Source organism: uncultured Oceanisphaera sp., from assembly GCF_947495715.1.
GTDB lineage: Bacteria > Pseudomonadota > Gammaproteobacteria > Enterobacterales > Aeromonadaceae > Oceanimonas > Oceanimonas sediminis.
Window position 1 is genome coordinate 1 of the sequence record NZ_CANLZU010000002.1, and the last position, 115343, is coordinate 115343.

Consider the following 115343-nt stretch of genomic DNA (forward strand, 5'->3'; position numbering starts at 1 on the left):
GCCGATTTTCATGGATGCTCCTACCTTTTTATTTATAACCTCATGAATTTTATCAAATAATTGTGGGGATGCTTCAGCTCCCAGCCTCCCCCTGGCGAACATCCATAGTGATGCCTGTAAACCCGCAGCCAAGGGGGAGGGGCCGTTCGGCGCCGATCTGCACCGGGGAGAGTTGGGGAAGGGTCTCGCTTTGTGTCATCCTTCCCCTTGGCAAATTATCAGCATGGCCCGGGTGAGTTGGCTCAGCTCATCCGGATTTATGATGTAGGGCGGCATCACATACAGCAGCTTGCCGAAGGGGCGGATCCACACCCCTTGTTCAACCAGCTGCTGCTGTACCTCGGCCACGTTCAGTGGCTCATGAAGCTCAATCACGCCAATGCCGCCCAGTACCCGCACATCCGCCACCCGGGGCAGTTCCCGCGCCGGGGCCAGCTCTTGTTGTAACTGCGCCTCAATGGTTGTGATGCGTGCCTGCCAGGGCGAGCTCAGCAACAACTCCAGACTGGCGATGGCCACGGCACAGGCCAGCGGATTGGCCATGAAGGTGGGGCCGTGCATCAGCACACCGGCGGGGCCGTTGCAGATGGTCTCGGCCACCTTTTGGGTGGTAATGGTGGCGGCCATGGTCATGTAGCCGCCGGTCAGCGCCTTGCCGATGCACATGATATCCGGCGCTATGCCCGCCCATTCGCAGGCAAACAACCTGCCGGTACGGCCGAAGCCGGTGGCAATTTCATCCACGATCAGCAAGACATCGTACCGATCGCACAAGGCGCGTGCGCCCTTCAGATAGTCCGGATGGTAGAAGCACATGCCACCGGCGCCCTGCACTATGGGCTCCAGGATCAACGCCGCCAGTTCGTGGTGGCGCTGCGCCAGTATCTGCTCCAGCGGATGCAGGTCTTCTGGATTCCAGTCGCCATCGAACCGGCTTTGGGGGCTGGCGATAAACAGATGCTCGGGCAGAAAGCCCTTGTACAGGCTGTGCATGCCGCCGTTGGGATCGCACACGCTCATGGCACCGAAGGTATCACCGTGGTAGCCCTTGTTCAGGGTCACAAATTTCGTTTTAGGCTGGCCCCGGCCGTGCCAGTACTGAATGGCCATCTTCAGCGCCACCTCCACCGACACCGATCCCGAGTCGGCCAGAAAAAACCGATCCAGCCCGGTTGGCAGCACCTGGCTGAGTGCCCGACACAGGTTGACTGCCGGATCGTGGGTCAGGCCGCCGAACATCACGTGCGACATCTTCTCCAGCTGCGCGGTAGCGGCCCGGTTCAGCGCCGGCACATTGTAGCCGTGCAGACAGGCCCACCAGGACGACATGCCGTCGATAAGCCGGCGACCGTCGGCCAGCTGCAGATAAACGCCGTCGGCGCGCTCTACCCGGTAACAGGGCAGGGGTCGGGTAAGCGAGGTGTAGGGGTGCCAGAGGTGGTGCAGATCGAATGCCTGGTTATTCATGACTTCTTTGTTCATAAAATAGTCAGATGTAAACTTTGATTTGTATTGGTGATTGACAGGCTAGCACCGGTGCTTACACTAGCCAAGAAAAACACCTCTGGATATCAAGGATAAGGCCCCGCATGAGCCGTCAAAACTGGACCCGTGAGCAGGTGCTCGCATTATTTGAACGCCCCTTCTTCGACTTGCTGTTTGAAGCCCAGCAGGTGCACCGCGCCAACTTCGATCCCAACGAGGTGCAGGTCAGTACCCTGCTATCCATCAAGACCGGCGCCTGCCCGGAAGACTGCAAATACTGCCCGCAAAGCGCCCGCTACAGCACAGGGCTGGAAGTTGAACGGCTGATGGAAATGGAAAAAGTACTGGAGCGAGCCAAGGAAGCCAAGGCCAACGGTTCCAGCCGTTTCTGCATGGGCGCCGCCTGGCGCAACCCCAAAGAGCGGGACATGCCTTATCTGGTGCAGATGGTGCAGGAAGTGAAGTCGCTGGGGCTGGAAACCTGCATGACCCTCGGCATGTTGAGCGATGATCAGGCCGGAAAACTGGCCGATGCCGGGCTCGATTATTACAACCACAACCTGGATACCAGCCCGGAATTTTACGGCGACATCATCACCACCCGTACCTACGCCGACCGGCTCAACACCCTGGAAAACGTGCGCAACGCCGGCATGAAGGTCTGCTCCGGCGGCATCGTCGGCCTGGGCGAAAGCCCGGAAGACAGAGCCGGCCTGCTGCTGGCGCTGGCCAACCTGCCGCGCCAGCCCGAAAGCGTGCCCATCAACATGCTGGTGAAGGTGAAGGGCACACCGATGGAAAATCAGGAAGATCTGGACGACTTCGACTTTATCCGCACCATCGCCGTGGCCCGTATTTTGATGCCGCAAAGCCATGTGCGTCTGTCTGCCGGTCGCGAGAAGATGAACGACCAGATGCAGGCCATGTGCTTCATGGCCGGCGCCAACTCCATCTTCTACGGCTGCAAGCTGCTGACCACCCCCAACCCGGACGAAAACAGCGACATGCAACTGTTCAAACGCCTCGGCGTGCGCCCCAGCGGCGCCAGCCAGAAACCGGACGAGATGACCGAAATAGAGCTGCACGAACAATTGGCCGCCCAGAACGAGCCCCAGCCGCTGTATTACGAAGCCTGAACCCACAGCTGTAAGCCATAAGCTGGAAGTAGCCCGAGCCGCCGAACTGCTCCTCCCCCTTGGCAGCGGGGATACAGGCATCACGGCGGGGCTTCGCCAGGGGGAGGCTGGGAGGGGGTGTCATCACGGGCGGGCAGAGTAACCCCACCCCAACCCTCCCCTTGCGTTGCACTCCGTAGCTGTTCTGTTGAAATAGCGCTCAAGGGGAGGGAGCAAACACAGGCGCAGAATCAACCAGCGCCGCCGAACTGCTGCTCCCCCTTTTTATCGACCCCTTTTTCATTTTTGGAGTGCCGTATGCCTTTTAACCTGAGCCTGAGCGAGCGTGAAGCGGCGGGCCTGAAGCGTAGCCTGCCGGTGATCGATCGGGTAAGCGGCCGGCAACTGTGGGCCAACGGCAAAGGCTATCTCAACTTTGCCGGTAACGATTACCTGGGCTTCAGCCAGGCGCCCGAACTCAGAACTGCCGCCGAGGCCGCCGCCCGCGAGTTTGGTGTGGGCGCGGTGGCCTCGCCGCTGGTGGTGGGCCACCAGGCCATTCACCGGACGCTGGAAAGCGAACTGGCCGACTGGCTGGGACTGGAGGCGGTGCTGCTGTTCAGCTCCGGCTTTTCCGCCAATCAGGCGGTGATAAAGGCACTGCTCGGTAAGGAGCATTGGCTGTGGCAAGACAGACTCAATCATGCCTCTCTGCAGGAGGCGGGCGCACTCAGCCCGGCCCGCATGCAGCGCTTCGCCCACAACGACATGGCCGCCCTGGCGGCAAAGCTCAAACCCGAGGCGGGACTTATCGTGTCGGAAGGGGTATTCAGCATGGACGGTGATCAGGGTGACTGGCGCGGACTGTCACAAGTGGCCGGGCAAAGCAGCAACTGGCTGATGATCGACGATGCCCACGGCCTGGGTGTGCTGGGCAAACAGGGCAGGGGTACCCTGAGCGAGCAGGGTGTGGCCGCAGACAAGGTGCAGATCACCATGGGCACCTTCGGCAAGGCGCTGGGCGTAAGCGGCGCCTTTATTGGCGGCAGCCGGGAGTTGATTGAGTATCTGCATAATCACGCCCGCAGCTATGTATACAGTACCCACCTGCCGCCACCCCAGACTGCCGCCATTCTGGCGGCGGTAAGGCTGGTGCAAACCGCGGACGACCAGCGCGAGCAGCTACGCGAGCGGGTGCGGCAGTTCCGCGACGGTGTTACCTCGCTGCCGTTCGAGTTGTTGCCGTCCGCCACCGCCATTCAGCCGCTGATCGTCGGTGACGAGCACAGAACCCTGGCACTGGCCGCCCATCTGCGCGAATTGGGCTGCTGGGTGGGCGCCATTCGTCCGCCCACCGTGCCCAAAGGATCGGCCCGGCTGCGTATAACCCTGAGCGCCGCCCATAGCCCCGAAGACATCAGGGTACTGATTGCCGCGCTGGAGCGGGCCGTGCGGCAGGAGCAGAGCTGATGGAGACAAAATCGCAAATGGCGGATCTTATCGACAAACACAAGGTGGCCGCCGCCTTTGGCCGTGCCGCCCACAGCTACGAGCAACACAACGAGCTGCAGCGGCGCAGTGGTAATGCCCTGTTGCAACGTCTGCCGGAATGGGGCGACACGGGTCTGGATCTGGGTTGCGGCAGCGGCTGGTTTGCACCGCAGCTCAAACAGCGGGCGGAGCAATTGCTGGCGTTGGATTTGTCGCCGAACATGCTGCAACAGGCGACGGCAAAAGCCGACATCATCCCCATCTGCGCCGACATGGACGCCATGCCGCTGCCCGGCCAGAGCCTGGACTGGATTTTTGCCAACCTCTGCCTGCAGTGGAGCGCCGACCCGGCCGCCTGGCTCAAGGGCTGGAGCGACCGGCTCAAGCCCGGCGGCGTGCTGGTGTTTTCTACCCTTTTAGCGGGCAGCCTGCACGAGCTGGAGCAGAGCTGGCAGCAACTGGACGGCCATGCCCACATCAACCGTTTTATCGCTTTTGAGGCGCTGGAGCAGCATGTCACGGCCACCGGCCGTCGCTGGCAACTGCAGCAGGTGGATGAGCAGCTTTGTTATCCGCAACTGAAAGGGTTGCTGCTCGATCTCAAGGGCATCGGTGCCAACCGGGTCAACGGCTCTCGCCGTCCCGGCCTGATGGGCAAACAGGCCTGGCAGCGGCTGAATCTCATCTATCCTGTAAATCATCAGGGCCACTGTGTGGCCACCTATCGGCTGGCGTATGGAGTCATCTATGGCTAAGACATTTTTCATTACCGGCACCGACACCGAAGTGGGCAAAACCTTCGTGACCCGGGCGCTGATGCAGGCCGCCGCCGAGGCGGGCAAAAAAGTATTGGGCTACAAGCCGGTGGCCTCCGGCTGTGAACTGATTGACGGCGAGCTGAAAAACAGCGACGCCCTGACCCTGCAGGCGGCCTCGTCCATCTCGCTGCCCTACGCCATGCACAACCCCTACGCCTTTGCCCCGGCCATCGCCCCCCACATTGCCGCCGCCCAGGCCAATGAGACCATCAGCATTCATCATATTGGCGAGGGGCTGGCCCGGCTGAAGGAAACCGCCGTCGACTGGATTTTTACCGAAGGCGCCGGGGGCTGGCGACTGCCGCTGGACGAACAGCACCTGTTGTCCGACTGGGTCAAAAAAGAGCACCTGCCGGTGATTCTGGTAGTGGGGGCGCGGCTGGGCTGCATCAATCACGCCCTGCTGACGCTGGATGCCATTCATCACGACGGCCTGGTGGTGGCCGGCTGGGTGCTGAACCGGGTCGATCCCGGAATGAGTCATTACGAAGAAAACGCCGCCACCCTCAAGCAGCGCATCAAGGCGCCGCTGCTGGGCGAGATCCCCTGGCTGGGCGAAGAGGGCATGGCGTCGGTGAATAACTTCATGGATATTGCACCTTTGCTGAAATAATTCATCATGGCTGTCTTGAATTTCGCCCGTGCGGACATATTATGTCTGCATACTCGTTGAAGTAAGGAAATATAGATGAAGCGCATACTGTTGTTTATTGCCACCAACCTGGCCGTGGTGCTGGTGCTGGGGGTGGTGCTGAACATCGTCTTTTCAATGCTGGGAATCGATCGCAGCAGCGTCGGTGGCCTGCTGGTGTTCTGTGCCGTGTTCGGTTTTGGCGGTTCGACCATCTCGCTGCTTATCTCCAAATGGATGGCCAAGCGCGCCTACAGCGTGCAGGTGATTGAGCAGCCCCGCAACGAAATGGAGCACTGGCTGATGACCACGGTCACCCGTCAGGCCCAACAGGCCGGCATCGGCATGCCGGAAGTGGGCGTGTATGACTCGCCGGACATGAACGCCTTTGCCACCGGCCCCAGCCGTAACAACGCCCTGGTGGCGGTGAGCACCGGCCTTATGTACAGCATGAGCCGGGACGAAGCCGAAGCGGTGCTGGCCCACGAAGTCAGCCACGTAGCCAACGGCGACATGGTGACCCTGACCCTGATCCAGGGCGTGGTGAACACCTTCGTTATGTTTTTCGCCCGTATCGTGGCCAACATCATCAGCGGCTTCTTCAGCAACAACGAAGAGGAAGAAGGCGGCGGCATGGGTGGTCTGGCCTATTTTGCCATCGTCATGGTGCTGGAGCTGGTGTTCGGCATTCTGGCCTCCATCATCGTCATGTGGTTCAGCCGTCAGCGTGAATACCGCGCCGACGAAGGCGGTGCCCGCCTGGCCGGCAAAGAGAAGATGATCGGCGCCCTGGAGCGTCTGCGTCACGGCCCGGAAGTGGAGCTGGAAGGATCGCTCGCCGCCTTTGGCATCAACGGCAAGCGCCACAGCGAGCTGTTCATGAGCCACCCGCCGCTGGAAAAACGTATTCAGGCCCTGCGCGAACAACGTTAACCAATTGCAATAACCCTGTAGTTTGGTCTCTTTTAACCCCGGCTTGCCGGGGTTTTTTTATTGCTGATTGTGAGGGGGGAAGTCAGCGGTACCGAGCATGCCGGTTTATCTCGATAAGCAACAGCCTATAAATGATGTGGATTATGAAGCTGGTTTGCCTTTATCGTCACCCTCGCGAACGCGGGGGTCCAGTGCCTTTGCAGACGACCAGCAGTCTGACGGTTCTGCACCACAGGTTCCGGATTCCCGACAGAGCCATACCGGTCAGGCCGCATTATACCAATCGGATTAATCATATGCTCAGGCCGTCATCCTGACGAAAGTCAGGATCTCTCTGCAGACAGATGCCGTGCTTAAAACACGGCATTGTTATCAGAAATTGATCACATCTTTAGTGAGATTGGTATTACTTAAGAACTTGCAAATGGCGAAGCGGTTTTTTCATTTTCAACGTTTGATCCTTGTTATTTTCATGCCAAGCGCCTTTAATGGCTTAAAACAAAACAAGCACGGACAGCATGATAAAAACCGAACTCCATCGCCGTTTCTGGCTGATAGAGCTGGTTGGCTATTGGGAAGGGCGGCTGACCAGCAATCATTTACGGCATTTTTTTGGTTTGAGCCGGCAACAGGCCAGCAAAGACATCAACCAATATTTGCAGCAACACCCCGGCAATCTGGAGTACTGCGGCTCTGCCAAGGGCTATTTGCCGACCCCATCTTTCTTGCCAGCATGTATTTCCGGTGACGTAGCCGAATATCTCAACTGGATGACAGGGCAGAGCGCCCATTCCATGCCCACCGCGTCCGGCTGCCGGCTGGAACACACTATTTTGTTGCCACCGGCCAGAAATGTAACCTCCAAGGTCATTCGCCCCCTGGTACAGGCGTTACGTAAAGGTGAACGGCTGGAAGTAGATTACGGCGCGGTCAGCAATGCCAACCAGGATGGCCGCATCATAGTTCCCGTGCGTTTTGTAAACACCGGCAGTCGCTGGCACCTGCGTGCCTGGTGTGAAAAAGCGAACGGCTACCGTGACTTTGTGCTCAGCCGCTTTCACGGCACGCCGATGCCGGAAGGCAAGCCCTTGGCACCGCTGCCGCCCGACACTCACTGGAATACCCAAATTACCCTGGTGCTCACACCCGATCCTCGCCTCAACCCGGAGCAACAGCATGCCCTGATACGGGACTACGCCATGAATAACGGCGAACTGAATCTTGAAACCCGCGCCGCCCTGGCCGGTTATTTACTGCGCGAAATGCAGATAAACACCAAGATGCTCGACGGCAATCCCGCCGCCCAGCAATTGATACTGGCCAACCACGACGAAGTGAAGGAGTGGTTGTTTTGACCGGATCTGTAAAGTGACGCGACATGTGTTTTTGCACAGTGTTGGCGGGATGGCCGGAATGCACCACAGTAAGCGCAGCAAACAAAAGGAACACAGAATGAATGCCAGTTATTTTCTGTATTGGGGCAAGGCGAGTAAGGATGAAAAAGAGTCCGGAGCAGACTATCACTTGTTACCTTATCACTGCCTCGATGTGGCAGCGGTGGGCTGGTGGCTGCTGGATGAACACGATCCCCTGACCAGAAGTCTGGCTGCATTCCTCAATATTTCTCCCGCGCAATTGAGGTTGTTGTTTACCTTTTCATTGATGCTGCACGATCTTGGCAAGTTTGCATCGGCATTCCAGAATTTGGCTGACTTCCCAGATTCTCCGCTGGTTAACTATCAACCAAGGTTTGGCTATGACAGCCGTCAGGCCAGACACGACAGGCTGGGTTATTTTTTCTGGTTACAGGCCAGCCGAGGCAGACATTTATCAGGCACCGAGCTTGGACTTAAACAAACCGAACTCACTCAAGCCAGCCCCGCTCTGGACAGTCTGAATGCCATGTTCGATGTGGTGTTTGGCCACCATGGCTACCCCATTAACCGGAGCAACCAGCCGAGGGCGATGAAAGACTACTGTCATGAGTCAGATATCAGCGCCGCCTGTGATTTTATTCGCGATTGTGCAGCGTTGCTGCAAGCTGAGTGGCCGGAGCAGCAAATGGCTGATAAAGAGTGGCTGACGCGCTTTCGGCAGGTGAGCTGGCATTTATCCGGCCTGGCCATTTTAAGTGACTGGATTGGCTCCGATAGAAACCATTTCGAGTATCAAACCGGTGGTTACACGCTCGATGAGTATTGGTTGCTGGCAAAGGGCAAGGCCCGGCAGGCACTGGCGGCAACGGAGCTGAACCAGCCTGTGAGTGTACAGCCGTTTATCTCTGTCCAGTCCCATTTTGGCTTTGAACCCACTCCCTTGCAGGCATGGGCAGAGTCGGTGCCTCTGGCTGCCGGCCCTCAGTTATTCATTCTTGAAGACGTGACGGGCGCCGGTAAAACAGAGGCGGCACTGGCGCTGACCCACCGGTTGTTGCAGCAAGGTGAAGCCGATGGTTTTTATTTTGGCTTGCCTACCATGGCGACCTCCAATGCCATGTTCTCCCGCGTGGCCGATCACTATCTGCAAATGTTATCGGTGCAAGGCAGCCGCCCCAGCATAGTGCTGGCCCATGGTGCCAGAGAAATGAACGAGCGATTTCAGGAAGCCTTGCTCCCTGCAGATAAAGCCGAAATTTCTTATGCACAAGGCGATGAGACCGCCAGTCTGTATTGCAATCAGTGGCTGGCAGACTCCCGCAAGAAAGCGCTGCTGGCAGCGGTGGGAGTAGGCACCATAGATCAGGCATTAATGGCAGTACTGCCACGCAAGCATCAGCCGCTACGGCTGATTGGCCTGCACCGGAAAGTGCTGATTTTTGATGAGGTGCATGCGGCCGACACCTTCATGTTTGAATTACTGGATGACTTGTTACAGGTTCACCTGCGCCAGGGTGGCAGCGTTATTTTGCTGACGGCGACGTTGGCACAGCAACAACGGGAACGATTGTGCCGGATCTGGCAACAAGCTGGAGGTATTACTCCTTTGCAGTTACTGGAAAAAGATGATTTTCCCCTGGCCACACATATCAGCTGTGAGCAAGGCCTGAAAGAAACACCGGTTGCCAGCAGGAAGTCGGTCAGCCGGGATCTGAACGTTGCGTTTGTGCATAGTGAACAGGCTTGTGTCGAAAAAATTCTGAGCGCTCAAAGAAAAGGCCAGTGTGTGGTGTGGATCCGCAACTCGGTGGACGATGCCATTCGTGCCTATCAAATGCTCGCTGGGCAACTTGGATCTGATGAAGCACTGACGCTGTTTCACAGCCGATTTACCTTGAAAGATCGCAAGACGATAGAAAACAGGGTGCTGTCTATCTTCGGTAAACAGGGCGGTCAGGATGATCGGCAGGGGAAAATCCTGATCGCCACCCAGGTTTTCCAGGAAAGTCTCGATGCAGATACCGACCTGATGATCTCCGATCTCTGCCCTATTGACGATCTTATTCAGCGAGCCGGCCGGCTTCATCGACACATTCGGGATAAAGGGGGGAACCGCACAGATAAAACGCAGGATGAGCGTTCGTCTCCTCTTTTGCTGGTTCATGCTCCCGAGTGGCAGGAGCAACCGAATGCTGACTGGCTGCTCAATCATTTGCCTAATACCGAACATGTTTATCGCTCTCCCGGCAGGCTCTGGTTGGGCATGCAGATATTGCGCAAACAGGGGGCGATCCGCATGCCGGGTGAGGCAAGGAAATTGATAGAAGCGGTTTATGACAAAACGGCATTTGAGCGTATGCCACCGGCGCTGCAGAAAAAGGAAGATCAATATTTTGGTGAAATGCGCGGCCAGGCAGCCCGGGCCAAGAGTCAGTTAATTGAGTGGAGCAAAGGTTACAACCAGAGCAGTGCCAAGGCCTGGCACGACGACAACATTGAGATCAGTACACGTTTTTCGGACAGAGAAACCGTTCAGGTACTGGTATTCAGACTCGACTCTCAGGGCCGCCTCCAGTTATGGGCAGAAGGCGAGTCTTATGCCTTGCAGAACAGTGTGGTGAAGCTTGCCAAGCATCGCTTCGCCGACAAGCTGGCGGCCTTGCCCGGAAAGTTTGCCGCAGACTTTGAAAAGCTGACACAGCGCTATCCGCAGGCAAAATTTCTGCAGCCCTGGTTGCCTGATAGCGATCAGGGTTTTGGATACTGCGCTCAGCTGGGAGTGGTGGTGAAAGAGTAAATCCCCGCCGAAGCGGGGAACAGGATAGAACCGAGAGAACAGTCTCTCTCTAGAGGGGTTCATCTCCGGGTATCGGAGAAACAGCGTGGAGAGTACGTGAGTTTGAGGAGCATCGCCAGATCTGAAAGAAAACTCCCAATAACTATAAAATTACAGTTTCACTGTAGAGCTTTATAATTTTGATCTTGGTGTTCAAGTGTGGTTTACTTGAGTCCAGTATCGAATCCATCAGATAGAGGTGGGCGTAATTGAGGCAGCGAGCTACTTCATATTTTACGACATTAAGGAGCAATATTAATGAATCTGATAACCGCTCCCTGGCTGAGCTACCGGCTCAGGGATGGCAGCGAGCAGCAGTTGCCGCTGACTGCCATTGCCAACCCGAATGTAGTGGATTTTGCATCGTCAAGGGCCGACTTCCATGGTGCCGCTTACCAGTTTGCCATTGGCCTGTTACAGACAGCTCTGGCCCCGCAGGATAAAGATGACTGGCATGAGCAGTATCTGACGCCGCCCGATGAGGCCGAGCTGGCCGCCGCGTTCACCAAGGTGGAGCATGCCTTTGAGCTGGACGGAGACGGACCGCGCTTTATGCAGGATCTGGATTCGCTGGATGCCGCCAGTCCTGTTCCGGTTTCCGGCCTCTTGATAGAAGCACCGGGCGGCAACACCCTTAAGCTGAATACCGATCATTTCATTAAACGTGGCATTGCGGAAACGCTGTCACCAGAGATGGCGGCGCTGGCGCTGTTTACCCTGCAAATCAATGCGCCATCGGGTGGCCAGGGTCACAGAACCGGCCTGCGAGGAGGTGGCCCGCTGACCACCCTGGTGCTGCCCCATGAAGACGATGCCAGCCTGTGGCAAAAATTGTGGCTGAACGTACAGAGCCGGGAATCCTGGACGTATAAAGACCCCGATTATCACAGTGCAGAGCTGTTCCCCTGGCTGGGAGAAACCCGCATCAGCAAGACCAAGGGCAGTGATATCTACGAGCACGATGTACATCCGCTTGCCATGTTCTGGGCCATGCCGCGACGAGTCCGATTGCTGTTTGAACAACAGGAAGGCACTTGCCAGTTAAGCCTTAAAGCGTGTACCACTGTTTGCCGGCAATATCGCACCAGCAATTACGGCAATAACTATGTGGGTACCTGGCAGCATCCGCTGACCCATTACCGCTCTAACCCCAAAAAGCCGGATGAGGATTACTTATCCACCAAAGGGCAGCCCGGCGGAATTCAGTATAAGCAATGGCACAGCCTCAGCTTTGTGGATACGGCGGAAGGCAGTCATCCAGCCCAGGTGGTACAGGACTTTCTTCTGCACAAGTCTGAGTATTTCGATGTTGACTGGGGAGAAGCCCCCAGATTGTGGGCCTTTGGATTCGATATGGACAATATGAAGGCCAGAGGCTGGTACAACAGCGAATTTCCGCTGATCCGGCTGGATCCCGAACTCAGAGATGAGTTGCTTCATGAAATCAAGGCCATGCAACGCCTGGCGCAAGAGGTGCTGTGGCACTGCCGGACCCAGATAAAGGCAGCCTGGTTTGATAAACCGGCCGATGCCAAAGGCGATACCAGCCACATCGACTTACAGTTCTGGCAGCGAACACAGCATGACTTTTTTCAGATGGTGGCAGCGCTGCTGAATGCACCGGATGGCCGGTTAACACCGGAAGCCGCCGGCCGCTGGTTGTGGGCATTGTCCCGTCATGCCAAAACACTGTTTGACGATCTGGCACTGTCCAATCTGTATCCCGACCGGGAAATGTATAAAAAAATCCGCGCTCGCCGTCAGCTCAGTGGCTGGCTGGCAGGCAGCAAACGTATCCGGCAATTCAGTCAGGATTACCGACTCGACACCTTAACCAGGGAGCTGGCGTGATGACAGACACAGAGCAAGCCGTAACACCCAAAGCACTCTTTGCCGGCGAGGGCGCATTAATGCGCTGGTGGCAAGCCATGATGTTGACCGAGCAGGAGCTCAAAACATTGGATATTCGGCCCGCGCCCACCGTGTATCGTGCCGAGCTGAGACGGGCCGGCACACCGGAAGCGGCCTTGATGACCCAGGGGTTCAGAGCCTTGTGGCTGGCGTTGCCGGCTTCGGCCCGGGAGCGAAAGCCCTGGAGCATGCTGGCATGGGCAGCCCTGGCGGGCGTGCTGAGTCATGTAAAGCAGCAGGATGGCAGCAAAAGCTTTGCGGCGTCACTGGGCAAAATTAACCCCGATATCGACAAACCCAACGTCAGTGAATTGCGCTTTCAGCAACTGCAGGGAGCGAGAACGCCGGAGGACTTTTACCGTCGTCTGCACCGGTTGATAAAGCAGGTAAACGGTAAAACCCATGTGGCTTCTCTGGCCAGAGGCATACTCGACTGGTTTGATGAACATCACGGCCGGCAGGCACTGCGGCCCGATAAAAAAATCGCCGTACGCTGGGCAATGGATTACTACCAGGCCGCCGAATCGGCGCTGGCAAAAAACAAGGATTAAACAAGGAGATTATGATGAGCAAATTTATTCAACTGCACCTGCTGACCTCTTATGCCCCTTCCAACCTGAACCGCGATGATCTGGGCCGTCCTAAAACCGCCCGCATGGGCGGAACGGAGCGTTTAAGAGTCAGCTCACAGAGCCTGAAGCGTCATTGGCGTACTTCCGATGTGTTTGAGCAAACCCTGGGTCAGCACATTGGCACCCGTACCAAACGACTGGGCGTGGAAGTATTTAATCAGCTGTGTGAGCTGGGCGTGTCTGAGAAGCAGGCCAAAACCTGGGCGATAGCCATTGCCGGTGTGTTTGGAAAAGGTAAAAAGGACAGCCTGGAAATTGAACAGCTTGCTCATATCAGCCCGGAAGAGCTGGCAGCCGTAGACGCCTTGGTGAAGACCCTGGCCGCAGAAAATCGCGTACCGGAAAAAGAAGATCTTGCCTTGTTGCGCAAAAATGCCGCTGCAGCAGACATTGCCATGTTCGGCCGCATGCTGGCATCTTCCCCTGAGTTTAACTGTGAAGCAGCCTGCCAGGTTGCCCATGCCATCAGTGTGCATGGCGTTGCGGTAGAAGAAGATTATTTTACCGCCGTGGATGATCTGAACCGGGGCGATTCGGATCTTGGTGCGGCGCATATTGGTGAAGCGGCCTTTTCTGCTGCCTTGTTTTACAGCTATATCTGCATCGACAAAGAGCTGCTTGTCAGCAACCTGGGCGGGGATATCGAGCTCGCCAACAAGGCCATTACCGCATTGGTAGAAGCCGCGGTGAAAGTGTCTCCGAAAGGCAAGCAGAACAGCTTTGCCTCCCGTGCTTATGCCTCTTATGTGCTGGCCGAAAAAGGCGCTCAGCAGCCACGGTCTTTGTCGGTCGCCTTTCTGAAGCCCATTATCGGTGAAAACCAGGCCGAAGACGCGGTTCAGGCACTGCAGCGCCAGGCTGAAAATTTTGACAAGGTGTATGGAGCCTGTGCCGATGACCGCTACTCCGTCAATGCCCTGGAAGGTGAGGGCAGTTTTGAGCAGCTAAAAGCATTTGCCGCAGATTAAGGAGGCATTATGCAATATCTGGTTTTTCGGCTTTATGGTCCCATGGCCAGCTGGGGTGAAGCCGCCGTGGGCGGAGACAGGCCTTCGGGCCTGACTCCCGGTCGCTCTGCGGTACTGGGGCTGCTTGGTGCCGCGCTGGGTATTAAACGGGACGAGGTGAGCCGGCTTGACGCGCTGCGGGCTGCGGTGGGGGTTGCCGTTAAGGCTTATTCCTGCGGCAGCTTGATGCGGGACTATCATACCGCTCAGGTACCTTCACAGGACAAGAAGCGCACATTTTACAGCCGGAAAGATGAGCTGAGTATTGACAAAGAGAAGCTGAATACGGTGTTGTCCAGCCGTGATTATCGCAGTGATGGCTATTGGGTGGTGGCAGTGTGGTTATGGCAGCAAAGCGAATTTACGCTTGAAAAGCTTGAGGCTGCATTAAAACAACCGGTATTCACGCCGTATCTTGGGCGCAAGGCCTGCCCGCTGGCCGTTCCGGTAACGCCTCAATTGGTGGAAGCAGGGTTAAAAGAAACGCTCGATACATCATTCCCGCCGATTTTATTCAGCCATGAGCAGGATCGGCGCTGGCTTGGTCTGGGTAATACCGTCACTTATCTGTGGCAGGGAGCAGCCGATGACTTGGGCGAATATGAAGGTATGCAGAGCAGCCAAGTATGGGATGAGCCGATAAGTCGGGAACCCTGGCAGTTTTCGGCACGGCAGGTGCATCAGCTGACTCTGGTGGAGGAATAACATGTATCTATCCCGTGTAACCCTGGCTGATGCACCATCGGCCAGAGATGAATTGATTAAGTCCATGCACAAAGGAGTGTATGGCTATCACCAGTTGCTGTGGCGTCTTTTCACTCAGCAAAGTGAGCGCAGCTTTTTATTTCGTCACGAGCAGAGTGATGGTCGCCTGGTACCTCAGGGAGAGCCTGTTTTTTATGTGCTTTCCCGCGAGCAGCCTGATAATGCCGAGCAGCTGTTTCAGGTGGAAAGCCGGCCATTTTTACCCCAGCTCACGTCAGGAGATCAACTCGGCTTTCAGATCAGGGTAAACCCGACGGTGTGCCGTAACGGAAAACGGCATGATGTCTTGATGGATGCTCAGCAGAAATGGCTGTATCAAGAAGCACAGTTGCTGGCGTTGCCCACTGAGGGCACCAAAAAAAACCTGACGCACCGGTTGCTGGATATGGCAACAGATGAAGATATTCGGCGCTGGAATACAGTGATTGAAAGCGGTCGCTATTGCGACGAGCTGGAAGCAAGATTAGGCAGAAGCTCAGCACTCGAACTGGCGTTAAAAACCATTTCCGGGCAGGCGTTATTGGCCTGGTGGCAGCAGCGTAGCCAACAAATCGGTATTCAGTGCTCGGATGATGCCGTGCAGGCCGATGGGTATTTGCAGCACCATATCAAAGGGAAGGGGGTCGGTGCCATGTTCAGCTCGATTAACCTCAGCGGCACTCTTACCGTAGATAACCCGGATGTCTTTGTGGAAGGCCTTGCCCAAGGTATTGGTCGTTCCAAAGCTTTCGGCTGCGGGCTCATGTTAATCCGAAGGATTTGATTCGCGGCACTTTCAGGGAGCTGATGCATGGCCTTTATTCCCCTCAAGCCCATACCGCTTAAAAACAGGGCTTCAATGATCTTTCTGAAATATGGTCAGATCGATGTGATTGACGGTGCCTTTGTGCTGATTGATAAAAGTGGTGTGCGCACTCACATACCCGTGGGCTCGGTGGCCTGCATTATGCTGGAGCCCGGCACCCGGGTTTCTCATGCGGCCGCCAAGCTGGCGGCCACGGTTGGAACCTTGCTGGTCTGGGTTGGCGAGGCCGGTGTTCGCCTTTATGCCTCCGGGCAGCCAGGTGGAGCCCGCTCCGATAAGCTGTTGTATCAGGCGAAACTGGCCCTTGAAGAAGATTTACGTCTTAAAGTCGTGCGTAAAATGTTTGAGTTGCGCTTTGGCGAAGAAGCACCCAGCCGCCGCTCAGTCGATCAGCTCAGGGGCATTGAGGGCAGTCGGGTGCGGGCTACTTATGCCATGCTGGCAAAACAGTACGGCGTTAAGTGGAACGGTCGCCGTTATGACCCGAAAGACTGGTCTAAAGGCGATAAGGTCAATCAGTGCATCAGTGCTGCCACTTCCTGCCTGTATGGCATCACCGAAGCCGCTATTTTGGCGGCCGGATATGCACCGGCGATTGGCTTTATTCATACAGGAAAGCCCCTGTCTTTTGTGTATGACATTGCCGATATCATCAAGTTTGACGATGTGGTCCCCAAAGCCTTCGAAATCGCCAGTAAGTCTCCCGCCAGGCCCGACAGAGAAGTGCGAATTGCCTGCCGGGATATTTTTCGCAGCAGCAATACGCTGGGCAAGCTAATTCCGTTAATTGAAGAGGTGCTGGCCGCCGGGGAGATAGCACCACCGCCGCCACCAAAAGACGCCCAGCCCATTGCGATTCCCGAGCCAAAGCCGCTGGGTGAAGAAGGACACAGGAGTAGCTGACAATGAGCATGTTGGTGGTGGTGACTGAAAGTGTGCCCTTCCGCCTCAGGGGCCGGCTTGCCGTCTGGCTGCTTGAAGTAAGGGCGGGAGTGTATGTGGGGGATGTATCCAGGTGGGTCAGAGAAATGATTTGGGAGCAGATCACCGAACTGGCCGAACAAGGCAATGTAGTAATGGCCTGGGCCACTAATACAGAGTCGGGATTTGAGTTCCAGACCTATGGCCAGAATCGGCGTATGCCGGTGGACCTGGATGGTCTGCGTTTAGTGTCTTTTTATCCTCTTGAAAATCAATAAGTTATGGATCTTTAACAACCCGGAATAGTTGGTGACTTTTTCTTGTCTGGAAAAAGCCATCTAAATCAGTAATATACGTTTAGACCGTTCCCCGCAGGCGCGGGGATAAACCGCGTTTTTTGAAGATGAGCCGGTAAAGACCGGCCCGTTCCCCGCAGGCGCGGGGATAAACCGCGGACGAAGTGACCAAAGCCAATATCAAGGGCCCGTTCCCCGCAGGCGCGGGGATAAACCGTTTTCAATGGTGATCACATCCGGCAAACGTATCCGTTCCCCGCAGGCGCGGGGATAAACCGTAGCCTGTGCGTTCCCTCAGCGACTCTGAAGGCCGTTCCCCGCAGGCGCGGGGATAAACCGTTGGGGTTATCACGTTTGATATTTTATATCTACCGTTCCCCGCAGGCGCGGGGATAAACCGGATATGCCTTTGGCAAAAACGCCGCCCTTAAGCCGTTCCCCGCAGGCGCGGGGATAAACCGCCGGTAACGCTGGCGTCTGGCATCAGAAGCCGCCGTTCCCCGCAGGCGCGGGGATAAACCGAATCATTATAAAAACGATAATAAGCAACAGAACCGTTCCCCGCAGGCGCGGGGATAAACCGTGATCAGCGATGACTATGATTCCGGGATCTACCCGTTCCCCGCAGGCGCGGGGATAAACCGATTTTTCATATTATCTTGATAATGAAGAGCGTCCGTTCCCCGCAGGCGCGGGGATAAACCGCCTGACCAGGCTCTACCGTACACCACCACTGGCCGTTCCCCGCAGGCGCGGGGATAAACCGCGCGATCTGGATATCGGCCTGGGTGATGTGGGCCGTTCCCCGCAGGCGCGGGGATAAACCGGCATTTGCAGCTAACATCTGGGCACGAGCAACCCGTTCCCCGCAGGCGCGGGGATAAACCCCACCGATGCCAACAAGCTGATCAGCGCCCGGCCCGTTCCCCGCAGGCGCGGGGATAAACCGCCGGCAGGCGGCAAAGGCGGCCGGTCGGGAGCCCGTTCCCCGCAGGCGCGGGGATAAACCGGGCAAGGTGTTCACCGCGAGCGTGGAGGACGGCCGTTCCCCGCAGGCGCGGGGATAAACCGTTTTCATCGCCCTCTATGCTGACGCAGTTGATCCGTTCCCCGCAGGCGCGGGGATAAACCGGGTACTTGGCTTTCCCACCAGCCGCGCGTCGCCCGTTCCCCGCAGGCGCGGGGATAAACCGCTGTCCCCCGTTGCCCAGGCGCGGGAGATAGGCCGTTCCCCGCAGGCGCGGGGATAAACCGTGTATCTAAAACCGCATTGGTTGAATTCAAATCCGTTCCCCGCAGGCGCGGGGATAAACCGTAAGATCAATTGCTTCCATGTGTAAATCTCCGCCGTTCCCCGCAGGCGCGGGGATAAACCGGGTTATATTCCAGCGGTTCCCATTCAATATCACCGTTCCCCGCAGGCGCGGGGATAAACCGAAACTTGAAACCGCTCAAACAGAGAATGATGGCCGTTCCCCGCAGGCGCGGGGATAAACCGCGGCTGTAAAATTGCTGTCGTGATGTAGTGAACCGTTCCCCGCAGGCGCGGGGATAAACCGTGTGGCAGCTGGACGTTATGCTGCCCGCCGGTCCGTTCCCCGCAGGCGCGGGGATAAACCGACGGCTACACCATGCCGGTGGTCTGCTACTACCCGTTCCCCGCAGGCGCGGGGATAAACCGTACGCCACCTCCTACCTGGGTGCCATTGCCCACCGTTCCCCGCAGGCGCGGGGATAAACCGTTAGACAATGGCGAAGCCATGCCAAACCGGTGCCGTTCCCCGCAGGCGCGGGGATAAACCGGTTGAGTCAGGCGAGTGTATTGATTATGAGTGCCGTTCCCCGCAGGCGCGGGGATAAACCGGCACCCACGGCGAACACGCCCGACAGGGCCGCCCGTTCCCCGCAGGCGCGGGGATAAACCGCATTTTCCCAACGATCGCCACATTCGAAGTAAACCGTTCCCCGCAGGCGCGGGGATAAACCGGCAGTGACCCGGCCGAGTGATTCACGTCACGACCGTTCCCCGCAGGCGCGGGGATAAACCGACATAAACGAGATCATCAATAGTCATGCTAACCCGTTCCCCGCAGGCGCGGGGATAAACCGGTGGGCAACAGCGGAGAAATGCCCCATTTGTGCCGTTCCCCGCAGGCGCGGGGATAAACCGGTGCCACTCATTTCGGCAATCCACCTGGCCGCCCGTTCCCCGCAGGCGCGGGGATAAACCGGAACCGGAGTAGTCGATTTGCAGGGGGATCGACCGTTCCCCGCAGGCGCGGGGATAAACCGCCCGGTATTCGGTGGGATTTGTTGGCGGGGCCCCGTTCCCCGCAGGCGCGGGGATAAACCGGGCGGTATCGCCTCGATGGTGCTTGAGGCCAACCGTTCCCCGCAGGCGCGGGGATAAACCGATGGTGTTACATGCTCAGTAGGTTCGATACCTCCGTTCCCCGCAGGCGCGGGGATAAACCGCGAGTCGATCCCCGCCTTGGCCTGCTCCAAAGCCGTTCCCCGCAGGCGCGGGGATAAACCGGATCCACGCAAGAAGGCAGGCAATCACATGTGCCGTTCCCCGCAGGCGCGGGGATAAACCGGATGCGGCGGCGACCGTGACAAGGGCAAGCGACCGTTCCCCGCAGGCGCGGGGATAAACCGTCTACCGTGACTGCCCTCAGTGCAACAAAAGCCCGTTCTCCGCAGGCGCGGGGATAAACCGGATCAGCTACACGCTGGTGAGCGGCTGTATTACCGTTCCCCGCAGGCGCGGGGATAAACCGCGGAACTCCATTTCTTTACCGACTAGATGACACCGTTCCCCGCAGGCGCGGGGATAAACCGTCTGAATGTCTGGACTTGCCCGAGAAAACCCTTCCGTTCCCCGCAGGCGCGGGGATAAACCGCATGGGCTTACCACCCGGCTGTCCGCACTCATCCGTTCCCCGCAGGCGCGGGGATAAACCGCTGATTCTTGAAGCTGATGCCGAAAATCCGAGCCGTTCCCCGCAGGCGCGGGGATAAACCGCAGCTCACAGGGAGCGTCACCGCACACCGTGAACCGTTCCCCGCAGGCGCGGGGATAAACCGCGGTCGAGGTATGCAAACGAGCGATCGAAGGACCGTTCCCCGCAGGCGCGGGGATAAACCGCCGGTGATCATGGACGGTTTTGGTGGCCTGTGCCGTTCCCCGCAGGCGCGGGGATAAACCGCCCTTGCGGTCCTGATTCTGGGCCGCGCTGCGCCGTTCCCCGCAGGCGCGGGGATAAACCGCTCGACCAGGGTGCCCTCTACCGGGTACTGGACCGTTCCCCGCAGGCGCGGGGATAAACCGCGTTCTTTTCTCGCGTGTTCCGCTGGGCATACCCGTTCCCCGCAGGCGCGGGGATAAACCGCATGGTTTAAATGATTCACAAAAACAACAACGCCGTTCCCCGCAGGCGCGGGGATAAACCGTGTGGAAGATGAAAAACGAGTCCGGCGAAGAACCGTTCCCCGCAGGCGCGGGGATAAACCGAGCGGTTGATTAACCTGATGTTGCAGGCTGGGCCGTTCCCCGCAGGCGCGGGGATAAACCGCGCTTGTGAGTGCGTTTAGGCGGCTCTGATACCCGTTCCCCGCAGGCGCGGGGATAAACCGGTAACGTCATGAATAATAATCAAAAATCCAAACCGTTCCCCGCAGGCGCGGGGATAAACCGTGGGCGCGGTATGCCTGGGTAGGCCCCATACTCCGTTCCCCGCAGGCGCGGGGATAAACCGCATACCCCTCTAGCTTTAGAGTTGCCTCCTCACCGTTCCCCGCAGGCGCGGGGATAAACCGCCGCTAGTGGAAAACGAGCCGGTGGCCGGGGTCCGTTCCCCGCAGGCGCGGGGATAAACCGACGGTTTAGCAGGGCGAGGGGGGATCAGAGCCCCGTTCCCCGCAGGCGCGGGGATAAACCGCTTCGCGCTTCATTGCTCCATGATATTGATGACCCGTTCCCCGCAGGCGCGGGGATAAACCGGCTGGCAAAAGCAAGGCGCAAGCGGCGTTCGACCGTTCCCCGCAGGCGCGGGGATAAACCGCCTTTTTTTATGCCTGACAACAGGGTGCCACACCGTTCCCCGCAGGCGCGGGGATAAACCGCACGTGGTCAAGCTTCGAACAAGCGGTGAAGGCCGTTCCCCGCAGGCGCGGGGATAAACCGATATGTATTCGAATTAAAATCATCATACCAATCCGTTCCCCGCAGGCGCGGGGATAAACCGTAGAATCTGGCGAGTGGATTGACTACGAGTGACCGTTCCCCGCAGGCGCGGGGATAAACCGCCCCTTGCCCTGACCGGTGCGCCCAGTGACTGCCGTTCCCCGCAGGCGCGGGGATAAACCGGTGGGGTTGGGGCTGGATCAGGTGCGCAACGTCCGTTCCCCGCAGGCGCGGGGATAAACCGGGTAGTAGCGGGATCTTCGGCAGCAATCGTACCCGTTCCCCGCAGGCGCGGGGATAAACCGGGGGCAGCATGGCCTGGAATCAGCTGGTCGGCCCCGTTCCCCGCAGGCGCGGGGATAAACCGCATCATCATGCTCATCCCAAAAATCAGAAGCACCGTTCCCCGCAGGCGCGGGGATAAACCGGGGGCTAGGGTGTGCAGGTGATTTGACGTTATCCCGTTCCCCGCAGGCGCGGGGATAAACCGTCTGGATGTTGATCGCAACTTTCCAGATATAACCGTTCCCCGCAGGCGCGGGGATAAACCGCATTACCACCGCCCGATATACCCTTATCCCGACCGTTCCCCGCAGGCGCGGGGATAAACCGACGATTCCAGCATGTTATACATGCCGACCGGCCCGTTCCCCGCAGGCGCGGGGATAAACCGACAGATAATCATGGATGCAATTAGACATTGAACCGTTCCCCGCAGGCGCGGGGATAAACCGTGATTCAGATACCTCCATTTATAAATATAAAACCGTTCCCCGCAGGCGCGGGGATAAACCGTAACATTGCGGTTTGGGGAAGCAGTAGCAAAGACCGTTCCCCGCAGGCGCGGGGATAAACCGGCAATTCGGCAACAGTAGCATTTGTATGGTCGCCGTTCCCCGCAGGCGCGGGGATAAACCGACACCATTCGTAAATACAAAAAAGGCCTGCGCCCGTTCCCCGCAGGCGCGGGGATAAACCGCTCTATTTGACCAGTGCGTCTAATCCTACTAACCGTTCCCCGCAGGCGCGGGGATAAACCGCAAGAGGTCGCCGCCAGTGACAGAACAAGCGGCCGTTCCCCGCAGGCGCGGGGATAAACCGCCCCGGCCCACCAAGGGCGGCACTGCTACGCCCCGTTCCCCGCAGGCGCGGGGATAAACCGCAGGGTTTCGACTACACCGCGATCGGTAATACCCGTTCCCCGCAGGCGCGGGGATAAACCGAGCACGCCAACGCCTTTACCGTGGCCAAAATGCCGTTCCCCGCAGGCGCGGGGATAAACCGGGCCGAATCATTACCTGGTTAAACAGCCTGGACCGTTCCCCGCAGGCGCGGGGATAAACCGCTTACCTGAGCGGTCGCGAGCCATGGCGTCGACCGTTCCCCGCAGGCGCGGGGATAAACCGTTTTAAGCGGCTTTACCGTCGAGCGGGAAAGCCCGTTCCCCGCAGGCGCGGGGATAAACCGGCAACAATTACGGCATTGTTATTGTTGTACATCCGTTCCCCGCAGGCGCGGGGATAAACCGCCCGGCCCTCGTGCGTTGTGCGATAGGTACGACCGTTCCCCGCAGGCGCGGGGATAAACCGTCAGCGGCGAAATTGCCGAGTGCTTTGAATGTCCGTTCCCCGCAGGCGCGGGGATAAACCTGAGCAAGAGCAAGCAGCAACTGGAATCCCAGCCCGTTCCCCGCAGGCGCGGGGATAAACCGGGCCGGGCCGGTATGTCGCCCCACAGGTGCGGCCGTTCCCCGCAGGCGCGGGGATAAACCGCCTCTCACCACATTCACGAGAGAGTTTATCGCCCGTTCCCCGCAGGCGCGGGGATAAACCGGCAATTCGTAATACCCTTGCCGATGCCGTGGCCCGTTCCCCGCAGGCGCGGGGATAAACCGCGTCCCTGAAAACTGGTCAGGCCCTTGCCGCCCCGTTCCCCGCAGGCGCGGGGATAAACCGTGGCTGTTTGACGGCTGCACGGTAGAGCCCCGCCGTTCCCCGCAGGCGCGGGGATAAACCGCCTGCAGCGTTGCGGTGGCCGCCGCCGCCAAACCGTTCCCCGCAGGCGCGGGGATAAACCGGTCGCAGAGGCCACTGATACACTGACGGAAAGCCGTTCCCCGCAGGCGCGGGGATAAACCGCTGCTGCGGGCCATTGGTGAGCACCGGGTTTTCCGTTCCCCGCAGGCGCGGGGATAAACCGCCAAGCACGAATCACGCAAGCTGCAACCCTGGCCCGTTCCCCGCAGGCGCGGGGATAAACCGCAGGTGGCGCTCTTCATCGGCGTGGCGAATGGCCGTTCCCCGCAGGCGCGGGGATAAACCGCTCATCACCGATATCGACGACACCGGATTTACCCGTTCCCCGCAGGCGCGGGGATAAACCGGTCTCTACCTGCTTGCTACTGGATCGGGACTGCCGTTCCCCGCAGGCGCGGGGATAAACCGTCATCGGTTTCTTTCGGGCCGGCCGAACGAGGCCGTTCCCCGCAGGCGCGGGGATAAACCGCCATCAATGCGGCGGTTGCGGGCAATGCGGCCCCGTTCCCTGCAGGCGCGGGGATAAACCGGTGTGGCACAGGAAGCCTACTTGATGGGAATACCGTTCCCCGTACGCACGGGGATTAATTATCAAGTCACACCGCCGGGTTCGGCATCTGCAAATGCAGTTCTTCTATCGCCTCCAGCAGCTCTGTGCTCAGGGTAATGTTCACGCTGTCGATGTTCTCTTTCAGCTGGGTCAGGTTGGTGGCGCCAATCAGGTTGCTGGTCACGAAGGGGCGGCTGTTCACAAAAGCCTGGGCCAGTTGTGCCGGGCTGAGGTTGTGCTCTCGGGCCAGCTCAACATAGGCCGCGCTTGCCTGCTGGGCGCGGGGGTTGAGGTAGCGCTGAAAGCGGTCGTACAGGGTCAGGCGGGCGCCGGTGGGGCGGGCGTTGTTTTCATATTTGCCGGTAAGCATGCCAAAGGCCAGCGGGGAATACGCCAGCAGGCCCACCTGTTCGCGCAGGCTGAATTCGGCCAGGCCCACTTCATAGCTGCGGTTGAGCAGGTTGTAGGGGTTCTGGATGCCGACGATGCGCGGCAGTCCGGCCTGCTCGGCCAGTTTCAGATACTGGTGCAGGCCCCAGGGGGTTTCGTTGGATACGCCAATCTGGCGGATCTTGCCGCTTGTTACCAGCTCTTCCAGCGCGCGCAGGGTTTCCTCTATCGGCACGGTTTCTTCCTGCTCCAGTTTGTCCATGCCCAGCTTGCCAAAGTAGTTGGCGCTGCGGTCCGGCCAGTGCAGTTGATAAAGATCTATGTAGTCGGTTTGCAGTCGGCGCAGGCTGTCGTTGACCGCTTCAATCAGGTTGGCTCTGTCCAGGCAGGCCTTGCCGTTACGAAAGTAGGACGGGCGCACCGGATTGCGGGAAGGCCCCACCGCCTTGGTGGCCAGGATCAGCTCGTCGCGTTTGCCACGGGCCTTGAGCCAGTTACCAATCATGGTTTCGGTGTCGCCCCGGGTGTGCTCTCTGGGCGGAATGGGATACATCTCGGCGGTGTCGATCAGGTTGATGCCGTGATCCACCGCCATGTCCAGCTGGGCGTGGGCCTCGGCTTCGGTATTCTGCTCGCCCCAGGTCATGGTGCCCAGACCAATCAGGCTTACCTCGATGTCGGTATGGCCGAGTGTGCGATATTGCATGATGTTTCCTTCTCGTTAGCTGATCAATGCCTCTGCCTACAGAGTAACAGCAAAGTCCCGCTGCGGTTAAGTACCTGGCCTGGCTGCCGATAACCCGAATAGCGAATCACAACAGGAGTCTGCTGATGGCTGTTTCCCCCATGTCGAATACGCGCGTCACCGGTTCGGGCCCGCGCGATGCCGAGCCGATGAAAAGCGGTGAAAAAACCGGGCAGCAAGCGCAACCGGCCGAGTTTGCGGTGGCCCGGGATGAACTGAAAGCCCGCGCCAATCAAAGCCTGGTCAAGGCGATGTTCGAGGCTGGCGGGCAGGGTGACGACAAGGCGATGCGTATTTTCTACGGCGAGGTGCTGGACAAGCTCAATGCCGAGCTCGGCACGGAGCAGGCGGTGAGGCAAGAGAAGGTAGTGGCGCAGAAAGAGGATTTCTGGTCGCCGGAGAACACGGCAGATCGTATCGTTAACAGCGCCCTCGGCCACTTCGAGACCTTTAAAACCCAGAACCCGGACATGGCGGAACAAGAGCAGCTGGAGCAGTTTCTGACCAAGATCACCGAGGCCATCGACAAGGGCTACGGCGAGGCGGTCAAGGTACTGGACGGGCTCAAGGTGTTTGATGGCGGCATCAGGGATAACGCCGAAGCCACCCAGGCGCTGATAGGCGAGCGGCTGGCCGCATTTCGGGAAGAAAAGCAGGGAAAGCAGGAGTAATACCAATCCCACCTAAACCATGATCATGTACGTTTCGGTGTCAACGTCGAACAAAGGGGCCGCTCCGCCAACACGTCATGGGCGAAGGCCATCTTCACTTGGCAATGGCTGCGAACATTCACCGGATATTCGGTCAGGTTGAAACGGTTGGTGTCGGCGAGACAAGTCTTGAAATCCTCCTCGGCCTAAAGGCCGAGCATTCCTACTGCGGTTAAACGCTTGCGCTTAACTCACTTCGGTGGGTTCCTGCTGCTGGCGACATTAATGCATCGCTCACTTCACAGGCTAACCGGGCGTGTCCCGCCCTTAATACATTAATGGCACCGACCACATCGGCGTTTTCCTCAAATTCACAGGCCACACAGACAAACAGCGCCTGGCTCTGACGGTTATCCGCCGAGATATGCCCACAACAGGGGCAGGTTCGGCTGGTGTTCTTCGGCGGCACGGCTATCAGGTGCCCGCCTTGCCAGGCCAGCTTGTAGTCGAGCTGGCGGCGGAACTCGAACCAGCCCTGGTCGAGAATGGCCTTGTTCAGACCCGACTTGGCCCGCACGTTGCGCCCCGGCGCCGCTGCCGTCCCTGCCGCTGACCTGGACATGTTTCGTACCTGCAAGTCCTCGATACACACCATCGCGTGGTTTTTGCTGATGGCGGTCGTGATTTGGTGCAGGTAGTCGCGGCGGGCGTGGCCGACACGGGCATGGAGGCGCTGGACCCGGGCTTTCGCCTTCTTCCAGTTACGGCTGAATTTGGTTTTTCGGCTCATCGCCTGCTGCGCTTTTCGCAAGGCGGTTTCGTGCCGCTTGAAGCTGTTGAGTGCGGCGTAGAAGCCGCCATCTGACAAGGTGGCGAAGCGGGCAATACCCATATCAATCCCGATCGCGCCGCCATGGTGGATCGGCACGGCGACCTCCCGCTCGGTCTGGATAGCGGCATACCACTTGCCGTTTGACTGGCTCACGGTGACGTTCTTGATCACCCCGAGCACGTCCCGGCTGTGGCGGTAGCGCACCCAGCCCAACTTGGGCAGGAAGAGGCGACGATTGCCCTGGTCGAGTTTGTAACCTTGTGGATAGCGGAAGCTATCGCCGCGCCCCTTCTTTTTGAAGCGTGGGAAATCGGCTCGTTTGGCGAAGAAGTGGGTGTATGCCCGCTCCAGATCTTTAAGCGTTTGCTGCAATGCCTGAGAGGGGGTATCGGCCAGCCAGGCGGTTGAACCGTCCCGCTTCCATTGGGTCAGTTGCTTGCACAGTGCCGCATAGCCGAGCTTCTTCTCGCCCTGCTCGCGGCGCTCCTGCTGCAACGCCAGTGCCTTGTTGAACACGAAGCGGCATGAGCCAGCGAAACGGCGCATTTGCCGCTGTTGCTGGCCATCTGGCCGAAGTGCGTATTTGAAGGCTTGAAGTCGTTGCATGGTCACAATATAGTTTGGTCCATGAAAAAACTCAACGACATCAGAACAGGCAGCCACTGTGTTTTCTCCATGCACGTTCATTTGGTCTTTGTGGCCAAATATCGCAGGAGAGTATTCGATAAGGCCGCCATCGACCGCCTCAGAGCACTGTTCACCAAGATCTGCGCTGACTTTGAGGCTGAACTGAAAGAGATGGATGGGGAGATTGACCATGTTCACCTGCTGGTGAATTACCCGCCAAAAGTGGCGGTATCGGCGCTGGTGAACAGCTTGAAAGGGGCATCCAGTCGGGTATTGAGAAAAGAGCGGCCAGATATAGCAGCCAAGTTCTACTACAAGGGGGCCTTGTGGTCGCCATCCTACTTTGTGTCAAGCTGCGGTGGAGCTCCGATAGAGATCATCCGCCAGTACATAGAGCAACAACAAACGCCCCATTAACCACGGAACGGCTACGCCGTTCACACTTTATATCCCCGCCATGAATGACGGGGCTTTACGGTGTTTATGGGTAAGTTGTAAGGGATGCTGATTGCAGACGCTGAGTGGTGCCTGTTAGTGTGATTATGTTTGTGGAATGGACTCCGGCCTTCGCCGGAGTGACGGTGTTTTGTAGGCCGGGGAGCCCCCGGCTTACAATGTCCGAGTCCCGAGTCCCGAGTCCCGAGTCCCGAGTCCCGAGTCCCGAGTCCCTATTCCCAAATCCCTGACGTTAATCAGGCGCCGATAATGCCGCCGTCTTCGCGGGTGATCATCATGACGCTGGAGCGGGGCGTGCTGTCGCCACCCAGCGGGAAGTGGGAGCCGGCCAGATCTTCGCCCGGGTGCTGCACGCCCACAAACAGGGTTTTCTGATCCGGGCTGAAGGCGAGGCCTGTGATCTCGCAGGCAATGGGGCCGGTGAGAAAGCGGCGCACTTCACCGCTGGCCGGGTCGGCGCACAGCATCTGGTTGTTACCCATGCTGGCAAAGTCGCCTTCGTTGGAGTATTTGCCGTCGGTCTGTATCCACAATCGACCGGCCTGGTCGAAGCCGATGCCGTCCGGGCTGTTGAACATGTTGTCTTTATTGATATTGGCCGAGCCGGCATAGAGATTGTTCCGGTGCACGGTCGGGTTGCCGGCCAGCAGGAACAGATCCCAGTCGAATGCGGCGGCGGTGTGGCGGCCATTGGCCGGCTGCCAGCGCAGGATCTGGCCGTAATGGTTTTCGGCGCGCGGGTTGGGGCCGCCCACCGGCTGATTGTCTTTTACGCCGCGGTTCTTGTTGTTGGTCAGGGTACAGAACACCACCGGCTCGGTGGGGTGGGCGGCTACCCACTCGGGTCTGTCCATGGTGGTGGCGCCGACCTGAGTGGCGGCCAGACGAGCGTGGATCAACACCTCGGCCTGGCTGTTGAAGCCGTTTTCCGGCGTCAGGCCGTTTTTGCCGAAGGTCAGTTCCAGCCATTCCCCCTTACCCTTGAGCTCGCCGTCGGCGGCGTCAAAGCGGGCCACGTACAAGGTGCCCTGATCCAGCAGGTCGCGGTTGGCCGCCATGTCGTTCGGGTTGTATTTGCCTTCACTGACAAAGCGATACAGGTGCTCGCCGCGCTCGTCGTCGCCCAGATACACCACCACATGGCCGTCTTTATCGATCACCAGCTCGGCGTTTTCGTGTTTGAAGCGGCCGAGTGCGGTGCGCTTGATCGGGGTAGAGGAGGGGTCTTTCGGGTCTATTTCCACTACCCAGCCGAAACGATTGCACTCGTTGGGGTGCTTGGCCAGATCGAAGCGCTCATCAAAGGCATGCCACTGCCAGCCGGCGTCCTCTAGACCTATGCCGTAGCGGGCCTGGGCCGGGGTGATCTCGGCCTGACCCTTGCTGCCGAAGTAGCCGTTGACGTTTTCTTCACAGGTGAGATAGGTGCCCCAGGGGGTCATGCCGTTGGCGCAGTTGTTGAAGGTGCCCAGCGCCTGTTCGCCTTTGGGATCGGCGCTGGTCTGCAACAGGGCATTGCCCCTGGCCGGGCCGCCGATGGCCATGGGGGTGTTGGCGTGGATGCGGCGGTTGTATTTGCCGTCTTTGGCAAAACGCCAGCCGTCGGCGCTCTTGTTCAGGGTCAGCACCGACACCCCCTGGGCGGCCTGGGCTTTTTTCACATCCTCGGCCGTCATCTGCTTGCCCTGATGGGCAAACATCAGCTCGTAGTTACAGTATTCGTTGTTGATGGCCAGAATGGCGGTGTCGTCGTTCAGCGGGAAGAAACTCATGCCGTCGTTGTTGTCGCCAAACTGACCCAGTTGGTCGGCGGCGCTGTTGCCGCCGCCGTTGATGAACTCGGCCACGTTGGAGAATAGCGGGTCGCCCCAGGAGATCAGGCGCTCGGCCTGGTAGCCGGGTGGCACCACAAAGCTGTCGGCGGTGCTGGTGGGCACGGCCTCAAAGCCCAGCAGCGGGCTGGTGCCGGTGGCCGCGGCCATGGCGCGGGAAAGTGGCGAGGCGCTGAAAAAGGCCACGGCACTCAGGGCAGCGGCACCGCCCAAAAAGCGACGGCGGCTAAGGCTCTGTTCAACCATTCGGGTAAACTCGGGCACCTGAGTGCGGGGGTGGTTCTGTTCATCCTTCAGTTCAAACTGGCTCATTTTTAACTTATCCTTTGCTCACATGAGGTTACAACCACTGTATGCAGCTTAGGCTAGCGGCCGATAATGGCAGTTTGATAACAACAATATGACGGGAAGGTGACGATGCGAATGGAGAGCGCCGACAGGCTGGCGAAGATAATCATCGGTTTGCAGGCGATATTGATCAGCCTGATGTTGCTGGTGACCGCCTGGTTCATGCAGCAGGGGGAGGCGACGGAACAGGCACTGCAAGGGCCCCTGCTATGGCTGTTTATGGCCTTGCTGGTGGCGGCCTGGCTGTGGCTGTGTCGTCGTGCCTGGTATGGTTATTTATCGTCGCAGGGCATGCGGGTGCAATGGCCGTTCTGGGTGTTGGTGGCGGTGCAGTTACCGTCTTTTCCGCTGGGCACCATCATGGGCGCCGGACTGATTTTTCTTAAACTGAAATACCACCCGCGGGAGTTATAAACGAACAGGCCCGCTGCATGGCGGGCCTGTTCGGGTTCTGGTGTTTAGTCGTCCCAGTCATGGTGGCGATGACCATGACCACGGCGATGCTTGTGCTTATGCTTATGCTTGTGTTTTTTGTCGTGATAGTAGTGGTGCACTTCCTTTTCGCGGTGACCGTCACCGGAACGAGCACCCAGGGCCGAACCGGCACCGCCGCCGATGCCGGCACCAATCAGCTGGCCACTGTCACCGGCCAGGTTCTTGCCCAGCGCGGCGCCACCCAGGGCACCCACGGCGCCGCCGAGAGCGGCTTCGTTCTTGTTGCCTCTGTTGGCGGTGGCCGCACCACCGGCGGCGCCACCCAGGGCTGCACCTACCAGGGCGCCGGTATCACCGCCCATTTGTTTACCCAGCAAGGCACCGGCAGCGCCCCCACCGGCACCGCCGATAATGGTGCTGAGGGTTTCACCGGCCAGGGCCGGAGTGGCCGCCAGCATCAGTGGCAGCAGACCAAGGGCGATTATTTGTTTTTTCAACATACAGACTCTCTCTCAGACTGTTGATAATTTGGCCTGACTATACAAAGGTTCTGCAGCAAGGGAAGCGATATCGAATGGGTTATGTTTGAGCCTGTCGGGAGTGAAATTAATTAAGGTGTTGTTTTATATCAGTTTTATTTTTTACTGACTTGCAGGCGACCAGCCGTGACCGACAGATTTTGACCGTTGATGCGGTTATCAGTCCCGGAACAGCCACACCAGGGTACGCAACCCCTGCTGGCCGTAGCGGGCCAGCCGGTCGAAGCGGCTGCGTTCTATCGGCAGATACTGCTTGTCGACCGGGCTTTCACCGGCCGCTTCGTCGATATCCGGGTCGTGGATATAGACGAATTCCTTGTCGATGGCGCATCGGCGTGCTCAACCACAAGCCTGTCTTCGCCTGCAAGTACTTTATGGTAAAAGGCCACTGGCAGATCTATCGCCATAACGGCGGCGGCAAGGAAGCGGATTCCGGCTGTTCTATGAACCCCGGCCTGAAACGATGCGCCATCTTGCCGGTTTCGTAGGGTCCATTTCAATGGACCAGGCGCGTCATCATGTAACGATGTGGTCGAATACTCACACCTAAAAATAAGTCGACCCTACGAAAAACGGCGCCTGCAGGCGCCGCGAACTGGCACCCTTGCCTTGGCGAGGGTGTCATCTTGAGTATTTACAAAAAATCCCGTTCGCCGCGGCGCAGTGGGTCCGGCTTGGGCTCGCCGGCGGCACAGAAGTCGAGCGAGGCCGAGTTCAGGCAATAGCGCAGGCCGGTGGGGGCGGGGCCATCCGGAAACACATGGCCCATGTGGCCGTCGCAGCGACGACAACGAATCTCTACCCGTCGCATGCCGTGGCTGACGTCCGCCAACTCGAGAATATGATCCGGATGATAGGGCGCATAAAAGCTGGGCCAGCCGGAGCCGGATTCGAATTTACAGGCCGAAGAAAACAGCGGCAGGGCGCACAGCTTGCACACATAGCAGCCGTCCTGATGGTTATCGAGCAAACCGCCGCAGAAAGGGGCTTCCGTCCCCTGACTCAGTAAAATCCGTTTTTCATCCGCACTCAGTTGCGCGGCCAGTTGCTGCAACTGCTCGTCGGTGGGTGGGCTCAGATCGTAGGGGCTGGGAGTTTGTGCCATGGTTACAGATCCTTTTTCAGCCGATGCTTGAAGAAATGCTGCACCTTGGCCACCTTGGGCTGGGCAACGGCGGCGATATAAGGCTGATTGGGATTGATCGCCGCGTAGTTCTGATGATAGTCCTCTGCCGGATAAAACACGGCCAACGGCTCGAGCGTGGTGACGATGGGCGCCCGGAATACGCCGTTCTGCTCCAGCAAGGCAATATAGTCGGCGGCCAGCCGGCGTTCGGCGTCATCCTGATAAAACACCGCCGAGCGATACTGGCGGCCACAATCGTTGCCCTGACGATTAAGCTGGGTGGGATCGTGGGCGATGCCGAAAAACACCTTCAACAGGGTGCCGGGGCCAATCAGGGCGCTGTCGTATTCGATGGCGATGGCTTCTGCATGATCGGTGGTGCCGCTGCACACCGCCTTGTAGTTGGCGGTGTCTTCGCTGCCGCCGGTATAGCCGGAGATCACCTGCTGTACCCCGTCCAGCTGTCGATACACCGCCTCGGTGCACCAGAAGCAGCCACCGGCCAGCACCAGGGTGCGTACGCCGGTGTTGCGCAAGGCGCTGTCGTCGGCATCGGGAAAGTCACCGGGTAGCAGGCTCAGCACGGAATCCGTCATCATATTTCTCCTCATGGGTCGTTCGGCTACGTTACCACAGCCAACAGCCAGGCTAAACGCCCTTGCACTGCCCGCCGCGTGTGCCCTGCAACAGACAGCGTTATTCTGCCTTTAGTTGCAAAGAAAGTGGCAGTGAGTCATTGCCTGCGGCTCGCCCCCTGCAGTTATATGGCTAAGGTACTGCCAGATAGAGCGTTTTGCTGTTGCTGCTTTTGCCATCCTGCTAGTCTATGCGCCTTTATGCTGAATGTCGGAATCATCATGGAACTGGATTTGCTTACGCTGGGATTGCTGGCGCTGGCGGCGCTGCTGGCGGGCTTTATCGATGCGATTGCCGGTGGCGGTGGCTTGATTACGGTGCCGGCGCTGCTGGCCACCGGCATGCCGCCGACCATGGCGCTGGCCACCAACAAACTGCAAAGCAGCTTCGGCTCGTTCTCGGCCACCTTTTACTACCTGCGCCGGGGGCTTATCGACTGGCGCACCATGAAATGGGCGGTGGCCTGTACCTTTATCGGCAGCATGATCGGTACCCTGCTGGTGCAGCGTATCGACGCCTCTTTGCTGCAAAAGGTGCTGCCGTTTCTGCTGGCGGCCTTCGCATTGTATTTTCTGTTTTCGCCCCGGGTAGGGGATGAAGATCGCCAACGTCGGCTGGGTATCATTCCCTTCGCGCTGCTGATCGGCACCGGGGTGGGTTTTTATGACGGCTTCTTCGGCCCCGGTACCGGCTCCTTCTTCGCGCTGGGGTTTATTGCTCTGGCCGGCTTCAGCATGGCCAAGGCCACGGCCCATACCAAGTTGCTCAATTTCACCTCCAACATCGCCTCGCTGCTGTTCTTTATTCTCGGCGGTCAGGTGGTCTGGGTGGCGGGTTTGTCGATGGCGCTGGGGCAGTTTGTCGGCGCCCGGCTGGGCTCCAACATGGTGGTGACCCGGGGTACCCGTATCATCAAACCCATGCTGGTGACGGTGTCATTGGTGATGTCGGTACGCCTGCTGTGGCAACAATATCCGGCCTGGTTTGCCTGGGTACCCCTGTGATGCTGGCAAGGCTTTTTAGGCAACAACAGCGCAAGTATCAATACTGGCTGCTGGGGCTGGGCCTGGCGCTGGTGGCGGCCATGTTGCTCAGCCTGCAGCTGGGTGCGGTGGGGGTGGGCATAGAGGCGCTATGGCAGCCGGTTTCCAAGTTGGAGCAGCAGGTGTTCTGGCAGTTGCGGCTGCCGCGAACCCTGCTGGCGGTGCTGGTGGGCGCCAGCCTGGCGCTGTGCGGGGCCGTGCTGCAGGTATTGCTGCATAATCCGCTGGCCGAGCCGGGGCTGATTGGTATTTCCAGCGGGGCCAGCCTGGCGGCGGTATTGACCCTGTCGCTGTCGGTGCATCTGGGCTTGAACCTGCCTTACTGGAGCTTGTCGCTGGCCGCCTTTGTTGGTGCCCTGCTGGTCACCCTGCTGTTGCTGGCGCTGTCGCGGCGCCGTCTGGGTCCTGGTGCGCTGTTGCTGTTCGGAGTGGCGGTGGGCATTCTGGCCAACGCGGTGCTGACCTGGCTGTTGTATCTGGCCGACGATGCCTCGCTGCGCAGCTTTCTGTTCTGGATGATGGGCAGCCTGGGCCACGGTCAGCCGCTGTCGTTGTGGTGGTGGCTGCCTGCGCTGCTTGCCCTGGCCTGGCTGGTGCGTCAGGGCCGGCGGCTCGACTTGCTGGCGCTGGGCGAACATCAGGCGCGACTGCTGGGGTTGAATGTGCGCTGGCTGCAACCCCGGCTGGTGCTGGCGGTGTGTTTGCTTACCGCCTTCAGCGTGGCCATGGCTGGCCCCATCGGCTTTGTCGGGCTGGTGGTACCGCATCTGCTGCGGCTGCTGGCGGGCGGCAAGCAGCGCTTTTTGCTGCCCGCCTCCATGCTGGCCGGGGGCCTGGTGCTGACCCTGGCCGATGTGGCGGCGCGCACCGCGCTGACGGTGGGCGAGTTGCCCATCGGCGCCGTTACCGCCACCCTGGGCGCGCCGGTGTTCATCTGGTTACTGGTGCGTCGTCATGCTTGAGTTCGAGAATTTTATCCAGGCCCGGCGGGTCGGTCCCGTCAGCGGCGAATGTGCAGCGGGTCGGTTGACGTTGCTGATCGGCCCCAACGGCAGCGGCAAGTCCAGTTTGCTGACGGGGGCGGCGGGCCTGAGTGACAGCGACGGCAAGGGCCGGGTTCGGCTGGCGGGCAAGGACCTGTCCGGTTTCAGCCTGCATGAGTTGGCCCGGCACAGGGCCATGCTGGCCCAGCAGGCGGTCATGCCCCATGGTCTGCGCGGTTATGAATTGCTGGCACTGGCGGCCGAGCCGCTGGGCGGGGTGAGCGAGGCGGCATGCCGGGTGATGGCCGAGCTGGCGGGGCCGCTGGGGCTGGAGCCGCTTTACAATCGCCAGATCAACACCCTGTCCGGTGGCGAACAGCAACGATTACTGATTGCCGGCACCCTGTTGCAGGTGGATCCTGCCATCAACCCCGACGCGCGTTTGTTACTGCTGGACGAACCCCTGGCCGGGCTGGACTGGCATCATCAGCTTGCCACCCTGCGTTTGTTGCGCGGTTATACGCAGCGGGGGCTGGCGGTGGTGGCCTCCATTCACGACATCAACCTGGCCTGCCAGTATGCGGACGAGATCTGGTGTCTGCACCGGGGCCAGCTGGCGGCGCGAGGCACACCCGAAGTGATCACCCCGGCGCTTATCGCCGAGGTGTTTGAGGTCAAGGTGCGGGTGCTGGAGCAGGACGGCTACCGGATTATGCTGCCGGAGGAGTAAAAGCAGAGATTAAAGCAAAGGACCTACAGCAACCCCTCCCCAACCCTCCCCTTGCGTTGCACCCCGCCGTTATTCTGATCACTCTGAAGCTTAGGGGAGGGAGCAAACCAGCGCTGTGGCTACAGTTCGGCGCCGAACTGCTCCTCCCCCTTGGCTGCGGAAACACAGGTATGACGGTGGGTTATCGCCAGGGGGAGGCGGGGTGGGGTGTTAACGCATTGTTAATTCGGTCGAATAAATTCGACCCTACGCTGCAGGTTTGCACCGGCGCGTTTTGGCTCAATCTAATCCCTATTCCCTATTCCCTATTCCCTATTCCCTATTCCCTATTCCCTATTCCCTATTCCCTAATCCCTAATCCCTAATCCCTATTCCCTATTCCCTAATCCCTATTCCCTCACCGCCTGATACAGGGTTTCCAGCAACTGCTCGGTATCGCTCCAGCCCAGGCAGGCATCGGTGATGCTCTGGCCGAATACTTGCGCCTTGCCGTCCACTACCTCCTGACGGCCCGACTCGATAAAGCTTTCGGCCATCACCCCGGCAATATGGCGGCTGCCGTTGTTCAGCTGGTTGCAGATGTCTTCGGCCACCAGCAGCTGGCGCTGGTGCTGTTTGAGGCTGTTGCCATGACTGAGATCCACCACCAGCCGGGGTGACAGACCTACTTGTTCCAGTCCGTCGGCTGCCTCGGCCACGCTGTCGGCATCGTAGTTGGGGGCCTTGCCGCCGCGCAGGATCAAATGACCGAAGGGATTGCCGCTGGTCTGGTAGATGGTCATCTGGCCGTCTTTGTCCGGCGAGCAGAAAATGTGCGGGTGGCTGGCGGCGCGCACCGCATCCAGCGCAATCTGAATGTTGCCGTCGGTGCCGTTCTTGAACCCGACCGGACACGACAGCGCCGAGGCCATTTCCCGGTGCACCTGAGATTCGGTGGTACGCGCGCCAATGGCGCCCCAGCTGATCAAGTCGGCAATATACTGCCCGGTCACCATATCCAGAAACTCGGTGGCGGTGGGCAGGCCCAGGGCATTGATGTCGCACAACAGCTTGCGGGCCAGCTGCAAACCGGTGTTGACGTCAAAGCTGCCGTCCAGGTGCGGATCGTTGATCAACCCCTTCCAGCCGACGATGGTGCGCGGCTTTTCGAAATAGGTGCGCATCAGGATGCACAGCTTGTCCGCGTATCGGGCGCGCAAGGGCGCCAGTCGCTCGGCATAGGCGAGGGCGGCGGTCGGGTCGTGAATGGAGCAGGGGCCCACGATGACCAGCAGCTTGTGGCTGGTACCGGCCAGAATGGCTTCAATCTCGGCGCGGGCGGTCAGCACCGTCTCGGCCATGGTGTCGGTCAGCGGGAATTGGGTATTCAGCTGGTGCGGGGTGATCAGCGCCGCCAGGCGGCGACTTCTCAACTCATCGGTGTTTAATGTATTGGTATCTAAGGACATGGAGCTCGCTGCTATAAAGTCGGAGTGCCGTAGCACGATGTCCTTACCATAACGGAAAGCCGTGGCAGGGAAAACCACGGCGAAGGGATAAATCCGGGCGCTTATGGGTTGGTAAAGCGCTGGCCGGAGATCTCCGGGTGGTAAATCGGCTGAATCACGTTGCCGGCGGGGTCGGTAATGTGAAAGCTGCGTGCGCCGTCGCCGTGATCGTGGGGCCGGTCCAGCATGGTCACACCCTTGCTCTTCAGGTACAGAAACCACTGTTCCAGCTCTTCCTTGCTGTCGACGATAAAACCGAAGTGATCCATGCTCTGCACGCCGCTGGCCGGCAGGTCCGAGCGGCCCAGAGACAGGTTGTCGTTGCCGCAGGTGAGGTACACCAGATCCTTGTGCGCCCGGCGCAGCAGCTCCATGCCCATGATCTCGGTATAAAAACGCTCACATTCTTCCAGGTTGGGCATGGTGAAGGCGATATGGCGCATGCCGTTCAAACGACTGGGTCTTTCCATGGCGGGGCTCCTTGTCTCTTGGCTAAAAATATTGTGTACTATTTGTTGATTTTAGATAAACAAATGGAGTTTACAATGTATTCGATTATTGTCAAAACCAAGCTCAAGCCCGGCACCACCGACGCCTTTCTGGCCGCCATGCTGCCCAACGCCGCCGCCTCGGTACGTGACGAACCCGGTTGCCATACCTTTGACGTGCTGCAGGACAAGGCCGATCCCGAGCTGTTCTGGCTGTACGAAATCTATCAGGACGAAGCGGCCCTGGCCGATCACAAGCTGACCCCGCACTACAAGGCCAGCCGCGCCGTGGTCACCGACCTGATTGCCGAGCAGTCGGTGATCCGCGCCGACGTACTGGCGGTCAATCCGGCCCGTTAAGCCGCAGGCCCCGCTTTCCGGCGGGGCTTCACCACCGACGAGGCGCCGATGAAGCCCCGGAGTGGAAAAGGAAGGCGGTGGGCGATATGCTGACCGCACTTTCTTAATTGCCTGATATTGCCCATGACAGCACCACAAGACATGATGCACAGCGACACCCTGATGCAGCAGTTGACCCACTGGGGCATAACGCCGCCGCTGATTGAACACCCGCCGCTCTATACCTGCCAAGACGCCGACCGGCTGCTGATCAGCCGTCCCGGCACCCGACTCAAGAACCTGTTTCTGCGTGACAACTACGGCCGCCGCCATGCGCTGTTGCTGACCCGAGCCGACAAGCAGGTGGATTTGAAAGCCCTGTCGCGCGACATCGGCTGGTCCCGGCTTGGCTTTGCTTCCGCCGAGCGGTTGCAGCGTTATCTGGGTGTACAACCCGGCCATGTGTCGGTGCTGGCGCTGGTCAACGATCGTGCACAGCAGGTGGAATTGTGGCTGGACAAGGAGCTGGAACACGGCGACGACTTTCACTGCCACCCGCTGCGCAACACCGCCACCCTGCTGCTGAGCCAGGCCGATTTGCTGAGCTTTACCGCCCGAACCGGCCATACGCCGCTCTGGTTGCCCGTACCGTCCCGTTAAAGAGCTGGGATTAGGGACTGGAGAATCGGGATTGGGTAAGTAATGCTTCATAACAGGTGTGGTTCTGTCGTCATTCCCGCGAAGGCGGGAATCCAGGGCCTGTGGCGCAGATTTGTCAGCCTGCGCTTCTCCTGCAAAGACACTGGACCCCCGCCTTCGCGAGGGTGACGAGAAAGAAAAGCTAGCCCCAGTATCCACATAAGTTATGCGTGATTACTTATTAGGGAATTGGGATCCGGGTAAACCGTATAACATACAGCTCCGTTGCCCCGTTAAAACGGGGCCTACAGGCCCCGCCACTTACAGCTTATAGCTTACGGCTTACCGCTCCCCGAAGGGGGTTACACCGCCTCTATCCGGGCCGGCAGACCCTGGCGAACGGCGGCGCCGCTGGTCCAGTCCAGCCAGACGTTGGCCACCTCCTTGCGGGTCGGATCCATCAGGCCCAGATCGTTCAGGTTTACTCCGGCACCCAGCCGGGGGTTGGCGGCCATGGGTTCGCCGTCCACCAGATGGGCGCGGGCACCCAGCTCGGTGTGACCGTAGCCGTGCTCGATGGCCACGGCGCCTTCCACTATGCCGTCGCGCACCAGGGCGATGCCTTCCACTCGACCGCCGGGGGTTAACAGTCGTACCGGCTGGCCGTGCTGAATGCCGGCTCGTTCGGCATCCCGGCGGTTGATGCTGATCGGGTTTTCCGGGTGGATCATCCGCAGCCGTTCGGCACCAATGCTCGACGAGCTCATCAGGTGCGACTTGTACGAGGTCACCAGCAGCGGCCACTGGCTTTCGGGGTAGTGATCCCGCATCGGGCTGCCGTCGGCGAAACGCGCGCCAAACTGGGTGGCGCAGCCCGGCAGTTTCTCGCCGGTCATCGAATGAATACTGCTGCCGATGGTCGGGTTCCAGATGCACAGGGTATTGGCAACCCGGTTTTTCATCAGCTCACCCTCCCAGCCCTGCTCGAAGGGAGCGAAACGTCCACCCCGGCTCAGAATGAAGCCGGCCTTGCGCCGTTCTTCCGGGGCCAGCGTCTCGCCAATCAGCGGCATCAGCCGGGCGGCGTTGGTCAGTAGCAGATCGTCGGCGCTAGCATCGGGCACCGGCTGACCGGCAAAGGCCAGGTTGGCGGCGGCGCGCAGATAGAAATCGGACGAACGGTGCAGCCCGTGCCGCTTGCCCTGGTGGTCGCTAATGGCGTTGTCGCCGAAGCCGGGCAGCGCCATTCTCTTGGCCAGGTTGATGATAAAAGACTCCAGCCCCACATGATCGCCGTTGGGCAGCTGTGGTGTGGCCGGGGTCACCACCGGCCAGCGGGCGGTGGTGGTTTTCTGCGGCACGCCGCCCCAGGGCTTGGTGAAGCCCCAGCTCTCGTAGGCGAGGGTGTCCGGCACTATGTAATCGGCCAGCGCCGTGGTTTCGTTGATAAAGCCGTCGACGGCGATAAATAACGGCAGCTTGGCCGGATCTTTCAGCTGCTCGCCGAGAAAGTGCTGGGCACCGCCAATACCATAGAGCGGATTGGTCATGTGGCTGATCCAGGCCTTGAGCCGGTAGGGATAGCCGGAAAAGGCCGCCGCCAGATGCTCGGTCAGCAGGGGAGCCGAGAACGAAAACCAGGGCGCGCGCGCCGGATAGGGCGACTCGCCGGCGGCCAGCTTGCGTTTATACTCGCTGCTGTTTTCGTAGGCGAAACGATTACGGGACAGGAAAAGTCCTTTGGGCGCGATTTTGCCGTCGAAATTGACCAGATCGTAGCGTGGGCCCTTCTCAACCGACGACACCCCGCCGGCCCCGGGGGCCAGCCCGCCCCTGGCGTTGATATTGCCCAGCAAGGTGTTGAGCGTCAGTACCGCAAAGGCGGTGTAGAAGGCGTTACCGCTCATCATGCCGCCGTGAGCATCCACCACCGCCTGACGGCCATGACGTTTCAGCTCCCGGCCCAGCCCTTCGATGATGTTGACCGGCACCCCGCAGTCCTGGCTGTAGTCGGTCAGGGACTTCTGCAGCGCCGACCGTTTCAGGCACTGCAGCGATGAGGTGACCTGTACCGGCACGCCCTTGATGGTAACGGTGCGCTCTACCCACAGCGCCGCCGGACGGGCCGAGGTATGGGGCATCAGCTCGCCGCTTTCGGCATCTACCACCAGTTGGGTGTCGGCATCACCCATATCGAGGTCGGCGGCGGTCAGGAAGCGGCCGGCCTGTGGATGCGGCGCCTGAATCACCAGATGAGTGGCGTTGCTGTGGCTCGGCTCACCGGCGGCGGCCTGGGCCGCCGGGCCGGGCTGAGCCAGATAAGGCTGATTGATGCCGTCGTTTTCCATCAGCCAGCGGATCAGCGCCAGTGCCAGGGCATCGTCGGTGGCGGGCTTGATGGGCACCCAGCGGCCGCGCTCTTCATTCTGGCGGCTGATGCTGTTGGGCAGGGTGGGGGCAACCACCACATAGTCCAGACCGCCTTCGCTGCGGGCATGAGCCAATTGGCGGCCCTGACGCTTGAACGGGTTGCCGGCCTGGGCCGGCGAGGTGCCGATGCAGAGCACGAAACGGGCGTGATCCCAGTCCGGCTTGCCGTGGGCAAACTTCTTCAGATCGTTGAACACGGCACCGGATCCGGCACGAAAACCGAAGCCGCAATAGCTGCCGTGGTGGCCGAAGTTGCGGGTACCGAAGCTGTTGAACACGAAACGCTTGAGGAAGCTGTCGCGGCCCTCGTCACCGGCATTGGTCACCAGCAACTGGTTGGCCCTGGGGCCAAACTCGGGGTTGTCGGCATCCACCGGGGTGTTTAGGTCGCGAATGGCACGCAGCCCGTCCACATGGCCTTCACCAAATAGATCACCGCCTTCCACCACTTCCTGCAGCAGTTGCTCGAAGCCGATGCTTTGCCACTTGCCTTCGCCGCGTTTACCGGCCCGCTTGAGAATACGGGTGAGGCGATAGGGGCTTTGCAGTTGCTCGCCCAGCGCCGCGCCGCGCGCGCAGGCGGTGGATCTGTGCTCCAGCCCCGCTTCGCCGGCCAGTTGGGTAAACACCTGGCGCACCGGGGTTTCCTGTGCCGGCGCCTTGGGGTTGGACAGGGGATGATAGGGGTTGCCGGCGATGCGCAGCACCTTGTTGCCTTGGGTGTCTACCCGGGCGCGCAGGCCGCACTGGGTCCAGCAGCCAAAGCATTGTACCGGGCTCACCACCTGATGCTCCGCCATGGTCAACTCGCCGTTCGGCGCTATCATGAATTCCGGTTGCAGGGCATTGCCGGCAATGGCGTCGTTGGTGGGCACGCCGCTGGTGCCGTTGAGCAGCCCCTTGACCGCCTTGTTGACCGGGTCGGCGTAGCCGAGGGCAAAGGCACCGGTGCCACCGGCGATCATGCCGGCTTGTAGCAGGGTGCGACGTTTCTTATCCATGACGGACTCCCATATGATCCAGTAAGGCCCAGACGGCGCCGGCCAGTGCCAGCCACAGTCCGAGAGTGCCGATAACGATGATGCCGGCCGAGCCCAGCAGGTCGGGGCTCAGGTGATAGAGGCCGGCACCGTATTTGGGTACCGTTTGCACGTTCATCAGTACCACCCAGCGAAATCCCCAGGCACACAGCAATGCCAGCAACGCGGGCAGGGCGTCGAAGGCCGACACCGGGCGACGGTTGCGACTCAGGCACAGCAGCCACAGCAAGGCTCCGCCGGCCAGCGACAGCAACAACAGGTGGCGCCAGAAGGTAAAGTTCACGAACAGCCGTCGGGCTTCCAGCCAGGAGGGACTGCCCAGCACCATGCCGGACACCGCCCACAGCAGCATCGCCAGGGTGAGGGCCGCCAGGGTGGCGGTCATGGCGCGGCGCAACATCAGGGGGGCAGGGCGCCGGTCGGCGCCGGGGCGGGGCAGCAGGACTTCCAGCAGCAGCAAGAGGCCGAACAGGGCGAGAAAGGCCGTCAGCAGCAGATTGACCGGCAGCCAGGCGGTATCCCACAGCGCACGCGAGCGCACCACCCTGATTTCCATGCCGGTATAAAGCAGAATGCCGATGGCCGCCAGGGCGGTAAGCCAGGCCAGGGCCTGAAGCACCCGGCCCCGAGGCCAGAGCGGCAGTGCCAGCCACCACTTGAGCCAGGGTTGTTTGGGGCCGAGATGGGGCCGTAACAGGCTGAATGACACCAGCAGCGCCAGCGTCACGAATACCGGCAAGATCAGTGCGCCCAGCCACATCCAGGAGCCGGGGGTGAGCTGGGTGTAGAAATGCCAGAAGCGAAACGGCTGATGCAGATCGGCCAGCAGCGCCACCGGGCCGGTAACGGCACTGATGCCCAGTATCAAGGCCAGGCGGCCGCACCAGGGATGCAGTGCAGCGCGTTCGTTCAACGCCCATGGCAGCAGCAGGGCGGCGCTGGCGGCCAGCCCAATCAGAAAGAAATATTGCACCGCCCAGGGCAGCCAGGGGGCTTCGGCGTGAGTGGTAAGCAGTTCGGTAACCGGCATGGAGCCTCCTTAACCGTGATCCGGGAACCAGAGCCCGGGTTGACCGTCGATGCGATTCACGAATTCTTCGCCGAGGCCGATGTAGTACACTTGCGGCGCCGTGCCCTGCTCGGGCTTGAGTACCTTGAGGTCGGCGGCATGCTCATGGAGCAGGCGACTGATCCGGCTGTCGGGATCCTTCATGTCGCCGATGACCCGAGCGCCGCCCACGCAGGACTCGACGCAGGCCGGCAGCAGGCCCACTTCCAGCCGGTGCACGCAAAAGGTGCACTTGTCGGCGGTCTGGGTATCGTGGTTGATAAAGCGGGCGTCGTAGGGACAGGCCTGTACACAGTAGGCACAGCCCACGCACTGCTTGTTGTCGACCACTACTATGCCGTCGTCGCGCTGGTAGGTGGCCTGGGTCGGGCACACCGGCACGCAGGGCGGATTTTCGCAGTGGTTGCACAGGCGAGGCAGCATCACCTGAGTGACCTGTTGTGTTGCTTCCATCTCGACTTCGTATTGCTGTACCGTGGTGCGAAACTGGCCGATGGGCGGCAGGTTTTCCATGCTGCAGCTGACGGTACAGGCCTGGCAGCCGATGCATTTGCGCAAATCGATGACCATGCCGTAACGTTTGCCGGCAGACGCCGGTGCCGCCTGCAGCTCGGTCACCGGAATCAGGCTGGCGCCGGCGGTGAGCCCGGTCATATTTCTGAGAAATTGTCGTTTACTGACGTCCATAATGAGTACCTCGGGAAAGGATGAGTCCATTGTCCCGGGGGGCTGCTACTTCGTTCTATTGTGGTTTTCCACATAAGGGACTTTGACTTGATCTGGAACAGGTTTTTAGCATGCCTGGGGCTGCTGTTGCTGTGTGTTCCGCTCGCCTCGGCCGAGACCTATCGAGTCGGCTTGCTGGCGTTTCGCGGTGAGATGCTGTCCCGCGCCGAGTGGGCGCCCACCCTCGAGGCGTTGAACCGGGTGCTGCCCGCACACCGTTTCGAGGGGCGATATCTCACCCAGCAGCAACTGGACGACGAACTGGCCGCCGGCCGGCTCGACTTTGTGGTCACCAACCCGGCACACTTTGTGCTGAGCCGGGGCCAGGGGCTGAACTGGCTGGCATCCTATCTGGATCCGCATTACGGCCAGGCCAGACAAAGCGTGGCCGGCACCCTCTGGGTGCGGGCCGACAGCGACATCACCGACGTTGGGCAATTAGGCGGAAAGCCGGTGGGAGCGGTGCACCAGCAGGCCTTCGGTGGCTACCTGCTGGTGGCGGAGCAGTTGCGTCGTCGGGGAATATTGCCGACCGAGCTGGATCTGCGCTTCACCGGTTATCCGGTGGATGCGTTGGTGTATCTGTTGCGTGACGGCTCTCTGAGTGCGGCCATGTTGCCGACGTGTCTGCTGGAAAGCATGGTGCAGGAAGGGTTGGTGACGCGTACCGACTTTCGGGCGCTGATGGTGCAGGATGATGCCATTTGTGTGCGTTCGACCCCGCTCTATCCGGGCTGGAGCTTTGCCGCCGTCGGGGCGACAGATGAAAACGTGCTGCGGGCCATCAGCCGGGCTCTGCTCAATCTGGAATATAACGGCCGGCCCTTGTGGGGCGCGGCCATTCGGCTGGATGAGGTTGAACGTTTGCTGGCCGACTGGCAACTGGGCCCTGCATCGGATTCGGCATCGCCCCTGCGACTGCTACACCAGTTGATTACTCGTTACTGGCCTTTTCTGGCCGCCCTCGTGATTATCGTGCTGGCCATGTTGCTGCACCACTATCGGGTGACCCTGTTGTTGCTCAGGCGCACTCAGGAGCGAGATAAACTGCACGATCTGATACAGCACAAGGAGCGGGAGCTGGCCCAGGCGCGACAACGTATTCTGGTGGGCGAAATGGCCACCGGCCTGGCACACGAGCTGAATCAGCCGCTGTCGGCCATTCAGGCTTATGCCCAGGCGGGCGAGCTGGTGACTGAGGCCGGGCCGCAGCAGGAGGCCTTCGGCCACATAGTGGCCGAAACCGAGCGGGGCGCGGCCATTATTCGTCGTTTTCGCCAGTGGGCCACCCAGCCTCTGCCGGTGGCCGAGGCGTTTGAACCGGCGGAGTTGTGCCGGGAACTGGTGGCACGCCTAGGCCCGCGGGCTGAAGCGAAGGGGGTGAGACTGTCGGCCCGCACCGACGCCGGCACCCTGTTGTCGGTGCGCCCGGCAATAGAGCAAATTCTCAATAACCTGCTCGGCAATGCGCTTGATGCCCATGGCCGTGTGGCTGATGATCGTGAGACTCCTGACCAGCAAAACCATGGCATCATATTGCTGAGCGCTCACCACGAGCCACAAGGCTGGCGCCTGACGGTGGAAGACGATGCCGGCGGGGTGAGCCACCATATTATCGAGGCGATGCAGCAGAGTCTGCCCGCCAGCCACTATCACGGCATGGGCATAGGGCTGTTGGTCAGCCACCGGCTGGCGCTTCGCCTGGGCGGGAGCCTGACGCTGGTGAATACCGGCGAAGGTACCAGAGCCACACTGTTTTTACCCGAGGAGAACTGATGCAGATTTACCTTCTGGACGACGACGAACAGGTGGTGGCGGCCAATCGCTTTCTGCTCAAAGCGATGGGCCACGACAGCCTGGGCTGGTCACACCCGCAGCAGTTTCTGGACGAGCTGGATGATAATAAGCCGGCTATTTTACTGCTGGATCTGGCCATGCCCGAACTGGACGGCCTGGCGGTGCAGCAGATGCTGGTGCAGCGTAACAGCACGGTGGCGGTGATCTTGCTCACCGGACACGGCGATGTGCCCCAGGCGGTAACGGCGATGAAGCGGGGCGCCGTGGATTTTCTCGAAAAACCGATAGATGCCCGCCGCCTGGCCGCCGCCTTGAGTCAGGCCCAATTGAAGCTGGATCAACTGGTGGAGCAGGCCCGGGTGCGCGGGTGTTTTACCCGGTTATCGGCCCGCGAGCGGGAAGTGGTGTCGCTGGTGGCCACCGGTTTGACCAACAAGGCCATTGCCGAGCAGCTGTGCGTGGCCGTGCGTACGGTAGAAGTGCACCGCGCCTCGGCGATGACCAAGCTGGAGGTGGCCAACATGGCCGAATTGCTCAACCACTGGCAGCTGTATCGGGGGTAAAACGTGAGGGGTGAGGGGAAAAGGCCGTGTTTACGGATTGGCGCCGAACTGCTCCTCCCCCTTGGCTGCGGGTTGGGCAGGTCCATTGAAATGGACCCTACGAGACGGACAGGCTTGCGCCGCACGAATGGGCGCTTACCATGTCACGCCTCACGCCTCACGCCTCACGCCTCACGCCTCACGCCTCACGCCTCACGCCGGGCGACTCAATTCTCCGCGTAAATTCCGCTTCATCAGCTCGCGTATTTCTTCCGGCGGCAGGTTTTTGCTGAGCAGGTAATGCAGCTTGGTCAGCGCCGCTTCGGTGGTCATGTCGTAACCCGAGATCACCCCGGCCTGGGCCAGGGCGTGGCCGGTGGCGTAACCGTCCATGTTGACGGTGCCGCGCAGGCACTGGGTCAGGTTGACGATGATTACCCCCCGGGCCGAGGCCTCGGCCAGCAGGGTCAGCATGGCCTCGTTCTGGGGCGCATTGCCTACCCCGTAAGACAACAACAGCAGCGCCTTGACCGGTTGCTGCAGTATATTGCCGATAACCTCGGCGGAGATGCCCGGATAAAGCGTCACCACCCCGATGGGCTGGGGGGTGATGGCGCTGACGGTCAGCGGCTTGCCGGTGGCGGTGCCAAGCTGGCCCGACTCCAGGCTGATATGAATGCCGGCATTGAGCAACGGCGGAAAGTTGGGCGAGTCGAAGGCCTGAAAACCGTCGGCGTGCACCTTGCTGGCGCGGTTACCCCGATACAGCCGGTTGTTGAAGAACAACCCCACCTCGTGGATGGGATAGTTGGCGGCCACATAGAGGGCATTGAGCAGGTTGGGGCGGCCGTCGGAGCGCAGCTCGGCCAGAGGGATCTGCGAGCCGGTGACGATCACCGGCTTGTCCAGATCTTCCAGCATGAACGACAGCGCCGCGGCGGTAAACGCCATGGTGTCGGTGCCGTGCAGCACCACAAAGCCGTCGTAGTCGTCGTAGTTGGCCTTGATGTCATCGGCAATGCGCTGCCAGTCGGCGGGGGTCATGTCCGACGAGTCGATCAGCGGATCATATTCGTGAATATCATAGGCCGGCATTTCCGAGCGATGAAACTCCGGAGTTTTGGCCAGGCAGTCGGTCATGAAGCCGGCGTGGGGCACATAGCCACGGGCGGATTTTTGCATGCCGATGGTGCCGCCGGTGTAGGCGATGTAGATTTTTTTCTGGCGCATTAAAACTCCTGGCATTCAACACACAGCACATACTGGCCGCGCACATCGTCGAAATGGCTCAGGGCCGACAGCTCGCTCTTGAGCTGCTCACCCGCCGGGCGCAATACCGCCGGCAGGGCGGCGGTGGCCCAGTCGCTCAGCACACCCGAGTCCAGCAGCAGCTGTTCCAGCAGCATGTCCTTGGCGGAAGTGGGCAGCTTGACCGGCTTGACGCTGAATTCCGGCAATTCGGCCAGACCGGCGGCACCGGCCAGGGCATCGTTCAGGTAGCCCAGTTCATCCACCAGGCCCAGCTCTTTGGCGTCCTGTCCGGTCCAGACATGGCCCTGAGCGGCACGCTCCACCTGCTCCGGATTCATGCTGCGGCCCTTGGCCACCAGGTCGACGAACTGATCGTAGGTGTGCTCGACCCCCATCTGGATCAGCTGCTTGGTGTGCTCCGGCAAGCCGGTGGTCAGGCCCGCCCCCACAAAGTCGGTGGTGCCTACGCCGTCGGTGTGCAGGCCCAGTTTTTCGAACGCTTCCTCGAAGGTAAGGAAGAGGCCGAACACACCGATGGAGCCGGTGAGGGTGGTGGGGGCGGCATAGATTTTGTCGGCATCGGCGGCTATCCAGTAGCCACCGGAGGCGGCGATGCTGCCCATGGACACCACCAGCGGCTTGCCGCTTTCCTTGAAGCGCAACAGGCTGCTGCGGATCTGCTCGGCGGCAAAGGCGCTGCCGCCGGGGCTGTCGATGCGCAGCACCAGGGCATGAATGTCCGCATCGAGCCGGGCTTCATCAATCAACTGGCTCAGGTATTCATCATTGATGGTGTTGGGGCCCGCATCGCCGCCCATGATGGCGCCACTGGCGGTGATCAGACCCACCGCCGGCGCGGCGTTTTTGCGTGGCGCGCTGTGGCTGAGGTAGGTGGGAATTTCCACGCTCATGTAGCGGTTGGTCTGACTGTCCCAGCCTACCTGCTCGGCCACGGTCTGCAGCATTTCGTTACGGCTGGCCAGCCTGTCGACCAGTCCCTGCTCCAGGGCGTAGCGAGCCGGATCACCATTCACGGCACCAAAGCGGCTCAGCAGCTGCTCTTTGCTCGGATTGATGTGGTCGGCGGGAATGTCCCTGAGTGTGACGATGTTGTTCTGATAATGCTGCCACAGCTGGCCGAGCCAGCGCAGGGTGTCTTCACGGCTCTCTTCGGACATGTCGTCGCGCAGATAGGGCTCTACGAACGACTTGTAGGTGCCGACCCGAAACACATGGGGGGTAATGTTGAAGCGCTCGAAGGCCGACTTGTAATGCAGCCGATAGACGCCGAGACCCTGAATGGTCACGGCGCCGGCCGGATTCAGCAGCACTTCGTCGGCGTGGGCTGCCAGATAATACTGGCCCTGGGTGTAGTAGTCGCCAAGGGCATACACCGGCTTGCCGGAGGTCTTGAAGCCCTCGATGGCTTCACCCACTTCATCAAGCTTGGTGAGGCTGGACTCGCTCATGTTCTGCAGCCGCAGCACCAGAGCGCCGATGCGCTCGTCGTTGCGAGCCCGATCCAGGGCTTCCTTTATCTGGCTCAGGGTCATGGGGGGCGGCGTATTGTCGCCGGACAGCCATTTTTCGGCCAGGCGCCGGGGGCTGGCAATGGTGTCCTGCTCCAGTATCGGGCCGGTCAGGGTGAGGGTGAGGGCGGCCCTGGCCGGCAGGGTGGGCGCTTCATCCTTTGAGCTGAATACCAGCACCACGGCAACCAGTATGGCGAGAAACAGCAGGTTGATAATCAACATGCGAATGGCATTCAGTACCCGACCCAGAGTACGAAACACCCACTTGATGGCAGACCACATAGCAACGCCTTAATCGGAATAGTTTTCGAATCAATCCATTATGACGGCAGTGACTTCACAATGCCATGAGCGGTAAGCGGTTTACCGTAAAACGAGTGTTTGAAAACGCCCCCTGGATCCATTAGCCTCAAGTGGTCAAACCTGTCTTGTTCGGCGGAGGGAGCATGAGCCGTTACCCGCATTTACTGGCCCCCCTGGATCTGGGCTTCACCACATTGAAAAACCGGGTGATCATGGGATCCATGCACACCGGGCTGGAAGAAGAAAAAGGCGGTTTCAAGAAGCTGGCCGCCTTCTATCGGGAACGGGCCCGGGGCGGTGTGGGGCTGATCATCACCGGCGGCATTGCCCCCAATTTTCGCGGCCGGCTGCTGCCTCATGCGGCCCAACTCAGTTTTTCCTGGCAGGTGCCCCGCCATCGTTTGCTGACCGAAGCGGTGCATCAAGAAGGCGGAAAAATCGCGCTGCAAATTCTGCATGCCGGCCGTTACGCTTATCATCCCTTTTTGCAGGCGCCGTCGGCCGAGGCGGCGCCGATCAGTCCGTTCAAGCCCGGCGCCATGAGCGAGCGCCAGATTCGCAACTGTATTGCCGACTTTGCTCATACCGCCGTGCTGGCGCGCCAGGCCGGGTACGACGGGGTCGAAATCATGGGCTCCGAAGGCTATCTCATCAATCAGTTCATCTGTGCCCGCACCAACCACAGAGAGGACGACTGGGGTGGTGAGCGCGAGCGCCGCCACCGCTTTGCGCTGGAGATAGTGCGGGCGATACGCGCCGCCGTGGGCGATGACTTCATCCTGATCTTTCGGCTGTCGATGCTGGATCTGGTGGAGCAGGGTTCCAGTCTGGAGGAGGTGATTGCCCTGGGTCGGGCGCTGGAACAGGCGGGGGTGACGCTTATCAATACCGGCATCGGCTGGCACGAGGCTCGAGTGCCGACCATCGCCACCAGCGTACCCAGAGCCGCCTTCAGCTGGGTGACCGAAAGGGTACGGCAGTCGTTGTCGGTGCCGGTGATTGCCACCAACCGCATCAATACCCCTGAGGTGGCCGAACAAATACTGGCCTCGAATCAGGCGGATCTGGTGTGCCTGGCCCGGCCCTTTCTGGCGGATGCGGACTTCGTCAACAAGGCGGCGGCGGGGCAGAGTGCGCTTATCAACACCTGCATCGGCTGCAATCAGGCCTGTCTGGATCATGTGTTCAAGCAGCAGCGCGCCTCCTGTTTGGTTAATCCCAGAGCCTGTCATGAAACCGAGCTGAACTTCGTGCCCACCGCCAGCCCTAAACGGCTGGCGGTGGTAGGGGCGGGGCCGGCCGGGCTGAGCTTTGCCTGCGTGGCCGCCGAGCGCGGTCACAGGGTTACCCTGTTCGAGCGGGCGGCAGACATTGGCGGCCAGTTCAACTACGCCAAGCAGATACCGGGCAAGGAAGAATTTTTTGAAACCCTGCGCTATTTTCGCCACCGGCTGGTGCAAACCGGAGTGGAGCTGCGGCTGAATCGTGAGGCCACCGCCGAGCGGCTGGCCGGCTTTGACGAGGTCATACTGGCCAGCGGCATTCGTCCGCGCACCCCGGAGATAGACGGTATTGACCACCCGAAGGTGCTGAGTTATCTGGACGTACTGGCCCGCCATGCTCCGGTGGGGGAAAAGGTCGCCATCATCGGCGCCGGGGGCATCGGCTTTGACGTGGCCGAGTTTCTGGTGGCCAGACCAAACCAGAACACCGAGCAATGGCTGGCGGAGTGGGGTATAGACCGGCAATATCGGGCGCCGGGGGCGCTGATGTTGCCCGAGCCGGTGCAGCCCAAGCGGCAGCTCTGGCTGCTGCAGCGCAAGGCGGGTAATCCCGGCAAGGGGCTCGGCAAGACCACCGGCTGGATTCACAAGACCAGCCTGCGCCACCACGGCGTACAGATGTGGGGCGGGATCGGCTACCGGCACATCGATGATGAGGGCCTGCATATAGAGCGGGACGGCGAGTCGCTGTGCCTGGCGGTAGACAATGTCATTATCTGCGCCGGTCAGCAGCCGGAACGTAGCCTGCAGGCGGCATTGGAACAGCGGGGTTGCAGGGTGCATTTGATTGGCGGCGCCGACGTGGCGGCCGAGCTGGATGCCAAGCGAGCCATTCGCCAGGGCACCGAACTGGCGGCTCGGATATAAAACAGGTGAGGGGTGAGACGAAAGGGGTGAGGCGATAAAACACTGCCTGTAGACCCTACTTCAGTCGGGAGGGTTTGTTGATTGATGAAGGTTTTCCCACTGAAGTGGGGTCTACAATTTCGCCTCACACCTCACACCTCACACCTCACACCTCACACCTCACACCTCACACCTCACACCTCACACCTCACACCTCACGCCTCACGCCTCACGCCTCACACCTCACCGCTGCAAAAACTTTATGCCCGGGCGCCGTGCTGCTAAGGTAGCGGGCATCGAAATTCGAGCTTGTTACATAAGGTTTTACATCATGGAAGCACTGGAACTGTTACTCAATCGCCACTCCAACCCTCGGCTGATCGAGCCGGCCCCGGCCGGCGAACAGCTGGAGGCCATTTTCAAGGCCGGTCTGCGGGCGCCGGATCACGCGGCTCTGACCCCCTGGGAATTCATCGTGTTCGGCGGTGAACAGCGGGAAAAGCTGGGTGACATTCTGGCCGAGGCCACTCGCGCCAAGGGTGACGATGAAGACAGCGTAGAGAAAGCCCGCCAGGCCCCCCTGCGTGCGCCCCTGGTGATCACCGTGGTGGCCAAGATAAAGCCCCACGACAAGGTGCCGCAGCTGGAGCAGGAAATCTCCGCCGGTTGTGCCCTGATGGCAATGCAGATGGCCTCTCAGGCCCAGGGTTTCAACGGCATCTGGCGCACCGGCTGGTTTGCCTTTGATCGCGGCGTGCATCAGGCGCTGGGCCTGACCGAGCAGGATCAGATTGTCGGCTTCCTGTATCTGGGCACCCCCCAGGTAGCGGTACGCAAGTTGCCCGAGCGGGATCCGGCCCAGTTTGTGCGCTACTTCGGTTCGTAAAAAGATAAAAAGGGGTCGGAGTCATTTAAATAAAATGACTCCGACCCCTTTTTTTGTTTATTTCTGGGCCTGTTGTTCCAGCTCCTGCAGCGCGGCTTGGGTATTGAGGTTGAAAAAGGCCTCGACCTGATCGCTGAAGTCTACGGTGACCAGCTGGTGGCGCTCAAACCATAGCTGCAGCTTGCGATCGCCCCCATCCAGATAATTACACAAAGACGGCAGCAACGACTGGTGTACCAGGGCGGTGGCCGCATGCAGCTGAATGCCGTCATCCACCACCGCAATTTGATCGTGATGGCGAATGGCGGCGCACAGCCGGTGTGCCAGATCCATCGGCACCAGCGGGCTGTCGCAGGGCACAAACAGCACCCATTCGCTGGGTGCATGGCTCAGTCCGGCCTCGAATCCGGCCAGGGGGCCGGCATAATGCACGTCGTTATCCGGCACCACCGGCGCCAGTTGCCGGTAGCAATCCAGATTACGGTTGGCATTGATCAGTACTCTGCCCACCTGAGGAGCCAGCCGTTCCAGCAGATGCACCACCAGCGGTTTGCCCCATAACTCCAGCAGCCCCTTGTCGGCCCCGTTCATCCGTCGCCCTTCGCCTCCGGCCAGAATAACGGCAGTGATATCTTTTGGATTCAGCATGATATTCCCAATAATTGCAGCTTATCGTTGATAGTAACCATATCACCGCGTGGGGGCAGGAGCTAAATCAAGAAATTGATATTTTTGTGGTACTTGCTCTCCTTGACGCCAGCTCCTAACATGGACGCGCCCGACTCTGTAACCAACCATCATCGCCGGTGCGTCCTGTCGTTAAAAACAGGTATTGCCACACGACGACGCCATTGCACTCCAAGGGATAATAATGACAACAACTTCGCTCGACGGCCCTTTTCGCGGCCGTCCCGTTATTGCTTTGCTGGCCATGGTCGCGCTGATGCTGGCCGCCGCCAACCTGCGTGGGGGCCTGGTGGTAGTAGGGCCGCTGGTGATGGAAATTCGCGCCGCGCTCAACATCAGCGCCAGTGCCTTTAGTCTGCTGACCACGCTGCCCCTGCTGTGTTTTGGCGTCATGTCCATCTGCGTGCCCTGGCTGACCCGCCGCTGGGCGCCTCAGTGGCTGTCGATTGCCGGTTTGATGGTGATAAGCCTGGGCGTGGGGCTGCGGCTGGTAGACAACTATCCGCTGGTGATCCTCGGTACTCTGCTGCTGGGCTCGGCCATTGCCGTGCTTAACGTATTGATACCCGGACTGGTAAAAGCCTTTTTCCCCCGCCAGGTGGGGCTGATGACCGGCCTCTACTCGGTTACCCTCAGCCTGGGGGCGGGCATGGGCGTGTATCTGGCGGTGCCCCTGCTGGAGCAATTTGGCGGCTGGCGTTATCCGGTGGCGCTGTGGGCGATATTACCGCTGCTCAGCCTGTTGTTCTGGCTGCCGATGCTGAAGGTCAGCGGCGTGGGGCGACCACAAAACCCGGTGCGTGTCAGCCTGTGGCGAGACAGGCTTGCCTGGGCCATTACCTTCTACATGGGGCTGCAGTCGTTCTACTTTTATTCCATGGCCACCTGGTTGCCCAAAATCCTGCTTGAAAGCGGTCTGGATGCCCATCAGGCCGGCACCGCCACCGCGCTGATCAATCTGGTGAGCATTCCCTTCAATTTATGTGTGCCGATACTGGCGGCCAAGATGCGTAGCCAGCGTATGCTGGTACTGGGCACCTTTGTCGTGTCTTTCTGCGGTATTGCCGGGCTCTGGTGGCAACCGGCGGCGGCGCCGCTGCTGTGGGCATCGCTGATTGGCATGGGCTGCGGCAGTGCGCTCAGCCTGGCGCTGTCGTTTTTTGTGCTGCGTGCCGGCAATACCGCCGAGGCCACGGCGCTCTCGGCCATGGCCCAGAGCATCGGCTACCTGCTGGCGGCCCTGGGGCCGGTATCGCTGGGTTTGCTGCGCGACATGGGCGGTAACTGGCAAGTGGCGCTGCTGGTGATGCTGGCGCTGCAACTGGTGCAATTTGCCGTTGGCTGGTCTGCCGCCCGGCCGGTGAACGTGGTGCCGGACCAGGAGCTCGGGGTCAGGTAATACGGCGATATATGAAACATTGGTGTTGAGATGTGGCTTCGCCACATTGCACAGCTGAAGCAGTGCCTTGCCCGAAGGGCTATTCTTGGTGGTTGGCGATTGATATTTATACGGTCGCTGTTGTTTCTACCAGGGAGGGTTGAGCATGAAGAAGTTACCGCTATGGCTACCGTTGGTGCTGTTGCCGGGTACCGGATACGCCGAGGGCATAGCGCCGCCTCCGCTGCAGCTGGCATCGGACTATCAACAGCAGGATGTGACCCATTACCGGGTCAGCGAAAAGCTGGACGGCGTGCGTGCCTACTGGAACGGGCGCGAGCTGCTGTCGCGCGGCGGGCATCGTTTCTCGGCGCCCGACTGGTTTGTGGCCGGCTTTCCGGATACTCCGCTGGATGGCGAGCTGTGGCTGGGCCGGGGGCGCTTTGAAGAGCTGTCGGCGGCGGTGCGCCGTTACCGGCCAATTGATGCCGAATGGAAAAGCATTCGCTTTATGGTGTTCGACCTGCCTGCCAGCGAGCTACCGTTTGAAGCCCGGCTGAACGCGCTGCAACGGCTATTCTCACACCTGGACTCCCCGTATCTTGAACTGCTTGAACAGCGGCTATTGCCCGACAATACGGCTCTGGCGGCGTATCTGGCCGAGGTGGAAGCGCTGGACGGTGAGGGGCTGATGCTGCGCCACCGGGACAGCCTTTATTCGGCCAGCCGCAATCAGGACCTGCTCAAGCTCAAGCGTTTTCAGGATGCCGAGGCCCGCGTGCTGGCGCATCTGCCGGGGCAGGGCAAATATGCGGGCATGCTGGGCGCTCTGCTGGTAGAAACCGACGACGGCCGGCAGTTTCGGTTGGGCACCGGTTTCAGCGATGCCCAACGCCAACAGCCGCCGCCGGTGGGGGCGCGAGTGACCTACCGTTATCAGGGTGAAACCGGTCAGCGCCTGCCCCGGTTTGCCAGTTTTGTGCGGGTAAGAAACGACGAGCCGGAGCAGGCCGACTCTGGCCCGGCACCGGTCTCGGGAGTAAAGTAACCCCGTGTGCCGTTATTCTGAGGAACTCCGCTTTGTGTCTTATCGCCTTTTCGTGGCAGCCGGAACAACGCCGGCTGCATTTGCTGGCCAATCGGGATGAATTTTATGCCCGCCCCACGGCCGCGGCCGACTGGTGGCCGGATGCGCCCGAGATCTGGGCCGGGCGCGATTTGCAGGCCGGAGGCACCTGGCTGGGCATGAGCCGCACCGGGCGTTTTGCCGCCCTGACCAATGTGCGTGAGGGCAGCCCCAGAACGGGCCTGCGCAGCCGGGGCGAGCTGGTGGCCGATTTTCTGGCCGGCGAGCAGACTCCGGCCAGTTATTTAGAGCGTGTGCTGGAAAATGGCGACCATTACGCCGGTTTCAATCTGCTGGTGGGCGATCTGGCCCGGGGTGAGCTGCATTACGGTGGCAATCGGACAGGCGAGGAGGCACGCCGGCTGACGGCGGGGCTGTATGGATTATCCAACGCCATGCTCGACACTCCCTGGCCCAAGGTGGAACGGCTCAAGCAGGGGCTGGCCAGACTCGGCCTGGTGCACGAAGGCACGGCCTTCGGCCTGCTGGATGACGACACCCGGGCCGCATTGGAACAATTGCCCAGCACCGGGGTGGGGCCGGAGTGGGAAAGTCTGCTGTCGTCCATTTTCATTCAAAGCCCGGACTACGGCACCCGCGCGCAAACGGTGCTGTGTGTGGAGCAGGGCAGGGTGGCCATTACCGAGCAGGGGCGGGGACCAAAAGGCGCGCTGCTGGAGCGGCGGCAGGCCAGCTGGATACTGCACCGGTAAGTTGAGTGGCACGAGTGTTTTTATGCTCATTCCTGTAGGTATGTAATCACCTAACGCCCACGCACCAGAGGCAACAAAGCGACCTCCCTCGACACGCTACAAGTACATCCCTATAAGCTCGGACATGCCATCCCTGGCATGTCACGCTCGAGTGAGGCAATCTCTGTTGCCTCTTCTGGTATGCAGCGTCTCCTGCATACAGCAGCAAGTGTTTTGCTCAATGGGACAGGGGATCAAACCCGCTGTCTGATTCTTGCTGCCACACAGGGGGCCGAGGCCACCACCAGCAGCACGATGGGCCACAGGTTGCCGTCCCTAAATGTATAGGCTTCAACCAGCTGGGCCCACGACTTGCCCTGAATGAGGTAGCCAAAGCCGAATTCAAACAGCAGCGTCAGGCACAGCCACCCTATGCCGATGGCGGCATAACCTGCAGCGGGTAAGCGGCCAAGCCAGGGCAGAGTGAGGCAGGCCACGGCGAGAATCAGTACAGACAGCAATACGCCGCTAAGCGTCAATGCCAGCGCGTTGCCCATCACCGGCACGAGTAATGCCTCTCGCAACCCGCCATTGATGATGGCCAGCACCAGAATAACCAACCACAGCACAAACGCCTTGATGGTGATTTTGAGTATCACAGAGGGTTCCTCTTACCGATAACACCGGCAGCAGACCAGAACGTTCGCTTGGCCGCCCACTGCCGCCGGGCCTATGGGCTTTGTGGCGGCGCCACGGGCACCAGAATTTCGTTACGGCGTAAAAACCAGGGCATGAAGGGCGGGTTATAACGGGCCCAGACGGGCTCACCTATCACGCTGAAGCCGTTTTTGTTGATCCAGGCGTCCAGCCGCTCTTTGTTTTGCCGGTAATTCTTTTCGTTCCACAACCCCGAATAGGTGACCGCCGCCATGTGGCGCGCGGGTACTCGCCGCAATGTGATGTTCGGATCCTTGGGGGTGGGCAGTGTTTCCAGCGAGTAGGAGGCGGGCATCATGAAACTGACCGCCCAGTTGCCGTTTACCCGCTGCTGACCCACCGGGGAGGTCATGTCGATTTTTTCGCCTTGCGCCTGCTGGCTGACCGGGGCGGTCATCTCGATGTTCTGGCTGGTGGTGTTATTGCCGGAAATGTATTTGAACAGCCGGCCAAACGCCTTGCTGCCGGCGTCATCGAAGTCTCCGCCGACCAGGGTTTCGGCAATAATATGGGGCGCATATTCGCGCAGCTCAAAGTTGTTGTCCTGACGTATCACCCGGTATTCGGCTTCTTCGGTTGCCATCGCGTTGCCCACTCCCATCATCATTGCCAGCATGATCCACACCGTCTGTTTCAGGTACGTCATAACCATAGATCCTCAATTCTGTCATTCATCCGGCCTGGCGGCTGCCTCTTGCCTGAGTATCAGCCACGGTATGCCTGGCGTCAGCGTCGGCCATGGCGTAGCGCAAGATACATGTTGATCAGCAGCGGCAGCAGGGTACCGATGCAGGTTGCTACCAGCACATCGGTGGGCCAGTGTACGCCCAGCACCATGCGCGAAAATCCGACCAGCATGACCCACAGCATTGCCACCGCCAGCGCAAACCGACGTGCCGCCGGCACCATGCGGCTAATGCTCAGGGCGACCGCCGTCGCAAAGGCGGTGACCACCAGCGTATGGCCGCTCGGAAAGCTGGAACCCCAGTACCATTCGGTTTGCCACAGTTCGGGCCGGGCACGACCCACCACCATTTTGATCACATACACCACGGCGGCAGCGCTGATGACCGAGGCGGCCACCAGCACCGCCTCGACCCGGCGCCCGGCCAGCAGCAAGCCGACGGTGGTGATAATCGTTAATGGCACCAGTACCATGGCCGAGCCGGTGAGCGTGATCGCCTCGAAGAAACCGGTCAGCGTGGGCGAAAGATGACCGCGAATAAACAGCAGCACAGTGTGATCGAACGGGCCCGATTCGCCGTCCAGCACATCTTCGGTCACCTTGATCGCCGTGACCGCCAGCACCAGAGCGCACAGAATAAGCAACCGCCGCCGCTCCAGCGCTCCGGACCATGCCGGCTGCCTGCGACGCACATAGATACCCAGCGCAAAATGAAGACTGACGACGATAAGTGTCAGCTTGATAACGTCTTCGAACAGCTCAAAAATCATGATGTGGTCAACTGGCCTCTACGGGTTGTTGGTAAGTCGAACGTATAACGCTAATGGCTGGGCGCAACTATAGGAACTCAGATGTTTATTTAAATGGGTATTGGTTCAAAAAGCGATGCAAAATTTCCACTCTGCAAAGGTTCCATTTGAATTTTTCACGCGAAGAGGCACAATAGCTGCTTTAACCATAGCCAGCACAAAGTGAAAGTGGCCCGGTCGCCTACAAGATCCTGCGGTAGCCTGCATGAAGAAAAAACGGATGTTTTATACAGTGTATTGTCGAGCTTGCCGCCATCGTGCTCACTATCAACAACCCATGCGCGTGTACAACAAATCCGGCTTAAAAATGCTCATAATATGAGCAGATTGAGACAGGATCTTGTGGATAGTGCGCAAGTTGCCGTGGATATCGCGCATACGCGTTTTTGCTCATCACTAAATACGGCTGATTAATGGTAATTTATCTATTATCAATGGCTTATAAGTGAATTTTGAACTGGTGCGATGGCAGAAATATGAGCATGCGCACTATTAAAATGTTATGGCTATTTATTTAGGAGAAGGCTGTGAATATGGAAGTGGTTTGTAATTCTATCGAAGAAGTACGTACAAATATTGATTCAATCGACCGAAAAATAGTTGCTCTAATTGCCGAGCGTGGTGGATTCGTAAATCAAGCAGCTCGCTTTAAAAAGACTACCGACGATGTGAAAGCACCAGCGAGAGTTGAGCAAGTTATTGATAAGGTCAGAGGCCTCTCGGCTGAGTTTGGCGGCAATTCCGATGTAACTGAGGTCGTTTATCGGGCTATGATTTCAGCATTCATTTCCGCTGAGCTAACAGAACATGCTGAACTCAACAGCGATCTGTAAAAACCATAACAAGGCCAATCACAAACGCCAGCAAGCTGGCTGGACTCGCTAACGCTCGCCTGTGTTGGCGGCGTTAACTGTCAAGAGTGCCCCGAGTATCGTTATAGGAATTAGCGTCGTGGATGAACTTAAAGAAAAACTGTTAAAAGCTAATGTGGATGGCAACTTTTTTGATTTCATCCAAGAAGTTTATTATGACGACCGAAGAGGTGAAAAGCTTCTGCCTAGCCTTTTGGTTGAATTGCATAATGAAGGGCTATTAAATCTCGTAGAGTTATTCACCAGTTTTAAAAATAAAACTGAAAATCATGGCTTCTTTTCAGTACGACATGTTTTCGAAGAGGTTTTACCGGATATTAATGCTCCGGTAAAAGACGTTGCTGATTGTGTGAAACATCTTACGCTAGAAGCAGGTCAAGATATGGCCGCATATATGCTTTTGCCCCCATTTAAAGAGTTCTGTAAAAAAGATACAGATAGATCCAAAGGTCTATTTGATATCTCTTTAACTAATATTGATCAAGACTTTGACCATCTATCTACTGCTATTGAAGCAGGGGCAAGTAATGATGAAGTTCAATGCGTTAATCAAGCGATTGAACTACTTACTCATGAAAACGAGTTAATTATACAAAGATCCATTTTTGCATTGGGTAGAATTAATTACCAAGACAAAATGCTATTAAAGCCAGTTGCAACAGCTATCATAAAATCATCCGTGTCTTCACCAACGGATGTAATTTTGGCGGCATCAATGAGAGCGCTGTTTGAAATTGTTTCTCACTCTGATGATTTAGAGGATTTGTTCTTAGATTTTTTAAACACGCATTCAGATCACTTGGATGATCGATATATTCATGCTGCTTCAGAAATATTATTTTATGACGGGAAAAAGGTAAGCGGTAATGTTGAACTTAAATTGTTGAATATTTGCAGTCATACCAAGCCAGAAAATCAAGGTACTATTAATAATATTGATTACGCTTTGGAACGAATATTAAAAAGAAACAGTTTCAATGATTGTATTGTTTTTTTAGAACGATTCTTTGAATTAAGCAGGTACAAACTGTCTATTAAGCATTTCGATAGTTTTGTTCGAGAGCTGCATAATCACCGAGATACTCATCTATCCTCATTGCTTACACGATGGTTGCTGTCAAAAAAAGTAAAGCTAGGCAAATATGCTTCTGATCTTCTTCGGGATTCAGATAAAGGTATTTCTATTGGTTTTGACGGTTCCTACGTAACTAAAGAAAGCAAAGGCGTACACCTATTTTTAGCGAGAAAATCTTGTGGGTGGTTTTTTAATCAGCCTGAAACAGCAATTAGCTTAATTGAATCGTTGATTCTTGATGCTCCTGATGATGAATTAAAAGATATTCAGCAGCTCATTTTTCACCCGCTTTGTGTGAGTTACCCTGGAAGTATTCGTGACCACTTGGAAACAATGAACGAGTCAAAAGAAGAAAGGGTCAAACAGATAGCATCTGATGTTTTGTCTGAATACGAAGAATATCAAGCATCAGTGAAAGCGGCTTTAAAAATAAATGAATTAAGCCCTAGTGAGCAGGATAGGCATACGTACTGGAGGCATCACAATAAATTGATGAGTGAGTCTATGAAGAAGGCCAGAAGCAAATCGTTTTTTACCTCTTTGTTTGCTGGGAATGAATCAGTATTACTCTATGGAAATAAATCGATTCACTATATACATCATGGTGAGCAAAAGACACGTCAGGAAGTCCCTCTTAGTGAAATTAGTACATCATTTGAATTTGCATCAATGCATAACCTCGACCCACACGGTTTAGAAAATATGATCTGGCAGTTTAAAGCTGAGGGTTGTACGTCATGAAGTTAGTGATTAGACAATACTTGGCATCTTTGAAAGAGCGAGGCGAATTGGATGCGTTATTGCCAGACTTACTGTCGCAAATAGGGTTGGAAGTATTTTTAAAACCTGGCGTCGGCAGCAGACAGTTCGGAGTAGATGTTGCAGCTTTTGGTAAGCTGTCTAGTGAATCTGAAAGCACTGTTTACTTATTCTCAGTGAAGTCTGGGGATTTGGACAGAAAGGATTGGGATAGCGGTAATCCACAGGACTTGCGTCCTTCTATCAATGAAATAATCGATGTGTTTATTCCTACTCGAATTCCAGCAGAATACAAAGATAAACCTGTTGAGATTTGTTTATGTTTTGGTGGTGAAGTTAAAGAAGAAGTAAGATCTAACGTAAGTATGTTTTTAGGTAAATTAAAAACATGTGACTTAAGTTTCTCTGAATGGAATGGCGATAGGCTTGCAGATTTAGTGGAGCAGCACATGCTTCGAGAGGAACTGTTACCCATTAATTGTCGCGGTTTACTTCGCAAGTCACTGGCGATGATTGACGAGCCAGAAGTATCATTCAAACACTTTAGCCAGCTTGCCATTAGCCTCACTTGCACTGATGACAAAAAGCCAAAAGATATTTTAACAGGTGTTCGCCAATTATATCTATGTCTTTGGATATTATACTCATGGTGCAGAGATGAGGATAATCTAGAGAGCGCATTCCTATCAGCAGAATTTACAATGCTAAATGCTTGGGAAGCCGCGAAATTTGCGTTTGGCAAAAAGAATAAGGTAGCAGTTTCTACACTGACAACTTTGGATTCAATTCTTAGGCTAAATCTACAAGTATCAAATCAATACATTGATGAAAAAATCATACCTCATTGCAATAATTTGTATGCTATATCACATGCAGTAAAACCGTCTTGCGCCACAGATGTAAACTTAAAATTGTTTGATGTTCTAGGTCGGTTAGCCCTTACAGGTTGCTGGACTTATTGGTATTTAGGTCAAGTCAGCGATGAAAATGTAGAAGCCGGCAGGCTTTTTTCAGAAGCAGTAACTAAATATCAAGATAGCATTAAGCAGTTAATCGTAAACAACCCAATTTTGTTTACACCATACAAAGATGAACAAGCAATCGATTTAGTACTAGCTCTTTGGTTCCTCTCTCTTGATCATAGGCATTGGCGTGATATCAACTCTTGGTTGAGTAATATGTCACGGGAGATATATCAAATGTTTAAGATCAGCGATAAATACCCGACAACCATACGAAGCTACGCTGAATTAATAGAACACCCCGTTGATAAAACTGAAGATTATAAGAAGAGCGTAACTAAAGGCTCTATATTATACCCCTACATATCTGCTTTTTCAGCGATTATGGGATTTCAAGAGCCATATGAGATAGTTAAAAAAATTAAAGAAGAGTTTTTATCACACTGTAATTTTCAAGTGTATTTTCTTGAAGAGTCTTCTGAAGATCACTTTTATCGTTCCGATAAAATGCATGGTGCAACGTTATCTGATGTTTGCGTGACCGAAGCCCCTGATGAATTGATTCAGCAGTTGGTTAGTGAGTGTGACCAGTCAAATAAAGTTTATGATATGACTGCTTTTAAGTATTCTTTTTGGCCAATTATCTTAACTGGCTGTAGGCATTACAGGCTACCCGTTCCAATGCATTTTATAATTGATATTTTCAAACAAAGAAAAGAGCATGAAGCTGCAAGTGGTAAAGAGGCAGAAGAGTCTTAAGCATTCAAGTCTTTTCAAAACATACAGTTAACAAGCGCATGTTGGCGGACCGGTTTTACGCTGCGCTTCAAACCAGCCGCAAATGCGAGCGTTAGTACATTAGGAGTTTACCCACATATATGGATATTAGAGAAATATGTAACGAGTTAAATAGTAGATCTAAAAGCTATCAAGTTGGTAAGTTACAGAGGCTAAGATCAAAAATAAAAGATATATCTAGGCCTAAAACGTTAAATATATTTAGTGATCAAACCATTGATGAGGATTGGGCATTTCATTCCGGTGGACGAACAGAACTTCAGTTTAATATAGGCACAGAAAAAGAGGGATTTAGGTATGGACTAGCCCTTTCACTGCAATTAAGTCGAACACTTCCTGACATTTCAGATTTTGAAGTTAAAATACTACGGTTTAATGAGTATCTACTAGCAAATACCCATGATTTAGATAACATAAAAATGTGGGTGCACTCACCGAGTGGAAGAAGTGAGATAAAGAAAATATCTGAAATTAAACTGACTCACTTTCAGGAAGGAAATTTTATATTCTTTGGCCTCTTGTGTGATGCTGACAGCATTGATTACGAACATGTTCTTCAAACGTTCGATCAACTACTTCCAATATATGAGTATGTTGAAAGCAATGCATCTTTGAACGAATCAATACTAAGCAAGAGTGCTAGCTTTACTTTTAGTGGATTTAGTGAAGATAAAAAACTGTATGGAACTTATAGCTCCCCAGCAAAGAAGTTTGAAGTAAAATATAAACATAATGAACTTCAGCTTAAACTTTGTCAGTTACTTTCCAATAAGTATGGCGTAGTAAATGTTGGCGACGAGTGCTTAACAAAGTTTGGAACAAGGGTTGATGCGGTAGTTAAAAATACTGAAGGTTTTATATTTTATGAAATAAAAACAAACTCCACATTAAAGCTTTGCATTCGTGAAGCTCTTGGGCAGCTTTTGGAGTATGGGTATTGGGATTCTGATGTGGTCCCTCAAAAGTTAGTTGTTGTAGGAGATCATTCTGTAAATGAAGTGGCTATAAAGTATCTTCGTAAGCTTCGTGATGAGTTCAATTTACCTATTTATTATCAAAGAGTTGGCATTAATGATATCTCTCTTAGCAAAATGTACTAACAAGTTGCTCAAACGGAAAAATAACAGTTGGCCATCGCTTCGCGATTATAGCCAACCATTATTTTCCGCTTAGCAAGGCGTTAGGCTAATAATATAGTTTTTATCATTATTAAAAATTAAGGAGTAATAATGAATAGTGACTTTCCCGCAACAATGGGTGACGTAATGAAATACACTGGGTTCTGGCCAAGAGTTGGTGCAAGCCTAATCGATACTGTAATTATATTGGTATTAACGTACCCTATTTTAATTTCAATATACGGCTGGAGTTATCTTGATGGCGATAACTTAGTCGAAGGTTTTGCTGATTTATTACTTAGTTGGATATTTCCACTTGTTGCCATAATCGCATTTTGGATTTATCGTCAGGCAACTCCAGGAAAAATGGCAATACAGGCGCGTATTGTGGATGCCAAAACAGGTCAAAAACCAACATTGCAGCAATATATTGTGAGGTATATTGGCTATTTCTTAGCATCTATTCCTTTAGGGTTAGGCATTTTTTGGGTTGCTTGGGACAAGAAAAAGCAAGGGTGGCATGACAAATTAGCTGGGACAGTAGTCATAAGCCCTAAATCCGGTCAAACACAAGAAGTAAAATTCGAAGGTAAATAGTCTAACAAGGCCAATCACAACCGCCAGCAAGCTGGCTGGACTCGCTGACGCTCGCCTGTGTGGGCGGCGTTATCTTTTTCTGGAGTATCGTATGTTGCATAAAATTGAGCAGTGGATTGATCAGACTAACCTTGAGTATCAAGGGCAAAGGATTTCTTGTTCTAAGTTTTTTGATGATTTCAGAGGTTTTTATTCTCTAGAGTTTCTCCAGAAAGCATATTTTGTAGTTGTCGATACAATCCCTAAACCTAATTTTCCTGAATTGCGCCAAATGGGGTTGGGTGATTTTATTGATATGGAAGTACACGGAATTACGTATAAAAACACTTACTACGTTCTCCCTCATCTAGCATCAAATTTACGTTTACACTTTCATGAACTTGTCCATGTTGCACAATGGGGGCATTTAGGTGCAATACCATTTATAGAGCGCTACATTACTGAAATTAAAACTGTGGGCTATGGTGAGTCACCTTTGGAAAAAATGGCATACGGTTTTGATTCTCACTTTACGAATGGTGGAGAGAAAATTGATGTGCCAAATTATGTTGCACAAAAAATATAAAAAAAGCCAGTAAGCAGGACGCAGCAAAGCTGCGCCTCTGCTAGCGGCGTTAACATTATTGCTAAATTTAAGCCTCAGCTCTGCCTATTTATATAAAAAAACCGAATCGCCGCACACAAACATCAACATCGAATTCCTGACCAATGGCCACCACGGCAACGCTTTTTATCTCTGCCGGCTGCAGCTTCGCTTCGGTGCGATGAGCGAGCAGTTGCGCAAAGGGCACAATGAATCGAGTCCATTGTGGCTCCACGGACAAGGCGTAGCGAAAAGACTGCCAAGGTCGGGTTAGCTGAGCGGTTTTTACATGCAGATTATAATTGTGTGCGTTGCCGGCCAGTTCAATGAAGAGTCCTTTGTAGTCGGCACTTAACTCACTCGGCTCAATATCAAGCTTCATCTGCACGAATCCGCCGTTGTTATCAAGGCTGGTACGGCCCACTAAACAAGTACAGGGCGAATAATGACGTTCTTCCTGGTGTTGCGTCGCACTGGATACACCGCCCATTACCTGATCACTGATTAGGCTCCAGGGTGAAGGCTCATGCCGAGCGGAGTTATAAATATCAATCAATTGCTCTGCACCAACGGCCGGGCCGTGAGTTTTGATATTGTCATTCATAGGCGCTAGGTGTCACGCTCTGATTCGGTGAGCGGCTGTGGGTTGCGGATACGATGCGGGCGGGAAAAGGTTCCGCGCTCTGCTTTCTTTGCCTGTTTAAGCGCAGACTCGGCCACGGATGCAGGCAAGGCCAGACCGAGTTCCTGCAAGGCGGTTTCTGCGTCTGCGGCCCGCGCCTCGAAGGCGTGCAAAGCCGCCAGGGCTTGCTCATCGAGGCGTCCCTTGGACTCGAAGTACTTCAGTCGCGGGTAGCGCCCTGCCAGTGCGACCCCCCAATTAAGGGCGGGGTTCCACCATGAGTTTATTTCGCGCCCCTTGCCGGTAAGGTGCTGTTCCAGCACGTCATCGAGTGCGCCGTTCAACAGCTTCAGGTCGAAGTCGGTGCCTGGTACCGAATGAGGTACAGAATTAGGTACAGAACCATCGGGTGCAGCATCATAGGCGTTAACGCCCGTTCGCGAGGGCCCGGTACGCGTATCGCGATAGCGGGCGAGGGTCATCATATCGCCTGCCAGTACCGGTTCGTTAACCGGCAGGCGGATAGCCTCGGGATCTCCCATCAGCTGGCCCCAGGACATACGAATAAAGGTGTGCTGATCTTCCATGCCGGGATGCGTGCATCTCAGCCCTATGGCATAGGCTTCCAGGGGTTCCTGCATGAACTGAAACCCGGTGTAGCGCGCCCAGCGGACCACAAGAAACTCATGGGCAGCGGCGCCGGGCAGATGAAAGTTCACCTCTTGCAGGTAGTCCTGCACTATCTGCACCTGTTGGTCCGACAGCTCAAGGTCCTGGTGCAGCGGGTACATACCTTCAAAGGTGTTGCGCACCGGTCTGGGCCGCGCGGCCATGTAAGCATCCAGCTCGGCCTGGGTACCTGGGCGTGTTTTTTTCAGGGTCATACTTTTTTTTAACATAATAACAGCGGCTTCCTTTTCTGTTCGCGAACGGTCAGATCAGCTGGTTGCGGTCGAAGAAGTCGGTGTCTTCAAAGTAGCCACCGCGGCCCTTAAGGATAATGTCGTAACGGTTGACTACCTCAATACGCTCCAGCCACTTCAGGCTGCGAAACCCGGTCGAAGTTTCCAGACGCAGCCGCACCGGTCCGCCATTTTTTGCCGGGATCTCGCCTTCGTCGTTGAGTTCAAAGGCAATCAGCGTCTGCGGCATTCGTGCCTCAACCAGGGGGGTGGACTCGTAGTAGGCTCCCCCCTCATACAGAACATCATCGCGGCCCATGTTCTGGAAGCTGGTGTACACAACATCAGTCGCACCGGGCAGGGGCTTAACCAGATCCAAAAGGTCGGACACGGTAATGCCGCGCCACCGCCCAATCGAGGTGAAGCCCTGCACACAGTGGTGCAGCGTGGTCTGAGAGTGGCCAGCGGCAAGCTCGCGAAGATCCGCAATCGTCAGCGTCATTGGGCGTTCAACGTAGCCACCGATCTCGAGCACGTAGTCGTCTTCGTAGCAGTTGGCCATCAGCGCAAGGTACTCGGCAGTTTCTGGTGGTCGCCCGCTGCCGCGGAAGTTGTGGGTGGTGTTATCGAGACCCACGTCTTTACCCGTGATATTGGAGCGATCGTAGTGCATGCGCGCGGGCAGCTTGTACAGCAGATTCGACCATGGCCGCACAATCCGGTTATGCAACTTCTCAACGGCACGGCCGTCCGCCAATGTCCACCGCGTAGCGACCACGTGCAGAACGATCACGAGTACCAGGCCGATGGTGAAAATGACACCGCCCACAACAGGATTGTTGGAGTGTCCCAACACCATTTTTGATGTCTCGTGCAGGTAGCCGTGAAGAAAGACCAGGGGCAGGTGTATGGCGAAGAAGGCGACGTAGCCAACAAGGCACAGAAAGTGAGTGCTGCGTATTACCTGGCGGCCACCGAGCAGGCGGGTAATGCGCGAAAAATGGTTGGCAATGGCCGGAGACTGAAAGGCGCCGGTCAGAATGACCAAAGGCGTCAGTATTAATACGACAAAGCCGTAAGACAATTGCTGCAAGGCATTAAATACCATGCCATCGACGGGGTGGGGCATGGTGAAAGCAAGGTAGGCCAGCATATCCTGACCCGCCTGAGCAAAGGTGTCCCAACTGGTGGGCACGTAGCGCCGCCACTGACCGGTAACCAGCAGCAATACAAAGTAGATTACCCAGCAGGTAACAAAGCCGGTCACCGCCATGAAATGCCAATAACGCCCGAGACCAAGCAGGCGATGGCCGGGGAGCGAAATACGGGGAGAGTAGTCGCTGTCCTCGCCGCCCACCGTGTAGTACTTGTGCTTCGGCTCCTGCTGAACCGTAAATTTGGCCCAGGATGTGCCAGGCACTGTGTGCTGCGAGCGGTAAAGCTTGGGGTAGGTGCCCAGAATTTCGAGGCCCGAGCGAACGAGGAACGAAATGAAGATGATGTTGAGGAAGTGCTCCACACGAAGCCACCACGGAAATCCGAGATCCATTGATAAAGCCTTATCAGTCTAAAAAATGTTGGTTGTCGGGAGCGGCAACGATCATCCCGTAGCGCAGTGCCCAAGAAAGCACCATGTAGGCGATAGAGGCCAACAGCGTCAGGTTCCACATGGCGGCGGTCACCACACTGGCACCATTCCAGACATAGGGCGCATTGCCCAGCAGGCCGCCGAGGTAGATCAGCAGAGAGAGCAGGGCGATGGGCACCCCCCATTTCCAGATGCGGACAGAGGTCATTAAACCCACGGCAACGAACACCGCAGCAGCCCCGAACACAATCCACAAGGCCTGGGTCGCGAACAGAAAGGGCTCCTGGTTCGATAGCGCAACAGACGCCGAAGCCCCGCCGATAACGGCAATAACGGCGATGAGCAGCAGACGGGTGGTGCGCGGCAGATTGATACGTATGTAGCGCAAAAACGGAGCCCGTTTTTTGCCCGGCTTGATGTGCTCCAGCACTGGCTGAGTTGCGTTTAGGGTGCCACGAAAGTCCACACCAGCACGCAGAGCAGGAGAGTTTTCGTCTTCCATTGCTATATATTGTCTCCCTCGAAGATCATTAATCGCCGGCCGGTGTTCAGCACCGCTACCAAGGCTACAAGATGAAGGGCATCTGCAATACACCGCCCTCCGCCGTTAGTGCTCTCCCTGCCTGTCCACATGTTGCGGTAGGGAGCCATTTAGGTATAGATAGACGAGCCCCAAGGGTATGAGCTCTCCCGGTGGTTTTCAACCCGGGTTCCCCCAAAATAGGGACGCCGGTTTAAATAGCTCCGGTACCTGGCTCTGTCCGAGATAGGATTTTCGGTAAATATGTCGTTTGATATTGGATTCGCAATGAGTTTCGGAATCAATACATCAAACAGATCGATTACGGCTGGGGTTCGATATTCGTCTCTTGTGACCCGACAATCATGTCTGCATTCAATGATCGGTATTCAGCTGCCCCAGCAGTTCCGCCAGATCGTTCTGGATGTAACGCTGATCGACGCAATGGGCCAGATTGTCGTTGATAAAACGCACGAAGTTGGCGGCGGCATAGGGCATGCGCCGGTTGTTGTGGCACACGAGATACCAGTGGCTGCCGAGCGGAAAACCGGGAATGACCGGGCGGCCCACCTTTTGATCGCCCTCGGCCAGGGTGTGTTCCGACAACACCGCCAGTCCCAGCCCTTGCTCCACGCTCATGCGGATCACCTCGTTGCTTTCTATCTGCATCACCCGCTTCAATTGCAGGTTGCGCTTGCGCAGCCATTCCTCAAATACCAGCCGGGTGGCGCTGCCGGGCTCGCGCAGCAGAAAACGCTCTTCCAGCAGGGCCGAGAAATCGGCGGGAGCATTGTTTACCGCCCAGTGATCCGGCGGAGTAATCAAGACCAGCGGATTATGAATAAAACGGCCACTCAGGGTGTGCTCCCCGGTGGGCGGGTGGCTGAACAGATAAAGATCGTCCTGCTGGTGGCGGTGGCGATCCAGAATATAGCCCCGGTTGCCGACGCTGATCGACACCTCCACCCCCGGAAAACTCCGGTTAAAGGGCCCCAGCAGGCGCGGCAATATGTATTTGGCGGTGGTCACCACGGCGATGCTGAAACTGCCGCGGGTGCCCTGGCGTGCATCCTGTAAAAAGCCGTTGAAGTCTTCGAAACGGCTCAGGGCATCCAGTGCCGCATGATACAGCTCGGTGCCGACCAGGGTGGGCGTGATACGCCCGTCGCCGATGATCAGCAAGGGCTCGCCTACCGCTTCGGCCAGCCGCTTGAGCTGCTGCGACACTGTGGGCTGGGTCAGATGCAGCTGGCCGGCGGCCCGGGATACCGATCCCAGGCGCACCACAGACACATACACCTGCAGCAGTCGAAAAGTCAGATGACGAACATTCATTGATGATTATCTATATTCATGGTTGTTAACATTTATTGGTAACTATACTTCGCCGTCCGCACAATGTCTGCCGTCTTCAGGTCAAGCCGGCAGCACACTGCCTTCATTCGGTTGACCACCATTGCAACATAATGAAAAGAGAGGAATTCATGCCGGATATTGTGGTGGCGTTTTTTGCACTGGGCGTTATAGCGGGCCTGGCCCGTTCGGATCTTAAGGTGCCCAAGGCGGCGTATGACACCCTGAGCATACTGCTGATGCTGACCATCGGCTTCAAGGGCGGGCTGGCGCTGCACGGCAACCTGCATTGGGGGCTGGTGCCGTCGCTGCTGGCGGTGGCCTCTTTGGGGGTGCTGATACCGCTGCTGTGCTATCCGGTGGCCCGGCGGTTGCTGCGGCTCGATCAGGCCAACAGCGCCAGTCTGGCGGCGCATTATGGCTCGGTCAGCGCCGGTACCTTTGCGGTGGCCCTGGCCTATGCCCAGAGCCTGAGCCTGGAGATTGCGCCCGAGACCACACTGTATCTGGTGTTGCTGGAGCTGCCCGCCATTATCGTGGCCATTTCGCTGTACAAGCGGCTGTCGGGGCAGGGCGCACAGAGTGGTCATGGCGGCGTGTGGCACGAGGCGCTGACCAGCCGCGGCGTGGTGCTGCTGACCGGTGGTGTGCTGATCGGTTACTTCTACGGACCCCAGCAGGCGGCGCCGGTGAGTGATTTGTTTATCGGGGCCTTCAAGGGTCTGCTGGCGCTGTTTTTGTTGGAAATGGGCCTGTGTGCCGCCAAGGCGCTGTGCCCGGTGCCCTGGCGTCGCTGGCCGGTCATGCTGTTTGCGCTGCTGGCGCCCCTGGTGCTGGCCGGGCTGGGTACCCTGATGGCCCTGCTGTTGGGGCTGCCGCAAGGCACGGCGCTCATTCTGGTGGCGCTGGTGGCCAGTGCCTCCTACATCGCCGCCCCGGCGGCCATTGGCGCCGCCATCGACAAGGCAGACATCGGCCTGGCCATGCTGGCATCGTTGGCGGTGACCTTTCCCTTCAACGTGCTGGTGGGCATACCGCTTTACGCCCGCTGGCTGCAGAGCTTTTACTGACCATAAAAAAGGCGGACCCTGAGGTCCGCCTTTGTTGTTTTACCAGCCGTGATACCGGTGCTTACACCAGTTCGCGGTTTTCCTTTTTGGCGGCGCGCACGTCTTTCAGTACCGCCTTGCAGATCACCACCAGCACCCACAGGGTGAGGGCGGGCCAGATCAGGATATAAGCGCCTAATGTCAGTTCGTTCATGAAGACTCCTTGGCCAGATGGACGGATTTCAGGGAGACCGGGTTGTCGTGAAGGGTAGCGGACCCGGTGTCATAATTGCCGACACGCTGGGCAATCAGCTCAAAGTCGAACTCCTGGCGCTGCATCAGGCTCATTACCACGCACACCAGGGTGCTGACGCCGTAGGCCACCAGGGATGACAACAGCACCGTGTATTCACGCAAAAAGCCGGTGGCAAAGAACATCAGCGCCACGCCGGCAATAATGCCGGCGGCAAAACCGGCGCGGGTGCCGAGAAAGCCGAACACCATCAGGCCGACGACCACGCCGCCACCCATGCTTGCCAACAGTTCGAACAGCACGCCAATGGCTCCGGTCATGGGCAGCAGTTCGAAACGGGCGATGCAGAACATCAGCAGGCCGGCAATCACCGCGCTGGTAAAGGCGCGATTGGTGACCCGGTTCCAGAAACAGCTGGCGATAACCGGGAACACAATGGCGCCCCACAGCGCGCCCACAAACACCAGCATCACCAGAATGTCGAGCGAGAAGCTGGCAAACACGATGCCGATCATGGTGGCCGCCACCATGGTCAGGCGGCCGATAAACAGCATGCGCTTGGGATCGGCCTTGCCTTTGGCGATGTTCTTGCCGTAGACATCGGCCATCATGATCGCCGACAGGGCAGACAAGTCCGAATCGGCGGTAGACGACAGCGAGCCGATCACCAGAATGAAGAACAGGGCAATGAACACCGGCGGCAGATAAGCAGACACCATTTGCGGGATCAAATTGTTCATGTCGCCGTTCAGCGGCTCCACCCCGGTGGTGAGCGCCATCAGGCCAATCATGCCCAGGCCGATCACGATGGCACCATAGCCGAGGGTGGCGGTGATGAAGGTGGGCTTGATGTGTTTTTCGTTTACCGCAAACAAACGCTGGGCAATGGTCTGGTTACCGATGGCATAGGCCAGCACCGCCACGAAGTAGGGCGCGCCCTGATGCATAATGGCATCCATCGAGAAAATATCGGCCTGCTCCAGGCTGAGATTGTCGAAGCCGTTCAGCATTTCGCTCGGCCCGCCCATGGCGAACAGCACCGCAGGAATAATCACGATGGCCACCGCCATCAAGGCTATCAGCTGGGCAAAGTCGGTCAGCACCGAGGCGCGAAAGCCCGACCACAGGGTATAGCTCAGCACACCGGCACCGGCGATGATCACCCCGGCCTGAAACGACAGCGGCGACAGCACCGACACCAGGGCACCGGCGGCGGTAAAGTTGACCATCAGGCTGATAAGGCTACCGAGCAGATTGGACAGGGCCAGGATCAGCTGGCTGGACGAGCCGTGACGGGCATGAATGATTTCACCCAGGGTATGGGCGTTGGGCGCCAGCGCGCGAAAACGGCGGCCGAAGGGATAGATGAACAGAATCATCAAGGCGCCCCAAAAGCCGTAATGCAGGGGGCCAGACACCCCGTAGGTGTAGCCCGAGGTAGCGGCGGCATAGAAAGAGGCCGCCCAAATCCAGGTGGCGGTCATGCTGGCCGCGCCCATGCCGAAGCCCACGCTGTGGTTGGACACCATAAAGGCGTCGGTGTCTTCCTGTTCCTTTTTGATAAAGGTGGTGATCAGATAGGTACCACCATAAAAGGCGGCCAGTAACAGCAGCACCGTAGTGCTGGAAAATTGATAGAGCTCCAAGTTCATCTCCTTGTCGTGCGAGTGAAGCAGACAGATACGCAGGCAAACGGCACCGGATAAACGGCACCAAACCTGGCGCAGGTTAAGACGACCTGGCTAGCGGCAACGGACGCGGGAACCCCTGACGGGATCGGCATTAAATAACAGCAACTTACTTAGAGACGTTGGCGATAGCCTGGTAATGTGCGGTCGACGGCACGGGGCCGTGATTCAGGGAACAGATTCAATTGCGCCTATCATATGGCGGTCACCTCCTTAAAATGCATGTTGGCCAGCTTTTGAGCGACCATACCTTAGCGACAGCGTCGGGTAATGTCCACCCTTGGGCGGTTTGCCGACTAGCCGCCAAACCGCCGTTTCGGTATAATCCGCGCTCCCCCGGATCCACCTAAATGCTGAACGTTGTTGAACAGGAGTTGTCATGCAAGCAAAAGTTGCCGTCATCATGGGCTCGAAAAGTGATTGGCCCACCATGCAGGGCGCAGCAGAAATCATGGACAAGCTGCAAGTAGCCTATGAAGTGGAAGTGGTGTCGGCTCACCGCACCCCAGACCGACTCATGGAGTTTGGCGAACAGGCCGTGGCGCGCGGTTTTCAGGTTATCATCGCCGGCGCCGGCGGTGCTGCGCACCTGCCCGGCATGGTGGCGTCCAAGACCCGTTTGCCGGTGCTGGGTGTACCGGTACAAAGCAAGGCGCTGAACGGCATGGACAGCCTGCTGTCTATCGTGCAAATGCCCAAAGGCGTGGCCGTGGGCACCCTGGCCATCGGCGAAGCCGGTGCCTTCAATGCGGGTCTGATGGCCTGCCAGATGCTGGCCAACAACGATCCGGCCCTGGCCGAGCGACTGGACGCCTTTCGCAAGGCACAAACCGAGACCGTATTGGGTAACCCCGATCCGCGGGAGGAAGCATGAGCCGTATCTGGGTACTCGGCGCCGGCCAATTGGGCCAGATGCTGAAGCATGCGGGCATGCCGCTTAATCTGGACGTGCGTCCGGTCGACATCGAGTCGGAAGAGACCTTTCCGCTGCTGCCGCACGAGCAGGTGACCGCCGAGCGCGAACAGTGGCCCGACACCGCCGCCACCCGCCAGCTGTCGGCTCACCCGGCGTTTGTTAACCTCGACACCTTTCCGATTCTGGCCGACCGCTTCACGCAAAAGTCGCTGATCGACAAGCTGGGTCTGGCCACCGCGCCCTGGCAGCTGGTTGAAACCGAGACTTCCGCCGACGATCTGCACCAGCAGCTGGGCGAGCGAGTGCTGCTCAAGCGCCGCACCGGCGGTTATGACGGCCGTGGCCAGCACTGGCTGCGTGATCCGGGCCAGGACGCCATTCCCGATGACTGGCACACCCAGGCCATTGCCGAGCAGGCCATCGACTTCGACGAAGAAATGTCGGTTGTCGGCATGCGTGGCGCCGACGGTCAGTGCTTTTTCTACCCGCTGACCCTCAATCTGCACGTTAACGGCATTCTGCTGGGCTCGGTTGCACCATTGGCACGGCTGGCCCATTTGCAGGCCGAAGCCGAGCAGATGCTGGCCACCCTGATGAACGACCTTGATTATGTAGGCGTGATGGCGATGGAATGCTTCCGGGTCGGCGATCACCTGTTGATCAACGAACTGGCACCGCGCGTGCACAACAGCGGCCACTGGACCCAGGCCGGTGCCAGCGTCAGCCAGTTTGAAGCTCATTTGCGTGCCGTGGCCAAGCTGCCGCTGGTTGAACCGCGGGTGAAAAATACCAGCGTCATGGTCAATCTGGTGGGCGTAAACAAAGACGACGCCTGGCTGTCGGTACCCGGTGCCGAGCTGTACTGGTACGGCAAGGAAGTGCGTCCCGGCCGCAAGGTGGGTCACATCAACTTCTGCCTCGACAACCATGCCGACACCAAGGCGGCGCTCGACCAGCTGCAGCCCATGCTACCCGCCAACTACGTGCAGGTACTGGACTGGCTGCGCAGCCAGCTCGACTAACCCCAAAAGCCCCGCACCAGCGGGGCTTTTTGTTGGTTAACAGAGTGTGGCTCCAAACCTTGCTTCCCGGCTACAGCCGGACCTGGATTGCCCGCCTCACGCCTCACGCCTCACGCCTCACGCCTCACGCCTCACGCCTCACGTTTTTACCGGAACGCGAGATCCCTAAGCAGCAGGGCTATCTGCGGAAAGGCAATCAGCAAGACGGTCACCACCAGCAGGATCAGCAGGAACGGCGGTACCCCACGGATGACATCGATAAACGGACGCCTAAACACGGCGACGGCGGTAAAGATGTTACAGCCGAACGGCGGGGTGGCTGCGCCAATGGCGACCTGCAGGGTGATCAGTACGCCTACCAGCACCGGGTCTAGCCCGGCGGCCTTGATCAAGGGCGCGAAGATGGGCACCAGAATCAGGATCACCACCACCGAATCGACAAACATGCAGCCGATGAAAAAAGCGATGTTGATGGCCACCAGCGTCATGATGGGGCCCGCTTCATCCAGCCCTATTGCGGCGATAAGTTGCTGGGGGATCTGGGCGTAAGATAGAACCCAGGAAAAGGCGGCCCCGGCGGCGATCAGGATGAACACTACCGAGGTGACGGCGCTGGTGGACAGGGCGATATCAAAAATATCGCGAACCTTGATCGAACGAAAGACCACGACTTCCAGCAGCAAGGCATAAAGCACGCACACGGCTGCCGCTTCGGTGGGGCTGAAAATGCCGCCGTAGATGCCACCGACCACGATGGCCGGAAACCCCAGCGGCCAGACAGCGCGGCGAATGGATACCAGGCGCTCCGCCCAGCTGGCACGGGGTTCAACGGGAATATTGTGCCGTTTGGCATACCAGATGCAATAGAGTGAAAACAGCACTATGATCAGCAGCCCGGGTCCCAGACCGGCGATGAACAGCTCCGAGATCGAGGTGCCGGAGATGACGCCATAGATAATCATGCCGATGGATGGGGGGATCAGGTACGCCAGATCGGCGGCGTTAACGATAAGGCCAATCGAAAACGAATCGTTGTAACCGGCCTTCAGCATGCGTGGGCGCATGGCGCCGCCCACCGCCACCACGGTGGCCTGGGTCGAGCCGCACACGGCACCAAACAGGGCGCAGGCGGCGGTGACAGATACGGCCAACCCACCGCGGATGTGACCCATAAAGCGCATCACCACATCTACCAGCCTATCGGCCGAATGACCCCGGGTAATGATATCGGCGGCGAGAATAAACATGGGCACGGCAATCAGGGCAGACGGTTTGACTCCGCCGATCATTTGCTGCACCACCATCTGCAGGCTCAGGTCCGGCATATAGACAATAAAGGCCATCATGGCCGCCGCCAGCAGCGGCATCATCATCGGAAAACCGGCCAGCAGCAGCAGGATCATTACTCCCAACATCATCATCGTCATGATTTATTCTCCTGATAGCCAAGTGGTTCACTCGTTGCTTTTACTGCCTGCTCTTGATCGGGGTTTTCAACCGTATGATCCTGTTGGTACAGATGCATTACTTCGGCAATCTCGGGGTCCAGATATTCATCTACCGTGGTGAACGAGATATAGACATGCTCATCGGACAGATTCAGGTTTCTGAATGCGGTCAATACATACTGAATGCCGGTGACGGCGAAACCGATCACCACCCAGATGTAGGTCAGGTAAAGGGGAAACTGCAGTGCAGGGGTCACCCGTCCGCGGCTGGCCAGCTTGATAACGTATTCCAGGGCATACCAGGCGAGCATGAACATGGCCACTGCGGTCAGGGAGGCGATAATGATCATCAGCAGTTTCTTGTAGCGTGCCGACAGCAGGTCATAGAGCGCAGACATGCGAATATGACGGCCCTTGCGGGTCACATACCCCAGCCCCATAAAGGTGATGATCACGATCAGGAATTCGTTGAGCTCTTCGGTGAAATAGATACTTTGCGAAAACAGGTAACGGCCAAACACATTGGCAATGGTGTTGGCGGCCATGATGATGATGCCCCAGCCAAGCACGTATATTTCGGCTTTGCCGATGAGCTTGTCGGTAAGGGGCAACATTTTGGTCAGGGCGGTATATAAGGGCATCGGCTTGACCTCGGTCCGGGTAAGCGGAGTAAAAGACCAGCCCCCTTGCCGGGCAGGGAGCTGGCAACGGCAGGTTAATGTGTGGTCGTGTCGACCTCGGTCAGCAGTGCATCGAGCAGAACCTGTCCCCGTTCTCCGGTGATGTCGATATAGGCCGAGTGGGTGGCCTTGCTGCGTTCACGGAAGGCGGCGCGTTCTTCTGCGGTCAGCTCAATCATTCTGATATCGGGTTTGGCCGCCTTGATTTTGGCCAGCTTGTCTTCGTTGAACTGCTCGACCACGTCGTGCATGAAGTTCTGCATGCCGGCGGTGGTGTCGCGGATTAGCTGCTTGCGATTGGCGGGCAGGCTGTCATACCAGTCGGTGCCCGACATGACGGTGGTGACCAGCTCCTGCTCACCGGCCCAGATCATGTAGTCGGTGACTTCGTAAAATTTCATTTCTTCGATGGCCGGCACCGGGTTTATCTGGCCGTCGACCTGCTTGAGCTGCAGGGCACCATAGACTTCGCCAAAGGGCAGCGGAGTGGGGCTGGCACCCAGATCATCGTAAGCCTTGAGCAGAATGGGAGAAACCATGACGCGCATCTTGAAGTTATCGAAGTCGGCGGGGGTGCGAATTTCCCGGTTGGTGGTCCAGACCTGCGGGCCTTCGGAGTACATGGTGTGCAGTTTCAGGCCTTTGGCTTCAAAGTCCTTACCGAGTTCATCGTAAATCACCGGACTGGAACCCAGTAAATTGGCGGTGGCGTCCGAGTCTGATGGCAGAGTATAGGTCAGCAGAAACATCTGCGACTCGGGCACTATGGTGCCCAGGTTGCCCACCGAGACGTTGGCAAACTGCACTACGCTGTCGGCGACCTGTTCGACCAGCTCGGTGGGGGTGCCCAGAGAGCCGAGGGGATAGATTTTGATGGTGACATCGCCGTTGGTCTTGTCTTCGATGCGCTTCTTGAACTCCTGAGCGTAGGCATCCATGATTGAGCCGGGAATTTCCTCGATGGCAAACTTCCATTCTTCGGCCATGGCGAGGGCGGGGGTCAGGGCGACAGAGACTGAAAGTGCCAGTGCTTTCAGTTGTTTTTTAAATGCGGTCATATTCATCATCTCCTTCGATTGCCAGGTTGTTTTCTTGTGACAATAATGTGAATCCATTCGTAACAATCGCAGTATTGCAAAGCACCATGCATCCAAAAATATAAATTTTGATATGTATACATTTTAAAAATTAATGTATTTTCGGCGCAGGCCACACACTCCGGAGACGCAATGGCAAGCTACTCGATGAAACATATGCTGACCTTCTGCACCGTGGCGGAATACGGTGGCTTTGTGGGGGCCGAGTCGGTACTGGGCATGAGCCAGCCGGCGATCAGTACCCATATTCGTGACTTCGAGATTCGGCTCGGCTTTCAGCTGTGCCATCGTGGGCGCAGTGGCTTCAGCCTGACCGAGAAGGGGCAGCTGGTGTATCGCAAGTGTCGCGATATGCTGAACAACATTTCGGACTTTGAATCCGAGCTGGGCGAACTGCGCGACAAGCTGACCGGAACGCTGCGGCTGGGCCTGATTGACAGCACCATTACCAATCACGACTTTCCCATCTCTGAAGCGATTCACCGTTTCTATGGCCGCAAGAACGACGTATCACTCAAATTGGTGGTGCTGCCTCCCGAAGAGCTGGAGCGGGAGCTGCTTAACGGTAACCTGCATATCGCGCTGGGCTTGTTTCATAACCGGCACAGCGGGCTGAGTTATCGGCACCTGTGCATGGAAGACCACGGTTTTTACTGTGGCCGCCGCCATCCGCTGTTCGGGCTGGGGAATGCCGACATCACCCTCGAGACCCTAAGACAATACCCGGTGTCTTCTCGTACCTATCTGCACCATGCCGAGCTGCAGGGGCTGATGAAAGCGTGGGATGTGGCCATGGTATCCAATATGGAAGCGCAGGCGATTCTGATCACCAGCGGCAGTTTTCTCGGTTTTCTGCCGACACATTACGCCAGGCAATGGGTCGAGCGCGGCGAAATGCGCGCTATCGATCATCTTGATCTGTCCTGGCAGTCGGAGTTCAGCATGGCGATGCGGGTGTCTCCCGCCCCGCAGGAGTTTGTCAGAATTTTTGCCGAAGACGTAGAAGCCACCATCAAGGCTGCCAGCCTCGGCAAGCCGGGAGAGCCCACCTGAGGCCGACGGCAGCTCATTCTGTAGCATCTTATTCACATCTAACATCACAAAAATTAATATATACATAATAAGTTTTATATTTTTTGATTTATGAGCCCCTGCAATACTGCCTTTCTCATTCGGCGCTCAGACCTTCATCGGTATTCGAGCGTTTTAGCAGACAAAGCACCGGTCGGTCAGGCCGTTGGTTGAACAGGGGTAGACAAACTATGAGTGAAAATGCTTACGAAAAAGGTCGCTTGAACCTGCCGTTTGTTGGTTTCTGCACCTTCGGGAAGAAGCGAACCTGTGAAGACTGGGACAACATAAAGGCGGACGTTGCCTTTATGGGCGCGCCCTTTGACTGCGGTACCCAGTGGCGTTCCGGCGCGCGCATGGGGCCTCGTTCCGTGCGTGAAGCATCAACACTGTTTTCCTTCGGCCACGGTGGTGCTTATTCGTATGAAGAGGATCTGATGTACCTGGATGGCGTTGATATTGTCGATATCGGCGATGCGGACATGGTGCATACCGACACCGAGAAATCCCATGCGAATATCGAATATGGGGTACGCAAGATACTGGAATCCGGCGCCCTGCCGGTGGTCGTCGGTGGTGACCATTCGGTCAATGCCCCTTGTATTCGCGCATTCGAGGGCCGTGGACCCATTCATATCATCCAGATCGATGCCCATCTCGACTTCGTCGATGAGCGTCACGGTGTTCGCTTCGGTCACGGCAACCCGCTGCGCCGTGCTTCCGAGCAGGAATTCGTCACCGGCATGACCCAGCTTGGTATCCGCAATGTCTCCTCGTCCAACCGGGCGGATCACAAGGCGGCAGAAGATGCCGGCTCTACCATACTGTCCGTGCGCGATGTACGCCGGCTGGGCGTGGAAGGGGTACTGGCGCTGATCCCCAAAGGGGTGAACTATTACATCACCATCGATATCGACGGTTTTGACCCTTCCATTGCCCCCGGTACCGGCACCCCGAGTCATGGTGGCTTCACGTATTATGAAGTGATGGAAATCCTGCAGGGAGTGGCGTTCGGTGGTGAGGTAGTGGGTATCGACTTGTGCGAAGTCGCCCCCGATTATGATCATACCGGCACCACCAGTGTGTTGGCGGCACAGGTGTTGATGAATCTGATCGGTTATGTCTTCCACGGCCGTCAATTGCGTCAGCAAAGCGCTTAAAGAGGTTCTATGCCGGTGTAAGCACCGGCATTTTCTTTTTCTGCTGTTCGGTGCCAGTCGAATCTGCACTACATATATCTCAAACCTAGCCTCTCATCCCCCAATACCGTCTTTCCCCGCTGTATCGCGTCCGTCCGACTTGTTATGCTGAGTATCCACTCTAATTGATACGGACAATCAACAATGGCAGTAGGCGCATTCACGCAGTGGTTGGCCCGGAACAAGGGGCTGGGGTGGATCCTGTTTGTGGTGGTGGTGGCGCTGTTCTGGCTATGGCGCGGCGAGGTGTATCAGGCACGGGTGAACGAGCCCGACATGGAAGGCACTGCCGCCCCCGGTCTGCCAGCGGTGGAAGTGACGCGCCTTGATGCCGAACCCTACCAAGCCACACTGATGCTGCAGGGGCAACTGCTGCCCCAACGTTCGCAGGTGTTGCAGGCCCAGGTGAGCGGTACCGTGGTCGAGGTGCCCGAGCTGGGCCAGACCGCCGCCGAGGGCGAGTTGCTGCTTACCTTGAGTGACGACGGCCGCCGCGTGGAGCTGGCCCGGGCCGACGCCGAGCTGACCTTGCGCCAGGCCGAAGTCACCGGCGCCGCGCGATTGCGCCGCAACCAGCTGATCTCCCAAACCGGCTATCTGTCGCTCAAATCCGCCGCCGCCGCCGCCGAAGCGGAGTTGGCCGAGGCGCGATTGGCGGTCAGCCGTACCCGTATTGCCGCGCCCTTTGCCGGCAGCGTGGATGCCCGGCCGGTCGAGCAGGGAGACTTTGTGCAGGCGGGGGATGCGCTGCTGACGCTGGTGGACGTATCGACCCTCAAGCTGCATGCCGCCGTGCCGCAACAGCAGGTGGCCGGGCTGACGCCGGGGCTGCCGGTGACGGCGGTAATGCTGGACGGACGCGAGCTGAGCGGCCGGCTCAGCTTTGTGGCCCAGGCGGCGGACACCGCTACCCGAAGCTTCGCCCTGGAAGCCCGGCTCAATAACCCGCACGGCTGGCGAGTGGCCGGGGCCAGTGCCGGTTTGAATATCACTCTGCCGACCCGGCAAGCCTTTCGGCTGTCGCCGGCGTTGCTGGCGCTGGATGACAATGGCCGCACCGGCGTTTATCTGGTGGATGAGCAAGACCGGGCGAAGCTGGTGCCGGTGACGCTGCTCAGCATCGGCACCGATCAGGCCTGGGTCAGTGGTTTACCGCAACCGGCACGCATCATCACGCGGGGGGCCGGTTTCATGACCGATGGCGCCCCGGTGCGCATTTACGAGCCCCAGTCATGAGGGCGCTGATTGCCGCCGCTGTCTTTCGCAGCCGCGCCACCCTGATGGCCTTTGTGTTTTTGCTGCTCGGTGGGGTGGCTGCCTATCAGGCCATTCCCAAGGAAGCCAATCCCGACGTCACCATTCCCATGATGTATGTGTCGATGGCGCTGGAGGGCATCAGCCCGGAAGACGGCGAGCGGCTGCTGGTGCGGCCGATGGAGCAGGAGCTGCGCTCCCTGGAAGGGGTGAAGAAAATGACCTCAACTGCCAGTGAGGGCCATGCGTCGGTGATGCTGGAATTCGATGCGGGCTTCGATCCCAAACTGGCGCTGCAGGAAGTGCGTGAAAAGGTCGACTCGGCCCGCAGCAAGCTGCCGCAGGAAGCCGACGAGCCGGTGGTGCACGAAATCAACGTTGCCCTGTTTCCGGTGTTGTCGGTGGCCTTGTCGGGGCCCTTGTCGGAAGCCGAGCTGGTGATGACCGCCCGGCGGCTGAAAGAAGAAATGGAAGGCATTCCCGAGGTGCTGGAAGTGGACATTGGCGGCGATCGGGAAGATCTGCTGGAAATTCTGGTCGACCCCCAGGTGCTGGACAGCTTCGGCATCGACTACACGGCGCTGTTCAATCTGGTGTCGCGCAACAACCGGCTGGTGGCGGCGGGCAGCCTGGATACCGGCGCCGGTCGGCTGGCGATCAAGGTGCCCGGCGTCATCGAAGATCTGGACGACGTGCTGGGCCTGCCCATCAAGGTAAGTGGCGACCGGGTGGTGACCTTTGGCGATGTCGCCACCCTGCGGCGCACCTTCAAGGATCCGGCCGGCTTTGCCCGTATCAACGGGCAGCCCGGGGTGGTGCTGGAAGTCAGCAAGCGTGCCGGCGCCAACATCATCAACACCATAGAGCAGGTCAAGCAGTTGCTGGCGGAGGCGGCGCCCTTGCTGCCGCCGGGGCTGGAAGTGGACTACATCATGGATCAGTCGACCCAGGTGGAAACCCTGCTGTCGGATCTGCTCAATAACGTGCTTACCGCCGTGGTGCTGGTGTTGATTCTGATCCTCGCCACCATGGGGGCACGCTCGGCGGTGATGGTGGGGTTGACCATTCCCGGCGCCTTTCTCGCCGGTATTCTGATCATCTGGTCCATCGGCTTTACCATGAACATCATAGTGCTGTTTTCGCTGATCCTGGTGGCCGGCATGCTGGTGGATGGCGCCATTGTGGTGTGCGAGCTGGCCGACCGCCACCTGCACCAGGGGCAGTCGCCCAAAGAGGCCTGGATTAATGCCGCCCACCGCATGAGCTGGCCGGTGATTGCCTCGACCGCCACCACCCTGGCGGTGTTTTTTCCGCTGCTGTTCTGGCCCGGGGTGGTGGGGGAGTTCATGAAATACCTGCCCGCTACCGTTATCATCTGCCTGTTGGCTTCCCTGGCCATGGCGCTGGTATTTTTACCGACCATGGGCGGGGTCAGCCGGCACGGCGCACGCGTCCGCGAGCCGGTGCGGGTGCCGGGGCTGGCCCGGTATCGAGCCTTGCTGAGCCGCTTGCTGCGCCGGCCGGGCCTGACCCTGATTGCGACCCTGGTGCTGACCGCACTGGTGTATGCGGGCTATGCCCGTTTCAATCATGGCGTCGAGTTTTTTCCCGACATCGAGCCCGACAGCGCCCAGCTGCAGGTGCGCGCCCGGGGTGATTTGTCGGTGTATGAAAAAGACGCCCTGCTGCGCGAAGTGGAGCAACGCCTGCGTGGCCTGAGCGAGGTAAAGGCGCTGTATGCCCGCAGTTTTGCCATGGCAGACAGCCAGATGGGCAGTGATGTGATTGGCGTGTTGCAGTTCCAATTTACCGACTGGTATTTGCGTCGCCCGGCTTCCTCCATTAAAGACACCCTGCTGGCGCTGACCGACGACATTCCCGGCATAGTGCTGGAGTTTCGGCAACAGCAGATGGGCCCGGGCGGCGGCAAGCCGGTGGAAATTAGGCTGTCGGGCACCGACAACCGGGAGCTGGAGCAGGCCGCCGACGGCGTGCGTGCCGCCATGCAGGCGCTGGGCGGCTTTATCGACATAGAAGACGACCGCAGTCTGCCCGGTATCGAGTGGCGACTCACGGTCAACCGGGAAGCGGCCGCCCGCATGGGGGCCGACGTGCTGAGCGTGGGCAATGCGGTACAGCTGGTCACCAATGGCCTGAAGCTGGCGAGCTACCGGCCCGAAGATGCCAACGACGAGGTCGACATTCGAGTGCGACTGCCGCAGCAGTGGCGCTCGCTCGACCAGCTCTCGCGGCTGACGATCAATACCCCGCGCGGTCAGGTGCCACTCAGCCAGTTTGTGACCCTGACCCCGGCGCCCAAAATCGGCACCCTGCACCGAGTAGACGGTCGGCGTACCCTGACCCTGCAGGCCGATATTGCCGAAGGCTTTCGGTTGGATGAACGGCTGGCCGCACTGGCCGACAATGCACCGACACTGCCGCCCGGCATCAACCTGACGGTCGCCGGAGAAGACGCGGATCAGCGTGAAGCGGGGCAGTTTCTGACCAGCGCCTTTGGCGTGGCCATTCTGATGATGACGCTGATCCTGGTCACCCAGTTCAACAATCTGTATCAAACGGCACTGGTGCTGTCGGCCATCGTATTTTCTACCGCCGGGGTCTTGATAGGGTTACTGCTGAACGGGCAGTCATTCGGCATCGTGATGGTGGGCATGGGGGTAATCGCCCTGGCGGGCATCGTGGTGAACAACAATATCGTGCTGATCGACACCTTCAACCAGCTGCGCAAGGACGGCATGAGCCCGACCGAGGCGGCGCTGGAAACCGGTTGTCTGCGTTTGCGCCCTGTGTTGCTGACCGCCATCACCACTGTGCTGGGGCTGATGCCGATGGTTCTGGGTGTGAACGTCGACCTGCTGGCACCCAGCCTCGGTATCGGTGCCCCGTCCACTCAATGGTGGACCCAGCTGTCGAGCGCCATCGCCGGCGGCCTGGCCTTCGCCACCCTGCTGACCCTGTTGCTCACCCCCTGCATGCTGGTACTGGGCGCGGGACGTAAACAGGCTGTGAGGGGTGAAGGGTGAGGAGACATTGTAGGCCCGGTTTCAACCGGGCAAGCCAGCGCACGGCTTGGTGCTATTACAGGTAGCCGCCACTTCAGTTGGCGGATCAGAGCACTCCGTAGTAACAGGAAATACTACGCGATATCGGCAGCAACCCGTCGGACAAAGGACCCGCTCCGCCGACACGCCGTGAATCCATCCGTGGAGGCTCAGCCGCGCCATCCGTGGCGCGGATGGTCGGCCGAGCAGATCCCTTTGTCCTCCCTGATGTCAGGGAGTTGCCTGTTGGCGCCGTCTACAGACAACTCGGTGTTTGAGAAGAGGCAACAGAGATCGACTCCCACGACCGTGAAATGCCAGGGGCGGCATTTCCGAGCTTACAGGGAAGTACTTGTAGCGTGTCGTGGGAGGTGGCTGTGTTGCCTCTGATCTCAGATTTAAATTAATGATCAGATCTTTATTCAAATTGGTATGACCTGCAGGTTCGGCGTTTTTATCATTGCTCAGCGGGGCTGAGCCTGCCAGCTGAAACGGCAGCTACGAGACCCCCTACGCTTCACGTTTCCCACTTTACCCGAACACCGCCAGCTGCTCGCGGTAGGGGGTGAGATCGCCGATGTGCTTCGCCACCCATTCCGGGTTGTAGTAGGTGTCCAGGTAGCGCTCGCCGCCGTCGCACATCAGGGTGACCAGAGAGCCGCGCTGGCCATTCTGCTGCATGCGTTTGGCCAGTTGCAGCACGCCCCACAGGTTGGTACCGGTCGAGCCGCCGGCCTTGCGACCCAGAATATGCTCCAGCCAGTGAATGGTGGCGATGCTGGCGGCATCCGGCACCTTGATCATCTCGTCGATCACCTCGGGCAGAAAAGACGCCTCCACCCGCGGCCGACCAATGCCTTCGATGCGGCCACCGGCCTGACTCACCAGCGTGGTATCACGGCTCTGGTAGCTGTCGTAGAACACCGAATTTTCCGGATCCACCACCACCAGTTGGGTGTCCAGCCCCAGGTAGCGCACATAGCGGCCCAGGGTGGCGGAAGTGCCGCCGGTGCCGGCGCTCATCACAATGGCGTCGGGAATGGGATGCGGCTCTTCGGCCAGCTGGCGAAAGATGCTCTCGGCAATGTTGTTGTTGCCGCGCCAGTCGGTGGCCCGCTCGGCAAAGGTGAACTGATCCATGTAATGACCGCCGCTTTCCCGCGCCAGTCGCTCGGCCTCGGAATAGACTTCGGCGGCGTGATCCACAAAATGGCACTGGCCGCCGAGGCGCATCACCTGCTCGACCTTCTTGCAGGTGGTATGGCGCGGCATCACGGCGGTAAAGGGCAGCCCCAGCAGCTTGGCGAAATAAGCCTCCGACACCGCCGTGCTGCCCGACGAGGCTTCCACTACCGGGGTGCCTTCGTTGATCTTGCCGCTGCAGATGGCGTGCAAAAACAGCGAGCGGGCCAGCCGATGCTTGAGGCTGCCGGTGGGATGGGTGCTTTCGTCTTTCAGATAGATATCGATGCCGTCGAGACCGGGAATGTCGAGCCGGTACAGATGGGTGTCGGAGGTGCGCAGCTGATCGCTGGACAGGGTCTTGAGGGCGGTGCGGGTCCAGTGGTTCATGGTCGGGCGTCCGTAATAATAAGGGCAGGGAAGAACCGGGCGGCTCTGTGATGACAAAATTATATCCCCATGAAGCGGGAAAAGTTTTTCTAACTTTCCTTTGTTAGTGTTACTTTTTAGAAAATATTTCTCTTTATTAGGTTTTTATCGATGGATATTTTCGACCGACAGATACTGGCCCTGTTGCAGCACAATGCGTCGTTGCCGCTGAAAGATCTGGCGGAGGCGGTCAACCTGTCGGTAACGCCGTGCTGGAAGCGGGTAAAAAAGCTGGAAGAGGCCGGCTACATTCGCGGCCGGGTAGCATTGCTGGATGCCGACAAGCTGGGGCTGGGGCTGTCGGTGTTTGTGCAGATCAAAACCCAGCGCCACGACAGTCAGTGGCTGGCGCAATTTGCCGACACCGTGACCGCCTTTGAAGAGGTGGTGGAGTTTTACCGCATGTCCGGGGAGTGGGACTACATGCTGCGGGTGGTGGTGGCCGACATCGGCGCCTTCGATCGTTTCTACAAGAAGCTGATCACCGGTACCGATGGGCTGTCTGACATTACTTCCAGCTTTGCCATGGAGCAGATCAAGTACACCACGGCCCTGCCGCTGGGTGAGTCGGGCAAAGAGTGAGCAGCTGCGCGCTATCGCCTGGTCGAGCCGCCCTGTTTATCTGACGTCGGTCATAAAACGGAATCATGGTCGAATATAACCGCTTTAATTTCTGCAACGCGTGCCGATACAGAATGCAATCACCATGGTGGTGTCGGGTAACAATCTTGTGATGGCAGTAATAGGCAGTGCGCTATTACCTGATAAAGGAGCACGGAATGAAGGGTAGTATGGCGAAAACGATGGACAATATCTTGCGTGCGGTGGGGTGTAAAACCATCAATCGCCAGTTTATGTTGTCCTACGCGTTGATCTTTCTGTTGGCGGTGGCAGCGGCGGTCTCACTGTATATGAGCATGGCCATCAACCCCGAGACCATTAATGCGGCGGGTCGGCAACGGATGTTGAGTCAACGCATGGCCAAAGAAGCCATGCTGGTTGCATCACAGGTTGAGCAGCAGGAAGTACTGAAAAAAACCATCAACCTGTTTGAACAGTCGCACCTGCGCATCGTGCAAGGCGATGCGGCGGCGGGCATGAATGCGCTGGATGATCCGGCGATTATTTCGCAAATGCAGCGGGTAGACGCGTTATGGCAGCAATATAAGGCGCTGATCCTTCGTCATGTAGAACAAAACAGCGATGCCACCCTGCTCGCCATTCAGCAGCAGTCGCCGGTGATCCTCGGTGAAATGAACAAGGCCGTGGTGATGATGACGGAAAAGGCCAATCACACCATCCGCACTCAGTTGTTAATCGCGTTAGGCTGTATTTTACTGATCCTGGTATTGGTGGTGCTGGGCCGGGTCTTTGGCTTGCGGATGCTGATGGACAATATTCTGCGTTTGCAAAACCGTATGGCGGAAGTGGGCAAGGGAGACTTCTCTCATCGTTTTGAGGTTATTCATACCGATAATGAAGTCGGGCGCATGTTCTCTTCCTACAACAGTATGCTGGATCACATCAGCGACGTGCTGCAAACCGTACAACGGGTGGCCAAAAATACCGAAAATCATATTGATAACGTGGTAAAAGCCACCGAGGATGCCGAACAGGGGGTGATTCGTCAGTATGACGATATCGGGCTGGTCGCCACGGCGATGACCGAAATGGCTGCCGCCGTGAAAGAGGTGTCCAGCAACACCTCCGAGGCGGAGAAAGCGGCCACTGATACCGGCGAGCAGGCCAGAAAAGGCGGCATTGTTGTCGGTCAAACCGAGTCTCACGCCTTGCAGATGCTGGAAAACCTGAAACAAACCGCACAATTGATCACGGCGCTGAAAGAGGAAACCCTCTCTGTGGGCAGTGTGACCTCGGTGATTAATGACATTGCCGAGCAAACCAATCTGCTGGCATTGAATGCCGCCATTGAAGCGGCCCGGGCCGGTGATCAGGGGCGGGGGTTTGCAGTGGTGGCCGATGAGGTACGGACTCTGGCGCAACGCACTCAGCAGTCGACCCAGCAGATACAGCAAATCATTCAGCAATTGCAGCTCAAGGCCGAAGAGGCGGTGGGATCCATGACCCAGAATAATGATTTGGCGCAAAAGAGCTGTGAGCTGGCGGTGGCTGCCGCCGAGGCGATAGAGCACATTATTGCTTCGGTAGAGACGATTTCGTCGATGAATATCATGATTTCTACCGCCACCAATCAGCAAAGTGGCGTCGCCATCGACATTGATCAGCGCATCGTCAATATTTCCGATGTGGCGGGCAACACGCGAGAAGATGCCAACCGGGTGGTGGCCGCGATTGGGGAGATCCGTAACGAGATTCGGGAGCTTAACCAGCTGACACACCGTTTTCAGCTGAGCAACGCCGTTCGGTAACCGGCACCGCGGTATCATCGATAACAACGCCGGGCAATGCCCGGTGTTGTTATATTGGCGACACTACCGAGCCAGCTCTAGAACTAGCTGCGCCAGCGTTCCGGCGAGTAAGTGAATACCGGCAACGACCAGTGCCAGCGAATGGCCGCCAGCCGAATGCTCAGGCCGACCGCGAACGAGGCCAGCATATTGATATTTTCATCGACTCCCAGCTCGCGCAGCAGCAGGTACAGCAGCGCCACCAGTAATGACACGCTGGCATAGAGTTCGTGGCGCAGCACCTGCGGGGGGCGATTGCACAAGGCATCGCGCAGTATACCGCCAAAAATACCGGTGGTAATGCCGGCCATCACCACTACCGGCAGTGAATAGTTAAGCCCCAGCGCCACGTTGCAGCCGATAAGGGTAAAGGCAATCAGCTCCATCGCATCCCGTTACCGGAGGTATTTTCCCCTTGGCATCCCTGACCGATCTGCGTTTCTCCATTCGTTGTTACACCCTGAGTGTATGCGCCCACCGGCATGATTATGCGCAGCTGGTGCTGCCGTTACAGGGGTGCATCAATATCGAGCTGAACGGACACGCCGGCCGTATTGGGCCGTCCGGATGCGTGGTAATACCGGCGGGCACGGTACACAGCTTTGCCGCCGAGCAGCAGGCCCATTTTCTGGTGGTAGACCTGCCGGCTTTGCCGGTGGGCATGCAGCGGCTCGATACGCCCTTTGTGACCTTGCCTGCAGGGCTGCAACGTTATGCCGCCTTTGTGGAAACCCAGCTGCAGCAGGCTCATGGCGAGGCGTTGGTCCGAGACATGGGGCGATTATTTTATCAGCTGCTCGAAACCCAGGAGTGGCAACCCCGGCTGGACTCACGCCTGCAGCGTGCGCTGCAGTATCTCGAACGGGATCTGGCGGTGACGCCCACGCTGGAGCAGTTGGCCACGAACAGTTTTTTGAGCGTCAGTCAGTACAAGACCCTGTTCAAACAACAGGTGGGCATGACCACCGGTCAGTACCTGCAGCAGCTGCGCATGGAAAAGGCCCGTTCGCTGCTGGCCTTTACCGATATTCCCATCGGCATCATCGCCGAACGAGTCGGCTTTCAAAACGCCCCGGCGTTCAGTCGCCGCTTTCGTGCCCATTTCGGGCTGTCGCCCCGCCAGTTGCGCTCACCACGACCGCTACGCTAAAAAGCATCCGCCCGGACAAGTCTGCCGGCTTCTGGGCACAATCTCTCAGGGCATCTCCCTGTACACTCTGCAGTCATACCTGTTTGTAGAGGAAAGAATCATGGCCACATTGCAAGGAATGATGGCAATCACCCTGTGGAGCCTGCTGGCACTACTGGGCGCGCTTACCACCGCCATACCGGCTTTTCAGCTGCTTTTTATTTGTTTCAGTGTCTCGGCGCTGCTGATGTTTGCCGGGCGGCTGATTCATCGCCGGCCGCTGCTGAGCCTGCCCAACCTGGGATTCGGCCAGTGGCTGGTGGGCATCACCGGCCTGTTCGGCTTTCACTGGTGTTATTTTACCGCCCTGAAGTGGGCGCCGCCGCTGGAAGTCAGCCTGATCGTCTATCTGTGGCCGCTGCTGCTCAGCCTGCTGGTGGCCGGTCGCGGGCGGCGGCATCTTGCCGCCATGGGCGGACTGCTGGGCTTTGGTGGGGTGGCGGTGCTGATAGCGCCTGCCGGTGACGCGGGTCACAGCGGTGGCAGCCTGGTGGGCTACGGGCTGGCGTCGTGCTGTGCGCTGATCTGGGCCGGGTATTCCTGGTATCTGTCCCGCAGCCGGGGCAAGGCCGAGGATATCGGTTGGGTGTCGCTGGCGGTGGCGTTGCTGTCGCTGCTGGTGCACCTGGCCACCGAGCAGGGGCACTGGTCGTTCTCGGCTCTGGAAGGGATGGGCGCCTTGCTGCTGGGGCTGGGCCCGGTGGGGGGCGCCTTCTACCTGTGGGATCGGGGCCTGAAACAGGGCAACCGGCAGTTGCTGGCTTCCCTCAGCTTCGCCACGCCCCTGCTGTCGTCCGTGGTGCTGGTGCTGGCGGGTGTCAATGAATGGCGGCTGGCCACGGTCGCGGCACTGGTGCTGATCATGCTGGGAGCCGGGGTGGCCAATCTCAGGCCGCGGTTGCCGGCGACGTTGAAGGAGGGGAGTGTATCCGGATGATACTACCGAACCGGCGGCCCCTGCCGGTGTGGCAAGGGCCGACGACGGAACGTACGTCTCAGAACAGGCGGCTGATGCCGACTATCATCAGCGGCAGTACAAAAAACACACCCACGATATAGGCGGCGACATAGCCCTTGTTGCGCTGGGCCTGGATGGCCAGGGTTTCGGCCATGATCACCGGTACCTGGCGCAGAAACGGCAGCACGTAGATAACGGCGATGGCCAGCAGGTTGAACAGCAGATGTACCAGGGCGATTTGCAGCGCTACCGTGGCTGCGGCGCCGCTGATGGCGGTGGCCGCCAGCAGGGCGGTGATGGTGGTGCCGATGTTGCTGCCCAGAATGAAGGGGTAGACCTGCTTCAGGCTGAACACGCCGGTACCGGCCAGCGGTACAATCAGCGAGGTGGTGGTGGAGGACGACTGCACCAGCACGGTAACCAGGGTGCCGGAGGCCATGCCGGACACCGGGCCGCGGCCCACGGCAGTATGCAGTATGTTCATGGCGCGCCCCACCATCAGGGTGCGCAGTACCTTGCCAATCTGGGTGACCACCATCAGGATCAGGCCGATGCCAATCAGGATCAGCGCCACGCCGGACCAGATACCGGGCAGCCAGGATACGCTGGCCTTGAGTATGTCGGAGGCAGGGGAGAGAGCCACCTTCATGAAATTCATGCCGCTCATGCTGACGCTGGCGTCGCTGACCAGCAGGCCGGCCAGGTATTCGGACGCGGTGGCCAGCGGCCGGAACAGCAGCTCCAGCGGCAGCAGTATGGCCACGGCCAGAATGTTGAAGCTGTCATGCACGGTGGCGGCAGAAAAGGCCCGCTTGAACTCCTCGCCATTGCGAACATGGCCCAGGCTGACCAGGGTGCTGGTGAGCGAGGTACCAATATTGGCGCCCATGATCATGGGAATGGCGATGGAAATGGGCAGGCCCCCGGCGACCATGCCGACAATAATGGAGGTGACGGTGCTGGAACTCTGAATGAGCGAGGTGGCCACCACGCCGACGATCAGCGCGATACCCGGATTGGAGGCAAAGGCAAACAGCGCTTTGGCATCGCTGCCGGCGGCGGCCTTGAAGCCGGAACCGATGGCGCCCACGGCGGCCAGCAGCATATAAATCAGGAATGATACCAGCAGCCAGGACAGCCAGCCGGTCTGAACGTTGCTTTCGTTTGCGGAGCCGGGAAGGGCGGTGGATTGAAGGCTCATCACGCATCCTCATCTCAAAGTTGGCGCCACTATGCCGAGCCTTTGTGACGGTTTTATTACAGTGCGGCAGTTTTATGACAGTCTTGTTTCAGGTGGGTCTTTTTTTTCGACGCAAGGGATACATTCGAGTCATCAGATGAAAATAAGAGGATCTTGCTGCACTTTAGCGTACCGGCAGTGCGTTATGGTAAACGCGAGTTGGCCGAGGGACGGAGCGGCACGAGCCGATCCTGGTCGGCGGTTTAACTCTGTTAGCGCTCTCGGTTAAGCTGGGGGCAGAATCACGTCAGGTGGATGATAACCATGACCCAAGAAACGGCGAAGGAGCCGAATGGTGCGTTCGGGCAGGGCACCGGGCCAACAATGGACTTTACCCTGATCCGGCGGCACTTCGACTTTCGCAGCATCGAAATCGGTCGCTGGGTTACCCGTGCCGAGCGAGAGCGGGCGGCGCCGCGGTTTTTTCAGGCCCTGTATGATCTGATGGGCATACTGGATGGCCCCGAAATGCTGATTTCTCTGCGTGGCAGCCTCTCGCTGCAATACGGCATTGGCGGTCGTCCCGGCGTGTCGGCCCATTATAATCCGGCCACCCGCTGCTTTTCGCTGGCGAAAAACGCCGGCCCCGGCAGCATTGCCCACGAATGGTTTCATGCGTTCGATCACTACATGGCCGACAAGGCGACGCGGGGCACCGCCCCTGGTGCCTTTGCCTCCCACGCCTGGCTGAATGAAGCGGCTACCCAGAGTCATCCGCTCAACGATTTGCTGTTCGACTGTTTTCACACCATTTTGCTGGATGCCGACGGTGCTGGGCCCAGCCCCCTGTTTACTGTGTCGGCAGCCACAGACCAACGCCTGGGCACGGTTTACTACAGCCAGCCGGAAGAGCTGTGTGCTCGCGCCTTTGAAGCCTTTGTGCAAGACAGCGCCATTCAAAACCCGTTTTTGGTAAAAGGTACTCGTCACTCAAAAGAAGCACAGATGGGCTTGTATCCGCAGGGCGAACAGCGCAGGCGGATCAACGCCGCCTTTGAGCGCTACTTTCGTAATCTGGGCGCCGCTCTGCAACGGCGCGGCTAGCCGCTTACATCCTTTAGCCGCTGTGATATGGTGCGCCCAGACTCGTTAGCACCCAGTACTCATTACCCGGTATCTGGCAAGGACAAGCCCATGACCTCATCATTTTCGCCCAGGCCAGATGGCCGCGCCCATACCCTGATGGTGCAGGGCACCGCATCCGATGCCGGCAAAACCACCCTGGTGGCCGGTTTGTGCCGGCTGTTTGCCCGGCGCGGCGCCAGGGTGGCGCCGTTCAAACCGCAGAACATGGCGCTGAACAGCGCGGTGACCATCGACGGGGGTGAAATCGGCCGGGCCCAGGCGCTGCAGGCGGCGGCCTGTTTCTTGCCGGCCGAAACCGACTTCAACCCGGTGCTGCTGAAACCCCAGAGCAACACCCAGGCCCAGGTGATAGTGCAGGGCAGGGCGTTGTCGGTAATGGAGGCGAAAGACTTTTTTGGGCCCGAGGCCAGGCACTACAAGCAGCGTATGCTGGATGCGGTGCTGGACTCGTTTGACCGGCTGCGCCAACGGCACCAGCTGGTGTTGATAGAAGGAGCGGGCAGCCCGGCCGAGATCAACCTGCGCGACAACGACATCGCCAACATGGGCTTTGCCGAGGCGGCAGACTGCCCGGTGATCCTGGTGGCCGACATCGACAAGGGCGGCGTGTTCGCCCAGCTGGTGGGCACCCTGATGCTGCTGAGCGAGTCGGAGCAGGCGCGCATCAAGGGCTTTGTGATCAACCGTTTTCGCGGTGACATCAGCCTGCTGCAAAACGGCCTGACCATGCTGGAAGAAATGACCGGCAAGCCGGTGCTGGGCGTGCTGCCCTACCTCGACAACCTGCAGCTGGATGCCGAAGACGCCATGTGCCGCACCGCCACCACCAGCGCAGAAGAACGCCCGCTCAAGGTGCTGGTGCTGGTAACACCACGCATCAGCAATCATACCGACATCGATCCGCTGCGGCTGCATCCGCGGGTAGAGCTGACCCTGATGCACGTGAGCGCCGATCCGGCCGAGTGCCCGGCGGCCGACCTGATTATTCTGCCCGGCAGCAAGTCGGTACGTGACGACCTGGCCTCGCTGCAGGCGCAGGGCTGGGGCAAGGCACTGAATCGCCATTTACGCTACGGCGGCAAGCTGCTGGGTATTTGCGGCGGCTACCAGATGCTGGGCCGGCGCATTAGTGATCCGCTGGGAATCGAAGGCGAGGCGGGCGAGAGTGAAGGCCTGGGTCTGCTGCCGATAGACACCGAGTTGCGGCAGAGCAAACAGCTGCGTAATGTGGCGGGGTCGCTGCAACTGGATGGTGATCAGGGCGCAAGCTGCCCGGTACAAGGCTATGAAATTCACTGCGGCCAAAGCCGGGTGCTGCAACCGGGGCTACAGCCTTTTCGGTTGTTTGCCGCCGGGCCCGATGGCGAGCCGGGCGAAACCGGCGTTGCCGACGGTCTGCTGTCTGACGACGGCCAGGTGCTGGGCACCTATCTGCACGGCCTGTTCGACCACCCCGACGCCTGCAATCAATTGCTGGCCTGGGCCGGTCTGGAGAACAGCCAGCAGGCGCAGGATCAAAACGCCATTCGGGAAGCCAACCTCGACCGGCTGGCCGACGTGCTGGAGCAACATCTCAATCCGGAATTACTACAAGACTGCATGCAATAAGGAACCCCATGAGCGAAGCAAACGACAATAACCGTGATCAGGTAAAGGCCGAACGCCACCAGCAGCGGCAGCAAAAAGTAAAAGAGGCGGTCGACGCCAGAGTGGCGGCGGCAAGCGATGAGCGCGGCGTGCTGATGGTGATTACCGGCAACGGCAAGGGCAAGAGCACCGCCGGCTTTGGCACAGTGGCGCGGGCCGTGGGCCACGGCAAAAGCGCGGCCGTGGTGCAGTTCATCAAGGGCGGCTGGGAATGCGGCGAGCGTAACCTGCTGCAAAAAGTGGGCGTGCCCTTTGAGGTCATGAACACCGGCTTTACCTGGGAAACCCAGAACCGGGAACAGGACATGGCCGCCTGCGAACAAACCTGGCTGCCGGCCGAAAAAATGCTGGCCGACCCCGGTATCGATCTGGTGCTGCTGGACGAACTCACCTACATGGTGGCCTATCACTATCTGGATCTGGACCGGGTGCTGACGGCACTGAAAAACCGGCCCAAACACCAGCACGTGATCATTACCGGCCGTGGTTGCCACCGCTCCATCATCGAGCTGGCCGACACCGTGAGTGAAGTACAACCGATCAAACACGCCTTTGATGCCGGCGTTAAAGCCCAGCCCGGCTTTGATTACTGAGAAAAGTGTGCCGAATTAAAAAAGGCGCTACCGCATATGCAGTAGCGCCTTTTTGTGATGTTAAGCATAATGGATTATTGAGCCGATTCTTCTTTTTTTACCAGATTAAACAAGGTGTCTTTCAGATTGACACGTTTCAGCTTTAACTCTTCAAGATGACTGTCACCGGTAGGCCGATCTGCTGCCTCGATTTTAAATACTTCATTGTCGATTTCATGATAATCATCAAATAACTTGGCGAAGTGACGATCATTCATTTTCAGGTGGCGAATAGTGTGATGATGATCGGGGAACTCTTTTAACAAGCTGTGTTTTTCTAAAGACATATTATATTGGCCTCGCGCTATTGGTTTGATTTATTACACTAGCAACATGACATCGCATGTCAAGCCGTGTATTGATCCAGGTCAAGAGTTTGTAGCTACAGGCTAAATAAGGATAAATGTCGGTACTGTCTCATCAATCAGAGACTTGTTAAAAATAGTGACGCGATACCGAGGTTCTGCTATCGCGCCATCATCAAGTTCAGCTAAAAAGACCATGTGGTACGAATCACGTTAAAGCGTTGTTTAATATGATGTTTACTCAACAATCTTCACTCCCGTACCTTTTGCATCCATGTAGCCCCAAGTGGTAAGACCAACTCCGCTTTTGTAACTGACGTTAACGACAGCGTTGGCACCGACCATTCTGGCCTTCTCAATGAGAGCTTCATTAGCCTGCTCTTTCGTTGGGTCTTTATGAAAGACGGTCAACTTTTTGACAGAAACTTCAATCGGACCAATTTCTTCATAGTTTCGGTCTTTGATATCACCTTCCGAGATAATGACCTGAGAGGTTTTATCTATTGCCGATGCCGTTTGTGACGGTATATTAGAGCTGGTGCGGTAGGTGGAACACCCAGACAGGGTCGATAACCCAACGGCAAGGACCAAAAAGCCAAATTTATTAAGTTTCATTTTTTCTCTCCAGTATTGATTTCTAGTATCTATCGCTTGAAGCTGGGGCACAAAAGGCGGCTAATATTCATTGCTAAGTAACAACAAAAGAGCATGCATGGGAATGAATACAGAATCACAGCCTTTATATCAGGCAGCTTCGGTATCTTTATTTTTATACTTCGCTCAATATCTCTTCATGAAACTCATATGAAGCTCTGCCATTATAATCAGGGTCGCAAGCATAATGGAAGTGGGTAAGAGGCAGTTATCAGTGACAAGTATCAAGAAAAAGGCAGAACAACTGCCGATACCATCAGGCAGCTGCCACTGCATCGGAGAGGGAAAAGGGAGCCGTTCTGCCGACCATGATATGCCATGGATGGCATATCTGAGCTCACATGGATGTGCTCGTTGCGAGTCGGCGGAGCGGGCCCTTTGTCCGATGGGTGCAGGATCGCTATCTCTGCATTCACCTGCAAATTTGCGCCTACATACACCTACATACAAATAGCGGAATAGCGGAGTAGTTGTGCTGGTCGACTGACGTCGACCCAACAACAGAGCGTATGGCAGCGGTGTTTGATGTTCACTTTAACGGCGGAGCAGGGCGGTCATTACAACATGGTAATCAAGTGGCAATGAGTTTGACGGCGTTGGGCTGGCAGTATGGCTCGCATTGGCGCTCATCCTGATATGCCTGCCAAGCCAAACATTCATGGAGATAATGATGATGATAAAAACTGCTCGCCGTTCACTGCTGGCTCTGACCCTGTGTGCCGCTCCTGCCTTTGCTGCGCCTGTTTTGACCACAGAAGGCGGCATTGAACACAGAGCCGATGTGTCACTGGACCTGGCCAACCAGCTGCTGGACGCCACCATGGCGGCCTGTCATGCCGACGGCCGCACTGCGGTCGCCGCGGTAGTCGACCGTGGCGGTAACCTGGTTGCCCTGCAGCGTGACGACAATGTCGGCCCGCACAATACCCTGGCGGCCCAGCGCAAGGCCTTTACCTCGCTGTCCACCAAAACCACCTCGCGCAAGCTGTCTGAAATAGCCCGTAACAACCCCGAGTCAGAAAACCTGAACACGCTGGACGAGCTGTTGCTGCTGGGCGGCGGCGTACCGCTGAAAGTGGGTAACCAGGTGATTGGCGCCATTGGCGTGGCCGGTGCCGGCGGTGCCGCCATCGACGAAGGCTGTGCCCTGCAGGCTATCGAGCAGGTGCTGCCGAAAACTCTGTAAGCTCTTCTCAATACAGCAGATGATTGAACCGGCAGTTGCGTTGGCGGCTGCCGGTTTTTACGTTGTTAGCGCTATTTGGTTACCACTCGTCTTCTGCCGCCGGATCGTAGCCCTTGTATTGTTCCGGCTTGCTGCCGGTTTCGGCGGTGACTAAGGGATAGTGTCGGCCTGGCTGGGGCTCGCTTGGTTGCTTGCGGGATTTGGAAATCTGAAAAATCCAGTCGTCGCCAAAATCGAACCAGTAGAACAGCTTCTTGCCCTTGGACAGGGGAAACAAAGGCCCTATGCTGGCGTCCAGCGAGTATTCTTCGCCGTCAAAATGAATGCGCTCCGAGCCGAATTCTCGGCGGGAGATAAAAAACGAATACATGTGGTCGTTATCAAAACCGACCGCAGCCTGAATGGCGTCATGCAGATCGTGCAGCGAGCTGTTTTCTTCTATTTCCAGTTTACAGCCCCAGTCTGCTTCCGCATACATGCCCGCAACGAGCTGGATGGACAGGGTGATGATCATGGCGGCCTCATGGTTGGATGAAAATGAGTTGGCTGAAATATGATTGCTTGGAACAAGTTAGCTGAAAAAGCGTGATTGAAAAAGCCCCACGGTTGCCAGCGGTGGGGCCTGTATTATAAGGCGTTGGATGGACCTAGGGCTGATAAGCCGGCATGGGCGCCATAATATGCACATAGGGCGTACCTTGCCACATAACCCAGGGGCCTCCATTGGTGTGATCGGTGGGCAGTCCTTCCAGCATGGCGTTATCGGGCACCAGTATCATCAGGTGCGGTACCGGCTCGCTAATCCACTCGTTGCTGGCGGTGGGCTCGGTGGCGTAAGGGTCTGTATTACTTTCGGGAGTACCGCCCTGCAGCATATAGCCAAAGCCCATGCCCTTGTTGGTCAGCGGCTGCTTGTTCATCCAGGCGTGCGCCCAATCCAACCAGGCCGCGTCCAGACACATGGGGTCGTTGCCGGTGGTGGCCGGCATATCCGGCAGGCAGGTCCAGCCGTTGTCGCCTTTGCGCAACTCCGTCATGTCGGCACCTTCTTCGGCCGGCCAGTCCATTATGGTGGCGGTGGCACTGACCGAAGGTGGGGCGGCGCTCATGGCGCTGGCTATTTTTTCTTCCGGGGTGGCGGCCAGGGTGGCACCGCAGGCAACGCCGAACACCAGGCCCAGCGCAACACGGGGAAGAGAAACCAGATTATTCATGGTTTAGCTCCTTAACATGGTACAGCGTACATTAATCAGGACGATTAATGTTCTATCCATGCAGTATTTTAGGCTTAGCAGGGCGCCGACCTTCCGTCAACGCGGCCGAAAGCAGGCATCCGGCTGCTAAACTTATCAGCGAGTCAAATCTGGCTGGCGCTTGCTTGGCCAGCGGTACCGGGTTAGCGGTTACTCGCTTGAAGCCGGCTATTCTGTTGAGTCTGTTATTTCAAGGACACCATCATGACACTTATATCCAAGGATGCCGTTGCCGGCCTGAAAAAGGTGGTAAAGGGCCAGATTGTGCTGCCCGAAGATGCCGATTATCACGAGGTGCGCAAGGTGTGGAACGCCACCATTGACCGTCACCCCAAAGTGATAGTGCGCTGCGCCGAGGCGGCTGACGTGCCCCCGGCCCTCGACTTTGCGCGCCGGTATCAGCTGGATATCTCGGTGCGCGGCGCCGGCCACAATATTGCCGGCAATGCGGTGTGCGAGGGCGGCATCATGATCGACATGTCGACCATGACCGGGGTACAGGTTGATGTGGCCAATAAAATAGCTCTGGTGGAGCCGGGTGCCCGGCTGAGCGATGTGGATCTGGCCACCCAGCAGCACGGGCTGGCCACGCCGCTCGGCATCAACTCCACCACCGGCGTGGCCGGTTTGACCCTGGGCGGTGGCTTTGGCTGGCTGACCCGGCAACACGGCATGACGGTAGATAATTTGCTGGCGGTCGAGCTGGTGACCGCCGAGGGAAAATCGCTTCGGGCCAGTGAGCAGGAAAACGGTGATCTGTTTTGGGCGGTGCGCGGGGCGGGCGGCAATTTCGGTATCATTACCCGTTTTGAATACCGGCTGCATGCGGTGGGGCCGGAGATCACCGCCGGGCTACTGGTGTTTCCCATGGCGCAGGCAACCCAGGTGTTGCAGCAATACCGTGATTACATGAACGGTGCACCCGAACGGCTCAATGTGTGGGTGGTGATGCGCAAGGCCCCGCCGTTGCCGTTTTTGCCCGAGCCGATACACGGGCAGGAAGTGGTGGTGCTGGCCATCTTTTACGCCGGGCCGCTGGCCGAGGCCGAGCCGCTGATAGCGCCGCTACGCGACTTTGGTACCGCCCACGGCGAGCATATTGGCGAGCAGCCTTATGTGCAGTGGCAGCAGGCGTTTGATCCCCTGTTGACGCCGGGGGCCAGAAACTACTGGAAATCACATAACTTTACCGAGCTGTACGATGAGGCGCTGGATACTCTGGTCAGCTATGCGCAGCGACTGCCCGACCCCCAGTGCGAAATTTTCATCGGTATGATCGGGGGCGCCGCCAATCGGGTGCCGGCCAACGCAATGGCTTATGGGCACCGAGACGCCCGCTTTGTAATGAATGTGCATGCCCGCTGGGACGACACCGCGCAAGACGCCGGCTGCATTGCCTGGGCGCGCGAGTTTTTCAAGGCCTCGGCACCGTATGCTTCTGCCGGTGTTTACATCAACTTCATGACCGAAGAAGAAGGCGAACGGGTAAAGGCGGCCTATGGCGACAACTATGCACGGCTGGTGCAGCTGAAACGCCAGTATGATCCCGACAATCTGTTTCACCTGAACCAGAACATCAGGCCCTGATGGGCGACCGAGGTGCTTGCTCATGGATGCGCCGCTTGTGATGACGTCTACAACAAATTTATGACCAATTAAAACTTGCGGCGTTCTGGCCTGCAATGATGCAATCTGTCACCATGACAACTGGTTACAAGGATGTAGGACATGCAGATGTCATTGCTTGATAAAGGAAAGCTGCTGGTGTTGCTGTTGGGCCTGTGGTTGCCCGGTTGGGACGCCAGTGCGGGTACCCTGCAGCAGGCTCTTCAGCATGGCGACATACGTTGTGGCGTGTTTCCGGACGACCCCGGGCGCAGCGCCATCGATAACGAGGGGGTCTGGCGCGGTTTCTACGTGGACTTTTGCCGGGCGACCGCCGCAGCCCTGTTCGGTGATCCGAAGCGGGTGCAGTACATAGAGGTAGACGCCACCACTCGCTTTACCAGCCTGCAGCAGCGCCAGGCCGATGTGGTGATGTACAGCTCCACCTGGACGCTGGGCCGCGAACACCGCTATCAGGTCGCGTTTCCGGCGATTTATCTGTTTGACGGCCAGGGCCTGATGGTCCGTGAGCAGGCCGATATTCACGAATTGGCCGATCTGGCTGGCAAAACCGTCTGTGTAACCGAAAACACCACCACCCACCGCAATCTGGTCAACCTGCTGGCGCGCGAACGGCTCGATGCCCGTATTCTGTTTTCCAACGGCGACAGCTTCTTTCGTGGCCATTGCGATGCCTACAGTGCCGACCGCATCAATCTGGCCATCAATCGCGCTCATCGCGCCGACAATCCCGCCCGTTACCGTATTCTGCCGCTGACCTTCACCCGGGAGCCGATCGGCCCCATGGTCAGAAACGATGACGCCGAATGGTCGCGGGTGATTCGCGCCGTGGTGCATGCGCTGATCCTGGCCGACGAAAAAGGCATTACCCAGGCCGAGGTGGCGGCTTTGCGCGGCAACAGCAGTGATGCAGAGGTTCGCAACCTGCTCGGCGACAGCGGTAACCTTGGCCGGCAACTGGGATTGCCGGCCGACTGGGCCTATCAGGCCATTCGCAGCGTCGGTAATTACAGCGAGATCTATCGGCGGCATTATGGTCCCGACACCGCCATCAATGTGGAACCCGGTCTCAACCAACCCTGGTCGCGGGGCGGCCTGTTGTTTGCGCCGCTGTTTCAGTGAAGGAGACAACGACCTTGCTGCCCGTTTTTCGCCGCCGGCCTCGTTACAGCATTGGCAGTAAACTGACCCTGATTATCGGTGCCGTGTTCGGCCTCTACCTGCTGTCGGTGACGGTGATCGGTTATGTCATGTACAGCCAGTATCGCGGTTTCAGCACCCTGGCCAGCAGTCACTTTGACCGGGCCATGACCGCCGCCGAGCTGACTCGGGATGCAGAAACCATTGCCGCCGAAGTGTTCGAAATGCTGGTCAGCAGCGAGCGTTCCATCAGTGCCGGCAATCGCCGCGCCGAAAATCTGGCCAGCATTTATCAGGCCACCCGTCAGCGTCTGGATGCGGTTGATGCCAGTGATGTAGTGGATGACCAAACCCGGGCCGAGCTGGATCGTTGGCAACAGCCCTTTTTCAGCAGCCTTGAGCGACTGGATACGCGGCTGGCAGCCGAGCAGTCGTTGCAGACCGCCCACCTGAATCGCATCGATGAACTGTTTCTGTTGCTGCAGCAGTTGCCACCGGTGGCAACGACGGCTTCCTTGCCCACGGCAGATCAGCGCTTTGTCGGTCATGCCCTGGCGGCCCTGAGTTATGCCGCCGCCGCCCTCAGTGCCGAGCGCCCGGGGCAAATTGCCCGCTTGCACGGTGCTTGCCAGCAACAGTTGCAACAGCTGGCGGCCTTGCCGCTGGTCTCGAAAGATTTTATCGAGCTGCGGGAACGATTGAACCGTACCCTGCCGAGCATCTTCACCAGCCGACGTCCCTTGCTTCAACATGGGCGGGCCACCCTGGCCACGGCCAGACAAACCCGAGTGCTGGCCCAAAAACTGACCAGTGCCACCTTCAACTATCATTTGCAGTTAAAAGCCGCGGCGCAGCAGGCCATTACCGTTCATCAACGCATGATCCGCCGTTCGCTGTTCGGACTGCTGCTGGCCTCGCTGGCACTGATCACCATTACCGTGGGGGCCGTTGTTTATATTCGACGGGCCATAGTGTTGCGTATCAATCGGCTCAGTGCCGCCATGCATGCCCATCAGCAGGGACATGACGGGCCCATTCCCTGTGAAGGGCACGATGAAATCAGCCTGATGGGCTCGACCTTTGCGGTGTTTGTCGAGGCGCGCCGGCAGGCGGAGCAACAACTGGAGCAGGCCAACCTGCATCTGCAGCAGATGAACGCCGAACTGCACCGGCTGAGCGAGATTGACGAGCTGACCCGGATAGCCAATCGGCGGCGCTTTGATCAGCATATGGTGTCGGTGTGGCGACGGGCACTGCGGGAGCAAAGCCCGCTTGGCCTGATCATGGCAGATATCGACTTCTTCAAGCGGTTCAATGATGAATATGGCCACCAGGCCGGTGACGAGTGCTTGTACCGGGTGGCGCAGGCACTGGCCGGTGAATTGCACCGGGAAGGGGACATGGTGGCCCGTTACGGCGGCGAGGAGTTTATTTTGTTGCTGCCGGGGCTGAGCCTGGCACAGACCGAAAAGCTGGCGCGCCGTTTGCTGCAGGCGGTGCGGAGCCTGCAGATCCCCAATGCCCAGGCCGATTGCCATATGGTGACCATCAGCCTGGGGGTGGCATCGGTGGTGCCCACCACGCATGATCGCATCGAGTCACTGGTCAGCCGTGCCGATCAGGCCTTGTATGCGGCCAAAAGCCGAGGGCGAAATCGGTTTTGCTCGGCGGTAGCGGATGAGCAAAACGTCATGGTTGGTGGCACCACCTGACGATCGGGTCAGTCCCGCCCCGTTTGGGGCGGGAGTTCGCCGTTATGCGGTTTGAACCTGCAGGCGAGCGCGTTGCAGGCGCGACAGCAAGACAACCAGCACCAGCTGGGTGGCGATGGCTGCCAGCAGCACCAGCGGGCTTTCTACCCAACCGGCCACCACAAAGCCCGCCAGCGCAATGCCGCCGTTGAGCAGGGCGTAGGGCAGCTGGGTGCGGAAGTGTTCAAACTGATCACAGCCCGAGCCGGTAGACGACAGTATGGTGGTTTCCGAAATCGGCGAGCAGTGATCGCCGAACAAACCGCCCGAGAGCACGGCGCCGATGCAGGCATAGAGCGGGGCGTCAATGGCCACGGCTGTGGGGATCACCAGCGGCATCATGATGGCAAAGGTGCCCCAGGACGAGCCGGTGGCGAAGGAGATCACCGCCGACAGCAAGAAAGCCACCGCCGGTACCAGCCAGGCAGGAAAACCGGCCTGAGCCTGTTCTGCAATGTAGGCGGCGGCGCCCAGATCCTTGCCCACGCTGCTCAGGGTCCAGGCCAGGATCAGCACGATGGCCACCTGCATCATGTTGCCCATGCCCTTGAGGTACACGGCAATGCCATCGGTCACCCGGCGTACACCATAGCAGGCCATCAGGGTGATCAACGTCATGGCCGCCATGAAGTAGGCGGTAGACAGGGCGGCACGAAACACCGAACCCGACACCTTCTCGAACGGAAAGCCCAGCGGCCCCAGCATGGCGATTAACACCCCGGCCATCACCAGCAGTGGCGCCCATACAAACGAGGCCCGGGCGTTGTCGTGACTGAACAGGGTTTGCTGCTCTTGCGGGCCGGCGGCAATTTCACCCCGTTCGGCGGCGCGCTCGGCTTCGGCCATGGGGCCAAAGTCCAGTTTCTTGAAGGCGATCAGCGGCACTATGGCCACCGCCAGCACGGCATAGAACTGGAACGGAATGGCGGCAATAAAGGCTTCCCAGTCGGTCAGCGGCAGCGCAAGGGCGGTAAATTCCTTTTGCAGCAGACCCATGATGTACACGCCCCAGCCGATAAAGGGCACCATAATCGCCACCGGCGAGGCGGTGGAGTCGATGATGAAGGCCAGTTTCTGGCGCGACAGCTTGAGCTTGTCGAACAGCGGCCGAAATACCGGGCCGACGATCAGCGGCGTGCCGAGATCGGAAAAGAAGATGACGATGCCGCCCAGCCAGGCTGCCACCTGGGCCCGGCACTTGGTGCTGACCCAGTGGGTGACCTTGCGGGCAAAGGCCTGGCCGCCACCGGACTGTTCCATCAGCGCCACAAAGCCGCCGATAAATACCAGCAACACCAGTACGCCGGCGTTATAGCTGTCGGTCAACTGACCGACCAGGTGGTCTTTGACCAGAATGCCGAAGTTGTCGAGCGGGTGCAGCCAGTCGTTCAGCATCACCACGCCACTGGCGACACCGGCAAACAGGCCAATCACCACGTTGCGGGTGCCGAGCGACAGCACCAGGGTGATAACGATGGGGATCAGCGAGCTGATATGGGGTTGGTCCATTACCGGTTCCTTCCTGAAGGGGTTCGACGCCGAAGGGGCAGGCCCGGCAGACGAAGATGAATAAGTAAATGAAGCGCGGGACTTTAAAGAAGGTCGGTCGTGGCCGCAACCGGATAATGGTTTTTTAATAGTGAAATATGCACAACAGGCGACATTTTAATCTGATAAAGGCTTTCTTTGCCCGTTAAAATTAATCAAATGAGTCCTTTTATGGTATTTTTATTCACTCGGTGCCGAGCGCAGTGTCACTCTGGGGACGGGGTGTTTGCGCTGTAAAGGCACCGATCATGTCACGCAAAGGTTATGTGTATTTTTGAATATATATTTTTTAAAAGTGGCTAAAAACTCATTTATTACCAAACCCTCTGGCTGTGATATAACAGTTACATCTAAAACCCTGTCGGAATTCACTCGTTGGACAATATAGAACACCTTTTTCTGCTGACCGGGGTTTTGCTGTGTTTAAGCGTGCTGGCGACCCTGTTGTCGGCGCGTTCCGGCATCCCCATTCTGCTTATCTTCCTGCTGATCGGCATGCTCGCCGGTGAAAGCGGACCCGGCGGCATCGAGTTTGAAAGCTATTCGATGGCCTATGCCGTCGGCAACCTGGCGCTGGCCATCATACTGCTGGACGGCGGCATGCGCACCCGCATGGAAACCTTTCGGGTGGGGCTGAGGCCGGCGCTGAGTCTCGCCACCCTGGGGGTGGTGATCACCAGCGGCATGACCGGGCTGCTGGCGGTGTATATTCTGGATTTAAGCTGGATGCACGGCCTGCTGCTGGGCTCCATTGTCGGCTCGACCGATGCGGCGGCGGTGTTTTCGCTGCTTAGCGGCAGGGGGATGCACCTTAACCAGCGGGTAGGGGCCTCGCTCGAAATCGAGTCGGGTACCAACGATCCCATGGCCATTTTTCTGACCCTGACCCTGATTGGCCTGATCACCGGCGAGATGCATGGCGCCGGCGATACCCTGCTGTTTCTGCTGACCCAATTCGGCATCGGCGCCATTGCCGGGGTGCTGGGGGGGCTGTTGCTGGTGCAGCTGATCAAGCGGGTGGGGCTGGCCTCGGGTCTGTATCCCATTCTGGTCACCGGTTTTGGTCTGGCCCTGTTTGCGCTGACGGCGCTTTTTGCGGGCAGTGGCTTTTTGGCGGTGTATCTGGCGGGTCTGGTGGTGGGCAATGCCCGCCTGCGCCACATGGAGTCGATTTTGCCGGTGTTCGACGGTCTGGCCTGGCTCAGTCAGATTGGGCTGTTTCTGGTGCTGGGGCTGCTGATTTCGCCGGCGGACATGTGGGCGATGGCGCTGCCGGCCAGCCTGATTGCGCTGGCGCTGATTTTTATTGCCCGGCCGCTGGCGGTGCTGGTGGCGCTGGTGCCCTTCTTTCGTTTCAATGCCCGCGAGCTCGGCTTTATCTCCTGGGTGGGGCTGCGCGGGGCCGTGCCCATCGTGCTGGCTATTTTTCCGTTGATGGCGGGCATACCGGAAGGGGCCATGATCTTCAATGTGGCGTTTTTCGTGGTGCTGATCTCCTTGCTGGTGCAGGGCTCTACCCTGCCGCAGATGGCCCGGCTGCTGCAGGTGGAAGTGCCGCCCGAACCCGCGCCCCGGCGCCGTTCCATGCTGGGTATTTTTGAAGAAGACGACTTCGAGATGTTTCTCTATACCGTCAGCAGCGAGTCGATAGACGGTGTGGTGGTGCGTAAGCTGACCTTTCCGCCGCACTGTAGGGTGGCGGCGGTGTTCAGAGGCGAAAACCTGCTGCCGGCCTCGGGCAGCACTCGGCTGGCGCTGAACGATGTGCTCTGTGTCATCGGGCGCAGCAATCACCTCAAGACCCTGAACAACATGTTTGGTGGCGATCTGGATGCGGCGCGCAGCAAGGCGCGCGCCTTCTTCGGCGACTTCATACTGGATGCGAATGCCCGCATGGGGGACGTGGCGCTGATGTATGGCGTGGACGTGGACGAAAGCGAAGCCGGTTTAAACCTGGGCGAGTTCATGCTGGCCCACAGCAACGGCCACCCGGTAGTGGGGGATCACTTTGTGCGTTACGACATGGTGTGGACCGTGGCCGATGTGGACGGCGATCAGGTGCTCAAGGTGGGCTTGCGCGAGCATGAAATAGACAATGTCTGAGATGGTTGCCGGCGTCAGTTCTCTGCCGGGGTTACCGTGTGCGAGGCGGGTGCCAGCGTGATGCGCTCGGCCTGAACAGGTGTCGCCTCGGGCGCCATGTATCGGCCGGGTAACCCGTCGGCGGCAAGATCATCAAAGCCGCCTTTGGCGCTTACCTGCCGATAACCCAGTGTCTGTAATGCTTCGCTGGCCTGCTGCGCGCGGTTACCGCCACTGTCATACAGGTTCAGGGGTGTGTTTTTGTCCGGGTAGCGGGTGCTGACGTCCCGGGCAATACGGGTATGGGGAATATGAATGGCCTCTGCCAGGTGTTGCCGGGCGTACTCTTCGGGGCTGCTCACATCTATCCATACCGGCTCGGCGGCCAGCAGCGGCAGCGCCAGGCCCAGCAACAGACTCGGCAAGAGTAGGGTGACTCGGTTATTCATGGGGTAAATACCTCTGTTTCAATCACGACAAGTGTAAAACAGAAGTGGTCGGTACATGGGGGCGGAAAGGGCCGTAGCCGACAGAACCCGGCACAGCGAAAAGAAATCCCCCGCGAGCGCGGGGGATGAGCCATCAAGACAGCAGGTAAGACAGAATTTCCACTACCTGTTCCGGGTGGCGACAGGTGGCCTTGGCGGCCTCGTCCACTTCTTTCAGGGCGTGGTCGTGCTCGGCATCGTGCAGGGTGATGATGGGCTTGCCGGACGCGACGGCAAAACCGGCGTCAAAGGCGGCATTCCACTGCTTGTATTTGGGTCCGAAACGAACCACCACCACATCGGCCTGCTTGATGTGGGTCGAGGTGCGAATGCTGTTGATGCCGGAGGCCTTGCGGTCACGCCAGAAGTTATCTTCTTCGGCGCCCAGAATATTCACGCCCACCATGTCGCTGGTGTCGTGATCGGTAACAGCCGAGTTGAACTCGACGGCCAGACCCTGGGCCTTGGCACCCTCGATAATACGCTCACGCCAGTCGCTGTGGATTTCGCCGGACAGATACACATTCCAGATTTTCTGACTCATTATGTATTCCTTTTTGTTCACAAAGGTAATTTAAATAAAATACAGTTGTTAAAGGTTAACGCATTTTTACGCTAAAATCAGCCCTCGGGTGATGCCGGTGCCACCAGCTTGAGCAATTTGCCGTTGCTTGCATCGGTGAGTACATAGATGCCCCCATCACGGGCCTGTACCAGGGTACGAATCCGGCTGCCAAGTTCGTCCAGCAGATGCTGCTCCTGGGTGACCTGCTCGCCGTCCAGCGTGAGTCGCACCAGCTTGCGGGCCTTGAGGGCGCCGATAAAGAGCGAGTCCTGCCATTGGGGGAACTGACTGCCGGTATAGAACAGCATGCCTGAAGGGGCGATGGAGGGCACCCAGACCCAGATTGGATCTTCCATGTCCGGATGGTGGCTGCCCTGGCCGATGGCGCCGCCGCTGTATTCCTGGCCGAAGGTCACCACCGGCCAGCCGTAGTTGACTCCGGGCTTGATGATGTTCACCTCATCGCCCCCGCGCGGACCATGCTCCTGCGCCCAGAGCACGCCGCTCCGCGGATGAATGGCGGCACCCTGTATGTTGCGATGACCATAGCTCCAGATGGCGGGTAGGGCATAGCGGCGCTCGACGAACGGATTGTCTTTGGGCACTCGACCGTCGTCGTGCAGGCGAATGATCTTGCCCAGATGATTGTCGAGCTGTTGGGCCATGTCCCGCGAGTGATAACGCTCGCCGGTGGTAATGAACAGATAACCCTGGGGGTCGAAGGCCAGGCGCGAGCCGAAATGGGCGCCGCCCGAGGTTTTGGGATATTGCTCGAAGATGCTCTGGGTGTCGATCAAGCGGTTGCCGGTCAATTTGGCCCGCGCCACGGCGGTGCCGGCACCCCCGGGGCCGGGCTGACTGTAACTGAAATACAGCCAGAGGTTGTCGGTAAAGTCGGGGTGCAGCGCCAAATCGAGCAAGCCGCCCTGGCCACCGGCTTTGATGTCGGGCAGGCCGTCGATGGCGGTCCGGCTGCCATCGGCATTCAGGCGCAGCAAGCGGCCCCGGCGCTCGCCGACCAGCAGCTCGCCATTGGGCAGCTCAACCAGTCCCCAGGGGTGGTGCAGGCCGTCGGCCAGGGTTTCAATACGGTATTCGGCGGCGGTCAGCGGCGTGGCCAGCAGACCCAGTAACAGCAATAGCGTGCGCATAAGGTTCTCCCCTTCAATGACGGGATAACTATAGCGGGATTGAGGAGGGGAGACACTCTGCCCCTAAAGGCAGAGTGCTTGGCTCAAATCTTACTCGAAGTAGGAGCAGCAGTAATCCACCAGGCTGTGGATCTTGAGCTTGAAGATGGCGTTGGCCGGTACGTTGAACGACTCGCCGCCCTTGATGGCCTGCCAGCTGTCGCTGCCCGGCAGTTGTACTTCCAGCTCGCCGGCGAGAATTTCCATCAGCTCGGCGGCGGCGGTGTCGAAGGTGTACTCGCCCGGCAGCATGATACCCAGGGTCTTGCGGCTGCCATCGGCAAATTTGACCACCCGGCTGGTGACTTTGCCGCCGTCGTAGACATTGGCTTTCTTGATGACGGTGACGTTGTCGAATTGAGTCATGATACTTCCTGTAATGATGAAAAAAACGGGGCCACGTTTATAGCACAGGGGCAGCGCTTTGAAACCGATTTTTTGTCGGTGCGGGCGACGGCCTTGCTGGTGGAAAGACAGGTCAGGGTTGTCGGGTCTAGTGTCTGTCCGATAATGTGGCCAGGCGTTACCGTATCGCCATACCAACAACAAAAACAGACATCAATCAGGGAAGGCTATGGAAACATTAACAGAGGTGGTGAGTAAAACCCCGTTATTGACCGGCCGCTCGGCCGAGCAAAAGCGGGAAGAAATTCGGCATTACTTTCATCAGACTTATACGCTGTACGAGAGCCTGTTCGATTGCATCAACAGCGACGAGGCCTATTACCTGCGGCCAGAGCCACTGCGGCACCCGCTGATCTTCTACTTTGGTCATACCGCGGTGTTTTTCATCAACAAGCTCCTGTTGGGTAAATTTCAGGACGGCCGGCTGAACGAGCGGCTGGAGTCGATGTTTGCCATCGGGGTGGACGAAATGTCCTGGGACGATTTGAACAGCGCTCATTATGACTGGCCCACGGTGGCCGAAACCCGTGCCTACCGTGCTCGAGTGCGAGAGGTGGTCGACCGGCTGATCAGCGAGATGCCGCTGGCCCTGCCCATTACCCAGGATTCACCGGCCTGGATCGTGCTGATGGGCATAGAGCATGAACGCATTCATCTCGAGACCTCGTCGGTGATCATGCGCATGTTGCCGTTGTCCTACCTGAATGCGCATCCGTTGTGGGCCGCCTGTGCCGAGTCTGGCCCGGCGCCGCAAAACAGTTTGCTGCCGGTGGCGGGCGAGACCATGACCCTCGGCAAACCGGCGGCGGCGGCCACCTATGGCTGGGACAACGAATACGGCCAAAAGACCGTCGCGGTACCCTCGTTCAAGGTAGCGAAACACCTGGTCTCCAACGGCGAATTTCTGGCTTTCGTGAACGCAGGCGGCTATGGCGAACCTCGATTCTGGACCGAAGAGGGCCGGCGCTGGCTAAGCTATACCGGCGCCGAGATGCCGCGGTTCTGGTCGCACCGTAACGGCGAATATGTGCAGCGTAACCTGTTGCAGGAAATGCCGCTGCCGCTGGACTGGCCGGTGGAGGTGAATTACCTGGAGGCCAAGGCCTTCTGTAACTGGAAAGCCGAGCAGAGCGGCAGCCACATACGGCTGCCGACCGAGGCGGAATGGACCTTGCTGCGCAACCGGCTGGATGCGGATCAGCCCGACTGGGAAACGGCCCCCGGCAATATCAACCTGGAGCATTTCGCCTCGTCCTGCCCGGTGAACCGCTTCGAACATGAGGGCCTGTTCGATGTGGTGGGCAACGTCTGGCAATGGACCGAAACGCCGATAGACGGCTTTCCCGGCTTTGACGTGCATCCGCTCTATGACGACTTTTCTACTCCGACCTTCGACGGCCGCCATAACCTGTTCAAGGGCGGATCCTGGATCTCGACCGGTAACGAGGCGACCCGTTATTCCCGCTATGCCTTTCGCCGGCATTTCTTTCAGCATGCGGGCTTTAGATACATTGAATCCGATAGCGCAGAGGTACCCGTGGAACCTGTAAATACCTATGAAACCGATGCTTTGGTGGCCCAGTACCTGGAGTTTCACTATGGCGATCACTATTTCAATGTGCCCAACTATCCGGTGGCCTGTGTACAGGCGCTGATGGCGCTGGCGCCGAATCTCAACCGGGGCCGGGCGCTGGATCTGGGCTGCTCGGTGGGACGCGCCAGTTTCGAACTGGCCCGTCATTTCGCCCAGGTGGATGGCATCGATTTTTCTGCCCGCTTTATTCAGCACGGTTTTCAGCTCAAGGAAAGCGGTCAGACCCGTTTTGCCATTCCTACCGAAGGCGAGCTGGTGGAGTTCAAGGAAACCAGCCTCGAGGAGCTGGGTTATGCCGGCCTGGCCGACAGAATTGATTTTGTGCAGGGCGATGCCTGTAACCTCAAGCCGCGTTTCACCGGTTATGATCTGGTTTTCTGTGGCAACCTGATCGACCGGCTCTACGATCCGGCGCTGTTTTTGAGCCAGGTACACGAGCGGCTGAATGCCGGCGGTTATCTGGTGTTGACCTCGCCCTATACCTGGCTGGAAGACTACACCCCGAAGGCCAAGTGGCTGGGCGGCATCAAGGTCAACGGCGAGAACTTCACCACTCTGGATGGCCTGAAAGCCGCGCTGATGGAACGCTTCGAGCTGGTGGGGCAGCAGGATATTCCCTTCGTGATCCGCGAAACCCGCCGCAAGTTTCAGCACACCCTGGCCGAGATGACGGTGTGGCGGCTGAAATAATACCAATCTAAGTAAAAATATGATCTAGTTTAAAACTGAATACTCGAGGAAACAGAGTCACCTCCCGCGACACGCCATAAACCCATCCATGGGGGCTCGGAAAATGCCATCTGACCGCCAGGGATGGCGGGAATGCCGGAACGGCAGGAGCATTTTCCGGCCCTGGCATTTCACGGTCGTGGGAGCCGATCTCTGTTGCCTCTCCTTAAGCACCGAGTTGTCTGCAGGGCACTCCCACAGGCGACGCCGCAGCAGAGGGGCGGATGAAGGGTTCAACTCTACCGACCATCACATGACAGGACGTCATGTGCTGAGCGTCGCAGGGATGCGGTTCAGCGTGTCGGTGGAGTCGACCCTTCGTTCGACCTTTTCGGGGCAGCCAAACAGATCAGTTAGTTTTACAGATTGGTATGACACTCAGCCACAAAAAAAGCCGGTCTTGCGACCGGCTTTTTGGGTGTTATACCCGAGTGCTATGGATTTTCATCCTTGCCGTTCGGCTTACCCTTTCAATTGCTGGCTTCTATCTTCATGTTGCCATCACAGGGCTCGCTCTCGGTGTCACCGTTCATTTCCCGCTCAATCTGTTCACGCTCACGCGCTTCGTCTTTCAGCGACTTCTTGGGCAGAACCATGTTCAGGGTAAAGGCGACGGTCGCGGCCACGATAACCGGTGAGCCGATCAGCATGCGAGCGGTGTCGGGCAGCAGGGCAATGGCTTCGGGTACCGTGTTGATACCCATGGCCAGCGCTACGGACAGGGCGGCGATGGTGATGTTGCGGGAAGACAGTTCGTCTTTCACCAGCAGCTGAATACCGGTCATGGTGATCATGCCGAACACTATGATGGTGGCACCACCCAGAACCGGGTAGGGGATGGTGGTCATGGCGGCGCCAAACTTGGGCAGCAGACCGGCCAGAATCAGGAACACGGCGGCAATACCCAGCACATAGCGGCTGATGACCTTGGTCATGGCCACAATGCCGACGTTCTGACTGAACGAAGCGGTCGGCAGGCCACCGAAGAAGGCACCTACCAGAGTACAGAGACCGTTGCCCAACAGGCCACCGGACAGTTCTTTGTCTTTCATTTCGCGGCCCATGCCGCCGATGGCGGTGGCCGAGAGGTCACCGATAGTCTGTACCGAGTTGACGATACAGATGACGACCATGGAGATGACGGCAGAAGTATGGAACTCGATGCCCATGGCAAAGGGAGTCGGAATCATCACCCAGGGCGCTTCGGCCAGGCGGGTAAAGTCGACCATGCCGAAGAAGAACGACAGGGTGTAGCCCACCAGAATGCCGACAATAATGGCGGCCAGACGGAAATAACCTTTGGCAAATTGTGAACAACACAGCACCACGGCCAGGGTGGTCAGACCCACCAGCCAGTTCTGGCCGCTGCCGAAGCCTTCGGCGGCGGTGTTACCGCTGCCGGCCATGTATTTGATGGCGATGTCATACAAGGACAAACCGATAACCAGTACCACGGTGCCGGCCACCACGGGCGGGAACAGATGACGTATCTGCTTGATGAAGATACCAACGATAATCATGGCGATACCGCCGGCAATCTGGGCACCCAGAATACCGGGAATGCCGTAGACACTGCCGATGGCAATCAGGCTGGGCACATAGGCGAAACCCACGCCGAAGATGGTCGGCATGCCGGCACCGAGACGGCCGACCGGGTAAAGTTGCAGCAGGGTGGACACACCGGAGAAAAACAGGGCTATCTGTACCAGCAGCATGGTTTCCTGGGCGGTGGCACCGGCTACGCCGGCCACGATGAGTGGGGGCGTGACGGCGCCCATGATCATTGCCAGTATGTGCTGGAACGAGAGCGGCAGCGCCTTACCGAAAGAGGGCTTGCCGTAGTAATCGAATACTGACTTGCTTTGATTGTGTTTCATTGCATAAGTCCTGAGTGTTTCTCAAGTAGGTTTTTGCTACCTTCTCACGCTGTTATTGTTGTTGTGCGAGAGCAGCTTGCATCACCGGTATCGACATAATGCCGCCGGTAGCCCTGTTGAACACCTGGTTGTGTACATGGTTGTGTTTCGCTATCGAATACAAGCGTCACACACCACTCTGAACACAACCGGGTATCCACCTTCATAACCGAAGCTATGTTCTACGCCGTGCTGAGTTAAACTCTAGGTGCAATGTATACATTTTTGTAAACACCAAATCAACATTTTGTTTGTTTTTGTGCGCAATGCCGGGGAGCAGATCTCAGTTTTATGAAGTTTTTATTGTATTCAATCAATAAATGCGGCGGCGGATCCCGGTACGCTCCAGAATTTTGACCGAAATCTCTTCCACCGAGTGATAGGTGGTGTCGATAAAGGGGATGGCTTCCATGCGGAACATGCGCTCTACCTGATCCAGTTCGTAACGACACTGCTCGGCGGCGGAGTAGCGGCTGTCGGCTCGACGGCGCTGGCGGATTTCCTGCAGCCGGCCGGCGTCGATGGTCAATCCGAACAGTTTGTGACGGTTTCTTTTGAGTGCCGGGGGCAGATTCAGCCGGCTCATGTCCTGATCGATAAAGGGGTAATTGGCGACCCGAATACCGAATTGCAGGGCCAGATACAGGCTGGTCGGGGTCTTGCCGCAGCGGGATACACCAACGAGGATGATATCGGCTTCGTCATATTCCTTGGTGGTGACGCCGTCGTCGTTATCGAGCGCGTAGTTTACCGCATCGATACGCGAATCGTAATGTTTCTTGTTGTCCATGCTGTGGGTGCGGTGAGTACGGGGCTCGGCCTTGACACCGAGTTGTTGCTCGATGGGAGCCACGAAGGTGTTGAGAAAGTCGTAACACATGGCATCGCTGCTGGTGATGATGTTGCGCAGGGTATTGTCGACAATGGTGTGAAACACCAGGGGCTGCTTGCCGCTTTGATGATAACTGTCGTTGATTTTGGCTTTTACCGCCCGGGCCTTGCCTTCATCTTCCACAAAGGGGATGGTAAATTGCTCGAAAGGCAGGGGGAACTGGCTCAGTACTGCATGGCCGAATACTTCGGCTGTGATCGCCGTCCCATCAGAAACATAAAAAACCGTGTGCATGGGACCTCCAGATCTCACTTTTGGGTATTGGCGCAGGTTAAACGTTTACCCGCTTTTTGACGCCATTGTAGAATCATTCGGTGTCAAGGCCCAGCCGCACCATAAAATAATCAGGGCTCTGCATGAATACACACGATGCAGAGCGAAATACGCACCCCCAAGAACATTTTTGTTGGAGACGTGGCAGTGAAGGAATATGTGATTTGGTACCAACAGCTCGGTATGCACGATGTAGATCGGGTAGGCGGAAAAAATGCCTCTCTGGGCGAGATGATTAGCCAGCTGTCCGGAGCCGGAGTGTCGGTTCCCGGCGGTTTCGCCACCACCGCCTTCGCCTTTAACGAGTTTCTGGAGCAGAGCGGACTCAACGCAAAAATTCATGACCTGCTGGATACCCTGGACGTGGACAATATCCAGGCCCTGGGTGATGCCGGCAACACCATTCGTCAGTGGGTAATCGATACGCCTTTTCAGCCCGAGCTGGAAGCGGCCATTGCCGGTGCCTATCATGAGCTGACCGGCCAGGCCGGCGATCTGGCCTCCTTTGCGGTGCGCTCGTCCGCCACCGCCGAAGACATGCCCGACGC

At 57.9% G+C, this 115343-nt stretch carries 99 protein-coding genes and 1 CRISPR repeat array (1 of these 100 running past the window's edge); of the genes, 56 read left to right on the forward strand and 43 right to left on the reverse strand.

Going from position 1 to position 115343, the window contains the following annotated elements:
* Window positions 1–195: 195 nt before the first annotated feature.
* Window positions 196–1467 carry an adenosylmethionine--8-amino-7-oxononanoate transaminase gene (bioA, locus tag Q0753_RS01355; protein WP_298716592.1) on the reverse strand — a complete coding sequence of 424 codons (1272 nt, stop codon included), beginning with the start codon at window positions 1465–1467 and terminating at the stop codon, window positions 196–198.
* Between the two features lie 122 nt (window positions 1468–1589).
* Between bioA and bioB the strand changes: the two genes are divergently transcribed.
* The 14 genes from bioB (at window position 1590) to cas2e (ending at window position 17004) form a co-directional block, all read left to right on the forward strand.
* A complete protein-coding gene (bioB, locus tag Q0753_RS01360; protein ID WP_298716076.1) occupies window positions 1590–2621 on the forward strand; it encodes a biotin synthase BioB in 1032 nt (343 codons plus the stop codon).
* Between the two features lie 297 nt (window positions 2622–2918).
* On the forward strand, window positions 2919–4070 hold the full coding sequence (gene bioF / locus Q0753_RS01365; protein ID WP_298716078.1) for an 8-amino-7-oxononanoate synthase: 1152 nt from the start codon (window positions 2919–2921) through the stop codon (window positions 4068–4070).
* Window positions 4070–4846: a malonyl-ACP O-methyltransferase BioC gene (gene bioC, locus Q0753_RS01370; RefSeq protein ID WP_298716081.1), complete on the forward strand. Its 777-nt coding sequence runs from the start codon at window positions 4070–4072 to the stop codon at window positions 4844–4846. The genes bioF and bioC overlap by 1 nt, the downstream gene beginning before the upstream one ends.
* Complete coding sequence (gene bioD, locus Q0753_RS01375; protein ID WP_298716083.1) at window positions 4839–5522, forward strand: dethiobiotin synthase; 684 nt, start codon at window positions 4839–4841, stop codon at window positions 5520–5522. Before bioC ends, bioD begins: the two co-directional genes overlap by 8 nt.
* A 75-nt stretch (window positions 5523–5597) precedes the next feature.
* The gene (htpX, locus tag Q0753_RS01380; RefSeq protein WP_298716085.1) at window positions 5598–6473 is read left to right on the forward strand and encodes a protease HtpX; all 876 of its coding nucleotides are present in this window, start codon (window positions 5598–5600) and stop codon (window positions 6471–6473) included.
* 518 nt (window positions 6474–6991) lie between these two features.
* Window positions 6992–7828, forward strand: coding sequence for a WYL domain-containing protein (locus tag Q0753_RS01385; protein WP_298716087.1), 837 nt, complete (start codon window positions 6992–6994; stop codon window positions 7826–7828).
* Between the two features lie 97 nt (window positions 7829–7925).
* On the forward strand, window positions 7926–10646 hold the full coding sequence (gene cas3 / locus Q0753_RS01390) for a CRISPR-associated helicase Cas3' (RefSeq protein ID WP_298716089.1): 2721 nt from the start codon (window positions 7926–7928) through the stop codon (window positions 10644–10646).
* A gap of 297 nt (window positions 10647–10943) precedes the next feature.
* Window positions 10944–12536 carry a type I-E CRISPR-associated protein Cse1/CasA gene (casA, locus tag Q0753_RS01395; RefSeq protein WP_298716091.1) on the forward strand — a complete coding sequence of 531 codons (1593 nt, stop codon included), beginning with the start codon at window positions 10944–10946 and terminating at the stop codon, window positions 12534–12536.
* Window positions 12536–13147, forward strand: coding sequence for a type I-E CRISPR-associated protein Cse2/CasB (gene casB, locus Q0753_RS01400; protein ID WP_298716595.1), 612 nt, complete (start codon window positions 12536–12538; stop codon window positions 13145–13147). Before casA ends, casB begins: the two co-directional genes overlap by 1 nt.
* A 14-nt stretch (window positions 13148–13161) precedes the next feature.
* Entirely contained in the window at window positions 13162–14196 is a 1035-nt protein-coding gene (gene cas7e / locus Q0753_RS01405; protein ID WP_298716093.1) for a type I-E CRISPR-associated protein Cas7/Cse4/CasC, read from the forward strand.
* A 9-nt stretch (window positions 14197–14205) separates the two neighbouring features.
* Window positions 14206–14940, forward strand: a complete 735-nt coding sequence (gene cas5e / locus Q0753_RS01410; protein ID WP_298716095.1) for a type I-E CRISPR-associated protein Cas5/CasD — start codon at window positions 14206–14208, stop codon at window positions 14938–14940.
* 1 nt (window position 14941) lies between these two features.
* Window positions 14942–15763, forward strand: coding sequence for a type I-E CRISPR-associated protein Cas6/Cse3/CasE (gene cas6e / locus Q0753_RS01415; RefSeq protein WP_298716097.1), 822 nt, complete (start codon window positions 14942–14944; stop codon window positions 15761–15763).
* Between the two features lie 27 nt (window positions 15764–15790).
* Window positions 15791–16708 carry a type I-E CRISPR-associated endonuclease Cas1e gene (gene cas1e, locus Q0753_RS01420; RefSeq protein WP_298716099.1) on the forward strand — a complete coding sequence of 306 codons (918 nt, stop codon included), beginning with the start codon at window positions 15791–15793 and terminating at the stop codon, window positions 16706–16708.
* Between the two features lie 2 nt (window positions 16709–16710).
* Window positions 16711–17004 carry a type I-E CRISPR-associated endoribonuclease Cas2e gene (gene cas2e / locus Q0753_RS01425; protein ID WP_298716101.1) on the forward strand — a complete coding sequence of 98 codons (294 nt, stop codon included), beginning with the start codon at window positions 16711–16713 and terminating at the stop codon, window positions 17002–17004.
* An 84-nt stretch (window positions 17005–17088) separates the two neighbouring features.
* A CRISPR array of direct repeats spans window positions 17089–23835; the repeat unit is 29 nt; unit sequence CCGTTCCCCGCAGGCGCGGGGATAAACCG.
* A gap of 5 nt (window positions 23836–23840) precedes the next feature.
* On the opposite strand, the gene Q0753_RS01430 is transcribed toward cas2e, so the two are convergent.
* On the reverse strand, window positions 23841–24890 hold the full coding sequence (locus Q0753_RS01430) for an NADP(H)-dependent aldo-keto reductase (protein WP_298716103.1): 1050 nt from the start codon (window positions 24888–24890) through the stop codon (window positions 23841–23843).
* A gap of 125 nt (window positions 24891–25015) precedes the next feature.
* On the opposite strand from Q0753_RS01430, the gene Q0753_RS01435 reads away from it, so the two are divergent.
* Complete coding sequence (locus tag Q0753_RS01435) at window positions 25016–25600, forward strand: DUF5610 domain-containing protein (RefSeq protein ID WP_298716106.1); 585 nt, start codon at window positions 25016–25018, stop codon at window positions 25598–25600.
* A 211-nt stretch (window positions 25601–25811) separates the two neighbouring features.
* On the opposite strand, the gene Q0753_RS01440 is transcribed toward Q0753_RS01435, so the two are convergent.
* Window positions 25812–27017, reverse strand: coding sequence for a transposase (locus tag Q0753_RS01440; protein ID WP_298716598.1), 1206 nt, complete (start codon window positions 27015–27017; stop codon window positions 25812–25814).
* Between the two features lie 21 nt (window positions 27018–27038).
* On the opposite strand from Q0753_RS01440, the gene tnpA reads away from it, so the two are divergent.
* Entirely contained in the window at window positions 27039–27455 is a 417-nt protein-coding gene (tnpA, locus tag Q0753_RS01445; protein WP_298716108.1) for an IS200/IS605 family transposase, read from the forward strand.
* 275 nt (window positions 27456–27730) lie between these two features.
* On the opposite strand, the gene Q0753_RS01450 is transcribed toward tnpA, so the two are convergent.
* Window positions 27731–29638 (reverse strand): PhoX family phosphatase, encoded by a 1908-nt coding sequence (locus Q0753_RS01450; protein WP_298716110.1) that lies wholly within the window; start codon window positions 29636–29638, stop codon window positions 27731–27733.
* Window positions 29639–29743: 105 nt separating this feature from the next.
* On the opposite strand from Q0753_RS01450, the gene Q0753_RS01455 reads away from it, so the two are divergent.
* On the forward strand, window positions 29744–30088 hold the full coding sequence (locus tag Q0753_RS01455; protein ID WP_298716112.1) for a hypothetical protein: 345 nt from the start codon (window positions 29744–29746) through the stop codon (window positions 30086–30088).
* A 44-nt stretch (window positions 30089–30132) separates the two neighbouring features.
* Here Q0753_RS01455 and Q0753_RS01460 read toward each other — a convergent pair whose 3' ends face one another.
* The 4 genes from Q0753_RS01460 to msrA form a co-directional block, all read right to left on the reverse strand.
* Entirely contained in the window at window positions 30133–30609 is a 477-nt protein-coding gene (locus Q0753_RS01460; RefSeq protein WP_298716114.1) for a hypothetical protein, read from the reverse strand.
* A gap of 198 nt (window positions 30610–30807) precedes the next feature.
* Window positions 30808–30972: a peptidase C39 family protein gene (locus Q0753_RS01465; protein ID WP_367179485.1), complete on the reverse strand. Its 165-nt coding sequence runs from the start codon at window positions 30970–30972 to the stop codon at window positions 30808–30810.
* 310 nt (window positions 30973–31282) lie between these two features.
* Entirely contained in the window at window positions 31283–31753 is a 471-nt protein-coding gene (msrB, locus tag Q0753_RS01470; RefSeq protein WP_298716116.1) for a peptide-methionine (R)-S-oxide reductase MsrB, read from the reverse strand.
* 2 nt (window positions 31754–31755) lie between these two features.
* Entirely contained in the window at window positions 31756–32373 is a 618-nt protein-coding gene (msrA, locus tag Q0753_RS01475; RefSeq protein WP_298716118.1) for a peptide-methionine (S)-S-oxide reductase MsrA, read from the reverse strand.
* Window positions 32374–32631: 258 nt separating this feature from the next.
* On the opposite strand from msrA, the gene Q0753_RS01480 reads away from it, so the two are divergent.
* The 3 genes from Q0753_RS01480 to Q0753_RS01490 are packed head-to-tail and all read left to right on the forward strand — an operon-like array spanning window position 32632 to window position 35166.
* The gene (locus tag Q0753_RS01480; RefSeq protein WP_298716120.1) at window positions 32632–33414 is read left to right on the forward strand and encodes a TSUP family transporter; all 783 of its coding nucleotides are present in this window, start codon (window positions 32632–32634) and stop codon (window positions 33412–33414) included.
* On the forward strand, window positions 33414–34415 hold the full coding sequence (gene btuC / locus Q0753_RS01485) for a vitamin B12 ABC transporter permease BtuC (protein ID WP_298716121.1): 1002 nt from the start codon (window positions 33414–33416) through the stop codon (window positions 34413–34415). The genes Q0753_RS01480 and btuC overlap by 1 nt, the downstream gene beginning before the upstream one ends.
* Complete coding sequence (locus Q0753_RS01490) at window positions 34408–35166, forward strand: ATP-binding cassette domain-containing protein (protein ID WP_298716123.1); 759 nt, start codon at window positions 34408–34410, stop codon at window positions 35164–35166. The genes btuC and Q0753_RS01490 overlap by 8 nt, the downstream gene beginning before the upstream one ends.
* A gap of 389 nt (window positions 35167–35555) precedes the next feature.
* Here Q0753_RS01490 and Q0753_RS01495 read toward each other — a convergent pair whose 3' ends face one another.
* Both Q0753_RS01495 and Q0753_RS01500 read right to left on the reverse strand, forming a co-directional pair.
* Window positions 35556–36614 (reverse strand): 3-deoxy-7-phosphoheptulonate synthase, encoded by a 1059-nt coding sequence (locus Q0753_RS01495; protein ID WP_298716125.1) that lies wholly within the window; start codon window positions 36612–36614, stop codon window positions 35556–35558.
* Between the two features lie 101 nt (window positions 36615–36715).
* Window positions 36716–37123: a VOC family protein gene (locus Q0753_RS01500; RefSeq protein WP_298716127.1), complete on the reverse strand. Its 408-nt coding sequence runs from the start codon at window positions 37121–37123 to the stop codon at window positions 36716–36718.
* 75 nt (window positions 37124–37198) lie between these two features.
* On the opposite strand from Q0753_RS01500, the gene Q0753_RS01505 reads away from it, so the two are divergent.
* Both Q0753_RS01505 and Q0753_RS01510 read left to right on the forward strand, forming a co-directional pair.
* Window positions 37199–37501, forward strand: a complete 303-nt coding sequence (locus Q0753_RS01505; RefSeq protein ID WP_298716129.1) for a putative quinol monooxygenase — start codon at window positions 37199–37201, stop codon at window positions 37499–37501.
* Between the two features lie 123 nt (window positions 37502–37624).
* Complete coding sequence (locus tag Q0753_RS01510; protein ID WP_298716131.1) at window positions 37625–38140, forward strand: prolyl-tRNA synthetase associated domain-containing protein; 516 nt, start codon at window positions 37625–37627, stop codon at window positions 38138–38140.
* A 341-nt stretch (window positions 38141–38481) separates the two neighbouring features.
* Here Q0753_RS01510 and Q0753_RS01515 read toward each other — a convergent pair whose 3' ends face one another.
* From Q0753_RS01515 to ttrB, 3 genes are read right to left on the reverse strand one after another with little or no spacing between them, the layout of a single operon-like run.
* Window positions 38482–41550 (reverse strand): molybdopterin dinucleotide binding domain-containing protein, encoded by a 3069-nt coding sequence (locus Q0753_RS01515; RefSeq protein ID WP_298716133.1) that lies wholly within the window; start codon window positions 41548–41550, stop codon window positions 38482–38484.
* Window positions 41543–42619, reverse strand: coding sequence for an NrfD/PsrC family molybdoenzyme membrane anchor subunit (gene nrfD / locus Q0753_RS01520; RefSeq protein WP_298716135.1), 1077 nt, complete (start codon window positions 42617–42619; stop codon window positions 41543–41545). The genes Q0753_RS01515 and nrfD overlap by 8 nt, the downstream gene beginning before the upstream one ends.
* Window positions 42620–42628: 9 nt before the next feature.
* Window positions 42629–43345 carry a tetrathionate reductase subunit TtrB gene (gene ttrB / locus Q0753_RS01525; RefSeq protein WP_298716137.1) on the reverse strand — a complete coding sequence of 239 codons (717 nt, stop codon included), beginning with the start codon at window positions 43343–43345 and terminating at the stop codon, window positions 42629–42631.
* 87 nt (window positions 43346–43432) lie between these two features.
* Here ttrB and Q0753_RS01530 point away from each other — a divergent pair, with 87 nt between their 5' ends.
* Entirely contained in the window at window positions 43433–45160 is a 1728-nt protein-coding gene (locus tag Q0753_RS01530; RefSeq protein ID WP_298716139.1) for a sensor histidine kinase, read from the forward strand.
* Window positions 45160–45744, forward strand: a complete 585-nt coding sequence (locus Q0753_RS01535; protein ID WP_298716141.1) for a response regulator — start codon at window positions 45160–45162, stop codon at window positions 45742–45744. Before Q0753_RS01530 ends, Q0753_RS01535 begins: the two co-directional genes overlap by 1 nt.
* A 192-nt stretch (window positions 45745–45936) precedes the next feature.
* On the opposite strand, the gene ansA is transcribed toward Q0753_RS01535, so the two are convergent.
* Window positions 45937–46953 carry an asparaginase gene (ansA, locus tag Q0753_RS01540; protein ID WP_298716143.1) on the reverse strand — a complete coding sequence of 339 codons (1017 nt, stop codon included), beginning with the start codon at window positions 46951–46953 and terminating at the stop codon, window positions 45937–45939.
* Window positions 46953–48788: a signal peptide peptidase SppA gene (gene sppA / locus Q0753_RS01545; RefSeq protein WP_298716145.1), complete on the reverse strand. Its 1836-nt coding sequence runs from the start codon at window positions 48786–48788 to the stop codon at window positions 46953–46955. The genes ansA and sppA overlap by 1 nt, the downstream gene beginning before the upstream one ends.
* A 164-nt stretch (window positions 48789–48952) precedes the next feature.
* Here sppA and Q0753_RS01550 point away from each other — a divergent pair, with 164 nt between their 5' ends.
* Both Q0753_RS01550 and Q0753_RS01555 read left to right on the forward strand, forming a co-directional pair.
* A complete protein-coding gene (locus Q0753_RS01550; RefSeq protein WP_298716147.1) occupies window positions 48953–50959 on the forward strand; it encodes an NADPH-dependent 2,4-dienoyl-CoA reductase in 2007 nt (668 codons plus the stop codon).
* A gap of 310 nt (window positions 50960–51269) precedes the next feature.
* The gene (locus Q0753_RS01555; protein ID WP_298716149.1) at window positions 51270–51824 is read left to right on the forward strand and encodes an NAD(P)H nitroreductase; all 555 of its coding nucleotides are present in this window, start codon (window positions 51270–51272) and stop codon (window positions 51822–51824) included.
* A gap of 57 nt (window positions 51825–51881) precedes the next feature.
* Here Q0753_RS01555 and mobA read toward each other — a convergent pair whose 3' ends face one another.
* The gene (gene mobA / locus Q0753_RS01560) at window positions 51882–52472 is read right to left on the reverse strand and encodes a molybdenum cofactor guanylyltransferase MobA (protein ID WP_298716151.1); all 591 of its coding nucleotides are present in this window, start codon (window positions 52470–52472) and stop codon (window positions 51882–51884) included.
* A 223-nt stretch (window positions 52473–52695) separates the two neighbouring features.
* Here mobA and Q0753_RS01565 point away from each other — a divergent pair, with 223 nt between their 5' ends.
* The 3 genes from Q0753_RS01565 to Q0753_RS01575 all read left to right on the forward strand — a co-directional run bounded on the left by Q0753_RS01565 (window position 52696) and on the right by Q0753_RS01575 (window position 55728).
* Window positions 52696–53910, forward strand: coding sequence for an MFS transporter (locus tag Q0753_RS01565; protein ID WP_298716153.1), 1215 nt, complete (start codon window positions 52696–52698; stop codon window positions 53908–53910).
* 145 nt (window positions 53911–54055) lie between these two features.
* On the forward strand, window positions 54056–54937 hold the full coding sequence (locus tag Q0753_RS01570; protein ID WP_298716155.1) for a DNA ligase: 882 nt from the start codon (window positions 54056–54058) through the stop codon (window positions 54935–54937).
* A 32-nt stretch (window positions 54938–54969) separates the two neighbouring features.
* Complete coding sequence (locus tag Q0753_RS01575) at window positions 54970–55728, forward strand: NRDE family protein (protein WP_298716157.1); 759 nt, start codon at window positions 54970–54972, stop codon at window positions 55726–55728.
* A gap of 233 nt (window positions 55729–55961) precedes the next feature.
* Here Q0753_RS01575 and Q0753_RS01580 read toward each other — a convergent pair whose 3' ends face one another.
* From Q0753_RS01580 to Q0753_RS01590, 3 genes are all read right to left on the reverse strand, one after another.
* Complete coding sequence (locus Q0753_RS01580; RefSeq protein ID WP_298716159.1) at window positions 55962–56366, reverse strand: hypothetical protein; 405 nt, start codon at window positions 56364–56366, stop codon at window positions 55962–55964.
* Between the two features lie 71 nt (window positions 56367–56437).
* Window positions 56438–57070, reverse strand: coding sequence for a heme-binding protein (locus Q0753_RS01585; protein WP_298716161.1), 633 nt, complete (start codon window positions 57068–57070; stop codon window positions 56438–56440).
* An 80-nt stretch (window positions 57071–57150) separates the two neighbouring features.
* Window positions 57151–57879, reverse strand: coding sequence for a phosphatase PAP2 family protein (locus Q0753_RS01590; protein WP_298716163.1), 729 nt, complete (start codon window positions 57877–57879; stop codon window positions 57151–57153).
* Between the two features lie 572 nt (window positions 57880–58451).
* Between Q0753_RS01590 and Q0753_RS01595 the strand changes: the two genes are divergently transcribed.
* The 6 genes from Q0753_RS01595 to Q0753_RS01620 all read left to right on the forward strand — a co-directional run bounded on the left by Q0753_RS01595 (window position 58452) and on the right by Q0753_RS01620 (window position 64664).
* The gene (locus Q0753_RS01595) at window positions 58452–58751 is read left to right on the forward strand and encodes a chorismate mutase (protein ID WP_298716602.1); all 300 of its coding nucleotides are present in this window, start codon (window positions 58452–58454) and stop codon (window positions 58749–58751) included.
* A gap of 118 nt (window positions 58752–58869) precedes the next feature.
* Entirely contained in the window at window positions 58870–60606 is a 1737-nt protein-coding gene (locus tag Q0753_RS01600; RefSeq protein WP_298716167.1) for a hypothetical protein, read from the forward strand.
* Window positions 60603–62345, forward strand: a complete 1743-nt coding sequence (locus tag Q0753_RS01605; protein ID WP_298716169.1) for a hypothetical protein — start codon at window positions 60603–60605, stop codon at window positions 62343–62345. The genes Q0753_RS01600 and Q0753_RS01605 overlap by 4 nt, the downstream gene beginning before the upstream one ends.
* 119 nt (window positions 62346–62464) lie before the next feature.
* A complete protein-coding gene (locus Q0753_RS01610) occupies window positions 62465–63484 on the forward strand; it encodes a hypothetical protein (protein ID WP_175993937.1) in 1020 nt (339 codons plus the stop codon).
* Window positions 63485–63613: 129 nt separating this feature from the next.
* On the forward strand, window positions 63614–64099 hold the full coding sequence (locus Q0753_RS01615; RefSeq protein WP_204795490.1) for an RDD family protein: 486 nt from the start codon (window positions 63614–63616) through the stop codon (window positions 64097–64099).
* 91 nt (window positions 64100–64190) lie between these two features.
* Window positions 64191–64664, forward strand: a complete 474-nt coding sequence (locus tag Q0753_RS01620) for a hypothetical protein (protein WP_298716182.1) — start codon at window positions 64191–64193, stop codon at window positions 64662–64664.
* An 88-nt stretch (window positions 64665–64752) separates the two neighbouring features.
* On the opposite strand, the gene Q0753_RS01625 is transcribed toward Q0753_RS01620, so the two are convergent.
* The 5 genes from Q0753_RS01625 to Q0753_RS01645 form a co-directional block, all read right to left on the reverse strand.
* The gene (locus tag Q0753_RS01625; RefSeq protein ID WP_298716184.1) at window positions 64753–65286 is read right to left on the reverse strand and encodes a CIA30 family protein; all 534 of its coding nucleotides are present in this window, start codon (window positions 65284–65286) and stop codon (window positions 64753–64755) included.
* A gap of 5 nt (window positions 65287–65291) precedes the next feature.
* Complete coding sequence (locus tag Q0753_RS01630) at window positions 65292–66203, reverse strand: hypothetical protein (RefSeq protein WP_298716187.1); 912 nt, start codon at window positions 66201–66203, stop codon at window positions 65292–65294.
* A 34-nt stretch (window positions 66204–66237) separates the two neighbouring features.
* Window positions 66238–67755 (reverse strand): molybdopterin-dependent oxidoreductase, encoded by a 1518-nt coding sequence (locus tag Q0753_RS01635; protein ID WP_298716190.1) that lies wholly within the window; start codon window positions 67753–67755, stop codon window positions 66238–66240.
* Window positions 67756–67768: 13 nt separating this feature from the next.
* Entirely contained in the window at window positions 67769–68296 is a 528-nt protein-coding gene (locus Q0753_RS01640) for a hypothetical protein (protein WP_298716193.1), read from the reverse strand.
* A gap of 393 nt (window positions 68297–68689) precedes the next feature.
* On the reverse strand, window positions 68690–69649 hold the full coding sequence (locus Q0753_RS01645) for a LysR family transcriptional regulator (protein WP_298716196.1): 960 nt from the start codon (window positions 69647–69649) through the stop codon (window positions 68690–68692).
* A gap of 149 nt (window positions 69650–69798) precedes the next feature.
* Between Q0753_RS01645 and Q0753_RS01650 the strand changes: the two genes are divergently transcribed.
* Window positions 69799–70737: a sodium-dependent bicarbonate transport family permease gene (locus Q0753_RS01650; protein WP_298716199.1), complete on the forward strand. Its 939-nt coding sequence runs from the start codon at window positions 69799–69801 to the stop codon at window positions 70735–70737.
* Between the two features lie 61 nt (window positions 70738–70798).
* On the opposite strand, the gene Q0753_RS01655 is transcribed toward Q0753_RS01650, so the two are convergent.
* Both Q0753_RS01655 and Q0753_RS01660 read right to left on the reverse strand, forming a co-directional pair.
* Complete coding sequence (locus tag Q0753_RS01655; protein WP_298716202.1) at window positions 70799–70930, reverse strand: putative transporter small subunit; 132 nt, start codon at window positions 70928–70930, stop codon at window positions 70799–70801.
* Window positions 70927–72621, reverse strand: a complete 1695-nt coding sequence (locus tag Q0753_RS01660) for a sodium:solute symporter family protein (RefSeq protein ID WP_298716205.1) — start codon at window positions 72619–72621, stop codon at window positions 70927–70929. Before Q0753_RS01660 ends, Q0753_RS01655 begins: the two co-directional genes overlap by 4 nt.
* Window positions 72622–73036: 415 nt before the next feature.
* Between Q0753_RS01660 and purE the strand changes: the two genes are divergently transcribed.
* Both purE and purK read left to right on the forward strand, forming a co-directional pair.
* Complete coding sequence (gene purE, locus Q0753_RS01665) at window positions 73037–73531, forward strand: 5-(carboxyamino)imidazole ribonucleotide mutase (protein WP_298716208.1); 495 nt, start codon at window positions 73037–73039, stop codon at window positions 73529–73531.
* Window positions 73528–74595 (forward strand): 5-(carboxyamino)imidazole ribonucleotide synthase, encoded by a 1068-nt coding sequence (gene purK, locus Q0753_RS01670; RefSeq protein ID WP_298716211.1) that lies wholly within the window; start codon window positions 73528–73530, stop codon window positions 74593–74595. The genes purE and purK overlap by 4 nt, the downstream gene beginning before the upstream one ends.
* A gap of 146 nt (window positions 74596–74741) precedes the next feature.
* Here the strand turns inward: purK and Q0753_RS01675 are convergent, their stop codons facing one another.
* The 3 genes from Q0753_RS01675 to dctP form a co-directional block, all read right to left on the reverse strand.
* A complete protein-coding gene (locus tag Q0753_RS01675; RefSeq protein WP_298716214.1) occupies window positions 74742–76022 on the reverse strand; it encodes a TRAP transporter large permease in 1281 nt (426 codons plus the stop codon).
* Complete coding sequence (locus Q0753_RS01680; RefSeq protein ID WP_298716217.1) at window positions 76019–76684, reverse strand: TRAP transporter small permease; 666 nt, start codon at window positions 76682–76684, stop codon at window positions 76019–76021. The genes Q0753_RS01675 and Q0753_RS01680 overlap by 4 nt, the downstream gene beginning before the upstream one ends.
* A gap of 74 nt (window positions 76685–76758) precedes the next feature.
* Window positions 76759–77781 (reverse strand): TRAP transporter substrate-binding protein DctP, encoded by a 1023-nt coding sequence (gene dctP, locus Q0753_RS01685; RefSeq protein ID WP_298716221.1) that lies wholly within the window; start codon window positions 77779–77781, stop codon window positions 76759–76761.
* 171 nt (window positions 77782–77952) lie between these two features.
* On the opposite strand from dctP, the gene Q0753_RS01690 reads away from it, so the two are divergent.
* The 4 genes from Q0753_RS01690 to Q0753_RS01705 all read left to right on the forward strand — a co-directional run bounded on the left by Q0753_RS01690 (window position 77953) and on the right by Q0753_RS01705 (window position 84388).
* A complete protein-coding gene (locus tag Q0753_RS01690) occupies window positions 77953–78873 on the forward strand; it encodes a LysR family transcriptional regulator (protein WP_298716224.1) in 921 nt (306 codons plus the stop codon).
* Between the two features lie 209 nt (window positions 78874–79082).
* A complete protein-coding gene (locus Q0753_RS01695; RefSeq protein WP_298716227.1) occupies window positions 79083–80051 on the forward strand; it encodes an agmatinase in 969 nt (322 codons plus the stop codon).
* A gap of 183 nt (window positions 80052–80234) precedes the next feature.
* Window positions 80235–81326, forward strand: a complete 1092-nt coding sequence (locus tag Q0753_RS01700) for an efflux RND transporter periplasmic adaptor subunit (RefSeq protein WP_298716230.1) — start codon at window positions 80235–80237, stop codon at window positions 81324–81326.
* Complete coding sequence (locus Q0753_RS01705) at window positions 81323–84388, forward strand: efflux RND transporter permease subunit (RefSeq protein WP_298716232.1); 3066 nt, start codon at window positions 81323–81325, stop codon at window positions 84386–84388. Before Q0753_RS01700 ends, Q0753_RS01705 begins: the two co-directional genes overlap by 4 nt.
* Before the next feature lie 549 nt (window positions 84389–84937).
* On the opposite strand, the gene Q0753_RS01710 is transcribed toward Q0753_RS01705, so the two are convergent.
* Window positions 84938–85978: a PLP-dependent cysteine synthase family protein gene (locus Q0753_RS01710; protein WP_298716235.1), complete on the reverse strand. Its 1041-nt coding sequence runs from the start codon at window positions 85976–85978 to the stop codon at window positions 84938–84940.
* A gap of 150 nt (window positions 85979–86128) precedes the next feature.
* On the opposite strand from Q0753_RS01710, the gene Q0753_RS01715 reads away from it, so the two are divergent.
* Both Q0753_RS01715 and Q0753_RS01720 read left to right on the forward strand, forming a co-directional pair.
* Entirely contained in the window at window positions 86129–86599 is a 471-nt protein-coding gene (locus Q0753_RS01715) for an Lrp/AsnC family transcriptional regulator (RefSeq protein WP_298716237.1), read from the forward strand.
* A gap of 197 nt (window positions 86600–86796) precedes the next feature.
* Window positions 86797–88407 carry a methyl-accepting chemotaxis protein gene (locus Q0753_RS01720; RefSeq protein ID WP_298716242.1) on the forward strand — a complete coding sequence of 537 codons (1611 nt, stop codon included), beginning with the start codon at window positions 86797–86799 and terminating at the stop codon, window positions 88405–88407.
* 83 nt (window positions 88408–88490) lie between these two features.
* Here Q0753_RS01720 and Q0753_RS01725 read toward each other — a convergent pair whose 3' ends face one another.
* Window positions 88491–88832 carry a TRIC cation channel family protein gene (locus Q0753_RS01725; protein ID WP_298716244.1) on the reverse strand — a complete coding sequence of 114 codons (342 nt, stop codon included), beginning with the start codon at window positions 88830–88832 and terminating at the stop codon, window positions 88491–88493.
* A gap of 29 nt (window positions 88833–88861) precedes the next feature.
* On the opposite strand from Q0753_RS01725, the gene Q0753_RS01730 reads away from it, so the two are divergent.
* Both Q0753_RS01730 and Q0753_RS01735 read left to right on the forward strand, forming a co-directional pair.
* Window positions 88862–89596 carry an AraC family transcriptional regulator gene (locus tag Q0753_RS01730; RefSeq protein ID WP_298716246.1) on the forward strand — a complete coding sequence of 245 codons (735 nt, stop codon included), beginning with the start codon at window positions 88862–88864 and terminating at the stop codon, window positions 89594–89596.
* A 100-nt stretch (window positions 89597–89696) separates the two neighbouring features.
* Window positions 89697–90572 carry a DMT family transporter gene (locus tag Q0753_RS01735; RefSeq protein ID WP_298716249.1) on the forward strand — a complete coding sequence of 292 codons (876 nt, stop codon included), beginning with the start codon at window positions 89697–89699 and terminating at the stop codon, window positions 90570–90572.
* A 58-nt stretch (window positions 90573–90630) separates the two neighbouring features.
* Here the strand turns inward: Q0753_RS01735 and Q0753_RS01740 are convergent, their stop codons facing one another.
* Window positions 90631–91794: a Na/Pi symporter gene (locus Q0753_RS01740; protein WP_298716252.1), complete on the reverse strand. Its 1164-nt coding sequence runs from the start codon at window positions 91792–91794 to the stop codon at window positions 90631–90633.
* Between the two features lie 303 nt (window positions 91795–92097).
* Between Q0753_RS01740 and Q0753_RS01745 the strand changes: the two genes are divergently transcribed.
* The 3 genes from Q0753_RS01745 to cobO all read left to right on the forward strand — a co-directional run bounded on the left by Q0753_RS01745 (window position 92098) and on the right by cobO (window position 95159).
* A complete protein-coding gene (locus tag Q0753_RS01745) occupies window positions 92098–92877 on the forward strand; it encodes a CLCA_X family protein (RefSeq protein WP_298716255.1) in 780 nt (259 codons plus the stop codon).
* Between the two features lie 90 nt (window positions 92878–92967).
* Window positions 92968–94527: a cobyric acid synthase gene (locus tag Q0753_RS01750; RefSeq protein WP_298716258.1), complete on the forward strand. Its 1560-nt coding sequence runs from the start codon at window positions 92968–92970 to the stop codon at window positions 94525–94527.
* Between the two features lie 8 nt (window positions 94528–94535).
* Complete coding sequence (gene cobO / locus Q0753_RS01755; protein ID WP_298716260.1) at window positions 94536–95159, forward strand: cob(I)yrinic acid a,c-diamide adenosyltransferase; 624 nt, start codon at window positions 94536–94538, stop codon at window positions 95157–95159.
* 74 nt (window positions 95160–95233) lie between these two features.
* On the opposite strand, the gene Q0753_RS01760 is transcribed toward cobO, so the two are convergent.
* Together Q0753_RS01760 and Q0753_RS01765 are read right to left on the reverse strand one after the other, a co-directional pair.
* Window positions 95234–95485: a DUF465 domain-containing protein gene (locus Q0753_RS01760; RefSeq protein WP_298716263.1), complete on the reverse strand. Its 252-nt coding sequence runs from the start codon at window positions 95483–95485 to the stop codon at window positions 95234–95236.
* Window positions 95486–95740: 255 nt separating this feature from the next.
* A complete protein-coding gene (locus tag Q0753_RS01765; RefSeq protein ID WP_298716266.1) occupies window positions 95741–96118 on the reverse strand; it encodes a heavy metal-binding domain-containing protein in 378 nt (125 codons plus the stop codon).
* A gap of 709 nt (window positions 96119–96827) precedes the next feature.
* On the opposite strand from Q0753_RS01765, the gene Q0753_RS01770 reads away from it, so the two are divergent.
* The gene (locus tag Q0753_RS01770; RefSeq protein WP_298716268.1) at window positions 96828–97343 is read left to right on the forward strand and encodes a heme-binding protein; all 516 of its coding nucleotides are present in this window, start codon (window positions 96828–96830) and stop codon (window positions 97341–97343) included.
* 79 nt (window positions 97344–97422) lie between these two features.
* Here Q0753_RS01770 and Q0753_RS01775 read toward each other — a convergent pair whose 3' ends face one another.
* Both Q0753_RS01775 and Q0753_RS01780 read right to left on the reverse strand, forming a co-directional pair.
* On the reverse strand, window positions 97423–97857 hold the full coding sequence (locus Q0753_RS01775) for a hypothetical protein (RefSeq protein ID WP_298716271.1): 435 nt from the start codon (window positions 97855–97857) through the stop codon (window positions 97423–97425).
* A gap of 133 nt (window positions 97858–97990) precedes the next feature.
* Window positions 97991–98557, reverse strand: a complete 567-nt coding sequence (locus tag Q0753_RS01780; RefSeq protein WP_298716274.1) for a hypothetical protein — start codon at window positions 98555–98557, stop codon at window positions 97991–97993.
* 243 nt (window positions 98558–98800) lie between these two features.
* Between Q0753_RS01780 and Q0753_RS01785 the strand changes: the two genes are divergently transcribed.
* From Q0753_RS01785 to Q0753_RS01795, 3 genes are all read left to right on the forward strand, one after another.
* Complete coding sequence (locus Q0753_RS01785) at window positions 98801–100183, forward strand: FAD-binding oxidoreductase (protein ID WP_298716277.1); 1383 nt, start codon at window positions 98801–98803, stop codon at window positions 100181–100183.
* A 141-nt stretch (window positions 100184–100324) separates the two neighbouring features.
* Window positions 100325–101344 carry an amino acid ABC transporter substrate-binding protein gene (locus Q0753_RS01790; RefSeq protein ID WP_298716280.1) on the forward strand — a complete coding sequence of 340 codons (1020 nt, stop codon included), beginning with the start codon at window positions 100325–100327 and terminating at the stop codon, window positions 101342–101344.
* 14 nt (window positions 101345–101358) lie between these two features.
* A complete protein-coding gene (locus Q0753_RS01795) occupies window positions 101359–103074 on the forward strand; it encodes a GGDEF domain-containing protein (RefSeq protein WP_298716283.1) in 1716 nt (571 codons plus the stop codon).
* Window positions 103075–103116: 42 nt separating this feature from the next.
* Here the strand turns inward: Q0753_RS01795 and Q0753_RS01800 are convergent, their stop codons facing one another.
* Window positions 103117–104622 carry a Na+/H+ antiporter NhaC family protein gene (locus Q0753_RS01800; protein ID WP_298716285.1) on the reverse strand — a complete coding sequence of 502 codons (1506 nt, stop codon included), beginning with the start codon at window positions 104620–104622 and terminating at the stop codon, window positions 103117–103119.
* A gap of 414 nt (window positions 104623–105036) precedes the next feature.
* Here Q0753_RS01800 and Q0753_RS01805 point away from each other — a divergent pair, with 414 nt between their 5' ends.
* Window positions 105037–106764, forward strand: coding sequence for a potassium/proton antiporter (locus tag Q0753_RS01805; protein ID WP_298716289.1), 1728 nt, complete (start codon window positions 105037–105039; stop codon window positions 106762–106764).
* 14 nt (window positions 106765–106778) lie between these two features.
* Here the strand turns inward: Q0753_RS01805 and Q0753_RS01810 are convergent, their stop codons facing one another.
* The 4 genes from Q0753_RS01810 to Q0753_RS01825 form a co-directional block, all read right to left on the reverse strand.
* Complete coding sequence (locus Q0753_RS01810) at window positions 106779–107192, reverse strand: rhodanese-like domain-containing protein (protein ID WP_298716291.1); 414 nt, start codon at window positions 107190–107192, stop codon at window positions 106779–106781.
* A 133-nt stretch (window positions 107193–107325) separates the two neighbouring features.
* The gene (locus Q0753_RS01815) at window positions 107326–107775 is read right to left on the reverse strand and encodes a YtoQ family protein (protein ID WP_298716293.1); all 450 of its coding nucleotides are present in this window, start codon (window positions 107773–107775) and stop codon (window positions 107326–107328) included.
* Window positions 107776–107852: 77 nt separating this feature from the next.
* Window positions 107853–108947 carry a PQQ-dependent sugar dehydrogenase gene (locus tag Q0753_RS01820; RefSeq protein WP_298716297.1) on the reverse strand — a complete coding sequence of 365 codons (1095 nt, stop codon included), beginning with the start codon at window positions 108945–108947 and terminating at the stop codon, window positions 107853–107855.
* Between the two features lie 90 nt (window positions 108948–109037).
* Window positions 109038–109352, reverse strand: coding sequence for a pyrimidine/purine nucleoside phosphorylase (locus Q0753_RS01825; protein WP_298716301.1), 315 nt, complete (start codon window positions 109350–109352; stop codon window positions 109038–109040).
* Window positions 109353–109560: 208 nt separating this feature from the next.
* On the opposite strand from Q0753_RS01825, the gene ovoA reads away from it, so the two are divergent.
* A complete protein-coding gene (gene ovoA, locus Q0753_RS01830) occupies window positions 109561–111675 on the forward strand; it encodes a 5-histidylcysteine sulfoxide synthase (RefSeq protein ID WP_298716304.1) in 2115 nt (704 codons plus the stop codon).
* 509 nt (window positions 111676–112184) lie between these two features.
* On the opposite strand, the gene Q0753_RS01835 is transcribed toward ovoA, so the two are convergent.
* Together Q0753_RS01835 and Q0753_RS01840 are read right to left on the reverse strand one after the other, a co-directional pair.
* On the reverse strand, window positions 112185–113591 hold the full coding sequence (locus Q0753_RS01835; protein WP_298716307.1) for a nucleobase:cation symporter-2 family protein: 1407 nt from the start codon (window positions 113589–113591) through the stop codon (window positions 112185–112187).
* 352 nt (window positions 113592–113943) lie between these two features.
* A complete protein-coding gene (locus Q0753_RS01840; RefSeq protein ID WP_298716310.1) occupies window positions 113944–114756 on the reverse strand; it encodes a pyruvate, water dikinase regulatory protein in 813 nt (270 codons plus the stop codon).
* A gap of 186 nt (window positions 114757–114942) precedes the next feature.
* Between Q0753_RS01840 and ppsA the strand changes: the two genes are divergently transcribed.
* A protein-coding gene (gene ppsA, locus Q0753_RS01845; protein WP_298716605.1) for a phosphoenolpyruvate synthase crosses the window boundary here: on the forward strand, window positions 114943–115343 show its 5' end (the start). The gene runs 1978 nt beyond the window's last position; 401 of the gene's 2379 nt are visible here — the first part of the coding sequence; it begins with the start codon at window positions 114943–114945; its stop codon lies beyond the right edge, outside the window.

Excerpts from the sequence above, each read along its gene's own strand:
- bioA (WP_298716592.1), bottom strand. The coding sequence starts at position 1,467 with ATGAATAACCAGGCATTCGATCTGCACCACCTCTGGCACCCCTACACC.
- bioB (WP_298716076.1), top strand. The coding sequence starts at position 1,590 with ATGAGCCGTCAAAACTGGACCCGTGAGCAGGTGCTCGCATTATTTGAA.
- bioF (WP_298716078.1), top strand. The coding sequence starts at position 2,919 with ATGCCTTTTAACCTGAGCCTGAGCGAGCGTGAAGCGGCGGGCCTGAAG.
- bioC (WP_298716081.1), top strand. The coding sequence starts at position 4,070 with ATGGAGACAAAATCGCAAATGGCGGATCTTATCGACAAACACAAGGTG.
- bioD (WP_298716083.1), top strand. The coding sequence starts at position 4,839 with ATGGCTAAGACATTTTTCATTACCGGCACCGACACCGAAGTGGGCAAA.
- htpX (WP_298716085.1), top strand. The coding sequence starts at position 5,598 with ATGAAGCGCATACTGTTGTTTATTGCCACCAACCTGGCCGTGGTGCTG.
- Q0753_RS01385 (WP_298716087.1), top strand. The coding sequence starts at position 6,992 with ATGATAAAAACCGAACTCCATCGCCGTTTCTGGCTGATAGAGCTGGTT.
- cas3 (WP_298716089.1), top strand. The coding sequence starts at position 7,926 with ATGAATGCCAGTTATTTTCTGTATTGGGGCAAGGCGAGTAAGGATGAA.
- casA (WP_298716091.1), top strand. The coding sequence starts at position 10,944 with ATGAATCTGATAACCGCTCCCTGGCTGAGCTACCGGCTCAGGGATGGC.
- casB (WP_298716595.1), top strand. The coding sequence starts at position 12,536 with ATGACAGACACAGAGCAAGCCGTAACACCCAAAGCACTCTTTGCCGGC.
- cas7e (WP_298716093.1), top strand. The coding sequence starts at position 13,162 with ATGAGCAAATTTATTCAACTGCACCTGCTGACCTCTTATGCCCCTTCC.
- cas5e (WP_298716095.1), top strand. The coding sequence starts at position 14,206 with ATGCAATATCTGGTTTTTCGGCTTTATGGTCCCATGGCCAGCTGGGGT.
- cas6e (WP_298716097.1), top strand. The coding sequence starts at position 14,942 with ATGTATCTATCCCGTGTAACCCTGGCTGATGCACCATCGGCCAGAGAT.
- cas1e (WP_298716099.1), top strand. The coding sequence starts at position 15,791 with ATGGCCTTTATTCCCCTCAAGCCCATACCGCTTAAAAACAGGGCTTCA.
- cas2e (WP_298716101.1), top strand. The coding sequence starts at position 16,711 with ATGAGCATGTTGGTGGTGGTGACTGAAAGTGTGCCCTTCCGCCTCAGG.
- Q0753_RS01430 (WP_298716103.1), bottom strand. The coding sequence starts at position 24,890 with ATGCAATATCGCACACTCGGCCATACCGACATCGAGGTAAGCCTGATT.
- Q0753_RS01435 (WP_298716106.1), top strand. The coding sequence starts at position 25,016 with ATGGCTGTTTCCCCCATGTCGAATACGCGCGTCACCGGTTCGGGCCCG.
- Q0753_RS01440 (WP_298716598.1), bottom strand. The coding sequence starts at position 27,017 with ATGCAACGACTTCAAGCCTTCAAATACGCACTTCGGCCAGATGGCCAG.
- tnpA (WP_298716108.1), top strand. The coding sequence starts at position 27,039 with ATGAAAAAACTCAACGACATCAGAACAGGCAGCCACTGTGTTTTCTCC.
- Q0753_RS01450 (WP_298716110.1), bottom strand. The coding sequence starts at position 29,638 with ATGAGCCAGTTTGAACTGAAGGATGAACAGAACCACCCCCGCACTCAG.
- Q0753_RS01455 (WP_298716112.1), top strand. The coding sequence starts at position 29,744 with ATGCGAATGGAGAGCGCCGACAGGCTGGCGAAGATAATCATCGGTTTG.
- Q0753_RS01460 (WP_298716114.1), bottom strand. The coding sequence starts at position 30,609 with ATGTTGAAAAAACAAATAATCGCCCTTGGTCTGCTGCCACTGATGCTG.
- msrB (WP_298716116.1), bottom strand. The coding sequence starts at position 31,753 with ATGGCACAAACTCCCAGCCCCTACGATCTGAGCCCACCCACCGACGAG.
- msrA (WP_298716118.1), bottom strand. The coding sequence starts at position 32,373 with ATGATGACGGATTCCGTGCTGAGCCTGCTACCCGGTGACTTTCCCGAT.
- Q0753_RS01480 (WP_298716120.1), top strand. The coding sequence starts at position 32,632 with ATGGAACTGGATTTGCTTACGCTGGGATTGCTGGCGCTGGCGGCGCTG.
- btuC (WP_298716121.1), top strand. The coding sequence starts at position 33,414 with ATGCTGGCAAGGCTTTTTAGGCAACAACAGCGCAAGTATCAATACTGG.
- Q0753_RS01490 (WP_298716123.1), top strand. The coding sequence starts at position 34,408 with ATGCTTGAGTTCGAGAATTTTATCCAGGCCCGGCGGGTCGGTCCCGTC.
- Q0753_RS01495 (WP_298716125.1), bottom strand. The coding sequence starts at position 36,614 with ATGTCCTTAGATACCAATACATTAAACACCGATGAGTTGAGAAGTCGC.
- Q0753_RS01500 (WP_298716127.1), bottom strand. The coding sequence starts at position 37,123 with ATGGAAAGACCCAGTCGTTTGAACGGCATGCGCCATATCGCCTTCACC.
- Q0753_RS01505 (WP_298716129.1), top strand. The coding sequence starts at position 37,199 with ATGTATTCGATTATTGTCAAAACCAAGCTCAAGCCCGGCACCACCGAC.
- Q0753_RS01510 (WP_298716131.1), top strand. The coding sequence starts at position 37,625 with ATGACAGCACCACAAGACATGATGCACAGCGACACCCTGATGCAGCAG.
- Q0753_RS01515 (WP_298716133.1), bottom strand. The coding sequence starts at position 41,550 with ATGGATAAGAAACGTCGCACCCTGCTACAAGCCGGCATGATCGCCGGT.
- nrfD (WP_298716135.1), bottom strand. The coding sequence starts at position 42,619 with ATGCCGGTTACCGAACTGCTTACCACTCACGCCGAAGCCCCCTGGCTG.
- ttrB (WP_298716137.1), bottom strand. The coding sequence starts at position 43,345 with ATGGACGTCAGTAAACGACAATTTCTCAGAAATATGACCGGGCTCACC.
- Q0753_RS01535 (WP_298716141.1), top strand. The coding sequence starts at position 45,160 with ATGCAGATTTACCTTCTGGACGACGACGAACAGGTGGTGGCGGCCAAT.
- ansA (WP_298716143.1), bottom strand. The coding sequence starts at position 46,953 with ATGCGCCAGAAAAAAATCTACATCGCCTACACCGGCGGCACCATCGGC.
- sppA (WP_298716145.1), bottom strand. The coding sequence starts at position 48,788 with ATGTGGTCTGCCATCAAGTGGGTGTTTCGTACTCTGGGTCGGGTACTG.
- Q0753_RS01550 (WP_298716147.1), top strand. The coding sequence starts at position 48,953 with ATGAGCCGTTACCCGCATTTACTGGCCCCCCTGGATCTGGGCTTCACC.
- Q0753_RS01555 (WP_298716149.1), top strand. The coding sequence starts at position 51,270 with ATGGAAGCACTGGAACTGTTACTCAATCGCCACTCCAACCCTCGGCTG.
- mobA (WP_298716151.1), bottom strand. The coding sequence starts at position 52,472 with ATGCTGAATCCAAAAGATATCACTGCCGTTATTCTGGCCGGAGGCGAA.
- Q0753_RS01565 (WP_298716153.1), top strand. The coding sequence starts at position 52,696 with ATGACAACAACTTCGCTCGACGGCCCTTTTCGCGGCCGTCCCGTTATT.
- Q0753_RS01570 (WP_298716155.1), top strand. The coding sequence starts at position 54,056 with ATGAAGAAGTTACCGCTATGGCTACCGTTGGTGCTGTTGCCGGGTACC.
- Q0753_RS01585 (WP_298716161.1), bottom strand. The coding sequence starts at position 57,070 with ATGACGTACCTGAAACAGACGGTGTGGATCATGCTGGCAATGATGATG.
- Q0753_RS01590 (WP_298716163.1), bottom strand. The coding sequence starts at position 57,879 with ATGATTTTTGAGCTGTTCGAAGACGTTATCAAGCTGACACTTATCGTC.
- Q0753_RS01595 (WP_298716602.1), top strand. The coding sequence starts at position 58,452 with ATGGAAGTGGTTTGTAATTCTATCGAAGAAGTACGTACAAATATTGAT.
- Q0753_RS01605 (WP_298716169.1), top strand. The coding sequence starts at position 60,603 with ATGAAGTTAGTGATTAGACAATACTTGGCATCTTTGAAAGAGCGAGGC.
- Q0753_RS01610 (WP_175993937.1), top strand. The coding sequence starts at position 62,465 with ATGGATATTAGAGAAATATGTAACGAGTTAAATAGTAGATCTAAAAGC.
- Q0753_RS01615 (WP_204795490.1), top strand. The coding sequence starts at position 63,614 with ATGAATAGTGACTTTCCCGCAACAATGGGTGACGTAATGAAATACACT.
- Q0753_RS01620 (WP_298716182.1), top strand. The coding sequence starts at position 64,191 with ATGTTGCATAAAATTGAGCAGTGGATTGATCAGACTAACCTTGAGTAT.
- Q0753_RS01625 (WP_298716184.1), bottom strand. The coding sequence starts at position 65,286 with ATGAATGACAATATCAAAACTCACGGCCCGGCCGTTGGTGCAGAGCAA.
- Q0753_RS01630 (WP_298716187.1), bottom strand. The coding sequence starts at position 66,203 with ATGTTAAAAAAAAGTATGACCCTGAAAAAAACACGCCCAGGTACCCAG.
- Q0753_RS01635 (WP_298716190.1), bottom strand. The coding sequence starts at position 67,755 with ATGGATCTCGGATTTCCGTGGTGGCTTCGTGTGGAGCACTTCCTCAAC.
- Q0753_RS01640 (WP_298716193.1), bottom strand. The coding sequence starts at position 68,296 with ATGGAAGACGAAAACTCTCCTGCTCTGCGTGCTGGTGTGGACTTTCGT.
- Q0753_RS01645 (WP_298716196.1), bottom strand. The coding sequence starts at position 69,649 with ATGAATGTTCGTCATCTGACTTTTCGACTGCTGCAGGTGTATGTGTCT.
- Q0753_RS01650 (WP_298716199.1), top strand. The coding sequence starts at position 69,799 with ATGCCGGATATTGTGGTGGCGTTTTTTGCACTGGGCGTTATAGCGGGC.
- Q0753_RS01655 (WP_298716202.1), bottom strand. The coding sequence starts at position 70,930 with ATGAACGAACTGACATTAGGCGCTTATATCCTGATCTGGCCCGCCCTC.
- Q0753_RS01660 (WP_298716205.1), bottom strand. The coding sequence starts at position 72,621 with ATGAACTTGGAGCTCTATCAATTTTCCAGCACTACGGTGCTGCTGTTA.
- purE (WP_298716208.1), top strand. The coding sequence starts at position 73,037 with ATGCAAGCAAAAGTTGCCGTCATCATGGGCTCGAAAAGTGATTGGCCC.
- purK (WP_298716211.1), top strand. The coding sequence starts at position 73,528 with ATGAGCCGTATCTGGGTACTCGGCGCCGGCCAATTGGGCCAGATGCTG.
- Q0753_RS01675 (WP_298716214.1), bottom strand. The coding sequence starts at position 76,022 with ATGACGATGATGATGTTGGGAGTAATGATCCTGCTGCTGCTGGCCGGT.
- Q0753_RS01680 (WP_298716217.1), bottom strand. The coding sequence starts at position 76,684 with ATGCCCTTATATACCGCCCTGACCAAAATGTTGCCCCTTACCGACAAG.
- dctP (WP_298716221.1), bottom strand. The coding sequence starts at position 77,781 with ATGACCGCATTTAAAAAACAACTGAAAGCACTGGCACTTTCAGTCTCT.
- Q0753_RS01690 (WP_298716224.1), top strand. The coding sequence starts at position 77,953 with ATGGCAAGCTACTCGATGAAACATATGCTGACCTTCTGCACCGTGGCG.
- Q0753_RS01695 (WP_298716227.1), top strand. The coding sequence starts at position 79,083 with ATGAGTGAAAATGCTTACGAAAAAGGTCGCTTGAACCTGCCGTTTGTT.
- Q0753_RS01700 (WP_298716230.1), top strand. The coding sequence starts at position 80,235 with ATGGCAGTAGGCGCATTCACGCAGTGGTTGGCCCGGAACAAGGGGCTG.
- Q0753_RS01705 (WP_298716232.1), top strand. The coding sequence starts at position 81,323 with ATGAGGGCGCTGATTGCCGCCGCTGTCTTTCGCAGCCGCGCCACCCTG.
- Q0753_RS01710 (WP_298716235.1), bottom strand. The coding sequence starts at position 85,978 with ATGAACCACTGGACCCGCACCGCCCTCAAGACCCTGTCCAGCGATCAG.
- Q0753_RS01715 (WP_298716237.1), top strand. The coding sequence starts at position 86,129 with ATGGATATTTTCGACCGACAGATACTGGCCCTGTTGCAGCACAATGCG.
- Q0753_RS01720 (WP_298716242.1), top strand. The coding sequence starts at position 86,797 with ATGAAGGGTAGTATGGCGAAAACGATGGACAATATCTTGCGTGCGGTG.
- Q0753_RS01725 (WP_298716244.1), bottom strand. The coding sequence starts at position 88,832 with ATGGAGCTGATTGCCTTTACCCTTATCGGCTGCAACGTGGCGCTGGGG.
- Q0753_RS01735 (WP_298716249.1), top strand. The coding sequence starts at position 89,697 with ATGGCCACATTGCAAGGAATGATGGCAATCACCCTGTGGAGCCTGCTG.
- Q0753_RS01740 (WP_298716252.1), bottom strand. The coding sequence starts at position 91,794 with ATGAGCCTTCAATCCACCGCCCTTCCCGGCTCCGCAAACGAAAGCAAC.
- Q0753_RS01745 (WP_298716255.1), top strand. The coding sequence starts at position 92,098 with ATGACCCAAGAAACGGCGAAGGAGCCGAATGGTGCGTTCGGGCAGGGC.
- Q0753_RS01750 (WP_298716258.1), top strand. The coding sequence starts at position 92,968 with ATGACCTCATCATTTTCGCCCAGGCCAGATGGCCGCGCCCATACCCTG.
- cobO (WP_298716260.1), top strand. The coding sequence starts at position 94,536 with ATGAGCGAAGCAAACGACAATAACCGTGATCAGGTAAAGGCCGAACGC.
- Q0753_RS01760 (WP_298716263.1), bottom strand. The coding sequence starts at position 95,485 with ATGTCTTTAGAAAAACACAGCTTGTTAAAAGAGTTCCCCGATCATCAT.
- Q0753_RS01765 (WP_298716266.1), bottom strand. The coding sequence starts at position 96,118 with ATGAAACTTAATAAATTTGGCTTTTTGGTCCTTGCCGTTGGGTTATCG.
- Q0753_RS01770 (WP_298716268.1), top strand. The coding sequence starts at position 96,828 with ATGATGATAAAAACTGCTCGCCGTTCACTGCTGGCTCTGACCCTGTGT.
- Q0753_RS01775 (WP_298716271.1), bottom strand. The coding sequence starts at position 97,857 with ATGATCATCACCCTGTCCATCCAGCTCGTTGCGGGCATGTATGCGGAA.
- Q0753_RS01780 (WP_298716274.1), bottom strand. The coding sequence starts at position 98,557 with ATGAATAATCTGGTTTCTCTTCCCCGTGTTGCGCTGGGCCTGGTGTTC.
- Q0753_RS01785 (WP_298716277.1), top strand. The coding sequence starts at position 98,801 with ATGACACTTATATCCAAGGATGCCGTTGCCGGCCTGAAAAAGGTGGTA.
- Q0753_RS01790 (WP_298716280.1), top strand. The coding sequence starts at position 100,325 with ATGCAGATGTCATTGCTTGATAAAGGAAAGCTGCTGGTGTTGCTGTTG.
- Q0753_RS01800 (WP_298716285.1), bottom strand. The coding sequence starts at position 104,622 with ATGGACCAACCCCATATCAGCTCGCTGATCCCCATCGTTATCACCCTG.
- Q0753_RS01810 (WP_298716291.1), bottom strand. The coding sequence starts at position 107,192 with ATGAATAACCGAGTCACCCTACTCTTGCCGAGTCTGTTGCTGGGCCTG.
- Q0753_RS01815 (WP_298716293.1), bottom strand. The coding sequence starts at position 107,775 with ATGAGTCAGAAAATCTGGAATGTGTATCTGTCCGGCGAAATCCACAGC.
- Q0753_RS01820 (WP_298716297.1), bottom strand. The coding sequence starts at position 108,947 with ATGCGCACGCTATTGCTGTTACTGGGTCTGCTGGCCACGCCGCTGACC.
- Q0753_RS01825 (WP_298716301.1), bottom strand. The coding sequence starts at position 109,352 with ATGACTCAATTCGACAACGTCACCGTCATCAAGAAAGCCAATGTCTAC.
- ovoA (WP_298716304.1), top strand. The coding sequence starts at position 109,561 with ATGGAAACATTAACAGAGGTGGTGAGTAAAACCCCGTTATTGACCGGC.
- Q0753_RS01835 (WP_298716307.1), bottom strand. The coding sequence starts at position 113,591 with ATGAAACACAATCAAAGCAAGTCAGTATTCGATTACTACGGCAAGCCC.
- Q0753_RS01840 (WP_298716310.1), bottom strand. The coding sequence starts at position 114,756 with ATGCACACGGTTTTTTATGTTTCTGATGGGACGGCGATCACAGCCGAA.